Consider the following 112,841-nt stretch of genomic DNA (forward strand, 5'->3'; position numbering starts at 1 on the left):
CGTCGCGCCAGCCCCGCCGCGAACAGCGATACCACCGCGAATGCCAGCAACGGCAACGTGATCAGCATGCCGGCCGCGGTCGACGACAGGCCCAACTGTTCGCGGATCATGCCGATCAACGGCGCCACGCCGGTTACCGGCGCACGCAAGGCCATGGCGATGCAAAGCATGCCTGCGATAAGCAAGACCGGACGGGCGCCGGGACGAAAGGAAGCGGGAATTCGAGTCATGCCATCAGCTTACGCATCCGCCGCTTTACCGAATTTCGAGACAATGACAAACTATCCCTAAATTCCGCCAACCCCGCTTCCCATCCGTCGCCCTCCCTACGCCGCCCATGCGCCTGCCCCCCCATCCGCCCCCGCCCTTCGACACCGACTCCCCGGCGCAATGGACGTTCGCCATGCGGGTGAACGCGGAGGATCAAGACAACGAATCCCCCACGCATTGCCACCACATGGGGCAATTGGTGCTGGCGCTGCGCGGCGGCGTGACGTGCTCGGTGGCGCAAGGCCTATGGATGGTCCCGCCTCAGTGCGCCGTCTGGATTCCAGGCGGCGTGCCGCACAGTAATCGCGTCACGGCGAACGGGCGCGTCTGTTTTCTATTCGTTCCCGCCGGTGTCCCCGGGTTGCCGGCCCAATGCTGCACGCTCGCGGTCACGCCGCTGGTGCGGGAATTGCTGGTGCATCTGGCCCACTTGCCCACGGCCGAAGCCGCCACGCCCGCCAACCGCCAGCTGGCCGACGTGCTGGTCGAACAGTTGACGCACATGCCGACCGAACACCTGCACCTGCCGATTTCCCAGCACCCCCGCCTGCGCCAGATCGTTGACGCGCTGAACGCGGACCCGGCCGACCGCAGCACGGTCGCGCAATGGGGCAAGCGCGTCGCCATGAGCGAACGCTCACTGGCTCGCCTGGTGCAACAGGAAGTCGGCATGAGCTTCGGACGCTGGCGCCAGCAACTACACATCATCCTGGCCCTGCAACGCTTGTCGGCGGGCGTATCGGTGCAACGCACCGCCGAAGACCTGGGCTACGAATCGGTCAGCGCATTCATCACGATGTTCAAGAAAACGCTGGGCAAGACGCCCGCCCGTTACTTCGCGGACAAATCTGACGCGGCTGGCGGATAGTCCAGCTCGCCCGACGTCATCAGCCCGCGTGCGCGGGCTTCGCGCAGCTCGGCCTGAACCTGCTCGCGCGTTTTGCCCGTGGACGCGGCAACGTCGGGCGGATAGTCCAGTTCGCCGAACGTCACCAGGCCTGCCGCGCGGGCGGCCGCCAGTTCGTCTCGAACCTGGCGGGCGGTCTTCGTTTCAGTGGCCGGCACATCGACGGGATACTGCTGTTCGCCATACGTGACCAGGCCCTGTGCCTTGGCTTCCATCAATTCGGCGCGCACCTGTTCGCGCGTCTTGCCGTCAGCGTGCGCGGCGCCGCCCATGAAGGCCAGGCACAGGGCAAGGGTGGATAGGTGAAATGTGTTCATGGAATTCCTTTGCGGTGATCAAGTGCCGCCATGGTCGTCCGAACGCCCGCCGCGATAAATCCCCTGTCGCGCAATCCAGTGTTGTCCTGCATGCAAGCCCCGCTCCGCCGGCATGCGCCATGCCTTGCACGCGGCGCAAGCCTGCGTTGCGCCGCGCCCGGTGTTTCACAAGGACGCATCTCCCTAGACTGAATGGCTCCTGTCTTCCAAGGCGCTATTCCCATGCAGTCTCCCTCATCGGCCTTTGGCCGGCGCATCCTGACCGGTCTATCCGGCGTGCTGCTGGCCGTCATCCTGGCCGGCCTCAACGAGAACGTCACCAAGATGGCGCTTCCCGACATCCGCGGCGCGCTCGGCATCAGCTACGACCAGGGCACCTGGTTCGTCGCGGTCTATGCCGCCGCCTCGGTCTGCGCCATGGCTTTCGCCCCATGGTGCTCGGTCACGTTTTCGCTACGCCGGTTCACCGTCGCGGCGCTTGGCGCCTTCACGGTGTTCGGCGCGCTGTGCCCCTTTGCCCCCAACCTGCCCGTGCTGCTGCTACTGCGCGCCTTGCAAGGCCTGGCCGGCGGTGCCTTGCCGCCAATGCTGATGACCGTGGCGCTGCGCTTTCTTCCGCCCAATCTCAAGCTGTATGGCCTGGGCGGCTATGCGCTGACGGCCACGTTCGCGCCCAGCCTTGGCATTCCGCTGGCCGCCTTCTGCACCGACGTGCTGGGCTGGCGCTGGGCGTTCTGGCTGGTCTGCGGCCCCGCGTTGCTGGCCATGGCCGCGGTCTGGAAAGGCCTGCCGCAAGACCCGCTCAAACTGGAACGGTTTCGCCTGTTCGACTGGCGCGGCTTGCTGCTGGGCGCGCCGGCACTGGCCATGCTGGTCATCGGCCTGCTGCAAGGCGACCGCCTGGACTGGCTGAATTCGCCATTGATCGCCGGCCTGCTGGGCGCGGGCGGAGTGTTGATGGTGCTCTTCATGGTCAACGAGTGGTCCCATCCACTGCCGTTCTTCAAGATCCAGCTTTTGCGCAACCGCAATCTAAGCCATGCCCTGCTGACCCTGGGCGGCGTCCTGATCGTGCTGTTGGGCGTGATTCTGATACCTGCCAGTTTCCTCGCGCAACTGCGCGGCTATCGGCCGCTGGAAACCGCGCCCGTGCTGTTGACGATGGGCCTGCCGCAACTGGTCGCGCTGCCGCTGGTCGCCGCGCTGTGCAATCTGCGGCAGGTCGATTGCCGCTGGGTGCTGGCCGCCGGCCTGTCGCTGTTGGCCGCCTCCTGCGTGTTGGGCTCCCAACTGACGCCCGTCTGGTCGCGCGAGCAGTTCTATCTGCTGGAGGCCGTGCAGATCTTCGCGCAACCCATGGCCGTCATCCCCTTGCTGATGCTGGCCACCGGCGGCCTCGCGCCCCAGGACGGCCCGTATGCGTCCGCATGGTTCAACACCATCAAGGGGTTTGCCGCCGTGGCCGCGACCGGCCTGCTGGACGCGCTGACGACCTGGCGCCGCAACACGCACGCCAGCCAGCTGGCTGACCAGTTGGGCAACTTCCCCTTGAGCATCGGCGGCGAAAGCGTGGCCGGGCTGTCCCGGCGCGTGCAGGAGCAGGCCGCCGTCATGACCTCCGCCGATCTCTATCTGTGCATGGCCGCCGTGGCCGTGCTGCTGATTCTTCTGATTCCCTTTGTCGCGACCCGGATCTACCCGCCTCGCGCCGCAACCTGACATCGAGTCCCTTATGACAACACCTTCATTTCGCACTTTGCTTCCCCGCACCGCGGCGTTCGCCGCACTGGGCCTGCTCGCCTACGGCGGATGGTCGTGGTCCGCGTCGACCTCCACCGAGTCCACGGACGACGCCACCATCACCGCCGACCACACCATCGTCGCGCCGCAGGTCTCCGGCTTCATCGAAGCCGTGCTGGTGGACGATAACCAGGACGTCAAGCAAGGCCAGTTGCTGGCCCGCATCGACGACCGCGATTATCAGGCGGCGTTGGCCGCCGCCCGCGCCGACCTGGCCGTTGCCGCCGCGCAACTGTCCAACGCCTCCGCCACGCTGGAACGCCAGCAGGCCGTGATCGACCAGGCCCACGCCGTCACCCGCGCCGATCTGGCAGACATCCGCTTCGCCGAGAGCGAACTCCAGCGCCATCGTCGCCTGGCCAGTGAAGGCGCAGGCACGCAACAGGTGTTCGAACAGGCCAAGAGCCGGCTGGAGACGGCGCAGGCGCGGCAGGCCGAACACCTGGCCACGCTGCAGGCCGCGCGCAAGCAGCAAGACGTACTGTTGGCGCAGCGCGATGCCGCGCGGGCCGGTTTGCAACGCGCCCAAGCCTTGACAGACCGCGCCGACCTGAACCTGTCGTACACGCAGATCACCTCGCCCATCGATGGCACGATCGGCCGCCGCGCGGTGCGCGTAGGCGCCTATGTCAGCCCTGGCACGGCGATCCTTGCGGTCGTGCCTTTGCAGCAGGCCTATGTGGTGGCGAACTTCCGCGAACGGCAATTGACCCACATGCGGCCGGGCCAGACCGCGACGATTACCGTCGACGCCTACCCCGGCACGCCGCTGCACGGTCGGGTGCAGAGCATCGCGCCCGGCACGGGGTTGAGTTTCTCTCCCGTTGCGCCCAGCAATGCCACCGGCAATTTCACCAAGGTGGCGCAGCGCCTGCCAGTCAAGATCGTGCTGGACGCCCTGCCGGACACCACGCCACGGCTGCGTGCCGGCATGTCGGTGGAAGCCGTTGTCGACACCGTCGCAACGTTGCAGGAGGCCGTGCAATGAAACGCCGCCTCCCATCGCGCGCGCTGCTGCTTATCACGCTGTTGGGCTTGGGCGGTTGCGCGGTCGGGCCCGAGTTCGTCGCGCCACAAGCGCAATTACCCGCGCAATGGCGCGCGTCCACCGCCACGCCGGCGCCCAGCGCGCCCGTCCAAGACGCCTTGAACGCATCGTGGTGGGACAGTTTCGGCGACCCGACCCTGACCGCATTGATCGCCGAAGCCGGCGCAGCCAATGTAGACATACGCATCGCCTACGAGCACCTGCGGCAAAGCCGGGCCGCGCTGGGCATCACGGAAGCGGGCGCCCTGCCCCGTGCGGGCGCCGGCGCCAGCTACCAACGCGGCCAGAACAGCGAGGCCGGCTTGGCCGATCCATCGGGCCGCAACGGCCGCTCGTCCTTCAACCTGTGGCAAACCAGCGTGGATGCCAGCTGGGAGCTGGACCTGTGGGGCCGAGTCCGGCGCGAAGTCGAACAATCCGACGCGCAGTCGCAAGCGGCCCTGGAAGCGCAACGCGGCGTCGTCTTGTCGATCCGCGCGGAAACGGCGCGCAACTACATCCTGCTGCGCGGGGCGCAAAACCAGTTGGCGGTATTGAACAAGACGTTGGACAACGCCAACCGCAACCTGGCATTGACCCGCCTGCGCCAGCGCGAAGGCGTCGCCACGGAGCTGGACGTGTCGCAGGCCGATGCGCAGGCGGCCGCCATCGAAGCGGCGGTCCCTTCGCTAACCCTGCGGGTCGATCAGTTGATGAACGCGCTGGCGCTGTTGCTGGACCAACCGCCCCACGCGCTGCACGAACGGCTGGCGGCGGTCGCGCCGATTCCGGGCGGTCCCGTGCGGGTGCCGGTAGGCATGCCCAGTGAACTCGCCGAACGCCGGCCCGACATCCGCCGCGCGCAGGCCACGCTGCATGCGGCGGTGGCCGCGATTGGCGTGGCCGAAGGCGACTTCTATCCGCGCATCACGCTGTCGGGCAACCTTGGGCTGCAGGCCCTGCAGCTGCGGGACCTGGACACGGATAACGCCGGAATCTTCGGCGTGGGCCCGGCGTTGCGCATTCCGCTGTTCGAGGGCGGTCGCCTGCGGGGCCGGCTGCGCCTGCGCGAGTCGCAAGCGCAGGAAGCCGCCCTGCTATTCCAGAAAACCGTGCTGGCCGCGTGGCACGAGGTCGATAACGCGATGACCGCCTATCAGTCCCAACAGTTTGCGCACGCCAGCCTGGAACGCGCGTCGGCCAGCGCGCGCCGTGCCCTGGTCAACGCGCAGCGCCAGTACGCGGCCGGCGCGTCCGACTTCGTCAATGTGCTCAGCGCGCAAAACGCCGTGTTGACCAGCGACCAGGCTCGGGTGTCCACGCAGGCCGCGGTGTCGTTGGCGCTGGTGGACCTGTACCGGTCGTTGGGCGGCGGCTGGCAATAGGGCCCGGCGCGCCGCGCTCATGCCTGTTTTGGCCCTGCCACGATGAACAGGCGCGGAAACGGCAGCAGCACGGTGCCGTCGGCAAGCGCCGGATAAGCCTCGGCGATCAGCGCCTGGTAACGCGCCAGGAACCCGGCCTGCTCGGCGGCGTCCAGCTTATCCAGATATGGGCGCAACGCCGTGCCCTTGAACCATTCCACCACGGCGGCGGCGCCCGCCAGCGGGTGGTGATAAGTCGTGCGCCACACGTCCAGCACGCCGCAGTGCGGCTTTAGCAGTTCGTAGTACCAGGCGGCGCTGTGGCGCGGCGGGTGCTTGACGCCGCCCGTCTTGGCGGCCCACGGCGCTTCGCCGGCCACCTGGCGGGCCAGGCGGTGAGCGGGTTCTTCCATGTTGTCGGGCGTCTGCACCGCCAGGATGCCGCCCGGGGCCAGCTTGCCGACCAGGCGCGGGTACAGCGTCGCGTGGTCGGGCACCCATTGCAGCGCCGCGTTCGCCAGGATCACGTCGAATTGCTGCGGCGGATTCCAGGTGGCGATGTCCGCCAGTTCGAACTCCAACGTGGGCAGGCGCTTGCGGGCGGCCTGGACCATGTCTTCCGAACTGTCCATGCCGGTGATCTTCGCATCGGGATAGCGGCTGGCCAGCACCTCCGTGGAGTTGCCGGGGCCGCACCCCAGATCCACGGCCAGCCCGACGGACGGGTTGGGCAAGGCGGCCACCAGATCGCGCACCGGCCGCGTGCGCTCGTTTTCGAAGGCGGAATACTGCTTGGCGGACCAACTGTTGTTGCTCATGACGGCTCCTTGCCGGACGACGGTATACGGCCGGACTCTACGCCTGGCGTAGCCATATTTCAAATATGGAAACAGGGACGAATTCATATTTACTGAATATGAATAAGGCGGAAAAAAACCCGCCGGGGCCAGCCGGCGGGTTCTCCACTGCGTCGATGCAATAGCTGCGTCTTCAATTACTGCGTCTTCAATTCAGCCGACCGGGTTTTCCACAGCGAGAACAGCACGCCGCCGAGGATCAGGCTGAAAGTCACGCCCAGCGAAATCGCCGCCGGCACCTTGCCGATGAAACCGACCAGGAAGATCTTCGTGCCGATGAACACCAGGACCAGCGCCAACGCATACTTCAAGTAATGGAAGCGGTGGATCATCGCCGCCAGGGCAAAGTACAGCGCACGCAGGCCCAGGATGGCGAAGATGTTGCTGGTGTAGACGATGAACGGGTCGGTCGTGATGGCGAAGATCGCCGGCACCGAGTCCACCGCGAACACCAGGTCCACGAATTCGATCAGCACCAGGGCCAACAGCAGCGGCGTCGCGAAACGCACCTTTTTCGACGTGGCCGGATCCGTCTCGGTCACCATGAACGCGTTGCCGCGCAGGCCTTCCGTGACACGCATGTGGCGCTTCAGGAACTTCAGAATCGGATTGGTAGCGATGTCGGGCGTCTGATCAGCGATCATCCACATCTTGATGCCCGTGAACACCAGGAACGCGCCGAACAGGTACAGCAGCCAGCCGAAGTTACTGACCAGCGCGGCGCCCAGTCCGATCATGATGGCACGCAGCACGATCACGCCCAGGATGCCCCAGAACAGCACGCGATGCTGGTATTGGCGCGGAATCGCGAAGAAACTGAAAATCAGCGCGATCACGAAGACGTTGTCCATCGACAGCGACTTTTCGATCATGAAGCCCGTGTAGTAGGCCATGCCGCTGGCGGCGCCCAACTGCCACCACACCCAGGCGCCGAACAACAGCGCCGCGCTGATGTAGCCCGCGGACAGCAGCAGACTCTCACGCACGCCGATCTCGCGGTCTTCCTTGTGCAGCACGCCCAAGTCGAAGACCAGCAAGCTGACGACGATACCGATGAATAGCAGCCAACTCCAGGTCGGTGTCCCTAGAAAATCGGCCATGAAGAAGGTGATCAAAGTGTCCATGAGTGCCCCGCTGTGTTCGAAGGTGCCCATGATCCGGATCTTGCCCAGACGGAGAAATCAGCTTGAAAGTGAGTTAAGGTTCGAAAAAACCGAAGTGAGCCAGACATGCTGAACTACCGTCATCTGTACTATTTCTGGATGGTCGCCAAGGAAGGCGGCTTTTCCCGCGCCGCCGAACGGCTGGACATGGCCATCCAGACCATCAGCGCCCAAGTGCGCGAACTGGAGAAAAACCTGGGCCACCAGTTGCTGAAACCGGCCGGCCGCGGCGTGACGCTGACCGACGCCGGCAAGGCGGCGTTCGCCCGGGCCGAAGAGATTTTCCAGATCGGCCACGTGCTGCCGCAGGAAGTGCGCGCCGCCGCCACCAAGCCCGTCATCCGGCTGTCCGTGGGCTTGTCCGACGGGATCTCCAAGCTGGCCGCCCACGCCCTGCTTGGCCCCGTGCTGGATACCCCGGACCTGCGCCTGACCTGCCACGAGGGCGAAGTCGAAGAACTGCTGGGCGAATTGGCCCAGCACCACCTGGACCTGGTGCTGGCGGGCCAGGGCGCGCCCGCTAACCCCAACCTGCGGCTGACCAGCGACCGGCTCGTCTCTTCGCCCGTGGACTGGTACGGCCCCGCCCGGCTGGTGCGCAAGTCCGACACGCTGGACTTTCCCCGCTGCCTGGAGCGCCTGCCCGTGCTGCTGCCGACGGGGCACTCCGTGCTGCGCCAGACCCTGGACCGCTGGTTCAGCGAGCAAGGAGTGTTTCCCAACGTGGTGGGCGAATTCGAAGACAGCGCGTTGATGTCGGTGTTTGCCGCCCGCGGGCTGGGCGTATTTCCGCTCAGCCGGCTGGGCGGCGACGACATCGGGCTGCTGCGCGGCTTGCGCCCCCTGGCCCGGTGCGACGATGTACAAGAAGAGATCCATGCGATCCGCAACCGCCGCGGCCAGCACCACCCCCTGGTGCAAACCGTGCTGGCGCATGCCAAAACTTCGGTTTTTTCTTAATGTTTGTCACATTAGTGCTGGTTTTTCAGAAATAGAATCGGTTCTATCCTGTCGGTTCTTTGAAATCGGAGTACCACTGCAATGAAAAAATTCATCTGGCTCGCTTTTGCCGTGCTTGCCGCACTCTGGACCGGGCTGGTAGCGCTGACCTTGCAACTGACAGACTGGGTCCTGGCAACGATCGCCACGGCACAGGTGCCCGGCACCGCGCTGGACACCTCGCAATGGGTCGCACCCGCCTGGGCCGCCGGGTGGGTTGACCCGGCCTGGCTGCAGTCGCTGCAAGGCGGCCTGGTATGGGCCGCCCAGGGCCTGAACCAGATCCTGCCCGTGGCCGGCAGCCTGGGCACGCTGATTTCGGTGCTGGGCTGGATTGTGTGGGGCTTTATCATCGCCTGCCTGCTGGTCGTGGCGCTGATCTTGAACTGGCTGGCGGGCAAACGCCAGCAGGCCGCCGAGGCTCCGGGACGCCAAGTGGTGTAATAAGGCTGGCAACGCGCCACCCGGCACGCTGCCTCCCTCAAGGAGCGTGCCGTGCCCACCCGATCTGCCCCTGCCCTGACCTTGTCTTTGGCGACCCTGCTATCCGCAGGCGCCATGGCGCCCGTGCACGCCGCGCCCACCCCCTCGGGCGTGGAAGTCTGCACGGTCACGGGCACGTCGGGCCAATACAGCGTGCGCGTGCGCAACACCGGCTCCGCCCCGCTGACCCGCGTCGACGTCACGGGCGTCCGGCTGGACGCCGCCGGCCAGGCAACGGACCATTTGACCGTCAGTCTGGCGGACATTCCCCCCGGCAAGTACAAGACCGCCATCCTGGCGCGCCATGAAGAATCGGCCGCGCTGGACAGCATCGTGACCTATACCGCCGTCGACGGCGTGGAAACGGCGCAGGAAGAACTGTTTGCGGGCAAAGTCGCGCACGTATCGCCGGGCTCCGCCTTGCAGTACACCCTGGCGCCGCTGGCCGTGCGCGGCTGGACGGTGGCGTATGGCTCGGCGACGGCCCCCAAGCTGAATGCCGGCAGCGCCGTCCTGTTGTCTTATCCCGTGCGCAGCGGCAAGAAGCCCGCTACCCGGCCCGAAGCCGGCCGCACGCCGTCCGCCGTTGTGCCCCTGGCCCCTTGCCGCGAAGCCGGCAAGGCATCCTGATCAGGTGCCGCTAAGCAGATCGCGCTCGTTCAGCAACGCATAGACGATCTCGGGCTTATTGTCGAAACCCCGGCGTATCGCGGCGGGGAGCGACGTGCGCGTCTTGCGGCACAGGCCAGGCGCCTCGTCCAGCTGAATCGAAATACCCCGCGACGTGCGCACTTCGTTATCGCTGGGCGTGATACGGATCACGATGCCCAGCTGCGCCTGGATGCGCCCCTGCATGGCGCGCAAATCGTCCAGGCTGACGATATTTTCCAGCCGCGCCACCAGCCGTTTTTCTTCTTCTTTCGTCAAGCGCAGGATGCGGACGTCCGCGGCCGGATCGGCCAGCAGCCTGTCGCGGTCGCACACGCAGGCGCCCGGCGGACATTCTTGGCGGATGGGAAACGGAAGGTTCATGGCGGACTGACGCGCAAAGGCTCGACGCAGCCTCGAAAGGCGAGGACAACGCCAGACCGTCAATTCTACCCAGGAAGCCGGGCGGCACGAGTCGCGGCACTGCTCGTTTTCCCGCGATTGGCTGCGGTATATTGCCCCACTCAATTCGAAGCGGGGAGAGGCGGTTGAAACGGATTCTGCTTGCGGCCGCCCTGGCCGCGCTGGCGACATCAGGTCAAGGCACGCAGGCGCAACCCGCCCCGCGCGACTTCTCCTACGCCATCAAGGCCGGCCTGCCCGCCGTGGTTACGATCAGCGGCGACGACGAACCACGCGCGACCGTGCGCGTGGGCAACGGCCCCGCGCAGCCATTGGGCACGTTCGACGAGACCGTCGACCAGATGGGTTCCGTCGACATCGACCACGACGGCTACCGTGATCTGATACTGGGGCAAAGCGGCGGAAGCACGCAGATCTTCGCCCGCCTGTTCCTGTACCGGCCCGATAGCGGCGCCTTCCAGGAAATTGCGCATCCCGACCAGACCAGCCCCTGCCGGGGCTTCGTCAACCCCGAGATCGACGACAAGCAGCCTGTTATTCGCGTGGCTTGCCGCTATGGCGCCGCCAGCAATGGTTTCGAAGAATATGTACTGCGTCCCGATGGCACGGCGCGCGCCACGTCGTGGGGCACGCAGGCGCTGTTCGGTCTGGAAAGCCAGGCCGCCGAAGTGACCTACCGCTTCCGCGAAGACGGCGCCATCGCGCGCATCGAGATCGAGGGCGAAGGGTCACCGCTGGAAGGCGGCACCGTGCCGGTCAGCAAGCTGGATCTCTACGACTCGCCCGACGTCAACGCGCGGCCCACGATGACCGTGGCCGAAAATGAACACCTGGACGTCGTGGCGCTGCGCCCGCCGGACTGGCTGCAAGTCCGCGCCCCCGGCAAGACGGCGGGCGACGTACTGAAATGGGTGCGCTACGGCGATCTACGCGTGGACAAGCATCGGTTGGCGGTGCCGTCACCGCAAGCCGGCCTGACGCTGGACCTGGCCGACACGCTGGCCGATTGGAACGGCGAAGACGGCGGCCTGTTCATGGTCAGCGTGGCCAACACGGGCGACGCGCCCGCCTCCCTCAATGCGCCGCGCATCTGGCTGTTGCTGACCAACGCGCAAGGCGACCGCATTGTGCACCCCCTCTACCAACGCGAGGGCGACACCCTGCACCCCGCCAACCCGCTGGGCTTTGCTCGCGACCCGATCGTCTGGGCGCCCGGCGAAGACGGCAAGCCGGCCTATCTGGTGAACGACAACGGCTACAGCAATGTGCCGTTCCTGCCAGCGCTTGCGCCCGGCAAATACCGCGCAGCCGTCGTGTTGACCGATCCGGGCAATCTTTCCCAGCCCATCGTCTCGAACGAAATCGGGTTCGACTACCCCCTGCCAAAACGGTCGCCGGCGCCGCGGTAAGCCGTTTTTTTTTCGACGACGACAATCCTCGTGCCGCCTGCCACCCGCCCTGTTCCATACCGTCCGCTGCGGCGCGCGGCCTTTCTGCTGCTCGCCTTGCCGCTGGGCGTCCTGCTGCTGGCTGCCGCCGCGCTGACGGCAACCGGGTTGCTGGCCACCGCCCGCCCCGCCGACGTCGCCATCGTGCTGGGAAACACCGTAAAAGCGGATGGCCAACCCGCGCCCCGTCTTGCCGCCCGCCTGGATCGCGCCTATGACTGCTTTGCCGCATCGCAATGCCGCATCCTGTTCGTCAGCGGCGGCGTGGACCCCGCCGGCGCCGACGAGGCCGCCGTGATGCGCGACTATCTGCGGGCGCGCGGCGTGCCCGCCGACCGCATCGTGACCGACAGCGCAGGCGTGAATTCCTGGGCGACCGCTCGTCATGCCAGCGACTACATGCGTGATCACGGCTACGTCAGCGCGCTGGCCGTCACGCAGTACTTCCATGTGCCACGCACCGTGCTCGCGTTGCGCCGGCACGGCGTGGCGGATGTCAGCGGCGGCTATCCTCGCTTCTTTGAATGGCGCGACCTGTACTCCGTTTTCCGCGAGCTTCCGGCCGTAGCGTGGTATGTATTCCGGCCGCTATAGTGGCGTTTTTGCCGCCTTCCATTTTCTGAATCCTTCAAGGACTCGACGCCGTGCAGATCTTCCACAACCCCGTCCATGACAAGCATGCAGGCCGCCAGGAAATGTTCCGCGGCAAGCTGGTGCCCTGCCACGAAACGCCAGCGCGCCTGGAATACGTGCTGGACGCGTTGCGCCAACGCGGTATCGGCAATCTGCTGGCTCCGTCGTCGCCTGATCTGGACCTGATCAAGCGCGTGCACACGCCGCGCTACGTGGACTTCCTGGCCAGCGCCTGGCAAGACTGGGTGTCGCTGGACCCGGCCAACGCAGACATCGACATCCTGCCCTCGGTCTGGCCGGTGCGCGGCTTCCGCCACGATATCGAGCCCACCAATTTCGCCGCGCGCGTCGGCCTGTTCTCGTTCGATAGCGGTTGCCCGCTCACGGCCGGCACCTGGGAAGCGGCCACCGCCGGCGCGGCCTGCGCCATCGACGCCGCGCGCGCCGTCACTACGCCCGGCGGCCCACGCGCCGCCATGGCATTGACGCGGCCGCCCGGCCACCATGCCGGCGCCGACTTCTTCGGCGGCTACTGCTTCCTGAACAACGCCGCGCTGGCAGCGCAAGCGCTGCGCGATGCGGGCGCCGCACGCGTGGCGATTCTTGACGTCGACTATCACCACGGCAACGGCACGCAAAGCATCTTCTACGACCGCGGCGACGTGCTGACGGTGTCGATCCATGGCGACCCGACTACCGAATACCCCTTCTTCCTGGGCTATGCCGACGAGCGCGGCGAAGGCGCGGGCCTGGGCGCCAACCTGAACGTGCCGCTACCCGCCGGCACCGATTTCGCCACCTGGACGCAAGCGCTGCAACAGGGCCTGTCCGCCATTCAGGCGTTCAACGCCGACGCCGTCGTCATCGCGCTGGGCGTGGATACTTACGAAGGCGATCCCATCTCCAAGTTCAAGCTGAAAAGCGTTGACTATCTTGAAGTGGGCCGCAAGCTGGCCAGCCTGGGCCTGCCGGCGGTATTCACGATGGAAGGCGGCTATGCCGTGGCGGACGTGGGGATCAACGTGGCGAACGTGCTGGAAGGCTACGGCCGCTGACGCGGCAATGCCCTACGGCCCACTGCGGCCCTTGATCAGTCGCGCGTTTCCAGCACCTTGTTGATGCGCAGCGCCAGCAAGGTGCATGCCGCGCCCGAAAGCAGATAGACGCTGACGGCCACCAACCCGAATCGCGCCGACAATCCCAACGCGACCAGCGGCGCGAACGCCGCGCCGACCAACCACGCCATGTCGGACGTGAGCGCCGCGCCCGTGTAGCGGAAGCGGCGCGTGAAGTTGGCGGTGACGGTGCCCGACGCCTGGCCATACGACAAGCCCAGCAGCGCGAAGCCCACCAGGATGAACGCGTCCTGGCCCATCGGCCCGCCGCCCAACAGCCAGGGCGCGAACAACGCGAATACGGCGATCAGCACGGCCAGCAAGCCCAGCGTGGTGCGCCGGCCGATGCGGTCGGCAAGCCACCCCGATGCCACCGTCCCCAGGATGCCGATCACGGCACCGATGATCTGCACGATCAGCACATCCGTGATCTGTTGCGTGGCGCTGACGGCGATCCACGACAGCGGGAACACCGTGACCAAGTGGAACAGCGCGTAGCTGGCCAAGGCCGCGAAAGCGCCGATGAACAGGTTATAGCCTTGCGAGCGCACCATCTCGGCGATGCTGATGGGTTCAAGTTCGCCCTCTTCCAGCAACTGCGTGTATTCCTCGGTGACGACCAGCCGCAACCGCGCGAACAGCGCCACCACGTTGATGGCGAACGCCACGAAGAAGGGATAGCGCCAGCCCCACTCAAGAAAGTCAGCCTGCGTCAGCGTGACGTGCAGGTACAGGAACAGCGCGCTGGCCACCATGAAGCCGACCGGCGCGCCCAACTGGCCCATCATCGAATACCAGCCGCGGCGATTGGGCGGCGCATTCAGCGCCAGCAGCGACGGCAGCCCATCCCACGATCCGCCGAACGCCAGCCCTTGCAGACACCGGAACACCGCCAGCAACGTGATGGCGTGCGCGCCAAGCGTGTTGTAGCTGGGCAGGAACGCCATGCCCACCGTGGCCGTTCCCAGCACGAACAGCGCGACCGTCAATTTTGTGGCGCGGCCCCAACGCCGCTGAATTGCCATCGACAAGGCCGTGCCGATGGGCCGCATGATGAACGCGAAGGAGAAGATGACGAAGGCCCAGAGCGTGCCTTCCAGCTGCGGTTCGAAGGGGAAAAATACCTTCGGAAAAACCAGCACGCAGGCGATGCCGAATACGAAGAAATCGAAGTATTCAGAGGCGCGTCCCACCACCACGCCGACAGCGATTTCACCCGGAGCCACCTTGGCGTGGCTGGCCCCACCGGCCGTTGGCCCCGGGCCGGGAACAGCGGGGGCATGACCGGGATATTGCGTGGTGGTCGACATGGGTTTGCTCACTGTAGGAGGTCCGAAATACGCCACTGCCTTGCACACTTTTGTTCTTTTTACCCTAGATTTTTCGCGGCTTCCAGCGTAGTGTTGCGTTTACCTCCCACGGTTACGTTTCGAGGTATGGCTATGCCGTCCTTCACAAGGCTCCGCGGATTGATCCTGATTGCCGCCCTGCCATTGCTCGCCGGATGCAATGCGGTGCTGCTGTCGCCATCAGGCGATGTGGCACTTCAACAGCGTAATCTGATCATCATCTCCACCGGCTTGATGCTGCTGATCATCGTGCCGGTGATCTTCCTGACCTTCCTGTTCGCGTGGCGCTATCGGGCCAGCAACAAAGACGCCCACTACGACCCGGAATGGAACCACTCCACCATGCTGGAGCTTCTGATCTGGGCAGCGCCCCTGCTGATCATCATCGCGCTTGGCGCCCTGACCTGGGTCAGCACCCATCAACTGGATCCCTACCGTCCGCTTGCGCGCCTGTCCGAAGGCCGCGAGGTCCCGGCGGGCACCAAGCCGCTTGTTGTCGAAGTGGTGGCGCTGGACTGGAAATGGCTCTTCCTCTACCCCGAGCAAGGCATCGCCACGGTCAATGAAATGGCCGCGCCGGTCGACCGCCCCATCCAGTTCAAGATCACGTCATCGACCGTGATGAACTCCTTCTTCGTGCCCGCGCTGGCGGGCCAGATCTACGCCATGCCCGGCATGCAGACAACGCTGCACGCGGTGATCAACCATCCCGGCGAATACGAAGGCCTGTCCGCCAACTACAGCGGATCGGGCTTCTCGGGCATGCGCTTCAAGTTCCACGGCCTGGACCAGCAGGGCTTCGACAAGTGGGTAGCCGACGCCCGCTCCTCCCCCGACAAGCTCAGCCGCGACGTCTACCTGAAACTTGAACAGCCCAGCGAACGCAACCCGGTCCAGCGCTACGCCACGGTCGCGCCGGGCCTGTTCGACGCCATCGTGAACCGCTGCGTCGAAGGCAACCGCATGTGCATGAAAGACGCGATGGCCATCGACTCGCAGGGCGGCATGGGCATCCCGGGCGCACTCAACATCACTACGCTGGATCCGGAAACGCGCGAACGCCTGGGCCTGGCCGGCACGCCGCCACGCAAGTACGTAGGCGCCATGTGCACGTCCACCGAAGGGCTCGTGCTGTAGCGGCTTGCCGCGCGTCCGTCGCGACGCGGGCCGGCTAATGCAGGGGCTTCATGAAATCGTGGTCTTTACGCTGGAATAAAGATGCCTGATCAACCTGACCTCATCAAGCTGATCTTCGGTCGACTGACCTGGGACGCCATCCCTTTTCACGAACCCATCCTGCTTGCCACCTTCTTCATGGTGGCGGTAGGCGGCATCGTCGTGGTGGGCTCCATTACGTACTACAAGAAATGGGGCTACCTGTGGCACGAGTGGTTCACCAGCATCGACCACAAGAAAATCGGGATCATGTATGTGATTCTGGGCATCGTGATGCTGCTGCGTGGCTTCGCCGACGCCATCATGATGCGCTTGCAACAGGCGGTGGCCTTCGGCGATTCGGCGGGTTATCTGCCTCCGCACCACTATGACCAGATCTTCACCGCGCACGGCGTGATCATGATTTTCTTCGTGGCCATGCCGTTGGTCACGGGGCTGATGAACTACATCGTGCCGCTGCAGATCGGCGCGCGCGACGTGGCGTTCCCCTTCCTGAACAACTTCAGTTTCTGGATGACAACGGGCGGCGTCGTGCTGGTGATGATGTCGCTGTTCGTCGGCGAATTCGCGCGCACGGGCTGGCTGGCCTACCCACCCTTGTCAGGCATCATGCAGAGCCCTGACGTCGGGGTGGACTACTACATCTGGGCGTTGCAGATAGCGGGGGTGGGAACCCTGCTATCCGGCGTCAACCTGCTGGTCACCATCGTCAAGATGCGCGCGCCCGGCATGACCATGATGCGCATGCCCATCTTCACCTGGACGGCGCTGTGCACCAACGTGCTGATCGTGGCGGCCTTCCCCGTGCTGACCGCCGTGCTGGCCCTGCTGTCCATGGACCGCTACGTCGGCACCAACTTCTTCACGGCGGACTTCGGCGGCAACGCCATGATGTACGTGAACCTGATCTGGATCTGGGGCCACCCCGAGGTCTACATCCTGATCCTGCCCGCCTTCGGCATCTTCTCGGAAGTAGTGGCCACCTTCTGCCGCAAGCGCCTGTTCGGCTATGCGTCCATGGTGTACGCCACCGTCGTGATCACGGTGCTGTCGTACCTGGTCTGGCTGCACCACTTCTTCACCATGGGGTCGGGCGCCAGCGTGAACTCATTCTTCGGGATCACCACCATGATCATCTCGATCCCGACCGGCGCGAAGATCTTCAACTGGCTGTTCACCATGTACCGTGGCCGCATCCGCTTCGAGGTCCCGATGCTGTGGACGCTGGGCTTCATGGTCACGTTCGTGATCGGCGGCATGACGGGCGTGCTGCTGGCCGTGCCCCCCGCCGACTTCGCGCTGCACAACAGCCTGTTCCTGATTGCGCACTTCCACAACGTCATCATCGGCGGCGTGCTGTTCGGGTTGATGGCGGGCATCACGTACTGGTTTCCCAAGGCGTTCGGCTACAAGCTTGACCCGTTCTGGGGCAAGTGCTCGTTCTGGTTCTGGCTGGTGGGCTTTTACGTGGCGTTCATGCCGTTGTACGTGCTGGGGTTGATGGGCGTGACGCGTCGCGTGAACCACTTCGAAGACATGTCGCTGCAAATCTGGTTCCAGGTAGCGGCCTTCGGCGCGTTGCTGATCGCCTGCGGCATCGCCAGCTTCATCATCCAGCTGGTCGTCAGCTACCGCCGGCGCGACCAGTTGCGCGACGACACCGGCGACCCCTGGGACGGCCGCACGCTGGAATGGTCCACGTCGTCGCCCCCGCCCAACTACAACTTCGCATTCACGCCGCGCGTGCATGACCTGGACGCCTGGTGGCAAATGAAGCAGCACGGCTATCAACGGCCGCAGCAGGGCTTCATCCCCATCCACATGCCGAAGAACACCTGGGCCGGCGTGGTGCTGGCGGCGATCAGCGTGGTAATGGGCTTTGCGCTGATCTGGCACATGTGGCCACTGGCCGTGCTGTCGTTCGTGGCGTTGATCCTGGTGTCCATCATTCATACCTTCAACTACAAGCGCGACTACTACGTGCCGGCCGACGAGGTCGTGCGCGAAGAAGCCGCCCGGACAAGGTTGCTTGCGAAAAATGTCTGATACCCTGGCCCCCACCCTGCCCGGCGGCACGGCGCCGCCCCCGGAGCCCGTGTTCTACGTCGCGGGCGAACATCATCCCAAGAACGGCACCCTGCTGGGGTTCTGGGTGTACCTGATGAGCGACTGCCTCATCTTCGCCTGCCTGTTCGCAACGTATGGCGTGCTGGGCCGCAGCTACGCGGCGGGCCCCTCCGGCGCCGACCTGTTCGACTTGCCGCTGGTGGCGGTGAACACGTCCCTGCTGCTGCTGTCGTCCATCACCTATGGCTTTGCGATGCTGGAGATGCGGCGCAACCGCGTCGGCGCCACGCAGTTGTGGCTGGCGGTCACCGGCATCCTCGGTTTGGGCTTCCTGTCGCTGGAACTCTACGAATTCGCGCACCTGATCCACCAGGGCGCGGGCCCTCAGCGCAGCGCCTTCCTGTCGTCGTTCTTCACGCTGGTCGGCACGCACGGGCTGCACGTCACGTTCGGCATCGTCTGGCTGGTGACGATGATGATCCAGGTGCAGATGCACGGCCTGATCCCTGAAAACCGGCGCCGCCTGATGTGCCTGTCGATGTTCTGGCACTTCCTGGACCTGATCTGGGTGGGCGTGTTCACCTTCGTCTATCTGATGGGAGTGCTGCCATGAGCTCGCACATGGATAACCTGGTTGATCGTGGGCACGGCAGCCACGGCCACGGCGGCGGCCACGATCACCACGACGATGACGACGGCGCGGGACACGGCACGCTTAAGAGCTACTTCACGGGCTTTGTCCTGGCGGGCATCCTGACCGCCATCCCATTCTGGCTGGTGATGGATCGCGTGTTCGCCAGTTCCCGCACGACCGCGCTGGTGATCCTGGCGTTTGCCGTCGTGCAGATCGTGGTCCACATCGTGTACTTCCTGCACCTGGACACCAAGTCCGAAAGCGGGTGGAACATGTTGGCGTTAATATTCACGCTGGTGCTGGTCGTAATCACGCTCAGCGGGTCAATCTGGATCATGTATCACTTGAACTCCAATATGATGCCCATGTCCACACACGACATGCGGAATATGCCCTGATGGCAGCAGTAAAAGACACTCATACCGGCGACACCCCCCGTAATCCGCGCAGCAAAACCACCCTGGTCATCCTGGGGGTGGTTGCTGTCGCATTGTTCGTGGGCCTGTGCGCCCTGGGCACCTGGCAGGTGCATCGGCTGGCCTGGAAGCGCGACCTGATCGCGCAAGTCAATCAGCGCGCCCACGCGCCCACCACGCCAGCACCGGGCAAACGCGACTGGCGCGCCCTGTCCTTCAACAATGCCGAATACCGCCACGTGGCCGCTTCCGGCACGTACCAGTACGACCGGCAGACGCTGGTGCAAGCCGCCACTGAACTGGGCAGCGGCTACTGGGTCATGACGCCGCTGCAATTGGCCGACGGCGGCACCGTGCTGGTCAACCGTGGTTTTGTGTTGCCGGAATGGCGCAAGAACGCGGCCAATACCACGCAGCCGCCCGCAGCGGGCAGCGTCACCGGCCTGCTGCGCATGGGCGAACCCGCCAGCGGTTTCCTGCGCAACAACGATCCGGCGGCCAACCTTTGGTATTCGCGCGACCTGCCTGGCATCGCCACGGCGCGCGGCTTGACGGACGTGGCCCCGTACTTCATCGATGCCGACGCGGCATCCAGCCCCAGCCGGGATCCCGCCAAAGCGCCCGTCGGCGGCTTGACGGTGCTGACGTTCCCGAACAACCACCTGGTCTACGCCATCACCTGGTATGCGCTGGCGCTGATGATCGTGGTGGGCGTGGTGATCTTCGTGCGCGAAGAGAAAAAGGCGCGCGGCAAGGCCTGAGGCCCCTCCTCGGCCCATGCCGCCACGATGGGGTACGCGCGGCAGGCCACTCCATTCTTTTCCCGGATTTGCCGCGCTCCACCCATCCTACGGTTGACGATTGGATTGGCTGGAAGCGTTGTCCGTTCGTAGGATGGGTGGAGTGCCCGCCGGCTGGCCCCAGCACGCAGGTGCCTGCCGCACGAAACCCATCAAGCGACCGTCACCCCGCCCCCCCCCCCTCACCAAGCGCTCAGCGCCCCGCCCAATCAATGCTCCCCGGCGCCGGGCACACCCACGATCCTTGCAGCCGTTCCCGGATCTGGGCCAGGCTTTGCTCCACCAGCAAGCTGCCATCGCGGAACACCGGCACCAGCGCGCCGCCCTCGGCTTGCTCGGGGGTCTGCTGGTCGTGCAGCACGTACCCCGTCGCCGTTTCATCGACCCGCAGCAGGCCCTTGGCCGAACGCTTGACGCCGGAATCCGTGACCGGATCCTTCACCAGTTCCTGGGGTTCGCCGTCGACTTCGGCATACGTTGCCTTCAACGCCCACCCGAACGTGTCGCGCGTCAGGTATTGGTAGGTGTAGGACCCAATTCCAAGCACGACGTTACCCGAGGCGAAGCCCTTCTTTTCCAGCCTGACCAGAATGTCGCGGCCGCGGGCCAGCGTGATGGAATCGCCATAGATCAACCCCACGTGCGAGTCCAGCAGCTTGTAGCCGCGGTCCGTCACCGCGCCGCCGAAGATGTCCCACAGGCACTGCACCGCGCCTTTCACTTCCGCTTCGCGCAGCGCCTGGCTTGCGCGCGCATTGTCGTCCAGCAGCCAGAAGGCGCCGGTCGCCACGTCGCGCACCGCCTCGAAGCCGTCGCGGGCCGCGGCCGCCAATGCCGCGGCGTCTTCCACGCTGGCCACGTCCGTGCAGAAGTAGCCGGTCAGAATCTTCACGGGGTCGCCCGAATCGGGGCGGAACACGACCTTGGCGTTGCCGAACGGGTCGGGCTGGCGTGCCAGAATTTCCGGCTTCAAGGCGGCGGCAAAGTCCGTCACCACCTGCCAGAAGTCCCACGTGTCCGACACCACCGACACGATACCCCCCGGGTAGACCTGCGTGACCAGGCGGCGGATGGTCGCGATTTCGCCCTCTTTGCTGCCCAGGCACATCACCGAGTGTTCGGTCGCCGGCACCGAACCGCCGATCAGTTCACGGTCGGAATCGGCGCCATACAAGTCCTCCAGGTAGTCAATGGCCGGGATCGTGTCGGTGCCGGTGAACGACAGCAAGTGTCCCGCGCCGCACTTGCGGGCGTCGTGCAGGCCCGCCATGCCACGCATCGAAAAGTCGTGCCCCTGCCAGTTCACGAAGTCCATCGGGCTGCCCGTCAGGCGCGCGAAGTACGTCAGCAGCTTCCGGTATTCGAACGCGATGGTCGCGACGGTGGACGCCTTCCAGGACTCGCAGCTGAACAACGTCTCGATATAGGTCACCAGCCACGCGAATGCCGGATGCGTGTTGATGAACGTCACGGGCGGCACGCGGATATCCACGCGCGCGCCCTCGGGCACCGAACGGATCTCCAACGGCAGATAGCCCAGCTCATACAGCGCCTGCAAGTGGTCGACGGTAACCGCGCCCTTGCCCAGCGCGTTATCCACCCGGCGCTGGTACTGGCGCACGGCCACGCCAGCCGGCTTGCCGAAGAATTCGCGGTCGAACAGGTCGATCAGGATTTCCTTGATGAAGCCTTGCAGGCCGAACCAGACGATCTTGCCGTCGAACAGCTCGGGCAACACCGGCGCCAGCCGGGCCGAGCGCGGCGTGAAGTTGGCCAAGATCTTGTTGGTGCCCTTGGGATACTGGAAGGGGTGGCCCGTCTTGTAGAAGTCGGCTTGCAGGAAGGGGTTAATGCCGTTCTTGAGGGTCAGGTCGTCGCGGGTATTCATGGCTCGGTTTCCTTCTTAATTGACAAGCACCGGAGCGCCAGCGCCTTCGGCGCCGGTCCAGTCGTAAGCGGTAAAGATGCCGGCGTAGCGGGCGTTAAGCTCGCCTAAGCCCTTGCTGAAAATGCCGTGCGTGACATACAGGTAGACCGGCTGCCGGGTCGTATCGCGCAAGGCGGCCGCCAGCTCCAGGAAGGTGCGGCCGCCGTCGCAGATATCGTCCACCACCAGCACCGGCTGCGCAGGGATGTCGCTGGGCACGCGGGTTTCGGTGATGCGGCCGGTTTGCGGGTCGCGGACTTTTTCGGCGAACCGGACGTGCGCCACGCCCAGCGCCTTGGCAAGCGCTTGCACGCGCTTGCGGGCGCCGGCATCCGGCGCCATCAGCGTCACGCCCTGGGCAAAGGCCGGTGCGGCCAGCGCGCGTTTCAGGAAGGCGGCCGCATCGACGACGCGGACGCGTTGCAGCAGCGCAGGCGTCACGTCGCTATGGGGTTCGACGACCGTCACCGTGGCGTACTGCTGATCGTTGATCAGCTTGCAGAACACGGCGGCCCCCAACGCCTCGCCCGGGTTGCACACCCGGTCCTGCCGGGCATAAGGCACGTAGGGCATATCCAAGTGCACCGGCACGGCCGGGTTCAAACGCCGCAGCGCGTCCGTCAGCATCAGCAGTTGCATGACGTCGTCGGCCGACTTCAACAGGGCGTGGATGCGGAACTCGCTGGCCGCATCGGCCTGGGCGCGCAGCCCAGCCGGCACCGTGACCTGGCTTTCGCCCCCGGGAAACACGAACGCAGCCGGCGTATCGCTCTGGCGTTGCCCTTCTACTACCGCAGTGATGGTGAACATGATCAGCCCTTAGTGGCACTTTAAAACTAAGTGAGGCCAGTATAAGCCCACTTATTGTTGATTTGCAACTATGTTGAGGTTCAGGGACGATTCGACGCTTATCCGACGCTACGGTCGAACAAGGCGAAGTCCTTCAGACGGTACAGCCGGGCGGGGCGTTGGGCGCCCACCACGTAGTCCTCGGTGGCTTCCAGCACGCCCCAGGCTTCCATCTTTCGGCGGAAATTCGATTTCTCAAGGCGGGTCTGCAAAATGGCTTCGTAGGTGTGTTGCAGTTCGGTCAGTGTGAACCGCTCCGGCAGCAGGAAGAACGGCAAAGTGGAATAGCTGGACTTGCCGCGCAAACGGGCAACGGCGGCGGCCACAATGTCGGCATGGTCGAACGCCAGAGGCGGCAGCGCATCCACACTGACGAAGCGGAATCCGGCCTGCGCCGCGGCCTCCAGTTCGGAAGCGGGCACCAGCGCCACATAGGACACCGACAACGACCATTTGCGCGGATCCCGGCCCGGCCCGGAAAACACCTGCAATTGTTCAAGATAGCGCGGCTCGAACCCCGTCTTGTCGCGCAGCACGCGGCGCACGCTGGCTTCGGTGCTGGCGTCCTCGTCCACATGCACCACTCCGCCCGGCAAGGCCATGGCGTCTTTGAACGGCGCGCGGTCGCGCTGGTGCAGGGCGATTTCCAGAACACCGCCCCGCAGGGTGAGCAAGACGGCATCGACGGTGACAAGCGGCAGTGGATAGTCCACAGAAAGTTCCGTAAATATGGCTTCGGGGCAAGATGCCACTATGGCGTGGAACCGTCAAATGCGGACCGGCGATACAGGAGGGCAAAGCCAGCGCGACGGCCTTTTGGAATTAGGCGAAATAGCCTGGAAATTCAACGTAATAAGCAGAAAATAACGCAAATGTTTTACAATGCGTGCCGGGAACACCCGCTTGGCGCTATGCCGGGCGTGCTGTTCCCTTTGTTTTTTTACGCTTTCCAACCCGTACCCCAGGAGATCCCCGGATGAAAAAGACGCTGCTCGCCGCTGCGATGCTGACCGCTTACACAGGCATCGCTCAGGCAGAACCGTCAGTCACCCTCTATGGTGTCATCGACACCGGCATCGGCTACAACAAGATCAAAGGCGACGGCTACAGTGGTAGCAAGCTCGGCATGATCAACGGCATCCAGGCCGGCTCCCGCTGGGGCCTGCGCGGATCCGAAGATCTGGGCGATGGCCTGCGCGCCGTCTTCACGCTGGAAAGTGGTTTTGATTCCGCAAACGGCCAGCGCGGCCAATCCGGCCGCCTGTTCGGGCGCCAAGCCACCATCGGCCTGGCCAACGACGCCTGGGGTCAACTGGATTTCGGCCGCCAAGCCACCATCGGCTCGAACTACCTGGCCGACATCGACCCTTTCTACACCAGCTACACCCAATCCAACCTGGGCCTGGGTTTCAGCGCGGCCAACACCATGCGCTGGGACAACATGGTCATGTACCGCACCCCCTCGGTGAACGGTTTTGAGTTCGGCATCGGCTACTCGTTCAATGCGGACGACACGACCACCGACCAGACCGGCTTCCGCACGGCGGACAATACGCGCGGCATCACCGCCGGCTTGCGCTATGTGCAAGGCCCGCTGAACGTCGCGTTGACCTACGACCAGTTGAATGGCTCCAACCGCAGCGCCACGATCGACAGCGACGCCACGCCGCGCCAATACGCGCTGGGCGTGTCGTATGACCTGGAAGTCGTGAAACTGGCGGCCGCCTACGGCCGCACCACCGACGGCTGGTTCGTTGGCCAGGACCTGCCCGCCGGCACGCCCTTCAGCGACGAGTTCGGCACCAACCGCTTCGTGAACGGCTTCAAGGCCAACGCCTACATGCTGGGCGCGACCCTGCCCGTCGGCGGCGCCAGCAGCGTGTTCGCCTCGTGGCAGCACGTCGCGCCCTCCAACGACAAGCTGACGGGCGGCGACGCCAACATGAACGTCTACAGCGTGGGCTACACATACGATTTGTCCAAGCGCACCAATCTGTATGCCTACGGGTCATACGGCACGGACTACGCGTTCATCGACGGCCTGAAGAGCACCGCCGCCGGCGTGGGCATCCGCCACCAGTTCTAAGCGTCGCACAGCGTAAAAACGCGCCGGCCTCTTACGGGGCCGGCTTTTTTTATCTTGGGCCGCCCCAAGATAAAAACACCCCCTGGGCAGCAAGCACACGCAGTGTGCGCAGCGTGAGGGGTCACCTTTTTCGCCCCGGTGATTCTCCATAGATGCGGCGGTACATGGCGATGAACGCGCTATCGCTGGCATAGCCCACCGCATGCGCGACCGCCGTGACCGACATGCCTTCGGCCAAGTGCGCTCGCGCGGCCAGCAATCGGGTCTGCGTCCGCCAGCGGCCAAACGGCAGCCCGGTTTCCAACAGGAACAACCGTTCCAGCGTGCGGCTGCTGGCGCCCACCCGGCTGGCCCAATCCGCTAGGGACAACGGGCAAGCCGGGTCAAGCAGCAGCGCTTCGGCAATGGGCGCAAGCCGCCGGTCCCGAGGCATGGGCAGAGACATCGGCGCGGCAGGCGCGGCCGCCAATTCATCCAGCAAGGTCTCCACGATGCGCGTCTGGGCCAAGCTCAGGGCGGCGTCGGCCGGCCAGTCCGTCACGCGCAGGATCAGCGCCCGCAACAACGGATTGACGTCCAGGATCAGCGGTTCTGCCGGCAGCCCCGGATAGGCCTGCACATCGAAATACAGGCTGCGGTAGGCGAAACTGCCGTGCATGGCGGTACGGTGCGTACAACCGGCGGGCAGCCATGCGGCCTGCAGCGGCGCCAATTGCCCCACGCGGTCCGGCAGGAACAGCGTGACGCCGCCTTCCGCCTGATAAAGCAGTTGGGTGCGGCGATGCGTATGCCAGTCCGACGCATGGACGCGGGTATCAATCGCAAGCCCCACGATGGGACACGTTGCGGTGTCGGGATCCAGCACGGAATCAGGCAAATAATGCGGCATGTCGGATTAGCGATGTTTTATGGCGAAACGTCGTGATTTTGCTTTTATCAGGCTGGGTACGCTAGGCCCTTTTCACCGCGCCCATGAAACAACCCTTCCGAGACGGCCTACCGCCGCGCGGCCTGATCCTTGCCTTGCTGGCGCTACCGCAGATCGCCGAAACCATTCTCGCCCCCGCCCTGCCGGACTTGACGCGGCATTGGCGGCTGGACGCTGGCGCCGCCCAATCCGTCATGGGCATCTTCTTCCTGGGCTTCGCGCTGGGTGTCCTGCTATGGGGGCACCTTGCGGATGCCTGGGGCCGCCGTCCCGCCATGCTTGCCGGTCTGGCGATCGGCTTGGCCGGCACCTTGTGCGCGCTGGTGGCGCCCAGCTTCGAAGGCTTGCTGTTTGGCCGCTTTATTCAGGCAGCGGGGCTGGCGACTTGTTCCGTCACGACGCAAACCTTGTTGCGCGACCGCCTGGCCGGCGACGCGCTGACACGTTACTTCGTCGCCTTGGGCGCGGTGCTGGCATGGTCCCCCGCCGTCGGCCCCCTGGTGGGTCAACTGGTCTCGGATCGCGCGGGTTACCAAGGCGTACTGCTGACCATCGCGCTGGCTATTTTCCTGCTGCTGGCTCAAGGCGGCCGCCTGCTGCCTGAAACACGTGGCGCCGCCACGGCTACCGTTGCACTGCGGGCGCTTGCCCGCCACATGCTGGCGGATGCCCCGCTGCGGCGCACCACCGCGCAGGTCGCAGGATTGAACTTCCTGGTGTTCTCCTTCTACTCCGCCGGCCCTTTCATGGCCGGCCACCTGCCCGTCCTGGGGTTTGGCTGGGTCGGTTTGGCCGTGGCCGCGGCCGGCTGCCTGGGCGCCGCCAGCAACCGGCGGCTGCCGGCGCGGACCGTCCCGGCGGATCGAGTGCGCTATGGCTTGCGCTTGGTGCTGGCCGGCGTGCTGGCGCAATGCGCCGTCGTGTTGGCGGCCCCGCAACCAGGCTGGATGTGGGCCATCGCAGCGCTGCCGATCTTCGCTGGCTACGGACTGGCGATCCCGAATTTGCTCGGCCCCGCGCTAAGCCGGTACGGCCATTGCCTGGGCCGGGCGGGCGCCTTGTTCGGCTTTGCCTACTACGCCATGCTGGGCGCAGGCTTGGCCGCCAGTTCGTGGCTGCCGTTCCATTCCGCCTGGCCGCTGTCCGGCGCCTGGCTCATGGTCTGTGCCTTGCTGCTGCACACGCACCGACGGAATTACCCGCGCGCGCCGGCACGTTCCAGCAGTTGAACCGTTTCGCGCTGCCCGCGTTGGCGGGCATGCGCCAGCGGCGTGCGGCCGTCCGCGTCAGCCAGGTTCACGTCGGCGCCGCCTTCAATCAGCAACGCCACGATCGCCTGATGGCTGGGGCCGCCATCGCTCAAGATGATGGCTTCCAACAAGCCTGTCCAGCCCAGCCGGTTCACGTGGTTGGGGTCCACGCCCGCTTGCAGCAACGTCTTCACGACCTCCACATGGCCGCGTTCGCATGCCGGAATCAGTGCCGTGCCCCCATAGCGGTTGGTGCTTTTCAGGTCGGCGCCATGCCGCAGCGTCAGCGCCAGGATCTCGCGATAGCCCTGGGCGCCTGCCAACAAGTAAGCGCTATCCTGCATTTGATTCTGCGCATTCACGTCGGCGCCCGCCTCGATCAGGACGCGAGCGGCCTGCGCATGGTTGCCCTGCGTGGCGCGCAACAAAGGCGTATTGCCCTGCGCATCCCGCGCTTCCAGCGGCGCGCCGCCGGCCAGCAGCTCGCGCACGCGCGCCGTCTCGCCCTGCGCGGCGGCTGACAACAGTTGCGCGGCCGGCGCTTCGGCCGCAGCCGCGCCCGTGCCCACGGCGCCCAGGAACGCAACGAAACAAGCCCGCCAGAAGTTGATGATCGCCATTGCCGGTATCCTCCTTTGAATCCCAAGCGGGATTATGGACAATCGCGCCAGGCCTGGGAATTTCCATTGCCCGTTCGCAGTGCAATACGCGGGACACACGAGCCAGTCATCATTGGATACTTTTGACCGCAGCTGCCACCGGCCAATGACACAGACCGATACCACCACGAACCCCGCCGTTCTCTCTCGCCCGCTTCTGCGCCTGTTGGCCACGGCCTTGCTGCCGCTGGCCCTGGCCGCCTGCAACGGCGGCAGCGATGGCGACGACACGCCCGCCGTCACGACCCCGCCTGTCGCCCCATCTCCGCCTGCCATCGATCCCGCGCCGGAGGCGGAAACGCCTGCGCGCAACACCGCTTATCTGAAAGCCAAAGCCGGCGACGTCATCCGGGTTCGCATCGAAGAACTGCGCCCGACCCAGGCCGCTATCGGCTATGACCAGATCTACTACAAGCTGGGCCGCTGGCAAGGCGACTTCAACCGCGCGACCTGGGCGGCCGATGCCACCCTGCAATTGGACTACCTGGACCGCACCGTCGGCAAAAAATTCGACGACTACTGCGAGGACATGGGCGGCACCGAGCGCGCGCAGAAATTCGCGGACATCGCCGCGGCCCGCGCCGCGCGTCTGGACCAGCCAGCGACCTTCGCTTGCAAGGACGCACCCGGCACGCATACCGAAAACCTGAAAACCGTCGTCGTCGGCTGGGACGGCAACCTCTACCTGACGGACGGCCACCACACGTTTTCGTCCTTGCGCACGATTTTCGACGGCGGCCCCAAGCTGCCGGTCTGGGTAAAGGTCGACGCCAACTACAGCGACGTGACGAGCGCCGCCGCGTTCTGGCAGCGCATGGTCGACGAACGCCGCGCCTGGCTGCGCGATGGCCAGAACCAGCCCATCACCGTGGACCAGTTGCCCAGCCGCCTGGGCATGGCCAGCGCCGACGAGGCCGGCGGCATGCAGGAAGACCGTTACCGCTCGCTGGTCTACTACACCCGTGACGTGGCCTACAAGAACGGCAGCCTGCCGGAGTTCGCGGAGTTTCTGTGGGGCGACTGGCTGCGCCGCCAAACCGCCGCCGGCCAGTTGCCCACGCTTGACCAGTACAAGATGCAGGCGCCGGCCACGCCTGCGCAGATCCTGGCTGCCAGTTCGTTCAATGCCACGCTGGCGCCCGGCGGCGCCAACGACAGCTACGCCGCCGCCGTGCGCGATGCGTCATTGAAGATGGGCGCGCTGGCCGTCACGGACATCGTTTTCGAGGACCGCACGGCGGCCAGCCTGGGCGTGATTCCGCTGACGGCAAACGTCGCAGCCGGCGTTTCCGTCAAGGGCTCGCGCGACACGCTGGACGAGCTGATCCGCAACGACGTCAAAGGCGACGGCACGCCCCGCAATGCCGGCAAACTGTGGTTTGCCGTCAACTACCGCGCTTGCGGCAAACCTGCGGCAGGAACCTGCTGGGGCTGGTAGGACGGCTTGCCCGGAGCTTCCCTCAGCCTGACACGGTAGCGCCACCACGCCGCCGTGGATGGCGCGGTCTGATGCCCGATCCTGCCGTTTTTCGGGCGATTGCGATCGGTGTATTTTTCACGTGCTTCGAGTATCTTGTGGCTCTTTCCGCCCCTTTTCGAGACCCGCACAATGAGCATCGATTCCCTCTCCGTCCAGGACAAGAACGCCGCACCCGGCGCGGACGCCTTTCTTCAATTCCTGGTCAACCTGGTGAACAACGGGAGCCAGATCGAAAGCATCGGCGTGACGTTGCAAATGGGCGGCATGATGGTGTCCGGCTCGATCGTGTCGGGCGCGGAATATTTCGACCGCTTCGCCGCCGGTTTCACGAATTCGCTAAGCACGATCGACGCGGAAACCCGCGCCAGCGTGCATGCGTCGTTGACCGAATTGGGCGACGTCTTCCGCGTGCCCCAGCCCGCCGACCCCCTGCCCAATTACATCCACCTTGCCGATGCCCTGTTCTTCGCGGCGGACGGCTCGCCTGTGGCTGGGCAGCCCACGCTGTGGCGCGGCCGCACCAGCGCGGTCGATGGCTTCATTCTGGGCCGCATGCAATCCGAAACGGCAAACTAACGCGCCGTGTTCCAGAACGCCAGGGCCGCCGCAAAGTGCTCCGCGCCCCTGCGCGTTAATTCAGCCGGCAGGGCGCGTGGTACCGGCGCGGAATGACCGCCATGCGCCGCTATCGGCTTGCAGCCAGATATCCAGGCAGTCGGCGCCAAGCGGCGCAGACAGGGCGGCGCCCCGGAATAGCAGATCGCTATGCAGCCGCATCCACGCGAAATCGCGGATGTCGTCGACATCGCTTGCCACCACTTGCAGGTTGGCGCTCCAGGCGCGCTCCATCAGCGTGAAGAACCGCCCCTGCAGGGGCCGGTTTGCGGACAAGCCCGACGGTATCTGCACTTGTAGCCCTTCGGTACGCAATGCCCCGTGTTCGGATGCAACGCCATCGGTGATGCTGGGCACCAGGCGCGCGCGCAAGCGGGGAGCGAAATCCGGATAGCGTGCCAGGATGTCGGCGCGCCTGGAGAGCCTGGCGCTGAGCGGCAACGTGAACGTGACGCGTGACGCCGCCACCATCAGAGGCGCGGTATCGTCATGGCAGGTGTGCTTGTTGACCCATATTGCTTCGTTGACCACGCCGATGCCCAACTCGACGCACAGGCGTTCCGCCAGGCATCCCGAGGCGTTTACGTCCAGCGCATGTTCAAACGATAGTTCGATCGGGGCGTTGAATCTTTTGAAGAACGCCACGCCCGCCTGTAGCCCGGTGGCATCCCGGGCAGGCGCGAGGCCGCTCCAGAGCGAGGGCCGGCAACGTCCCAGCACGGCATATTCGTGAACTTGGCCGTGTGCCGTGAAAATGGGTTGAAAGCGCAAATGAACGGACGCTTCCTGTGAAGGCCAGGAACGGGCGTCATCCTTCATGGGTCAAAATCATTCTGTTCTCGATTAACGTCTGGCCGCAGCGCAACGGCGGCTGCACAGCACGTGAAGCGGCCTCGTTGCGGCATCGTGAGGAAGTCCGAGGCAGGAGTTCCGTATTCCGCCAATACTGCCCAGGCCTGCTCAAAAAATGAACAAGAAAGTTCTTAAACCGGCAGGCCAGACGACCCTCGTCAATCCTGCGTCCGCCTACCTGCGCGCATCAAAGCGCGTCCACGCAAACCGGTTCACTTTGAGATTCTTCTTATTCCCCTGGTAAGCAGGTGTTTCTATCATGGGAACAATGCTGGTAGAAGACCGCGGCGCTCTCGCCCTTGAACCTCAGGCCGCGCCACGCGCGGCTTCCTTGCTGCTGCATTTTCTTGCGGTGGCCTTGCTCGTCTGCATTGCGGCGGGCGTCACGCTCTACCTGTATGGGGCGTTCACCAACGTTGTGTCCAACTATCGCCGCCACATGAACGCGGCCGCCTATGACGCGCAGCAATTCTTCGACCAGCGCGAAGCGCTGCTGCGGTCCATCTCGGCGTCCGTTGTCCGCAACAATGGCACCCAGCACATGGATGACGCGCTTGCGCACGCAGGGGCAACGCCGCAGATCGAGATCCTGCCGCTGCAATCGACGCCGGGTGATTACGAATGGGCATTGGTGCTGACCCATCGCGATCTGCAACGCGTGGCGCTGGCCAGCACCAGGGTGGTCTACAGCTCGCCCCGCCACGCCAGCGCACTGCGCATGTCTGCCCGCGACCCGCTTGCCCTGGCCCCGATCTCCACTGACATCCAGGAATGGCTGACGCGCACCCTGACCGATATCGATATCCGGCCGGCCTCCCACGGGCAACCACGGATCATCTGGCTGCACCCGCCACAGGACACCGCCATGCGGCTCTTCCTGTTCACGCCGCTGGACCCTGCGGACCCGGAGACGGGCTGGATCGGGCTGGAAGTCCAGGGCGTTGAATCCGCCGTGAACATGCCGCGCGCGGGCTCAGGAAACTATGTGCTGTTCGACGAGCGTAACCGCCCCGTCATGCATAGCCCGGACGTCGCTGCCGCCGACCGCACGCTGGCCCACATCTCGCGCGAAGACGCCTTTGGCCTGCAAGGCGAAGGGTGGATTCCTGACTATCTGGTGCTAAGCAAATCGGTGGGCGAAGACGGCTGGCGGCTGGTGTATTACATGCCGCTGCTGCGCGTGCTGCAAGACAACGCCATTGCCTTGCAGGCCACGGCCTTCGCGTCACTGCTGCTGACCATCGCCGTGGTTCTCCAGGTGCGCTATATCCGCCGCCATCTTGTACTGCCCGCGCTGCGTCAGTACGAAGCCCTGGCCGACAGCGTGTCGCTCAATCAGAAGCTGATCGAAGTCGCGCCGGTGGGGCTTTGCCTGCTGCGCCGCGCCGACGGCGCCATTGTGATGTCCAACGACATGGCGCGGCGCTGGTTTCGGGGCGCGCCGGGTTGGCGGGCCGACCTTCTCTCTCGCGATGGCAATGAGACCACTCGCGAACACAAGCTGAGCGACGGCCGTAGCGCCTACCTGACCTTCGCCCCCACCACCTATCGGGGCGAAGCCGTCGTGCTTTGCGGCATCAGCGATATCTCGCCGTTGAAACGCGTGGAGCAATCCCTGTTGCAGGCCAAACGCGACGCAGAAGCCGCCAACGAGGCCAAGACCCTTTTTCTTACCACGATGAGCCACGAAATCCGTACACCGCTATACGGCATTCTTGGCACACTGGAATTGTTCTCGCTGACCCCCGTCAGTGGCCAGCAGGCGCAGTATCTCGAGACCATTCAGCAGTCGTCGGCGACCTTGCTGCGCACCATCAATGACACGTTGGATATCTCGCGCATCGAGGCCGGCCATACGGCACTGCAATGCGCCCCCTTCTCGCCTGTCGAGCTCCTGAACCAGGTCGTCGCCAGTTTTGCCGCGCGTGCGCATGCCAAAGGCTTGCGCGCCTATGCCATCGCCGATCCCGAATCGCCAGCCGCGGTCATCGGCGACGCCACGCGGATTCGCCAGATACTCGACAACCTTGTCAGCAACGCCATCAAATTCACGGACTCTGGCCAGATCGTATTGCGGCTGAAGCTTGACGGCAGCGATCACGAAGCCGCTGACCTGAGTTTCCAGGTGGCTGACACAGGCCCGGGCATCGCCTTGGCCCACCAGAGCCGATTGTTCGACCCTTACTATCAGATTTCCGGGGAAACGTCGGCGGATTTGCCGGGTACCGGCTTGGGACTATCGATCTGCCGCCGCCTTGCGGATACGATGGATGGCCAGCTCAATGCCGTCAGCGAATCCGGCCTTGGCACCAGCATTACTTTTGAAATCCGCTTGCCGCATGCGGCGGACACGTCAGACTCGCCCGCTCCCCTTCTGGACGGCACCGCGGTATACGTGCAAGGCGCGGTGCCCGAAATCGTCAACAATCTTTGCGAGTGGCTGCGCCGGTGGGGCGCGGTGGCGTTGCCCTATTCCGCAGGCGGCGCCAAAATGGCCGGCCCTGCCGTGCTGGTGCAAGCCTGGCCGCACGCGAAACGGCGCGGCCAATGGAGCGAACCCCAGGTCATCATCCACCCCCCTGGCCTGCCGGCACCGGCCGATGACAGCCCCAGCACCTGGTTCGCCAACGCATACAGCCTGGCCAGCATCCGACACGCGGTCCACCTGGCGCAAAGCGGTTTGGCCCGCAGCCTGGCGCCTGACGCCAGGACACCGTCCGACACGCTGAACCTGCGTGTGCTCGTCACCGAAGACAATCCCATCAGCCAGCTGATCCTGCGCGAACAACTGGAACATCTGGGCTGCGCCGTCGCCTTGGCGGGCAATGGCGAAGAGGCGCTGAACCTGCCCGGGCTGATGAGCTTCGATGCCGTGCTGACCGACCTGAACATGCCCAGGCTCGATGGCTACGCGTTCACGCGAAAACTACGGCAGCGTGGCTATGACGGGCCAATACTCGGCATCACCGCCAACGCTTTCCCCGACGAGCAGCGACGCGGCATGGATGCCGGCATGACCTGCCTGCTTGTCAAACCCTTGGCGCTGGCCGCATTGCGCCAAACCCTGCAATCGATCAAGGCCCTTCCCAGCTGACCATGCATTCTGCTTACAACGCAACGAACGTGGACGGACAGTCGTTTCGCTGCGCTGCCGGGCTTCGAGGACTTTTCCTTGAAACCATGCACAGCGATCTGACGGCATTGGAACAATCGATCGCGAAACGGGACGTTCTGGCGGCGCAGCGAACCTTGCATCGCATACGCGGCGCGCTGTCCATGGTAAAAATGACCGCGCTATCGGCCGGGCTCGAATTCGTCGAATCAAGACTGGGACGTCACGGCTGGGATGAACTAGCGTTTCGCAAGACCTCAGGCCTGGTACTGGAACTTCGGAAATTCCTAGTTCAAGTGTGAGCCATCGTGCAGAATGTTTCCGATGCTCCACCCGCTCATTTCACCGCGCCCCCGAATGGAACGACTCAGAATAGTCCTTGCCGACGACCACCCGCTGGTGCTGATGGCCATGCGCGATTTGCTCGAAAAGGAGCTCAGTTTCGAGATCACCGCGACACTGGCCAACCCGACGGCGCTGATCGAGCATCTGCGCCTTGACCTGCCTGATGTAATCATCACCGACTATTCGATGCCGGGCGACGAGACCTATGGCGACGGGATCCGCCTGGTCAGGTACCTGACGCGGCACTTTTCCCGTGCACGGATCGTCGTGCTGACGATGGTGTCCAACCCCATGATCATTTCGGCTCTGTATGACACCGGCGTCGCCGCCGTGGTGCTCAAGCGCGACAACCTGGCCGAAATCGTGACGGCCTTGCAAACGCTGCGCGCTGGCCGCACGTACTATCCGCCGGGTTTTCAGGGCGAAGGCACTACCGATTCGCGCACCAAGTTCATCGGTGAGCGCATCAACAGCCTGTCGCCCAAGGAATACGAAGTGCTGCGCCATTTCATTCAGGGCGAATCCATGATGCAGGTCGCGGAAACGCTCCAGCGCAGCGTGAAGACGGTTAGCGGACAGAAGATCTCGGCCATGCGCAAGCTGAACGTCCGGACGGACCAGGAATTGGTAGCATTCTGCGTAGAAAGCGGAATTTTCCAGTAAAGAAACGAGACCACAAGCATGACGCAAGACGCAATTGAAACCGTGACGGACCTTGAGGTGGACCGCAAGGCGATGGAGGCCTTGATTGAACGCGCGGCGGGCCGGCCATTGTCGTTCCAGGACTGCGATTTCCATGAGGCCGACTTTTCCCGGCTGGACCTGCGTGGCGCGCAGTTCACCGCGTGCGCCATCGCGGGCGTCTCGTTTCAAGGCGCCACGCTTGCCGACACGTCGTGGGTACGCTGCCGCGGCGGCCAGGCCAACTTCGCATCGGCCGACGCAAGCGATGCCGTATTCCAGAACTGCGACCTGAACAACGCCAACTGGCGCCGGGCCCGGTTGGCGGCCGCCACGTTCCAAGGCTGCAAACTGACCGGTTCCGATTTCGACGGCGTGGCCTGCCTGGGCTGGACCGTGGAAGAATGCCTGCTGGTGGGCGCGCTGCTGCGCGGCGTGTCGTTCCGCAAGTCGACCATCATGCAACTGGACTTCTCGGACGCCGATCTGGCGGGCAGCGACTTTCGCGACACGGTGTTCCACGGCGGCAGCCTGCGCAACGCGAATTTGAAGAACGTTCGCTTCGAAGGCGCCGACCTGCGCGAAGTGGACCTGAGCGGCATCGACCTGACGGTTGCCGCCCGGCTGGCCGGCGCCACGATTTCCAAAGCGCAGGCCGCCGTGCTGTTGGCCGAGTTGCGCATCAGTGTTATCTGACGCGCCCCCGGCTTACGCCAGCCCCATCGCGGGATCGCTTACCGTGTGCTTGCCCGTCTCTACCCGGCCCGCGAAGCGGCGGTAGTAGGTGGGGTCGCTGGCGCACGTGACGGCAAAGTCGTACCACTGCGCGCTGTCTTCCAGCGACCAGTGCAACGACGCCGTCGCCTTGCCCGCCACCGCCTGACGCCATGGGCCATCCTGGCGGTAGGCCATCGCGCTCACCGTGAAGTCGGCGGTCTGAGCGCCGGCGTTCATGAGCTCGGCGTAGACGTCGCCATTGGCGATGTCGTAGCAGACGCGGATCTCGGGCGCGACGTCCGTATCCGCGATGCGCTGGGTGTCGCCCTTGAAGTGACGGTGCAAGCCGTTGGGCCCCAGCACCCATAGGTCGTAGCGGCCCATATTGTCCTGGAACGCATTCCAGGTATCCGACAGCGACTTCTCCGCTTCCACGACATAGCGGCGCGGGATACGCGCCAGGTTCAGCCGGTCATAAACGTGGAAGACGGCTGCTTGTTTGCCGGTGTTGGAGAACAGCAGTTCAACCATGCCTTCGGCGCTGCACCGCGCACTGACGTGCAGTTCGTAGGGCAGGGCGCGCGACGGGCGCGTGCCGCTGGCCTGGATGGGCCGTTGCATGTCGGTCGGCAAGGGCATGGCGGGCAGGGCTTCCTGCGCGCGGCGCAACTGGTCAGCGGCGCTGCGGGTCGTGCGCCCGGCCAGCGTTGGCAGCGCTTCCGTGTTCGGCGTCTGGAAGTTGAACGCGCTGGTCAAATCGCCGCAGACGGCCCGGCGGAACGCGCTGATGTTGGGTTCCCTGACCCCGAAACGCGTCTCCAGGAAACGCAGCACCGAGGTGTGATCGAACACCTGCGAATTGACCCAGCCGCCACGGCTCCACGGTGAAATCACAAACAAAGGCACGCGGGGGCCGGGGCCATAGACGCGGCCGTCCGGCGCGGGTTGGCTGACGCTGCCCGCCGGCGCGGGATGCGAGAAGTACTCGAACGCCATGTCGGCGTCGTCCAGCGTCGACTTTCCCGCCTTGGCCAGGCCGGAATCGGGCGAAGGCGCCGATGGGGACGGCACATGATCGAAGTAGCCGTCGTTCTCGTCGAAGTTCACCAGCACCACTGTTTTGCTCCAGACTTCGGGCACGGCAGTCAGGGCGTCCAGGACTTCCTGCAAGAACCACGCGCCCTGGACCGGGCTGGACGGGCCGGGATGCTCACAGTAAATCGACGGTGCATTCATCCAGCTGACCTGCGGCAGCTTGCCTTCGCGGATGTCGCGCTTGAAGGCATCCAGGTAATTCTCGGGCGCCGTGCCGGGCAAGGTATTGGCGATGCCTTTATACAGGGGGTTGTGAGCGTTGTCGGTTGCCGCGTCGTAGGCGTGGTAAGGCAGCGCCTGGCCCGTGTTGGCATACGGCACGCCCGGCTCGCCGCCGCTGGACACCGGGAAGCCCGAAGCGATGTTGGCGCGGCGAAACGTCTGAAACGCACCAAGCATGTTGTCGCCCCACTCGTCCGGCATGTTTTGATAAGAGATCCAGCTGACCCCCGCCTCTTCCAGCCGTTCGGCATAGGTCTTCCAGGTGTAGCCCCGGTTCTGCGTCGCGGCCTGCCCGTCGATCCAATCCCATTCATTGTTGACGAACGACGCGCCGCCGGCCGTCGCGCCGTTCGTGCCGGTCAAATGGAAAGACCGGTTGGCGTCGGTGCCGGTATGCATCGAACAGTGATAGGCGTCGCATAGCGTGAAGGCGTTGGCCAGCGCGAACTGGAACGGGATTTCACGCTCTTTGAAATAGCCCATCGAGATATCGGTTTTCTCGGCGGGCCACCGCTGCATGCGGCCATGGTCCCAGGCCGCCTGGCTGTCCGCCCAGGTATGGTGTGCGCCATCCGCGCGCTGCGCATTGTTGGCGCTGCCGTCCAGATGGTAGGGCGTGAGCACGGCGCCGTTGGCGCGCTCCTGCTGCCAGATGTTGCGCCCGTTGGCCAGCGGGATGGTGAAACGGTCGCCAAACCCGCGCACCCCTTTGAGCGTGCCGAAGTAGTGGTCGAACGAGCGGTTCTCCTGCATCAGGATGATCACGTGCTCGACATCGTTGATGGTGCCGGTGGCATTATTGGCCGGGATGGCCAGGGCGCGGCGAATGCTGGGCGGGAACGCGGCCAGCGCGGCCGCGGCAAAGCCTGCGCCCGTGGTGGTCTGTAGGAAGTTGCGGCGAGAAGTCATTGTCGGGTTCGGTGTCGTGAGGGGCGGGACGAGACGGGTCGAGCCGGCGCGGCTCAGGGCGCGCAGCGCAGCACTGGCGCGGGCGCGGGCGGCTTGGGCTGCTCCGTAACGGGAGGCTCGGGATTGGCCGGCGTGGGCTCGTCGTTGTCATCGCCGCCACAGGCGGACAAGGCGGCGGCCGCGAGCAGCGTGGCCGCAAGCATTCTTGCAAGGGGTTTGGAGGGCATGGGAAGGTCGGAGTAAATGGCGGAAGCAGACTCTCACGCCGACGTCAGCCGGCATGACCTCGGGGAGTCTAGGAACGCGACGTGACATCCACATGAAATGGCCGGCGCGCCCGGCTGCGTGGATGTATCGGCGTATTTCCGCTGCGCGTATAAGCGGCGCGCGGCGCTCAGGCTAGCGCCTGCGGCGCAAGAAGCGCTGCTCGACCACCACGCTGCCCCATTGGCGGCCTTCCGATTCGTCCGTCAGGACAAACCCAGCCGCCTCGTACAAGTGACGGGCAGCATCCAGCCCTTTGAACGTCCACAGGTAGGTCTGGTTGTAATGCGCGTCGGCGAACGCCAGCGCGCGTTCAAGCAACGCCCGGCCCACGCCCATGCCGCGCAGCGATTCGTCCACGATGAACCAACGCAGGTGCGCCTGACCGCTGGCCGGATCGCCATCGATCACGATGGAAGCCAGCACCCTGCCCCCGTCCACGTACAGCCACATGTTCTTGCCCGCCGCCGGGAGTCCTTCGGCGAAGTCGCCCAATTCGCTGGCCACCTTGCGTTCGAAGTACACGCCAAAACCCGAGGCCTGCGCGTAATAGCGGGCATGCAGACTGGCGACGTCGCCGATGCAGCCCGGTACATAGCCTTCGCGGATCTGATCGCCGATGCCGGCCACCGCCCCTGGCAACACGTTGGGGTTTTCGCGCGACAGCGCATCGGCGTACAGGGACATGAAGCGGATCAGCGATTGCTGATCCGCCGGCGCCAACTGGCGCAACGCCCGCGACACCTGATCGGTGGCGAACTGGTCGATCCGGGCCCGCAACGCCAGCCCCGCGTCGGTAAGCGCCAGGCGAGAAGAGCGCGCGTCATCGGTGTCGGTTTCGCGCGAGACCAGTCCGGCGGATTCCAACTTGGCCAGCTGACGGCTGGTATTGGATTTGTCCAGCCTGAGGATAGCCGCCAGATCGCGGGCGGGGATGCCCGGCTGCAAGCCGATCTCGATGATGGCGTGTACGGCCGAGGGCGCCAGGTCGCTACCCGCCAAGGACGTTCGCATGAAACCCAGTTCGCGTACCAGCTTGCGGGAAAATTCACGCAGGTCGCGAATGGTCTCGTCGCGGGACTGGGAGGGAAAGTCGATGAGATCCATGGCGGCCCCGATAAGTTGCGGTACGCAACCAATATACTTGCGGACCGCAACCAAATCAAGCTTCCCTTTTCGCGCCTTACCAGGCGTAGCGGACGCCCAACTGCCCCGTGGTGCTGCGCGTATAGCCGCTGTCGACGCTGGTCGTATAAGCCACCTTGCCGTAGATGCCCAACCGGTCCGTCATCTGGGCCGTCACGCCCAACGCCAGTTCCACTGCCGTACTGTCGCGAGAGATATCCACCCCGTCGTTGCCCAGTACGACACGGTCGGTGCCGCTGAAGGTATGCCACAGGTTCGCCCTGGCGTAAGGCCGCCATTGCATGCCCCCCGATTCATACGCCCCCTGCAAGCGCAAGCCGATGCGGCCCGTCACCGCATTGTCGTTGCTGAGACTGATGCGCGAAATATCGTCATCGAAATCGTCCACCCGCGTGCGTTGGTACAAGAGCTGCGCCTGGGGTTCCAGGGTCCAATCCTGCGATAAGGGGAATGGCATTCCGGTCTCGAGGGATGCCGTGAACGTCGAGCCGTTGGTGCCAGCGCTGCGTTGCGCTTTGGAGTCTGTATCGATATCCAGCCAGGTGTTCATCAGTACCGTATCGACATACCAGCCTGCGGCCCCCACGCGGGTCCAGTATCCGCCCAAGCTATAGCCGTCGATCGTCAGCCGGCCGGCCCGAGCGCCGGTCAGGCCCGACACCGACCCCGCCACGTCGCCGCGCGCATGGGTGTAGCCGGCGAACAGGCCAAGCCGACCATGCGTGTTGGACGCGTTGATGTGCGTGTAGAGATCCTGGCCCACCTGCAGACCCGTCAGGTCACCGTCGAACGCCGGCTGCGCATCGCCATCCAGCGTCTGCTTAAAGCTGCCGCCAAAGCCTCGCGCCCACCCCGAGAGCCTGGTGCCGTCGCGACGCAAGAGATCTTGGTCACCCTGCCGATCGTGAAAGGTCGACAACTGCGTCAGGCTGACCCGGCGCGCCACCATGGGAATGGCGCTGTAGAGCGCCACTTCAGGCCGGTATAGGTTGACGGACGCGATGGCGGGCGGCTCCTCGCCCGTTCGCTCGGCGATCTCAGCCGCGATGGCCTGGGCTTCCAGCAAGCTGCCGGCCACTTTCCCGTCCACGAGATACCCGCGCGACCGCAGGAACCAGCTATCGGTGTTGCCCCCTTCGGCGCCGCCGCGATACAGGTGATAATCGTACGCGCCCGCCGTCAAGGGCGTGGCTAGCGAGAAAGCCCCCGCCGTCGTGGTGGCGCCATTCACGGCCTGCACCACGGCAATGCCGTCGCCCGTGGTCAACGCGCCGGCGCCGCCGCGATTGGTGACCGAGATGGGCGTTGCGCCGCTGGCTTGCCCTGCGTCGATGACCAGGCGGTCGGAAGGGGAACCATCGGCGCCCAGTTGGGCATTCAAGGTCAGCGAACCGCCCGCGCCCACGTAGTCCCCGCGTATGGTCAACGCGCCAAAACCCACGCCATCATTCGGACCTGGCCGGATTTCACCTGAGTTATTCAAGGCGCCCACCAAGGTGCCCGTGCCGGCCAAAACGGCGCCTGACGCCAGCGCATTGGCCGGACTGCCCAAAGTGCCCGTCAAAAAGAAAGTACCGCTCTGGAGCGAAATGCTGTCAGAGAAGGTGGAGTCGGACGTCCAGCGCCACTGCTCGCCGCGCATCGTCAGCGTGCGGAAATTGGTAAACACGTTGTCGACAGCACCCTGGCCTTCCAGATAAGCGTTGCTGGCTGCGCCGCCCGCGTCCGCTAGCCCTCGGATCACGGAGCCGGTCCGCAGGATCAGCGTGCCCGTCCCCTGCGGCCCCATGAAGATGGCCGTGTTGGCCGACGCGCCTCCGTAGCCTTCGACATACCCCGAGTTGATGAACGTATCGTTGCCGTTCTGACCGCGGTAGGCATAGGAATGGTCGGCGATGATCGATCCGCCCGGCAGGTTCTCTACTCGCGAGAAAAAGCCGTTGGCATTGGTCGTGTTGACGTGCACACCGTCGGCCCCGGCGGTGCCATTGGAACTGGCGCCCCGGGCGCGGATCGAGCCGCTGTTGATCAGCACGTTCTCGGCGCCGCTGCCGCCTTGCAGGTAGATGCCCTTGGCGTCCGTGCCGCTGACATCGACAGTTCCCGTATTGGTCACCAGATTGCCGGGCCCGTTGACGGCGATGCCGTGCCCGTTGGAGCCCGACGTGACGATGCTGCCCGCGTTAGTCACCTTGGTGTCGGTGCTGCCCAGGTTAGGCACCGAGATTCCACGCACTGACACGCCGGAGGCCACGATGGAACCGTTGTTGATCAACGTGTTGTTGTCGCCGAAGCCGACCATGACGCCGCGCGAGGCACCCGAGGCCCCCCCCTGGACGGTCAGCGTGCCGTTGTTGATGATGGTGCTGGCGTCCTCGACCGAGAATGCGCGTAACGCGTTGGTGACGAAAGTGGCGCCGGGGGCCAGGGTGATCGTCACGTTCTGGCTGCCGGTAGCGGCAGCAACGAAGGCGTTGGTGGTGGTCCCGGTACAAGTCACGCTTTGGCCGGTTCCCGGCGAAGTCGTGGGTCCGCACTCGGCAACCGCCAGGGCAGGCAGCAAGGCCGGGGTCAGAATCAGGGCCCATAACGCGGGCTGCGTCAGTCTAGGAAAACAGGAAGAAAATTGCGCGTGGAACTGGCGTGATGAGACGATCAATCTCTGCTCCCGAGTGCCGCTGCAAGGGTTCAACTGCATTATTTCGGTTGAATACTGGCGGATACACGAGGCTGCCGCAATTGATTAAATGTACAAAATCGTGTCGGATCAATGCTGCGAAGCCGCATCGCGGCCGGCGTGCCGTGGCGCTATGCCGGCCGTTTGAACGCTGCCCGGGCGGCCTCGATGGCTGGCCGGCAGACGCAACCGCTCATGTGGTCGTTGACCATGCCCACCGCCTGCATGAAGGCATACATCGTGGTGGGGCCCACGAAGGTCCAGCCGCGCTTTTTCAAGGCGCGGGACAGCGCGGCCGATGCCGCCGACGTCGGATTCTGGTTCCAGTAATCCAAATCCACCCGATCCGGCCGGTCGCAGGCGGGTGGCTCGTGGCGCCACAACCAGCCGGACAGCGATCCCGTTTCATCGGCCAGCGCCAGCGCCCGGCGTGCGTTGTTGATGGTGGACACGATCTTGGCGCGGTTGCGCACGATGGCGGGGTTGCCCATCAGCCGGTCGACGTCTTGCTCCGTATAGCGCGCCACGCGTTCAAAGTCGAAATCGTCGAAGGCTTCGCGGAAGGCCTCGCGCTTGCGCAGGATGGTGATCCACGCCATGCCCGCCTGGAAGCCTTCCAGGCAGATCTTTTCATACAGGCGGCGGTCGTCGCCAACGGGACGGCCCCATTCGTGGTCGTGATAGTCGGCCATGGACGGTTGCCAGAAGCAGCGCGGCACGCCGCGCGCGTCCAGCACCAATCCGGACCGGTCCAAGTGGTTGGGGCTGCCGGCGACACCCGCGACGTCCGGCAACGTCATTCCTTGGCCGGAACCGGGCAGCTCAGGTCGCCTTCCTGGCATTTCAGGTAGGCGCCGAGCGCTTTGGTGCGTGCCTGCGTGAGCGTGTCCAGGCACTGGCTCAGCACCATCGGGTATACGCTGCCGCCCGTCGTGCCGCTGGCCGAAAAAGCGCATTCCGCATCGCGGAAAAAGAGCCAGGCCTTCTGGGCGGCTTGCAGCTGCGTCGTCTGGGTGCGGTCGTTTTTCAGACGTCCGATGACGGTCTTATAGACCTTGTTCAGATCGGCATCCGACTTTCTGTAGGCTTGATCGGCGCACAGGTTCATGTCCGTCTGCGTGGTGGCATTGGCGCAATTGAGCGGCTGCGCCTGCGCGCTGGCCGCCAGGATCAGCGCGGCGGCCGTGGCGATCGCGATACGCATGGGCGTTCCTCCTGGTTGTCGGATGAGTGGGTAGTTCCCAGAAGAAAGTGTCGCATAAGATATCGGACATGAAGATCCAATTGCTTTCCGACCTGCATCTAGAATCCGACCCCACCTTCCTGGCGCGGCCCACGCCGGGCGCCGACCTGCTGGTGCTGGCCGGGGACATCGGCTCGTACCAGCGGGGTTCGAAGCTGAATGCCACGGACTTCGGCCTGGGCAGCTATGCGCCGCGCAACGGCTGGCCCACACCCGTGGTGTTCGTCCCCGGCAACCACGAATACGACAATCTGGATTTCGACGACACGCACGACCGCCTGCGCGAGCTATGCCACGCGCTGGGCATCCAGTGGCTGGAGCGCGAAACCTGCGTCATCGACGGCGTGCGGCTGGTTGGCACCACGCTCTGGACGGACTTCGACGCATTGGCCACCGACAGCGACACCCTCGGCGCCGCGCTGACCAAACGTGCCAAGGCCTTTCGCGCGGCCGATTTCTATCTGGAAAAGGCCCAGATGCGCCGCGCAGGCGCGCCCTTCATGGCCGAGCAGATGCGCGAACAGGGCCTGGTCTGTCAGCAATGGCTGGATGCGGCGCTGCGCGAACCGTTCGATGGCCCGACCTTGGCCATCACCCACTTCGCGCCCACGCTGGCCAGCGCGGACCCACGCTATGGCGTCACGCCCGGCACCGCGGGCTTCTGCAATGCGCTGGACGCCCTGCTGCCGCTGGCTCACACATGGATGCACGGGCATTTGCACTGCGCGCACGACTACGTGAAAGACGGCTGCCACATCGTGGCCAACCCCTTGGGCTATGCCCGAAAGGGCGAACAGGCGGACTTCGCGCCTGATCGCCTGTGGGAAGTGAACGCCTAGAACTTGACGCGTCTGCGGCGTGATCTTGTACATCAACGCGAGGGTCGGCGTCAGCACGCCGCTCTTGTCGTAGCGCGACGATTGTGCGCCCGTGGCGTCAAATGCCGTCTGCTCGTAATTGGTGTAGCGCAAACCGCCCAGCAGCGACCAGCCCCCCCGTAAGGTCGATCGTGTCACTGGCGAACATCGCCTTCTACGTGATTTCCGCCGCGCGGTACAGGTCCAGGCTGCCCTCGCTGTAGTACGTGTTCGTGTTCTGCGAACGCAAGTTACCCGTGCCCTGCAACTGATACACGCCATCGACGCTGTAGTCGTTCTTCTGCTTTTGCCATGATGCGCCGGCCACCACGCGGTGCTTTATCGGACCCGTTGCGGCGTGTGCGCGTAGTGCTGTAGGTGTAATCGGTGCGCACGCTCCAGTCGGACGACAGCTGAGACGGCAGTTCACTGCCCACCAGTTGCCCCGCATAGATCGTGGGCTTCTTGGTGACGTAATTGACCAGGCCGCCCGGCGAACCGAAGCCGTACATGAACCCCGACGCGCCCTTCAACAGATCAATCTGCTCGAACTGTTCGAAGGGCAGCGTCGTCACATAGCTCAGGAACGGCTTGCCGTCGATGCGATAGGAATTCTGCCAGTCCAGCGGCAAGCCGCGCACCGTCAGATAGCTGGCCCATGCGTCGTAGGACGCACTGTTATCGCTGACGGACGCATCCAGCGCGAACACATCGCCCAGCTTATTGACTTGCCGTTCCTGAATATCCGCCGCGGTCACCACCGTTGTCGAAAACGGCGTTTCGAACTGGCTGCGATTGCCCAGCGCGCCCGTGTTAACCGGCGTGGACAGATGCTCTAACGTTTCATCGACCGGCGCCGCCTTGACCGTGACCGCGGGCAACGGCGCCTTGCGCCGAGCCGGTCTAAGGCTTCAACCCAGCCACCGGCAACGCGAAAAGCACCACGCCTGGATTCGCGATCACAAACCCCGTTCCCGCCAGGAAGGTGACCGGCGACAGCAGCTTCATCATGTCGGCGGCGCTGCCTTGCGAGTCCTGCACCGTGATGCGATACGACTGGTCCAGCGGCGTCGGGGCGACCCCTGCCGCCTGCGCCATGGTGGGGGTATCCGGCCGGGCCAGGTACCGCTTGCCTTTAAGGTGATGGGTGTAATAGACCAGCCCACCCTTCGTGGTGTTGAAGTGCATGGCCAGCGCCTCTTTCCGATCGCTTGGCGAGGCGTTATCCGTCAATTGCAGGCGCACCAAGCCCCAGGCGAGGCCATCGGCCCCTACGTGGAAATCGCGCAGGACCACGGCAGTCAGCCGCGTCCGGAACCCGGACGCCATCGCCTGCGCCATTGCGGGCGGCATATCGAACAAATAGTGATACCGCGGCCCCAGCACGGCGAAGGTCTTGCCGTCCGACGACACCATCAGCGTGGAGACGTCTTCGGTATAGACCTTCGTCGATGCGCAACCCGCGACCACGAAGGCAAGCGCGGACAGCAGCAAAGTCGTCAGGAGGCGTCGCACGGCGCTTGGCAAGCGCTTGGGATGGCTTCTGGCTGACACCGGCTCAGGGCGCGGGATTCGGATGGCGCGTGTGGATCCCGTCGATCGCCTTCAGCAATTCCGGCGACAAGGTCACGTCGACGCTGTCGATGTTTTCCTTCAGCTGTTCAAGCGTCGTGGCGCCGACCAGGTTGCTGGTGACGAACGGGCGCTGGTTCACCCAGGCCAGGGCCAGATGGGTCGGCGACAGGCCGTGTTCGCGCGCCAGCGCCACGTATTCGGCGGTGGCGGCCTCGGCCTGCGGGTTGCTGTAGCGGGTAAAACGCGTGTAGCGGGTCAACCGCGCGCCCTCGGGACGCGCGCCATTCAGGTACTTGCCGCAAAGCATGCCCATCGCCAACGGCGAATACGCCAGCAGGCCCACGCCTTCATGGTGAGTGAATTCGGACAAACCGATTTCGAACACGCGGTTCAACAGGCTGTACGCGTTCTGGATCGAGACGATGCGCGGCAGCGCCTGGGTCTCGGCATGGCGCAGGAACTGGCCGACGCCCCACGGCGTTTCGTTGGACACGCCCACGTGGCGCACCTTGCCGGCGCGGATGAAGTCTTGCAGCACCGACAACGTTTCCTCGATCGGCACGGTGTGCTCGTCTTCCACCCAGGGGTAGTTCAGTTGGCCGAACGTGGCGGTAGTGCGGTCGGGCCAGTGCAGTTGATACAGGTCCAGATAGTCCGTCTGCAGCCGCTTCAGGCTGGCATCCAGCGCCGCCGTGAGGTTCTTGCGGTCCAGGAAAGTCTTGCCGTCGCGGATATGGCCCGGGCGCTTGGGGTCGCGCACCGGGCCGGCCACCTTGCTGGCCAGCACGATGTCCTGCCGGCGCTTGCTGCGCGCCAACCAGGTGCCGATATAGGTTTCGGTCAGGCCTTGGGTCTCGGGCTTGGGCGGCACCGGATACATTTCGGCCACGTCCACCAGGTTGACGCCGCGCGACAGCGCGTAGTCCAGTTGTTGATGCGCTTCGGCCTCGGTGTTCTGTTCGCCCCAGGTCATGGTGCCCAATCCAATCAGGCTGACATCCAGGTCGGTACGGCCGAGTTTGCGGGTTTTCAAGTTCTGCTCCGTGCGGGGTCTTAATCGGGAATCGACACCTTACCGCAAGATGTTGGCGTTTCGCTGACAAGCCCCGGGGATCCGGCAGCTTGCCACCCTGCCGCAATCCGCATACGCTGGCGTCTCCCCGAGGGAGGCGCCATGCTCAGGAATTTCGACGAATCCTATCTTTTCTTCATCGGCGTCATCGTTTTCCTGGGCATCATCGAGCTCTGCTTCCGGCTAGGCCGCCGGCAACGAAAACCGGCCGACGAGTCGCACCGCACGCACATCACCGCGTTGCAGACCGCCCTGCTTGGCCTGCTGGCGCTGTTGCTGGGCTTTACCTTCGCCATGTCGGTCACGCGATTCGAAGCGCGCAAGAACCTGGTGCTGGAAGAGGCCAACGCCATCGGCAACGCCTATTGGCGTTCGCAATTGATCGCGCCATCGGCGCGGACGCAGGTGCCGCCCTTGTTGCTGGAATACACCAAAGCCGCGCTGGAACTGCATGATGCGGAAAACGACATTCCCCGGTTCGACGCGGCCAGCGCCACGTCGCGCCGCATTGAACGCCAGATCCGCACCTTGGCCGCCGACACCGCCGACAACCCGCCAGCCATCTCGACGATCATGTTCATCCAGGCCATCAACGAAATGGCACAGGTCAACGAGAAACGCCGGGTGGCGCTTGAGAATCACGTGCCTGAGCCGGTGTTCTACCTGCTGTTCATCGTCAGCGCGGGCGCCGTGGCCTACATTGCCTACGGCACCGGCCTGTACGGGCGCAGACGGCTGACGTCGACGGGCCTCTTCGCGGCGCTGATCGCGCTGGTGCTGACGTTCATCGTCGACATCGACCAGCCCGGGACCGGCGTGATCCAGGTCAACCAGGAAAGCATGGAGCGGATGCAGGGCATGTTGGAACAAGAGCGGTAGCGCGTCTCAGCCTTGCCATGCCGGGGCGTGGCTTACAGGACTCAGGCCGCGCAACACGATGCAGGCGACGACGTGGACGGTACGGAACGGGAGGGTGCTTTGCCGCCCCTGCCGCCGCCCGGACGCCTCAGATGCCGTTGCGGGACAGAAATTCGCGCACCGCGTCCAGCACGGCGGCTTCTCGCTCTCGGTGGGGCACATGGCCACAACCCGGCATCGGCAACATCGAAGCCGGTCCGCCTGCCAGCGCCACCAGTTTCTCGGGATGACGCATGGACCCGTACTCGTCGTTTTCGCCATGAATGGCCAAGAGCGGCACCGTGATGCAAGGCAAGACCGCGTCCAGGTTCCAATTGGCGAACGCATCCGACTGCCAGGTCTTGACCCAGGCATCCAGCACCCATTGCGCCTTCTCGCCGTGATAGCGCTTCAGGCGGTCCAACTGGGCCGGGTCCTTGAATTGCTCGCCTGCCACGCGGATGCCTTCCAAGGTACGGTCTTCCACGAATTCCTGTGCGGATTCGGTCAGGACGCCGATGCAGCGTTGCGGAAACGCCGCGGCGACCGACACCGCCATCCCGCCGCCGACGCTATGGCCGAAAACCAGGAAGCGGGCCAGTTCGAAATGGTTCGCCAGCGCGGCGAAGGCGTCTCGGGCTTCGTCGGCGACGAAGTCCGGCAAAAGGTGGCCCGGGTGCGGGTCGGATTGGCCGAAACCCAGCCGGTCATACGCGATCACGGCGCGCCCCGTGGCCTGCGCCAGTTTGGCCGGAAAGTCGCGCCACAGGTCTACGCACCCAAGCGAGTCATGCAGCAGAACGATCGGCGCGCCGCCCGCCCGGGCGTCTCCGGCTGGCCACATCCGGGCGTGGATCCGTCCCAGTGCGGTCGGAATCAGGCCACTTGCTGGGACGGGCGCTGCGTGGTCAACCATCATTCATCCTCTGTTCAGTTCTTGGGCTTCGCAGATTCTGCGGCCAACCAGGCTGACAGGCAACTCCCGCCTGCTTGCCAGGCGGGAGGCGATGGGACCCGCGAAAGCCTCAATAGGCCGGTGCCGACCGCGGCAAAGCCAGCATGCGGGGCGCCGAATCAGGGGCTTGGTCACGCAGTTTGAAACGCGCGACGGTATCAGCCAGCACGCGCGCCTGATCGCTCAGCATGGCCGACGCTGCCGCCGACTCTTCCACCAGCGCCGCATTTTGCTGCGTTGCCTGGTCCATATCCGCCACGCTGCGGTCGATCTGGCTGATGCCGACGCTTTGCTCAGTCACCGCACCGTGAATCTCGGCCACCAATCGCTGCACCCGTGAAATGCCTTCCACGATTTCGCTCATGGTGGAACCGGCGGCTTGCACGCGTTCGGTGCCGCTCTTGACGTTTTCGACCGACGCCTGGATCAGCGTCCGGATCTCTTGCGCCGATGCCGCGCTGCGCTGCGCCAAGGTGCGGACTTCTCCCGCCACGACGGCGAAGCCGCGGCCTTGCTCGCCCGCGCGCGCCGCTTCGACGGCCGCGTTCAGCGCCAGGATGTTGGTCTGGAACGCAATGCCGTCGATCACGCTGATGATCTCGGTGATGCGTTGCGACGATTGCGAAATCGCGCTCATCGTCGTCACCGCGTCCGTGACGACCTGGCCGCCGCGTTCCGCGGCCGAGCTGGCTTCGGTGGCCAGGCGCGTGGCGTGCTGCGCCGCCTCTTCCGTCTGGCGGACACTGGACGTCAACTGCGTCAGCGCCGACGACGTTTCCTGCAGGGAACCCGCCGACGTCTCGGTGCGCTGCGACAGATCACGGTTACCCATGTCGATTTCGCTGGTGGCGGCGGACATCGAATGCACGCCCGTGCGCACATCCAGCATCACGGTGCTGATTTTGTCGACAAACGCATTGAACGACGAGGAGATCTGCGCCACCTCGTCATGGCCCACGACTTCCAGGCGATGCGTCATGTCGCCGTCACCGGACCCGATCGTGTCCATCGCGTCGCGCACGGCCGACAAGCGCTTGAACGCGCGGGAAGTCACCACGCTGGCGATCGCCACGGCCACCAGCGTCAGCACCACCAGCGAGATCAATGTGGCGTTCAACACCTGCGCCAAGCCAGCAGTGGCTTCGGCGCTATCCAGCGCGATCACGAGCGACCAATCCGTGCCCGGAATGCGGCGCGCCTTGAGCAGCTTCGGCACCCCGTCCAGATTGACGGCCAACGGCTCGGCGCCGTCGCGCAACATCGCCGCCAGCGCGGCAGGCGTCAGTTCAGGCGCCACGTCGGTGGAAGGTTTAAGCGCCAGCTTGTCGTTCACGTGCGCAATGACCTGTCCATCCGTCGCCACCACGAAGGCCAGGCTGGACGGCGTGGGGCGGATCGCGCGGATAATGGTCTGGATGCCGTCCAGCGGGACGGCGCCGCTCAACACGCCCGTCGTCTGGCCGCCGCGGATCATCGGCGTGGTGAACGCCACATAGAGCTTGCCCGTGCCCGAATCGCCATAAGGCTTGGTGACGGTCAGCTTGCCCGCCGCGACCGCGCTTTTGTACCAGGGGCGTGCCGTGGGGTCATAATCGGCCGCCACCTGCGTGGTCGAGAAAAAGGTCTTATCGGACCAGCCGATGGTGGAAATGGGGAAGCCGTTGGTTTCGCCCATCAATTTGGTCAGGCCGCGCGGGTCGCCTTTTTCGACGACGGCAGCGGTCGCGACGACGGCCTGGGCCTTGTCTTCGGACCACCGTTCGATGGCGCTGGCATTGCCGGCGGCAATGGCGTCCAGGTTGCCGGAAATCGTCGCCATCATGTTGCTGCGGACGATCTGGTAGGTCGTGATCCCGGACAGGACCAAGGCGCCGACAACGGTAAAGCAAGTAATCAGCAGGATCCGGTTGCGCAACGAGGTAATTTTCATGCTTGCCTTATGTCAGCCACTGCCCGTATCGGAGGACACGGGTCCACGGCCCACGGCTGAAAACCGGCGGCCACGATGGACTTACGGCATGCCTGGCCCAGACTTTAGGGGTAAACCCTTAAATTTTCGGCATTTCCTGTTAAGGGAATAGCCGCCCTGGCGCGGGTCGACCCGGCCTGGCCCATCGCCCGCGCCGGCAGCCCGTTGCGCTAGCCCGACGACTCGACCCGGCGCCGGCCCGACTACCGCGGCATGATCTTCCTGCAAGCCGGCTTCGACGTAGCAGCCCTGCGGTAAATGCGCCCTGCCGCCCCGCAATCGGTCTAAAATCCGGCCACATTCCGAACCGGGATCCTCCGGTCCTGGCCCCTCCCGCGCGAAGCGATCCCAGATCCGTGCAGCCCTCTCCCGGCCCCCTCCCCTCAGCTTCATCGCACGCTGCGCCCATCCGCCAGGTGCAGGTAGATGCCCTACGACGCAGCTTTCCGTTCGCGTTGGCGGGATCGCTGGTCAGCGCGTGCTTTTCGGCCTACGCCTTGCTTGACGTCCTGCCCCTGCATGAAGTCCTGTGGTGGATCGCGGCGACACTGGTCGTAGGTGCCTTGCGGCTGACCGCCATGCTTGCGTATGACCTTCACCGCACGGACCCGGGAGCCGCCCAGCGGTGGATCCGGCGGATGTTGGTCGGAAACCTGTGTTCCGGCATTCTATGGGGCCTGCCGTTCGCCTATTGGACCTTGTTCGTGCCGCTGGAGTACCAGCTCTTCTTCATCGTCATTCTCTTCGGCCTGGGCACGGGCGCCATCTACTCCAACTATATGATTTTGCCGGTGATGTATGCGTTCGAGATACCGGCTTTCGCGCCCATATTCGTAACGCTGGCCGCTCAGCCGTCCGCCATACACCTGGCGCTGGTATCGGGCGGACTCGCGTACCTCATCGCCAGCCTGGCCTTCATCCATCGCATGAACCGCACACACCTGGATGCCTTGCGGCTGGGCTATGAAAACATGGCGCTGCTGGAACAGGTCAGGTGGGAAAAAACGGCCGCCGAACGCAGCGATCTGGAAAAATCCCGCTTCCTGGCCGCCGCCAGCCATGATTTACGGCAACCGGTCCACGCCGTGACCCTGTTCCTTGGCCTGCTGACCAATGAACCGTTGTCCCGCCATGGCCGATACCTGGTTGACAACATCGCCAGCGCCATCGCGGCGATGGGACACTTGTTTGACGCCTTGCTGAACCTGTCGCGGTTGGACGCCGGCGTGATCGAACCTCGGTGGCAGGGATTTTCCATCAATCCGCTTCTGGTTCAACTGCGAACCGAGTACGCGCCCCAGGCCCGCGAAAAAGGCATGTCGCTACGCGTTCGCGCCTGCTCGGCAAGCGTGTTTTCGGACCCGGTACTACTGGAACGCGTTCTGCGAAACCTGATCAGCAACGCGATCATGCACACGACAGGCGGCCGTGTGCTGGTCGGTTGCCGGCGCGTCGCGGAGCAGTTGCGCATCGAGGTCTGGGACAACGGACCGGGCATTCCTACGTCGGAGCAAGAGCGGGTCTTCTGGGAATTCCACCAGCTCGACAATCCAGAGCGCGACCGTAGCAAAGGGCTGGGGCTGGGGTTGGCAATTGTCCGTCGAACCGCCAAGCTGTTGGGGCATGCGCTCACGATGCGCTCGGAGGTAGGCCGAGGCACCGTCTTCATGGTGACCGTGCCGATATCCCGCGCGGCCGGCGACTCTCCCGCCAATGCCGACGATGCCCATCACGCGCCGCGCCGAGCCGAGCGGCAACAGGCTCGGTTAAATGGAAAACTGGCGTTGCTGGTGGACGACGACGCACAGAACCTGGCCGGCCTGACCATGCTATTTGAAAGTTGGGGGTTTCGTGTGATCGCGGCGACAAGCGGGAATTCCTTGTTCGAGCAGGTGTTGCCGCTGAACGAAGGCCCAGCGCTGATCGTCAGCGACTATCGCCTGCGCGACCATGAGACCGGCATTCATGTCATCGACCGGCTGCGCGACGAATACAACAATCCAGATCTGCCCGCCTTGCTGATCAGCGGCGATACGGACCCGGCAAGGCTGGCTGAAACCGCCGCCCGCGGCATTCCGCTATTGCACAAGCCGGTAGTCGTGCAAGCGTTGCGGGAACGCGTGACAAGCCTGCTGCAAGATGCCGCGGCTAAATCCTTCGACGGAGACACCGCATGACGGCCGTACTGCTTGTCGACGACCACGCCATGTTCCGCGAGGCCCTGGCCATGGCGCTGACGCACGCTATGCCGACCCTGACTGTGCATCCCGCGGCGAACGCCCGCGAAGCCTTGGAGGTTCTGGATCGGCACCTTGGCATCAGCAACGTCATCATGGATTACTACCTGCCAGACATGGCTGGAGCGGACCTGCTGCATAAGTTTTTTCTGCGGCGTTCACACGTGCGCGTGCTGGTGCTGTCCGCCTCGCAGGATCCCGAAGACGAACGTCGGGCACTGGAGGCTGGCGCACGGCAATTCCTGAACAAATCGGCCAGTTGCCACGAGCTGGCCGCCGCGTTGGAAGCGATCAATGCGGACCCACCGCGCCACGCACCCTCCGCCGGAACGTCAACCCGTTCACCCGACGACGCCACCCTGCTGCGCACGTTGACGCCGCGCCAGGGCGAAGTGCTGCGGCTGATGTGCGATGGCCTGCGCAACAAGGAAATCTCGGAACGCCTCAACATGACGGAAAAGACCGTCAAGACACATGTGTCGGCCATCCTGGCCACGCTGGGCGTGCTTAATCGTACACAGGCGACGCTTGTGGCTCGGCGCGGCGGCGTGTTCGGGAAGCCGGTTTAAGCACGCCACTGTCGGCGGCGACCTTGCCGCCCACCAGCCCGATCTCGCGCCCGGCCGCGGCAATGGTATCGGGCCGATGCGCCACGATCACCCGCGTCATGTTCAGCTTGGCGATGGCCAGGTTGACCACCCGCTCGCGCGTGATGTCCAGATGGCTTGTCGCCTCGTCCAGGAATAGCAGCGCCGGCTGCTTGTACAGCGCGCGCGCCAGCAACACGCGCTGCTTCTGCCCGCCCGACAATACCGTTCCCATATCGCCGACCAGCGTGTTGTAGCCCATGGGCATCGCGCAGATGTCGTCGTGGATGGCGGCGATTGCCGCGCACTCCGCGGCCCGGTCCGGATCGTACTGCGGGTCGAAGAAGCTGATGTTCTCGCCGATGGATCCCGCGAACAGCACATCGTCCTGCAGCACCGTGCCCGCCATCCTGCGCAGGGCGGCCGCGCCCATTCCGCGCACCGGCACGCCATCGACCAGCACTTCGCCTTCGGTCGGCGTCAGGATGCCCAGCAAGATATTGATCAGCGTTGTCTTGCCGCCCCCGGACGGGCCCGTGATGGCGACCGATTCGCCCGGCTCGATGCGGAAACTGACATCGTCCAGCACGTAGGGCTCTTGCGGGCTGTAGCGAAAGCGCAGGTTGCGCACTTCGATGGCCGGCGACTTCGTCACGGCGCCATCGGCGCGCGGCATTTCATCGGCGGCCTCTGGCGTCTCGCGCACAATGTCGGCCAGGCGTTCGCCTTGCAGCCGGAGCATTTTCACTTCCACGAACTTGTCCAGCAACGCCGCCACCCGCTTATCGAACAGCGTCTTGTAGACAATGAAAGCCAGCAAGGCGCCGACGGTGAACTGGCCGTCCAGGACCAGCCGCGCGCCCAGCCACAGGATCGCGATCGATGACAGGCCGAACAACAAGCCATTGAACGTGCGGAAAAACAGCGCCCACTTCTGCACGCGCAGGTCCGCATTGATTTCATTGACCAGCAACGCCAGCCAACGCGAACGCCGGTCGTTCTGATGCTGAAACAGCTTGATTGCCTTGACCCCGCGCACGGTTTCCAAAAAGTGCGATTGCTCTTTCGCGGCGTGGACGATGTGTTCTTCGGTGGCATAGCGCAACGAGGCATAGCCCGACCACCGCGCCAGCCCGTACAGCGCCATCGCACCCACGGCGATCCACGCCAGCGGCGGGCTGTACAGGAACATCAACACCAACGTGATCACCATGACGATGCCGTCCAGCAACGCCTCCAGGAAGGACGTGGTGACGGTGCGCTGGATGGTGTCGATGGCCCCGAAGCGCGACACGATGTCACCCAGGTGCCGCTTTTCAAAGTAGCCGACCGGTAGCCGCAGCAGATGCGTGAAGACGTTGCTGCGCCATTGCAGGTTCAGCGTCGTGCCCATGAACATCAGCATCCAGCTGCGCGCCACCGAGGTCAGCTGCAGCATCACCATCAGCAGTCCAAAGGCCAGCGCCAACGTGGTCAGAAGATCCCGGTCGCCCGTGTTCAGCACGTGATCCACGACCCATTGCAGGAAAAAAGGCTGAACCACCGTCAACACTTCCAGCCCCAGCGCCAGCAGCATCACTTGCGAAAATGCCGCCCCCAGGCCGGTGACGCGACCTGTCAGTTCACGTAGCCGGACGGGCTTGTTCTCGTTGGCCATCTGGAAATCCGGCGTCGGCCAGAGTTCCAGCGCCACGCCGGTGTACGACGCCGATAGCTCGCTGATGGCGCATTTCCGGACGCCGGAGGCGGGGTCGATCAGCGTGGCCGACCGCGCATTGATATCGGTCAGCACCACGAAGTGGTTGAACTCCCAATGCAGGATGCAAGGGAGCTTTAGCTTGCCCAGCGCCCCCAGGCCCGCCTTCACGGGCCGGGACGCCAGGCCCAACTGGCCCGCCACATGGATCAGCGTTGCAAGCGTGGCGCCTTTGAGGGACACGGGAAAGCGGCCTCGCAGGCTGGCCAGGCTTTGGTGGTGCCCATGGAACCCTGCAACCATGCCCACGCAGGCCAGGCCGCATTCGGCGGCCTCGGTTTGCAGGAGTCTGGGCACCCGCCGTTTGACGCCGAGCGTCAGGCGTTCAAGCATCGTCACAGTTTCCCCGACAGTCGGTAGGCGGGATCGAACGCCCATTGGTACAAGCGGCGCGTCTGCTGAAGCAGGTCCGCGTCCAGCCGCATGCCGGGCCGCAACGCCAGCGCCTGCCCCTGCGAGCCGTGGGCTGACGGGTCCAGCGACACCGTGATCCGGTACATCGGTTCCTTGTCGCCCTGCCCCGCGGCGCCGTCAGTCATCTGCCATTCCGGCAACGCGCTGCGCGTCACGGTCTGGACCACGCCGCGCTGCTGGCCAAAGGTCTGGTACGGGTAGGCTTCAAGGCGGATCAGCACGGCGTCGCCCGGCGCCACGAAGCCCACGGCGCGGCTTGGCGCGTACAGCTCGGCCAGCAACTTCGCGCCGTCGGGCACGATCGTGGCCAGCGGGCGCCGGGTGTCCACCGCCTGCCCCACCTCGGCCGTCATCGCGGTCAGCACGCCCGCCTGCGGCGCCGTCACGACCACGCGGCGCTTGGCTTCGCTTTGGGTCAGGTCCACCGCCACGCCCGCCAGGTCACGGTCCAGCTGCGCCAGCTGGTTCTGCTGGCGCAGCGTCAGGTCGGCCAGGGACGATTTCCGATTGGCAAGGTCCATGGCGATGCCGATGCGGTCGCGCAGCAAGGCCTGCAGTTGGTTACGCTGTTCGAGCAGATCGGCGCGTTTCTGGTCAGATTCTTCGGGCGACAGGTAGCCCTTTTCCATCAGAGTGCGATAGCGCTGCGCACTATCCTCGGCCAGCTTGATCCGGCCACGCTGGCCGCCGATCTGGCTGTCGATCGCCGCGAGCTGCGAGGTCAACCCGCCGATGCCGGCGGTCAGGTTTTCATGTTCGCTTTGCTGCAGCATCAAGGTCTTCTGGCGCGCCTGGCGCAGGCTGTCTTCGCGTTGCCGTATCTGCCCGCTGATGGCTTGCTGCGTGTCGCCCAGCGCGCTTTGCTGTTCGCCCGACACGACATACAGCACGTCGCCCGCATTGACATGCTGGCCCTCGCGGGCCGGACGCTCCAGCACCACGCCCGCCTGGGGCACATAGAGTTTGAGCAGGCCCGCGTCGGGCGCAAGCTGGCCGCTGACGGTCGCGCGCTTGGTATAGGTGCCGAACGCCAGGAACAGGCACACGGCCAGCACGAAACCGCCCAACACGACGGTGACCAGGGCGAACGACACCGGCCGGATCAGGACGATGTCGCCCAGCCCGACGGAACGTTGCGCGGCAAGCGCCTGTTTGCGATAAAGCGACATCGGGCAAGGCCTGAAACAAGCAAAGAGAAAAAAGCCCGCGACGGCCAAGCCGCCGCGCGTCATGACTACGGCCCGGTACCTACCTGGCTTACCTGAAGATGCTCTGGCGGCTCGGCTTGGCGCCGGCGGGGCCGCCCGGGGCCGTCGGGCTCTTGAGGAAGATCTGCCGGCTATTCGCGCCGCCGCTTACTTCCAGGACTTCGCGTTCGCTAAGCGGCTGGACCTGCTTTTCCAAGGCGTCGTCCATCGACGCCATAGACACAGTCTTTTCCATGGACTACTCCTGTTGGCAAGCGCCTTGACGGCGTCGCCGGTTGAATCAACGTGAGTGGTAAACCGTTTTGCGGCCGGAGGCGGTGTTGCTACCGGCCGACACGGAGGCTTGGCCCATGCGACTCGTGCCGTGGCCGCCGCTGACTTGCGCGATTTCTTCTTTGGTCAAGGGCTGCACCTGGTGGTCTTGCGCCTTGTCCGCCGCTTCCGGTTGGTGGGTTTTCTTCATGAAATTCTCCTGCTTGCTGGCAAAGGAAGCCGCGCCAGCGTCGGCCAGGCAGCCACAGCCGCCTGGCTCCCGCCACGTTGCCATGCAAACGGAGGGGGGGAGCTTAAGCTGCTGGACTGCTCCTGGCGGACGGTAGCAGCGGGCTTTTGCGCGCGCATCGGTCTTTAGTCGTAGACCGCTGTACGCCAGGGCGGCGGGACGGGTCGGGACGCGGCCCGCGCGTCGTCGCAGGTTCGCACCGAACAGCAAGCGCAAGCGGCCGCCTGGGAGTCGCCCTCCCTGCGTTCCCATCGCAAGCTTGATGAACGAATCACGCTATCTCAAGAGGCCGTGCGGCCTAACGGCGACCGTGTCTTCCTGATCTCGGACAGCATTGTGCCTATCACGCGGAACTTCGCGCGCCGGCTGATCGTGCCGCCCATGAACATGCCCTCTTCCTCCGCATTCAACAAGCAGGAAGGCCTGGTTGTGCTGGGCTTGCATCTTTCGGCGGCAGGCGTCATCGACGCCTGGGTCATCACGTCTTCCGGCTTCGAAGAAATTGACCAAAGCGCCCTTCGGATGCTGCGGCGCGGACGGACCGAAGGTGACTTCCCGCCTGCGGGCAACGTGGTTCAGTTCACGGTGACGTTCACGTCGTCGAAGAAGAAATAGCCGCCAACTGCGGCGCTTCCCCGACGGCCGCACGCGTTTCCAAGGACTCCAGCAGTTCGGCGGACGGCACGAAGAACAGGCTGCCCGTCACGGCCCGGCTGTAGTCCAGCAGCCTGTCGTAATTGCCTGCCGGGCGGCCGACAAACATGTTTTCGAGCATTTGCTCGATCGGCGCGGGCGAACGCGCGTAGCCGATGAAGTAGGTGCCGAATTCGCCCACGCCCGGACGGCCAAACGGCATGTTGTCGCGCAGGATCTTCACTTCCTGGCCATTCTCTTCCAGCGTCGTCAAGGCGCTGTGCGACGACGCCGGCTTGATATCGTCGTCCAGCTCCACGTTGGACAACTTGTGGCGGCCGATGATGCCTTCCTGGCTTTCCACCGTCAGGGCGTTCCACCCGGCCATGTCGTGCAGATACTTCTGCACCAGCACGTAGCTGCCGCCCGCGAAATCCGGGTCTTCGTCGCCGATCACGGTGAAGTCGACCGCCTCGCGCCCTTCGGGGTTTTCGGTGCCGTCGACGAAACCGATGATGGCGCGCCGGTCGAAGTAGCGGAAGCCATGGACTTCATCGACCACGGTCACCGCGTCGCCCAACCCTTCCACCAACAGCGTCGCCAGCTCGAAGCAAACATCCATGGCGTCCGCGCGGATATGCAGCAGCAGATCGCCGGGCGTGGACACCGCGACGCGCGCGCCGTCGCCGAACACGCGGAACGGATGCAGGGACGCCGGCCGCGGTTGCCCGAACAACGCGTCCCAGGCCTCAGACCCGAACGCGCAGACACAGGACAGGTTCTGCTGCGGCGCGCGCGTTCCCACGGTACGCGTCAATGTGGCCACGTCGGCGCACCAGCCGCGGATGGTTTCGGCGGCGGCAGCCCCCGGATTCAGCGTGGCGACAATGAAAATCGCGTGACGCGTCGCGGGGCTATGGACGGCTTGAGGGTCTGGCGGAAAATCAGGCATGGGATCGGATCATCAAAACGGGGGGACGGAAATTCTGGCGGAAATTGTATCTGTTCCACCAGAGAAACCGTCAGCCATCTTGCCCCGGCCATGCCGACCGGTCAGAAGCGGTACGCCACGCCCACCGAGCCGAACACGTTGGTCTTGCGGTCCGTCAGCGGGCTATCGCGCGCGTCGCCCAGCAAGGTATTGACGCCGACCGTGGACATCGTGCTCCAGCTGGGATTGATGCGATAAATCCACGTGGTGTACAGGCCAACGTTCTTGAATCCCGACGACGGCGAGTACGTCGACAGGCCTTCGCGGCTGCGGGCCGCTTGCGACGACGTGACGCCGTACCAGGTCTGCATGTAGTCGCTGCTGGCCCATTCGGTGCGGACTCCGACCTGCACGGTGTTCTTCTCGGTCATTAGCGCCGCATACGACGCCCGCAGTTCCAGCGTGCCGCCGTAGCCGCTGCGAGCCGCCTGCTTGTAGCCCGCGCCCAGCGAGTATCGGCCAGGGCTCCATTCCACGTAGGCACCGTAGGCGCCGTGGAACTTGATGTCGTCCAGCCCTTTCGTGAGGTCGGCGTCATCGGCCTTGCGCCCCAGCGCCATGCCCACGAAAACGCCTGCCTCCAGGTCGGATGCCAACGAGGTTTTCAACCCCATCGCGGGCAGCCCCATCCGGGGCGTGATGAAGAAATTGCCGGATTGGTAGTTGATCAGCGGCACCGGAAGCGCCCGATACTCGCTGGAACCCTCATAGACGGGAATCGCTCCGACCCCCAATCCGATGAAGTTCCCGCTTTGCGCGTAGACAGCGCCAGCCCCGGTGAACATCGCGCCTGCAAGCGCGCCTCTTGCTAATATACCCATCCGCATCAGGGCTTCCTTCAGTGTTATTACAGTGGCCGTGGGCGACCGCCCCCGGGCTTGGCCTGCATTGTCCTGAGCAACTTTTAATAATTCTTTAAGACCCCGGCGCAACCCGCCAGGGACGGCTCTGGAGCTTGCTTGCGTATCCTGCTGGTAGAAGACGACCCCATGCTGGGCGATGCCTTGCGCACGGGCCTGATTCAAGATGGGGCCGCCGTGGACTGGGCGCGCGACATGCCGCAAGCGCACTTGGCGCTGGTGGACCACGGTTATCAGGCCGTCCTGCTGGATCTGGGGTTGCCCGACGGCAGCGGCTTGACGTTACTGAAGGCGCTGCGCGCCCGCTTCGACACGACACCGGTCCTCATCATCACCGCCCGTGACCGCCTCAGCGAACGCATCCAGGGCCTGGACGCCGGCGCCGACGACTATCTGGTAAAGCCTTTCCAGCTGGACGAACTGCTGGCCCGGATGCGCGCCGTGCTCCGCCGCAGCAGCAACAGCGTGGTGTCCGCACTGCGCTGCCGCGACGTGGTGCTGGAACCCGCGCGGCGCACGGTGACCCAGGGCGGCAGCGAAGTCAGCTTAAGCGCGCATGAATATCACACGCTGTTGGCACTGATGCAACGCATGGGCAACACCGTCAGCCGCGATCAACTGGAAGTCGCGGTCTACGGCAGCAGCGGCACCATCGAAAGCAACACCGTGGCGGTCTATATCCATCAATTGCGACGCAAGCTGGGCGACGGCCTGATCGAGACCCAGCACGGATTGGGCTACCGCATCGTGCCGGACGTGTCGTCATGAAGACACTGCGCAGACAAGTCGCGGTTACGCTATTCCTGGCAATGATCGCCACCTGGGTAACCGTCTTTTCCTTGATCTACCTGGAACAGACCCGCGCCGAGACCGGTATGTCAGATCGGGATTTGCGTGATTCCGCCCAGAAAGCGCTGCTGTCGTTGCCCACCAGCCTGCTGCAGGCAAAACCCTCCAGCGAAGACCGCTTTGAACTGCCCGACTCCAACCGCTTCGACGGCGAATCGTTCAATTTCCAGGTGTGGGCGCTGGCCGACAAGCGGCTGCTTGTGCAATCGCCTTGGGCGCCCGACCAGCCCCTGATACAGGACTTCCACAACGGATTCGAAGACGTCACGCTGCGCGGCGAACGCTGGCGTGCCTACTCCGTGGCGGATGCCGATGGCCGCATACAGGTCCAGTTCGCCAAGTCGGAAGTACAACTGCGCAAGGAAACCGCCGCGCGCATGCGCAATGGCTTGGCATTCCTGAGCGTGCTGTTTCTGATACTGACCGGCCTCACGTGGCTGGTCATGCGCCGCGCCTTCCGCCCGGTGGACCGCGCACGCGACGCCATCCTGAGCCGCCCGGCCATGGACTTGACGCCATTGCCGACGTCCGGAATGCCCGGCGAACTACAACCTTTCATCCAATCCATAAATAGCCTGCTGGAACGCCTGTCGGCCTCTCTCGATCGGGAACGCCGCTTTCTGGCCGACGCCGCCCACGAGTTGCGCACGCCATTGGCAGCGCTAAGCGCCTACGCCGAATTAGCGGTGCGCAGCGATACCCCCCAGGCACGCGGCGAAGCGGTCGACAAGCTGCGCGACGTCGCGACCCGCACCACTCGCCTGGCCGAACAACTGTTGGACCAGGCGCGTACCGAGGCGCAAAGCGAGGGCCGCGCCGAACCCGTTTCGCTGGATCGATTGTCGCAAATGATTGTGCGCGACAGCGAAGCGCTGGCCCACCGAAAGCACCAGCGCATCAGCCTCGACACCCAGCCGGCAATGGTGAACGGCAGCGTCGACGCGTTGGGCGTGCTGCTGCGCAACCTGCTGGACAATGCCTTGCGCTATACGCCCGAAGGCGGCCGCGTGGCCGTCTCGTGCGGCCCGCTGCCCGACGGCGGCGCGCAGTTGTCCGTGGCCGACAATGGGCCGGGCATCGCGCCAGCCGAGCGCGAACGCGTGTTCGACCGCTTTTACCGCAAGGCCGGCACCATCGAGCGCGGCAGCGGCATTGGCCTGTCGCTGGTGGCGCAGATCGCCGCCAAACACAACGCCCGGATCGAATGGGGACCTGGCCTGGACGGCCGCGGCGTGGGCATCACCGTTGCGTTTCGCGCAAGCGGCGACTGACGGCGGGCCTGCGGCGCGCTGCTCCCTACGCTAGCGGACATACCCCCGCAGCGTCGCGGCCAGCGACGCCGGCAACATCTCGCCATGGCCCAAGCCTGGAAACACCTGCAAGCGAGCCTGCACGCGGGGAATGCCGCCCAGTGCGCGCACCACGCTTTCCGGGCTGTCCGGACGATCTTCGCGGCCCTGCGCCTCTTCGCCCGCCATCACGGTCACGTCCACGCCCGGTTCCGGCACAGGCGCCGGACGCGCCAACGATTGCAGGATGAATCGGCCGTTCCACCAGATCGACGGGCTGGCCGCCACGTAATGCCGGAAGGCCTGGGGCTGGGTCAGCGCCACATGGAGCGCGAACAGACCACCGTAGGAATGGCCGTATAGCGTGCGGTTGCCGGCATCGACGCGATAACGCCGTTCAACCAGCGGTTGAATGCGCTGTTGCAGGATCGCCAGAAAGCGGTCGGCGCCGCCGCCGGGCTTGGCCCAGCCTTGCGCAGCGGGATCGCGCGGCGACCCGCGCGGCGCGTCCGCGCCAGGAGACGGCGGCGTGTAGTCATAAGACCGCGCCGTCACATTGAAGCGTTCGGCGTCGTCGTAGCCGATGCCCACCACCACCGCTTGCAGCGACGTCCCGGACGGCAAGGCGGACGGGGTCCGCGTCAGGCTTTCAAATACCGCGTTGCCGTCCAGCATGTAGACCACCGGATAGCCGGCGGCCGGCGGCTGCCCGCCCGGCGGCGTCCAGACCGACACGCGGTACTCGGGTCCGCCGTCCGGCGCGGCCATTACATAGCGCTGCACCTGCCCGGCCGGCACGCCAATCGCCAACGCGGGGGGTTGCGCCGCCATGGGCCGGGCGTGCCCGGGCTGCGCGTTGGCGGCCGCCGCCACGCCCAGCGCCAAGGCAGTTCCGATCAGAACGAAACGGATGTGTTCAGCCATAGACGGCGCCCCTCATCGACTTGCCAGTTTCCATCCAGACCGGTCGTGCGGGTACGGTAGTCCACCGGGACGCGCTTGTCGGTCAAGTTCATCACCGCCAAACGGAAGGTGACGTGCGGGTTCAATTCGTAGCTGCCGCCCAGGTCGAACGTCGTGGCGCCGGGCCGCCGGCGCGTCGTCGTCGATACATTGCGGTAGTTCGCCCAGTACTGCTCGCTTTGCACGTTCGCCGACGCGTACAGCGACAAGGCGTCCGTCGCCCGCCAATCCGCGCGCACGTTCAGCACATGGCGCGGTGTCCGGTCCAACGGTTGCCCCTGCAACGACGTGCCGTCATAGGCGACTTCGTCATTGGATTTACGCTTGGATTGCGTATAGGTGTAGTTGCCCGTCAGCGTAACGGTACGCGACAGCGGCAAGGTCAGGCTGGTTTCAACGCCGCGCAGCGTGGCGCGTCCGATATTGCCCCATTCATAGGTGGCGCCCGAGGTGCCCGCGCATCCGGTCACGCACTGGCTGTAGATTTTGTTCTTGAATTCGTTGTTGAACAGCGTCACGCCGGCCGCTACGCCTTCATCGTCCTGGTAGTGCAGGCCGATTTCGGTGCTGGTGCTGGTCTCGGGCTTCAGGTCGGGGTTACCGGCAATACTGCCGCGCGGCGCGCCCACGGCGCCGCCCGTCGCCTGGACGTAGTCCGCCGAACTCTGGCGCAGTTCAGGCGCGCGGAATGCACGCGCGACACCGCCCTTGAGTGTCCAGGCGTCCGACAGGTGATAGACGGCATACCCGCGCGGACTCCAATGCTGGCCATAGCGCTCGTGGTCGTCCAGGCGCATGCCGCCCGTCAGCGACAGGTTGTCGGTGACGGCCCATTCGTCTTCGCCGAACAACGCCCAGGACCGCGTGCTTAGCCCCGACACGGTGTTGCGCGCCGTGGTGGACGCCGCTTCCTTGTCGGTGCCATACAGGCGCGTGTCGATGTACTGCCCGCCCACCTTCAACATGTTGCCAGGCAGGGGCAACGTCAGCGTGGCGTCCAGCGTCGTATTGACCAACCGCGTGTCCGGATACGAGGTAGTGTCTTTGTCTCCGATCGTGTTGCTGGCCTTGCCCTCTTCGCGCTGCAGCGACACATTCGTCGTGCCGAAATTCCAGCGACCCTCGTGCGAGACCGAATAGTGCGTGTGCCGGTTCTTCAATCGATAGTCGCCCGTCTCGGTGGCGGCCAACGATTTGCCCACGGTGCCGTAGCGGTTGTATTCGTCCTGGCCGGCTTCCAGCTGGATGTCCTGCTCTTTCGTCGGCGTCAGCGTCAGCCGGGCGGTCAATCCACGGTCCCGGATGCCATACGAGCCGTCCACCACATCGGCTTGCGTGCGTTGATTGGATTTTCCAAACAGCTGCAGGCCCAGTTTTTCTTCCTTGATCGGGCCGGCCAGGTAGAAATCCGCCTGCCGGCTGTTGCCCAGTTCGCTGTGCTGCTGCAAAGTCGCGCCCAGGTTGATCGAACCGGTCCACGCCTGCGGCACCTTGCGCGTGATGATGTTGACCACGCCGCCGATCGCGTCGGATCCGTACAGCGACGACATCGGCCCCCGCACGACTTCAATCCGCTCGATGGCGGCCAACGGCGGAATCTGGCTGGCCTGCACCATGCCCAGCTCTTCACGATTCAGCATTTCACGCGTGCCCTGCCGCTTGCCGTCCACCAGGATCAAGGTGTATTTGCCCGGCATGCCGCGGATGGAGATGTCCTGCTTGTTGGCATTGGCGCCGACGATGCTGACGCCTTCGACATTGCGCAGCGCGTCCTGCAGGGTATTGAAAGGCTGCCTGGCCAGCTCTTCGTGCGTCAACACGGTGATGCTGGCGGGCGCGTCGGCGATGGATTGGTCATAGCCGCTGGCAGTCACCACCACGGGGGCCAGGGACTGCACGGGGCTTGCGGCGGCGGCGCCTGACGGCGGAACGGTCTGCGCCTGGGCGGCGCCTGCCATGCCGGCGAAGGCCAGGGCCATCATCGTCCGGGGCCGGCGGAGGGCGAAGACGGCGGGACTTTGGGTCATAATGGTACTGATTCTCATGGTCATTTGGAAAGCCCGCCCATGATTCCACGGAAATCAGGCCCGCATGTTTGCGCAAAGCACCAGATGCTTTGCGGCGGCGCACGGCAACCACGCGAAGCGTGCGCGGCGTGGGGGCATTTCCCTTTTTTTTTTGGAGCAAGCATGGCGGGGCCGCGAAAACGGGCGGAAATGGCGGGCGGGATCTCATCCGCCCAACTGCGTGCGGCGGGGACGCACGTAGGGGGATCGCACGACATCGAATCCCGCCATGGCGCGGGCGCCAAGACCCCGCTGGAAGGCAGCTTCGAGGTATTGGCGATGCGGCCGGGCCTGATGCTGCGACGCGCCGACGTTCGGGATTGCGGTGACAACGTCGTGCGTTCCACGCTCACGCCAGGCTTGAAATTGATCGTGCTGGAACACGGCGACGTCGAGCTGGAATTCGGCCATCACCACCTGCGCTTAAAGGGGCCCGCGCCTGGCGAAAGCCAACAAGCGCGCTTGCTGATGCTGACCGAACCGGCCAGCTTTATGCGACGAGCAGCCCGCAACCACCGCGAACGCTCGATCACGCTGACGGTGGCGCCGCAATGGCTGCAAGACGGCGGACTGATCCCAGGCGGATCCCCTGGCGCCGTCGACACCTGGGCCATCCAGTCCTTTCTACAGACGCATTTGGCGCTGCATGCGTGGACGCTCACTCCGCGCGGCGTCACGCTGGCGCAACGCATCGCGCGTCCTCCCGCCCACGAAGACGGGGTGGACCGGCTGATGCTGGAATCCCGTTGCCTGGCGTTGCTGGGCGAAGGGCTCCGCCACGTGGCGCTAGCCGCAGCCGCCGCTGGTGAAGGCGCCGGCACGCTGGCCAGTCGCATCAACCCGCGTCATGCCGCGCGTCTGCTGGACCTGCGCGCCCGCATCGACGCCGGAAAAGTCACCGGTCCGGGCCGCCTACCCGAGCTGATCGCCCAAACCGGCTTGGGCGTGCGGGCGCTGCAACAGGGCTTCCAGGCACTGACGGGGTCGTCCGCCGTCGAGTATCTGCGAGAGCAACGGCTACGGGCCGCGCAGCGCGCGTTGTTGAATCAAGGCGTCAGCGTCGCCCAGGCCGCCGCGATGGCAGGCTACTCCAGCGCCGCCAACTTCGCCACGGCCTTCAAGCGGCTGTTCGGCGTGTCGCCCCGCGACGTGCGGATGCACGGATAAGCGCGCCCGCGCCACCGTCGCGCAAGGGCCGCTTTTCACGCAAAACCGCGCCCCCCTTCGGGTATAGTCTGAATCTCTTCGCGCCCTCAGGAATCCTGCGCCACCATGACCAGCGCCCGCGACCTTGTCTACGGGGAACTCCGCCGACGGCTGATGTCCGGCGTGTTCCTGCCCGGCGAGCGGCTGCGTGAAGAGCACATCGCGGCCGAACTTTCCGTCAGCCGCACGCCCGTTCGCAGCGCGATCGAACGGCTGATCACCGATGGCCTGGTCAAGCGCGAAGGCCGGCGCGGCGCGGTGGTGCTGGGCTGGGTGGACCGCGACATCAACGAGGCGTTCGAACTGCGCCTGCTGCTTGAGCCTTATGCCGCGCGTACCGCCGCCGAACGCGCTACGCCCGAACAGATCGACCACCTTGAGCAAATCAACCAGCGCATGCTGGACGCCATCCTTTCCGACGACACCGACCGCGTGGCGCGGGTCCAGCACTGCAATAACCTCTTTCACCATGCCTTGCTTGACGCCGCGCAATCCGCGCGGGTGCGGACCATGGTGGAAAACCTGCTGGACATGCCGATCATCATCGGCTCGTTCTATTTCTACACGCACGACGACATGCTGCGCAGCGTGGAACATCATCGCCAGATCATCGCCGCATTGCGGGCCCGCGATCCGGGATGCGCGGACATCGCCATGCGCTTTCACCTGACCACGACGCACCTGCTTTTCCGCAGCCAGCGCAAGCCGCCTGCCGATACGTCAGCCGCGTGATCCCGGCCGCGGTTTCGCGCCTTTCCCTTTATCCGCTTTCATGTATTCGCCCCAGATCCTTGTCGCCCTCTTCGTCCTGCTGCTTGCGGTAGCCATTCCCCTGATCACGGTTGCCGTCCGCGTGGCGCAGCTGTTGCGCTGGGCATTCCACGCCGACCCGGCGACGCGGGGCGAACGTCCGCGCTTTACGGGGCCCGTGCTGGCTCTGCTGTTCAGCGTGTTGGCGGCCAGCGACTTCACGTCCTATGAGCCGATGCGAACCATCGCGGAACTGAATCCGGTACCGATGGCGGCGCGCGCCTACTTCACGGTGGCGATGCTGGTGCTGGCGGTGCTGTCGTGGGCGTATGGCGGCGCAGTCAAAGACCGACTCCTGCGCCGCCTGGGAAGCGCCAAGGCCTGAAGACAAGCCTTGGCGCCGCCTGCTCAGGGCTTCCAGCCCTGCGCCTTCAGCCGGGCGTCGATCCACGAAGTATCCAGCGTGCCGGCGGCGATCTGCGCCAGCATCTGCTCTTCGACCGCATGCTTGGCCGATGCGGCTTCATACAAGGCGGGAACCTGGTCATACGGCAGGCACAGCAAGCCGTCCTCGTCGCCCAGGATCAGGTCGCCCGGCTCGATCGTCATGCCGTCCAAGGCGATGACGGTATTGATCTCGCCCGGACCATCCTTGTAGGGCCCGCGGTGCGTGACGCCGGCGGCGTACACCGGAAACGAGCCGCGGCGGATGGTGCCGCTATCGCGGATGGCGCCATTGATCACGATACCGGCCAGGCCGCGCGTCTGCGCATAGGTCGTCATGATCTCGCCGATGATGGCGTTGGTGAGGTCGCCGCCGGCGTCCACCACCACGACGTCGCCGGGCTGCGCCAATTCCAGCGCCTTGTGCACCAGCAGGTTGTCGCCCGGGCGCGTGCGTACCGTCAGCGCGGGGCCGGCCAGCGGATGGCCGTCGTGCATGGGCCGCAGGCGCGCGCCGCCGGCCGTCATGCGCCACATGCAGTCGCTGATATTGGCGACGGGAACGCGGCGGAATTTCTCGACGAACTCGCTTGCAACCGCGCGCTTGCGCGGGTGGATGTCAAAACCGGTCATTAGAGGTCTCCTGGTGCTTCATCTGAGGGGTTCGCAAGATCATTGTTTCGGGATGCCGGCTTCCTGCACGACTTTGCCGAAGATGTCGTGGTCGGCGCGATGGCGCTTGCCCAAATCCGCCGGCGTGCCCTTCATGACGCTGTAGCCGGAGTCTTCAAGCTTCTTCACGACGTCCGGCTGCGCCTGGGATTTGTTCAGCGCCTGGTTCAGCGTCGCGATCACGTCGTCCGGCGTCTTGCCGGGGGCCATCAGCCCCCACCAGATCGTTTGGTTGATGGTCTTGAAACCGCTTTCCGCGAAGGTCGGCACATCCGGCAGCGCGGGCGAGCGCGCGTCCGCCACCACCGCCAACGCGCGCACCTTGCCTCCGCGGATCTGGGGCAGCAGCGACGCGACCGATCCGGTGTAGAGGTCGATGCGGCCGCTGGCCAGATCCGGAAAGGCCTGCGACCAGCCGCGGTACGGCACGTGCATCAGCTCCATGCCCGCGGCCTTGCGCCACAGATGGCCGATCAGGTCGCCGCTGCCGCCGATGCCGGGAATGCCCAGCGATACCTGGCCCGGGCGCGCCTTGGCCGCCTTGACCACGTCGTCCAGCGTCTTGTAGGGAGACTCCGGCACCACCACGAATACGCTTGGCGACGAAGCCACCAGGCCCACCGGCTTGAAATCCTTGAAGGTGTCGTAGCTGAGCTTGTTGTAGAGCCACGGGTTCAGAACGATGTTGTCCGTCTGCGCCATGACCAGCGTGTGGCCGTCGGGCTTGGCGCGCGCCGTGGCATCAAGCGCCAGGTTGCCGCCCGCGCCCGGCTTGTTTTCGACCACGACGTTCCAGCCCGTGTCCTGCGCGATGGCCGAGCCAATCATGCGGGTCAAGGTGTCGGTGCCGCCGCCCGGCGGAAACGGAGAGATCAGCGTGATGGGGGCCGAGCCCATATCGGCCGCGCCGGCCACGGCCGAGGTTGCCAGCAGCGCCGCCGCCAGCAGAGTCTTTACGGATGTCATTGTCTTCCTCGCTTATGTTTGGGTATGTCGCGGCCCTCTGCGGGGCCGCTCTGCGCATCAGGATTGGCGAGCCAGGGGCGTCAGCCAGGCCAATCGCTCGGCGACCGAGTCGGGCACATTGAAAGAACCGGCCTGGCGCGCCGCTTCGATGCCTTGGGCGGTCCGGGCGAAGAGCCGTTCCACGCCGTCCAGCACCAGCGGCTGCAAGCCGGCTTCGACCAATTGCTCGCGCGCTTCGCGCACTTCGGCCAGGCGGCGCGGCGCGTGCAGCACATGCGAACGCACGAACGAATCGACGAATGTCGTCAGCGGCGTCCGGTCCATGTCGGACAACACTTCGTACAACGACGCCCGCAGGCCCATGCTTTCTGCCGCGACCAGGCATTCCACGGCCAGGCTTTCCATGCCCTTGGTCAGGATGCTGCGCAACAGTTTGAGGCGGACGGCATCGCCGGCCTGGCCTTCGATCGCCTGCGCGGGCGCGCCGCAGGCCAGCGTGAACGCGGCCACCGCGGGCGCCCCCGTGCCGGCGCACAGCAACGGCGTGCGCGCGCCCAGCAGCGCAATGGCGCCCATGATCGCGACGTCGGTAAAGGGCACGCCACGTTGCGCGGCAATGTCGGCGGCGGCGCGCATGTCGGCCGCGCTTGCGGTCGTGAAATCGGCATACGACGCATCACCGCGCAGATGCGGCAGCGCCTGCGCGGCAACGTGCAACGCCGCATGGCCAAACACCGCCGACACCACGATGTCGGCCTGCGCCAGCCAGGGGCCGGGTTCGACGTGCAACACGCTGCCATGCAAGGCCGCGCGCGCCTGCATCTCGGCGTCTTGCCGCAGTTCGCAGATGCCGACGATCGAATGCCCGCCGGCCACCCACGCCTGCGCATAGCAGTCGCCCACTTCCCCACATCCAATCAGTGCTATTTTCATGTTCATAAATACAAAAAAAATACAAACATGGTTATAGCGCGTTGGAAAGGTGCCTTATTACTAGGGATAACCCGCACATTCCAAAGCCATGCAGAACATAAAAAGTACATTCCGTAGGAATAGACGCGTCGCCGCCCCGGCATCGCGGCGCGAACCGGGGCGGCGGTTCGCCTTACTTCACGCTGGCCACCGCGTCCAGGATCACGCGCGCCACATCGGCGGGACGCGATTGCTGCGGCACGTGACTGGACGGCACCGCCGTCACTTTCGCCCCCATCCGGGCGGCCATCTCGCGCTGCAGTTGGGGCAAGATCATGCGGTCGTTTTCGGCCACGACAAACCACGACGGCTTTGTTTTCCAGGCGGCGGCAGACACCGCGTCGCCAAACGCCGTCGCCTTGATCGGCCCTTGCGTGGCCGCCATCACGCGGGCCTGGGCGGCCGGCACGTCCTGCGCGAAGTCGCGTGCAATCCCCTGGGGCGGCAGGCTCAGCCAGCCATGGCTGTCGGCGACGATGCTGTCCGTGCCCGGCGCCTTGGGCTGGTCTTTCGTCATCGACGCGACCGACTGGCCGGCATCGGGCGCGAACGCCGCCACATAAACCAGGTTGGCCACCTTGTCGTGTTTGCCGGCTTCGGTAATCACCACCCCGCCCCACGAATGGCCGACCAGCACGACTTTGCCGGGCTGGTTGTCGATAGCGCGATTGGCTGCGGCCACGTCGCCAGCGAGCGAATCCAGCGGATTCTGCACCGCTTGTACCTGCACGCCCTTGTCTTGCAACAGCGCGACCACCTTCGCCCAATCCGAGCCGTCCGCAAAGGCGCCGTGCACGATCACGACCGAAGGCTGGGCCGAAAAAGCCTGCGAAACCGGGCCGGCGAACAAGCCAGCCGCCAACAACGAGGCTGCGATAATATGGCGTTTCATCTGGAATTCCTTTAGGTTGGGTGCCAAGCGACGGTGTTGCGCTTGCTGGGTTCCAGTGTCGTCATCCACCGGAAAAGCCGGTATCGGTTGATTAACCGATAAGCCCGTCCCCCTCTCCTCTCTTGACCGCCCCGCCCCCGATGACCGCCCCGAGTACGATGGAACTGACCGACGCCGTGCTGGCCATGGCCTTCGTCGGAGACCTGAGCATGGGGCGCGCCACCGACCACTCGCGCCGCACGGCATGCCTGGCCGGCAAGCTTGCCGAGGCCCATGGCGCCAGCCCCGCTACCCAGAACCACGCGCGCGCCGTCGCATTGCTGCGTTGGTCGGGCTGCACCGCTAACGCCAGTGGTTTCGCCGAACTGCTGGGCGACGATGTCGCCGCGCGCGAAGCCATGATGGCGCAGACGCTGCCGCCGCTTGATCCGCGCACCCAATCGCTGATCGTGCCGCTGGCGCTGATCCACTGCGAAATCTCTGGCGACGTGGCCGTTAACCTGGGCATGCCCGACGACGTGGTGGCCGGCCTGCGGCACGCCTTCGAGCGGCACGACGGCAAGGGCATGCCGCAGGGCGTTCCTGGCGACGCCATCCCGGGCGTGGTGTTCTATGTGAATGCGGCAAGCGACCTGGAAATCCTCAGCCGCGCGCACGGCCGCGCCAGCGCGATGGAGTACCTGCGCGCGCAGGCGGGCGCCAAGTATCCCGCCACCGTGGCGGAACTGGCGGTCCGCCATGGCCAGGCCTGGCTTGACGATATCGACGCCCACCCGCCTACCGGCGCCGAGTGGGCGCTGGACGGGGCACGCGCCAATACGCCCGCTGCCGGCTTGACGCTGCTGGCCGACGTCGCCGAACTCAAGCTGCCCTGGCTGGCGGGCTATTCCCGCCGCGTCGCGCAGTTGGCCGCCCGCTGCGGCGCGCTGCTGGGCATGGGCCCGGCCGCGCAGGAAGCACTGCAGGCGGCCGCGTTGGTGCACGGGATCGGCCGCGCGGCGTTGCCGAACCGTTTGTGGAACACGCCCGGCAAGCTGTCCGCCGACCAATGGGAACAAGTCCGGCTGATGCCCTATTGGACCGCCCGCGCGGCCCGTCAGATCCCGGGCTTGAGCGACGCGGCGGAATTGGCCTCGTATGCCTACGAACGCCTGGATGGCAGCGGCTACTTCCGCGGCGCGGCCGGCCCCGCGCTAGGTCAGGCGCAGCGTGTGCTTTCAACCGCCGTCGCACTGCAAGCACTGTTGGAAGACCGCCCCTGGCGGCCCGCCTATCCCTTGCACGAGGCGGCCCGCCTCTTGCGTGAAGATGCCGACGCCGGCCGCTTCGATACCGAGGTGGCTGCTGCCGCCATCACTGCCGCCGGAGGCGGCAATCCCGCCCCGCGCCGCGCGACCAGCACGCTGTCGCAACGCGAGATCGAGGTATTGCGGCAGATCAGCCTGGGGGCCAGCAACAAAGAGGCCGCCCGCGCACTGAACATCAGCCCCAGCACGGTGCGCACCCACGTCGAAAGCGTGTTCCGCAAACTGGATTGCTCGACCCGCGTCGCCGCCACCTTGAAGGCGCTGACCGCGGGGATTCTGTAAGCCGCCATCCTGTCGCCGATTGCTGGTAGTCTTGGGCCTGCCGCGCGGGTTGCCCCGCGCCCGCCTCACCCATTCTGCGAGCTCCCTCATGACCAGTCCTATGTACGACGCTTCCGTCCCTGTCATCAAGCAAATGCTGTCCGCCCTGTCGGACGTGCTGAAGAAGGCCGAAGCCCACGCCACCGAAAAGAACATCGACCCGTCCGCCTACCTGGGCGCGCGCCTGTTCCCGGACATGTTCCCGCTGTCGCGCCAAGTGCAGATTGCCGCTGACTTCGCCAAGGGCATCGCGTCCCGACTGGCCGGCGCGGAAGTTCCGTCCTGGCCCGATGGCGAACCCTCGTTCGCCGAGCTGCAAGCCCTGATCGCCAAGACCCTGGCGCATGTCGGTTCCTTCAAGCCGGAACAGTTCGAACAAAGCGCATCCCTGGAAATTGTGCTGCGCCCGGGCACCCCGAAAGAAAAGAAACTGTCGGGCAGCGCCTATCTGCTGCACTACGGCCTGCCGCAGTTCTTCTTCCACGTCACGACGTCCTACGCGATCCTGCGCCACAACGGCATTGAAGTCGGCAAGCGCGACTACATGGGCGCGTATTGATGTCACCGAAGTGCGTGCGGGCTTGACGCCGCACAATTGAACAAGGCCGCGGCGTTGATCCCGCGGCCTTTTTCATGGCGCCCGCGTCTGGTATGCCCGCACCGGTCTTCCGGTCCCTCAGCCATGCGACGCAGGTCGGAACCGTTGACGGCGGCATCGCGCTTGCTCTAATTTCGCCAGACGCGAATCGCGTAACGCACGCCCCCCGCCAATGCCCCCCCCCGTTCAGGGAGATCCATGATGATCGCGACAACCGTTCTGGTCGTAGGCGCGGGCCCTGCCGGCCTGCTCACCGCCGTGGAGCTGGTTCGGCGAGGCGTCCCGTGCTTGCTGATCGACGCGCACGAGCAGCCCATGGATTGGGACCGCGCCACCGTCGTGCATCCGCGATCAATCGAAATACTGGACGCACTGGGGATCGCCGACCCGCTTTTGCGCCTGGGCGTCAAACAGCGCCATGCCCGTATTCACGCCGATGGGGCCGTGCTGGGCGACATTGACCTGGCGCTGTGCGGCAGCCGGTATCCCTTCAATATCGGCATCTCGGAAGAAGTCACCGAATCCATCCTCCACGACTATCTCGTCGCACACGGCGGCGCCGTCACGCGCGCCACCACGCTGGTGGGCTTGGCGGCCCGACCCGATGGCGTGACGGCCACGATCGATCAGCGGGGCGCGCGGGCAGAGGTCCACGCACAATGGGTCGTCGGATGCGACGGGCACCACAGCACCGTCCGCACGTTGATGGGTATCGAACAAGACGGCCACGACATCCACCAGCCTTGGGCCGTGTTCGATGCGGCCATCCCGTCATGGCCGGAGTCCTTTGAAGCCAACTATGCGTATCTGGACCCGACGCCCGTCATCCTGACGGCCCTGCCGGACCGCCGCTGGCGCGTATACCTTCGCCCCCGCTCGGCGCAATCCGATCTGGTCGCCGACGCGCTGGCCACCTTGCAACGCTACCTGCCCGAGGCGCGCTTTGACCAGATTTCGCATCCCACGCGCTTCGATTGCCACACCAAGGTTGCCCGGACTTTCCGGTCAGGCCGAGTGCTGCTGGCCGGCGACGCTGCGCACACCTGTAGCCCGGCGCAAGGGCACGGCATGAACACCGGCCTGCAAGATGCCTACAACCTGGGCTGGAAGCTTGCGCTGGTTTGCCAGGGGCATTGTTCCGACGCGTTGCTGGACAGCTATCACGCCGAACGGCGCCCCGTGGCCGATCAGGTAATGGCCTCGGGCGATGCCGCCGAACGCGCACAGATGCTGGAAGGGGAACGCGCCCGCCGCGAACGGGATGCGGCGATCCGGACGGTCTTTGCCGACCCTGCCACGCGGCACCACGAAGCGGTCGCGGAGGCCGAGCTTGATATCGACTACGCAGGATCCCCCATCGTCATGGGCGATCCGCACGACGCCCTTTGGCCGGGCCAGCGCCTGCCTGATCAGATTCCCCTGGCGTTCGCGGCGGGCGGCGTCGGCCACTTGCATGCCTGCACTGGCCGTCAGGGCCACACCGCCGTGCTGATCGGCTGCGCCGCGACGCCCGAGGACGCCCTGGAGCAGGTGCGCCGCGACATGGAAGCACTGGCTGACGGAGCCATCATCGAACAGGTGTTCGTCCTGTCCGCGAATACCGGCGTGCCCGGAGCGCATGCTTACCTGGCGCCCGACATCGCCCGCGCACTGGGCGTGCGCGGCATTGTGCTGGCGGTCGTCCGAGCCGATGGCCACGTCGGCCTGCGTGCCGAACAGGGGCATGCCGAAGCGCTGTCGGCGTACATCGGACGGTTACAGAATTAGGGGTTTTCACTAACGCCTGCCATGTCGATTTCGTTGTCCTCTGAACGTCGTATGAGTACGACCCTCTCATTCCAAGGCGGACACACCATGACTACCGGAACCGTGACCTTTCATCGCGTCTTGCGCGCCTCCCCCGAGCGCGTCTACCGCGCCTTCCTTGAAGCCGACGCCATTGCGAAATGGCTGCCCCCCTACGGGTTCACCTGCCAGGTCCACCAGTTGGACGCCAAGGCGGGCGGCCGCCACAAGATGTCGTTCCGCAACTTTTCGACTGGCACCGTCATCAATTTCGGCGGCGAATACCTGGAACTGGTCCCGTCCGAAAAAATCCGCTACACCGACCAATTCGACGACGCGAACCTGTCGGGCCAGATGCAGACCACGATCACCTTGCGCAAGGTCTCGTGCGGCACCGACATCAGCATCAAGCAAGAAGGCATCCCGGCCGTCATTCCGCCCGAAATGTGCTATCTGGGCTGGCAGGAATCGCTGGCGCAGTTGGCGCAGCTGGTAGAACCCGAAATCCCCGACTGATCCCGCACGGCCGCTGGCGGCGCGAATCGGCGTCTCCATGCCCTCGGTAAAGGCCAACCCAAGGACGCCTATGCGGCGCTTCTGCCGTTGGTCCGCGTGACGAGGCGATTCGAAGGCCCCAGGAACGCCGGCGCCAGGCCCGACAACTGTTGGGCGGCGGCGCGCAGCGCAGGCAGGATGGTCTTGACGGCGTCTTCCTGGGACATATCGCCGGAAAGCAGGTTGGCGCTGATGGCCGCGACCACATTGTTCTGCTCGTCGCGCACGGGCACGGCCATGCCGCACACGTGCTGATCGAATTCGCCGTCGACCCACGCATAGCCCTCGCGCAGCACCGTTTCCAGTTCGGCGCGCAACGCCGTCTTGCTGTCCACCGTGCGCGCGGTAATGGTTCCCAGCTCGGTCCCCTCAACGTAGTGGTTCAGGAATTCCTCGCTTTGGAACGCCAGCAAGGCCCGGCCGGGCGCGGTCGCGTATGCCGGTAGCCGGCTGCCCAATCCCAGACGCAACGACATGATCTTCGGCGACGGGATCCGCAGCACGAAAACAACCTCCTCCCCATCGAAGACAGCCAGTGCGCAAGACTCTTTCACCTGCGTGCACAGGTTCTCCAGCACGCGCTGGGCGTGCCCCCAGAAAGGCAGCGACGTCAGATAGGTCATTCCCAGGTTGAGGACCTTTGGCGTCAACCGGAATCCCCTTTCCTCTGATTCCACCGCGAAACCCAGTTCGCATAGCGTCAACAGAATGCGCCGCACCACCGTGCGCGGCAGGGCGGTCGTTGCCGATACCGTCGCGACGGTGTGCGTGCCGCTGCGGCCCATCGCCTCGATGACGGCCAGCCCGCGCGCGAATGCGCGCACGAAACCTTCGTTTTCTGGGGTTGCCATGGGGCATGCCTCTCCACAATGCGTCCCGGTTTTTTTCGACCGAAAAGTCGGACCGATCAACCGGAACTTCGTTGACAAAAATTATAAAACGGATCTACAAATCAATTTATCGGACATCAATATCCGCCAGGCGGTCATTTTAGAACACGCCGCCACAACAATCAGGAGACAACCATGAACTTGAAGACACCGCTTCGTTCCGTCCTGGCGTCGTTCGCCCTGACCGTGCCGATGTGGGCCGCCGCTGCGGACGCGCCGGCCTTCCAGCCAACCAAGCCGCTGCGCATCATCGCGCCCAGTTCGCCCGGTGGCATCCTGGACCAGACCAGCCGGTTGCTGGGTAAGGGGCTGAGCGAACATTTCCGCCAGCCCGTCATCATCGAAAACCTTCCCGGCGCCGGCGGCGTTATCGGCGTGCAGGCAATGCTCAAGGCCGAACCGGACGGCTACACGATGGTCATGGGAAGCCTGGGGCCCAACGCGGCCAACTACGCGCTGCACGACAAGTTGCCGTATGCCTACGAGGACCTGGCTCCCGTGGCGCAGGTCTTGTCCATGCCCGACGTGCTGGTGGTCAACCCCAAGCTGCCGGCGCGCACCATCGCCGAACTGAAGTCCTACGCGGCCTCGCGGCCCGGCGGGCTGTCGATGGCGGTCTCCACCAGCGGATCTTCCGGCCACCTGGCCGGCGCATTGCTGAAGCAACGCGCCGGGATCAACGCTGTGGACGTGGTCTACCGCGGCGCGGCGCCCGCCCTGACCGATCTGGTCGGCGGCCAAGTCGACTTCATGGTCGACAACCTGATTACCGCGCTGCCGCTGATTCGGGCGGGCAAGCTGCGCGCAATTGCCGTCACCACCAAGGAACGCAGCCCGGAATTGCCCGACACGCCGACCGTCATGGAGGCGGGCTACGAGGATTTCGACGTATCGGTCTGGCTGGGCCTGTTTGTATCGTCCAAAACGCCGCAGCCTGTCGTGCAGGCGCTTAACGCCGCCGTAAACAAAGCGTTATCCGACCCCGCCATGCAGAAGACGCTGGCGCAGCAAGGCGGCCAGGCCGTGATGGGAACGCCAGCGGAGTTCGGCGCCTTCGTGCAAGCCGAAAAAACGCGGTGGGCCCAGGTCATCAAGACCGGCAACATCAAGAGCGAATAACCCCTCGATATCCACTCGCAACACCGGGAGCATTCCATGAAGGACAAAGTCATCGTCGTGACGGGCGCCGGCAACGGCATCGGCCGCGCCATCGCCATGCTGCTTGGCGCCCAGGGCGCCAAGGTCGTCGTCAACGATCTGGGATCCAGCGGCAGCGGCAACGGCCACGACAGCGGGCCAGCCAGCACGGTGGCGCAGGCGATCACCGCCGCAGGCGGCATCGCGGTGCCGGACACGCATTCCGTGGCCGCCTCCGATAGCGCGGCGGCGATCGTGCGCACCGCCATCGACCACTTCGGACGGATTGATGGCGTCGTCAACAACGCCGGGATCCTGCGCGACCGCATCTTCCACAAAATGTCGGACGACGAATGGCAAGGCGTCATCGACGTGCATTTGAACGGCGCCTACTACGTGAGCCGCGCCGCCGCGCCCTATTTCAAGGAGCAACAAAGCGGCGTGTTTGTTCACATGACGTCCAGCGCGGGCCTGATCGGCAACTTCGGGCAAGCGAACTATGCGGCCGCCAAACTGGGAATCGTCGCGCTGTCCAAATCGATCGCCCTCGACATGGCCCGCTTCAACGTCCGCTCGAACTGCATAGCGCCCTTTGCGTGGAGCCGGCTGATCGGTACGCTGCCCAGCGAAACCGACGCCGAAAAGCGGCGTCTTGCGCGGATGCAGGCCATGACGCCGGAACAGGTAGCGCCCGTGGCCGTGTTCCTGGCCAGCGAGGCGGGTCGAGACGTGAACGGACAGATCCTGGCGGTGCGCGGCAACGAGCTGATCGTCATGAGCCAGCCCAGGCCTGTCATGTCCGTCCACCGCGCCGAAGGCTGGACGCTGGACAGTCTGGCGGAACACGCGGTGCCCGCAATGCGCAGGGCCTTCACACCGCTGGACCGTTCTCCGGACGTCTTCAATTGGGATCCCATCTAAGGCGCGCCATGGCCATCGACTACCACCAACTCAAGCAATGGGACATTCCGGAGCAGGTCACCCGGTATCTCGAGGACGACTGCATCCGATACGCGCTTAGCCTCGGCATGGCGACGGACCCGATGGACGAAACGGACCTGCGGTACGTCCATGAACAGAACACGCTGGTCGTGCCGACCTTCCTGGCGACCGTGGGCGCTCCCGGCGCGTGGGCGTCGGATCCGGGGACCGGCATCGACTGGATGCGGATCTTGCACGGCGAGCACCGCATGCGCTTTCACGGGCCATTGCCGGCATCAGGCAGCGTGCGCAGCCGAACCCGCGTCAGCCATGTCATCGACAAAGGCGCAGGCAAAGGCGCGCTTGTCGTGACGCAACGCCACGTCACCCACGCGGACACCGACGCGCTGCTGGCTACCGTTGACCATGTTTCTTTCTGCCGCGCCGACGGCGGCTTTTCGGGTCCTGGTCAGCCGGCGGACGAACCGCTGGAAGCCCTGCCTGCCGTGCCCGAGGGACCGCCCGACCTAAGCCTGGAAATGCCGACGCGCCCCGACGCCGCGCTGCTCTACCGCTTGAACGGCGACCGCAACCCTATTCACATCCTGCCGAAGGCCGCGCGCGAAGCCGGCTTTGAACGCCCCATCCTGCACGGGCTGTGCACCTATGGCATGGCGGCCCGCGCCGTGCTGCGCCAAGCCTGCGGCGGCGTCCCCGCGCGCCTGGCCAGCCTGGCCGCCCGCTTTTCCTCGCCCGTCGTGCCTGGCGAAACGCTGCGCGCCGACATGTGGCGAGTCGCCGACCAGGTGCGTTTCCAGATGGTCGCAGTGGAACGCGGCGCGGTCGTTCTCAGCCACGGCGTCGCCGACCTGCGCCATGAATAACCCGACGATGGAGACCGTCATGTCCGTACTTGAACGCCACGCCCGGCAGATGCCCGACGGGATCGCCTACCGAATGGTCCCCTCGGGGGAAAGCGTCTCGTGGCGCGAACTGGAACTACGCTCGCGCAAATGCGCCGCCGCCCTGCTTGCTGCCGGCCACGTCGAAGGCGACGGCATCGCCGTGCTGCTGGAGAACCACGTCCGGTACTTCGAGATCTTGTGGGCCGCGCATCGCATCGGCCTTTACTACACCACCATCAGCCGCCACCTCAAGGCGGACGAAGTGGCCTACCTGATCGCCGATTCCGGCGCGAAGACGCTGTTCTGTTCCGCGCAGACGCTGGGCGACCTTGACCCGGCGATCGTGGACGCATTGCCGCCGAACCGCATCCTGCTTGACGGGCGCCAAGCCGGATTTCAGCAATACGAGGCATGGATCGGCGAGTTCCCGGACGATGTGCAATTGCCTCGGACCCTGGAGGGTACCGATTTCTCGTACTCGTCGGGCACCACCGGCATGCCCAAAGGCATCAGGCGCCCGCTGTCCGATGCCAACGCCTACTTCAAGGCCCGCGCCGACTCGCGCACGCGCTGGAAGGATTTCGACGAAAGCTCGGTCTATCTCTCGACGGCCCCGTTCTATCACACCGCGCCCGTGCGCTGGAACATGGCCGTCATGCGGGCCGGTGGAAGCTGCGTGCTGATGCAGAAATTCGATCCCTCGATAGCGCTGGACGCAATTCAACGCTATCGCGTCACGCATGCGCAATGGGTGCCGACCATGTTCGTCAGGCTGCTGCGCCTGCCCCAGGAAGAGCGCACGCGCTTCGATCTGTCCAGCCTGCGTTTCGCCATCCACGCCGCGGCGCCCTGCCCCATCCCCGTAAAGGAACAGATGATCGGCTGGTGGGGCCCGGTGCTGTATGAGTACTACAGCGGCACCGAATTGGTTGGGCGCACCTCCATCGACTCCGAAGAATGGCTGTCGCACAAAGGTTCGGTCGGCAAACCGGAATTCGGGCAGGTGCACATTGTGGGTGAAGATGGCGCCGAGTTGCCTGCGGGACAGACAGGCGTCGTTTATTTCTCGGGCGGAGGCCGCTTCGCGTACCACAACGATGCCGAGAAGACCGCCCGGGCCTACAACGACCGCGGCTGGGCGACCTACGGCGACGTGGGGCACCTGGACGCCGACGGTTTCCTCTATCTGACCGACCGCCTGGCCAACACCATTGTCTCTGGCGGCGTGAACATCTATCCGCAAGAGGCGGAAAACGTCCTGCTGACGCACGAGGCCGTGGCTGACGTAGCCGTAGTTGGTGTACCCAACGACGAATTTGGCGAAGAGGTGAAGGCCGTCGTGGAGCTCCATGACCCGCAGCGCGCCGGCCATGCGCTTGCGCAAGAGCTGATGCAACTGTGCCGCGCTAGGATTTCCGCCATCAAGTGTCCGCGTTCCGTCGACTTCGTGCCGGCGCTTCCGCGCACCGAAAGCGGCAAACTGCTTAAGCGCACCGTGAAAGCCGCCTATTGGCCGTCCGAAAACCGCATTGCCCATTGATGGGGGCCTCGTCCATGACACAGCACCAAGCAAGCTACTCGCCACCGCGCGCCATGTTCACGCCCGACCATGAACTGTACCGCTCTAGCGTCGCGCGCTTCATCGCCGAGCGGATCCAACCGTCCCACGCGCAATGGGAAGACGCCGGCATGGTGCCGCGCGGACTCTGGCGCGAGGCCGGCGAGGCGGGCCTGTTGCTGCCCAGCATCGACGACGCCTACGGCGGCGGCGGAGGAGACTTTCTGTACAGCGCCGTCGTCGTCGAGGAAATCGCCCGCGCCCTCGTCAGCGGGGTAACCGGCTTCACCACGCACTCTGAAAATGTGGCGCCTTACCTGGCTGAATTCGGCACGCCTGCGCAAAAGCAGACGTTTCTACCGAAAATGGCCACGGGGGAAGTGGTGGGCGCCATCGCGATGACCGAGCCCGGCGCTGGCAGCGACCTGAAGGCGATCCGCACCAGCGCCGCCCACGTCGACGGCGGCTATCGGCTGAATGGCCAGAAGACGTTCATCACCAACGGCTATCACGCCGACTTCGTGCTTACGTTCGCCAAAACCGACCCATCGCGCGGCGCGCACGGTATCAGCCTTTTCTGGGTGGACACATCGACACCCGGCTTTTCCCGCGGACGCCTGCTGGACAAGGTCGGTCAAAAGGCGCAGGACACCGCCGAGCTTTTCTACAACGACGTATTCGTTCCCGAGGACAGGCTCGTCGGCGAAACCAACGCGGCCTTCGGCTATGCCATGAGCGGACTGGTGCGCGAGCGACTCCTCATTGCCCTGCGCTGCGCGACGGCCCTGGAAGTCGCCCTGGAATGGACGCTGGATCATGTCAAGCAACGCCGCGCCTTTGACAAGACCCTGATCGAAAACCAGTTCATCCGCTTCAAGCTGGCCGAAATCAAAACGCATGCCTGCGCGACGCGCGCGTTCGTCGACAGCTGCCTTGCGCAGTACTTGACCGGTGCGTTGACGCCGGACGGCGCCGCCATGGCCAAGCTCTGGGCCAGCGAAGCGACGCGGGCAATCGATGACCTGATGCAGTTTTTCGGCGGCTACGGCTACATGCGCGAATACCCGATCGCGCGCGCCTACACGGACGTTCGGCCAAACCGCATTTACGGCGGCTCTTCTGAAATCATGCGCGAAGTCATCGCCCGCGCGCTCTAAACCATCGACCGGATATTCAATGACGCAAACCCTCTCACGCTCCATTGCCATCGCCGGTGTCGCGGAGTCCGACCTGGGCAAAGTGCCAGGAAAAACGGCGCTGGAGTTACAGGCGCAGGCCGCCGGCCGCGCATTGCGCGACGCGGGGATCGGCCTGAATGAAGTCGACGGCGTGTTTGCCCACACCGACGACCGCTTCTCCAGTCTGCAACTCTCGGAATACCTGGGTCTTAAGCCCCGGTATGTCGACTCGACCAATGTCGGCGGCATGTCGAACATACTTCACGTGCGCCACGCGATGGCCGCCATCGCGGCCGGCATGTGCTCGGTGGCGCTTGTCACCTACGGCAGCACGCAGCTTTCGGACGGCTCGCGCAAGAGCGGCGCGGGCGTGGCCGACAACCCGGCCTCGCCGCGAGGCCAGTTCGTCGCGCCCTACGGACAGCTCAGTCCCATCGGGTATTACGCCATGGTCGCGCAACTGCACATGCATCGCCATGGCACGACGCCGCAAGACCTGGCTGAAGTCGCCGTCGCCGCGCGCCGCTGGGCGCAACTCAATCCGCAGGCATATCGCCGCGAACCGACCAGCCTGGAAGAAGTGATGGCGTCGCCCGTTATCGCGTCACCCTTGCGCCAGCGCGACTGCTGCCTGGTGACCGACGGCGGCGGCGCGCTGGTGATCACGTCCGCCGCGCGCGCCAGGGACTTACCCGGCAAACCCGTGTACGTCATGGGCATCGCGGAATCCCATTCGCACCACTACACACCGTTCGACACGGCCGACTGGCTGGACACGAACGTGGCGCAAACTGCCGAAGCAGCCTTTCGCATGGCGGACGTCGCACGCGACGACATCGATGTGGTGCAAATCTATGACCACTTCACCATCGGTGTTCTGCAGTCGCTGGAAGAGCTGGGCTTTTGCGGCCGAGGCGAAGCCGCCGACTTCGTCGCGGGCGGCGCGCTGGCGCCAGGCGGCCGCTTCCCGATCAACACCTCGGGCGGCGGACTGTCTTACGGCCACCCCGGCATGTTCGGCATTTTCCTGGTTATCGAAGCCGTCCGGCAGCTTCGCGGCGAATGCGGCGAACGCCAACTGCCGAAAGCCGAACTGGCCCTGTGCCACGCCCCGGGCCTGGTCTTCTCCTGCAACACCACGATGATTCTTGGAGCATGACGATGAGCGAACCCGAACGCCTCTTGCCTCAGCCGACCGACCTGACGCGGCCTTTCTGGGAGGCCGCTCAGAACCACCAACTTACTGCGCAGTTCTGCCTGGCGTGCCGGCAGGCACAGTTCTATCCCCGGCCGTTCTGCGTGAAGTGCGGCTCGGAAAAGATCGAATGGAAAGCGCTTTCAGGCAAGGGCCGCATCTATACCTACACCATCAATCAACGTGCGCCCAACGCCTTCATGAAAACGCGCCTGCCCTATGCGGTGGCCATCGTAGACCTGGACGAAGGGGTGCGCATGATGGGGAATATCGTGGATAGCGATCTGGCGGACATCCAGATAGGAAAGCAGGTTCATGTGGTGTTTGAGGCGCTATCCCAGACCCTGAAACTTCCACAGTTCACCCTGGCGCCTGTCACGCCCCCCGCACGCTGAGCGCGCCTGCCCCCCCAACCCTTTGCCGTAATAGGAATGCCCATGCTTTCCGGCGTCAAGATCATCGAAATCTGCGGGATCGGCCCTGGTCCGTTCTGCGCCATGCACCTGGCCGACCTGGGCGCGGATGTCATTGCCGTGGAACGGCCGCTCCCGGCGGACGCCGTGGATCCGAACAGCGACGGCTATGTGCTCAACCGCGGCAAACGTTCCATCACGGCAGACCTCAAGACGGCCGAAGGCCGCGACCTCGTGCTACGGCTGGTGGAGCAGGCGGACGGCTTGATCGAAGGCATGCGCCCGGGGGTCATGGAACGCTTGGGATTGGGACCGGAGGCCTGCATGGCGCGCAACCCCCGTCTTGTCTATGGGCGCATGACGGGTTGGGGCCAAACGGGCCCGTTGGCCCACGCCGCGGGCCATGATGCCAACTACGCGGCGCTGTCCGGCGCGTTGTACTACAGCGGCGTGGAAGAGCCGCCCACCTCCCCTTTCACGCTGCTTGGCGATATTGGCGGCGGCGCGCTCTATCTGGCGGTGGGGATGCTCTCCGGCATCCTGCGCGCCCGGGCCTCTGGCGTCGGCGCCGTGGTGGACGCGGCGATCGTCGACGGGTCCGCGCACATGCTGCAACTGTTGCTCTCGACGCAACGAAAAGGCTATATCTCTGGCCGCCGCGGTGCGAACCTTCACGACGCCTCGCACTTCTATGCGACCTACCGCTGCGCAGATGGGCACTTCATCACCGTGGGCGCCATCGAGCCGCAGTTCTACGCGCTACTGCTCCAAAAGCTGGGGTTCGACAAAACGGCGGGGTTCGCCGATCAATGGGATCGCAGCCAGTGGCCGGCACTACGCCAGCAAATGGCGCAGGTCTTTGCCAGCAGGACCCGCGATGAATGGTGCGCGCTGCTGGAAGGCTCGGACGTGTGCTTCGGCGCCGTGCTAAGCCCCGAAGAAGCCTCCGTTCATCCCCATCACGTGGCGCGGGGGACGTTCTTCCAGGCACAAGGCCATGCCCAGGTCGCCCCGGCCCCGCGCTTCGATGGCCGTGTTGCGCCCCCTGGCGTCATCCCCCGGCGCGGTCAGCACACCGCCGAAATCACGGGCGCGCTGCGCCAAGATTCCGCCGCAAGCCCCTGGATTTGAATCGCACTGTATCCACGTCCAGGGGCCATACATTCCGACACCCAACGCCTTTGCGCAGCCTCTATAAATCGTTCGCAGCAAGCCCCAACCCCGCGAACCTTTTATGGAGTCTCCACGATGAAGTCCCCTATCGACCCGCAACGCCGCCGTTTGCTTACCGGCACCTCGACACTGGCTGCCGCCAGCCTGCTGAACCTGGGCATAAGCGGCACGGCGATGGCCAAAGCCGCCTCGCCCGTATCCTCGACCAAAGGCGGCGGCGGCGCGGCGTCATTTGGCGACATCCGCCAGATCCGTGCCGGCAACCTGGATATGGGCTATGTGGACATGGGCCCGGGCACCGGCCCGGTCGCCGTCCTGCTGCACGGGTGGCCCTACGATATCCACGCGTTCGCCGAGGTGGCGCCGCGGCTGACGGCCGCCGGCTACCGCGTGATCATCCCCCACCTGCGCGGCTATGGCACGACGCGCTTCCTGTCGGCCGACACGCCCCGCAACGGCCAACAGGCGGTTGTCGCCGTCGATATCATTGCGCTGATGGACGCACTGAAGATCGAACGCGCGGTCATCGCCGGCTTCGATTGGGGTGCGCGCACCGCCAACATCATGGCCGCGCTGTGGCCCGAACGCTGCCAAGCCCTGGTGTCGGTCAGCGGTTATCTCATCGGCAGCCAGGAAGCCAACCGCAAGCCGCTGCCTCCGCAGGCGGAATTCCAATGGTGGTATCAGTTCTACTTCGCCACCGAGCGCGGCGCGGCAGGCTACGCCGCCAACCGCGACGGCTTCAACAAGCTGATCTGGCAGTTGGCGTCGCCTCAGTGGAAGTTCGACGACGCCACCTATCAGCGTTCGGCGCAGTCATTCGACAACCCGGACCATGTGGCGATCGTGGTGCACAACTACCGCTGGCGCCTGGCGTTGGCCGACGGCGAACCGCAGTACGACGAGCTGGAAAAGCGCCTGGCCGCTGCCCCGAAGATCAGCGTGCCAACAATCACCCTGGAAGGCGACGCCAACGGCGCGCCGCATCCGCCCCCCGCCAGCTACGCCAAACAGTTCACGGGCAAATACCAGCACCGCGACATCACGGGCGGCATCGGGCACAACCTGCCGCAAGAGGCGCCGCAGGCGTTCGCCGAGGCGGTGCTGGACGTCGCCCGGCGGTAAGCGCCTACGCGCTGGGCGGCCTCTGAACAGTCACGGGCCGCCGCTCCAAAAAATGTCGCACGGAGGGTACGTATCGGCTCAAGGGCGGCGGCCGGCTTCCACCTGGATATTCAACTCCACTTCCGGCTTGAACCCCATGTCCAGGCCGAAGTTCAGCCCGAAGTCCTTGCGGTTGAACTTCGTGGACACGTCGGCGCCGCAAACTTCACGCTTTTCCATCGGGTGCTGAATGCACTTGAAGTCGTCGATCTCCATCTTGACGGGCCGGGTGACGCCGCGCAGGGTCAGGTCGCCCGTGGCCTCTTCCGGGCGGTCGCCGTCGAATTTGGTGAATGTGCCCTTGAAGGTGGCGGTGGGATAGCGGGCGGCGTCGAAAATGTCGGGCGCGACCGCGTGCTGGTTCATTTCGTCATGGCCGAAGTCCACGGAATTGATGTCCACCGTGACTTCCACGGTGCCGGTGCGCGCCTCGCGGTCCAGTACCACCACGCCCTTGGACTTGTTGAACTTGCCACGCCACGTGGACAGGCCGCCCATGTGATCGGCTTCGAAACTGGGGTAGGTATGGGCGGGATCCAGGTCGTAGGTCACCGGCGCGGCGGCGGCCGGCAGGGCAAGCATCAGCGCCGTGGCGCCCAGTAAAGACGATATCGACTTCATCGGAGTTCCTTATGACGGGGAAGGTGCCCGCGCGCCCAGGGCACGCCGGCACAGGTTGGAACCCCGACCATATCATTCAGTTCCGCGTCAGTCTTGTAATCCGTTTGAAACGACCTGTCAGGCTTCCTCACGCATTAAGAATAGGAATATCCCTATTCACGCCATAATGCGCCGGGCATCTTTCACAATCACAGGAATGACAATGAAAACCCTGTTGGCTTTGCTCATATCAATCGCGTTGCCGGTTGCGGCCCATGCGCAACCCGACGTCGAGCCGTTGACGCGGAATTCGGATAACCAGCTTCTCTGCAATGCCCAGGCTGATTGGTGCGTCGGCATCAAGACCGACGGGTCGTTCGAGACCAACGGCCCCTTCGCCACCAGCCGCACGCTGCGCGCGGACCGCGCGTTCTGGGACCTGCCCGACGTACCGGACTTTTCCGGGTTCACTGTCTGGCCGCAATTGATCCGCATGAGCGAAGACCGCGCGCTGGTCGGCGTGGTGGGCCCCGCCGAGCCCGACTACGAGCTGGAAACGTCATTCTCGGGCGGCAGCTTCAGTCGCAAGGATCTTTACCTGTTTGAAGTCAGCCTTGGCGAGCAGACCGCCAGCAATCTGGTGTTCATCATGCCGCTTTCCACCGAAGCGAACATCCGATCCTGCTTCAATGAAGCGGACCAGAAAAAACGCGATGGCCATTGCATCGACGCCTACCAGTTCAAGGCCGATTTGAAGCCCCTGGCCGGCACGAAGACGGCCGCCGGGGTCGAGTATCCCGACTTGCAGGTAACCACGCAGGCCACCCGCGCGCCCGCGAACGCCAGCCGCTACGCCGACTCCACCGCGAAGCCGGCGCCGACGAAGGCGCAGGCCGGGCCCGCCATCGACAAACAATGCAGCTATACGGTGACCTACAAATGGAATGCCGACGGCTCGGTGTATGCCCCCGCGTCGCCGCTGCCCGATTGCGCCGAATTCCTGCAAGCCTCGCCCGAGGCGAAGCCATAACGCCGGGGCCAAGGCCCGCCCACGACAGACGGCGCCCCAAAGGCGCCGTCCGCGCGGCTTATTCCGCGTAGCCCGGGTTCTTCCTGTCCAGCCGGCGCAGCAAGCCCGGCCAAGCCAGCGCCGCTTTGTGCGCCCGGTCAGCCGGAGATTCCACGGCCGCGCGCGCCAGCACCTCCGGCGGGATGAAAATCAGTTCACCGCCGCCCGCCTGCGCACGCACCTGCGCCATGCAGGCGGCTTCCAGGCGATGCATGGCCTGGAATGCTTCGGCCATCGTCTGCCCCACCGTCAGCAAGCCGTGGTTGCGCAGGATCAGGTAGTTGTTGCTGCCCAGGTCATGCACCAGACGGGGCTGCTCTTCCGGGTTCAGCGCCAGGCCTTCGTAGTCGTGATAACTGAGCGAACGCAGCGCAATGAACGCGAACTGCGACAGCGGCAGCAACCCGGCTTTCTGCGCCGACACGGCCACCCCGTTGATGGAATGCGTGTGCAACACGCACATCGCGTCTTTGCGGGCGGCGTGGATACAGCTATGGATGGTGAAGCCGGCCGGATTGATGTCGTAGTCCGACGCCATGACTTTGTTGCCGTCCAGATCGATCTTGACCAAGCTGGACGCCGTAATCTCGTCGAACATCATCCCGTAAGGATTGATCAGGAAATGCTCGGTGCCCGGCACCTTGGCCGTGATGTGCGTGAAAATCAGGTCGTCCCAACCGAACAGCGCCACCAGCCGGTACAAGGCAGCCAAATCGGTGCGGACTTGCCATTCCGTCGCGCTGACTTGCTCGCGCACGCTGGCGCCCTGCTTGCTTATCGTATCCATCCCGTCTCCCGTCTTGGTATCCAGACTTCATGTTGTCCCAAGGCGACCTTGCCTTCGGCTTATCGAACACTGTATTAGTTTTGCGCCGATCCGGCATCGGGGGAACGGCGGCCGTCCGTCTGGTGGAAACAATTATCCGGCACCCGGTTTTGCCCGGCAGCCGGCTTCCGCTTGCATAATAAAGGCCGACCGAATCAGGAGACCCCGTCATGTCGCTTGCGCTCTACGGCCATCCCTTTTCCTCTTACACGCAAAAAGTGCTGATCGCGCTGTACGAGAACGGCACTCCCTTCGAATTCCGCAGTATCGCGCCCGATACGCCACAGCACGCCACCGAATGGCTGCAGCGCTGGCCGCTGCGCAAGTTCCCGCTGCTGGTGGATGGCGCGCGCAACGTCGCCGAAACCAGCATCATCATCGAATACCTGCAGCTGGCCCATCCCGGACCAACCCGGCTTCTACCCGCCGATCCGACTGCGGCGCTCGAGGTGCGCTTTCTGGACCGGTTCTTTGACCTGCACGTCATGAACTGGGTGCAGCACGCCGTCAATGGCGCGCTGACGGGCGACGATGCCAAGCGGCGGGAAGGCCTGGCGCTTGCCACGGAAAAACTGGAGCTGGCCTATGCCTGGCTGGACGGGCAGTTGGGTGGCCAAACCTGGGCGACCGGCCCGGATTTCTCGATGGCGGACTGTGCCGCCGCGCCGGCGCTGTTTTATGCGGACTGGACGCATCCCATTTCGGAAACCTATCGGGTCCTGCGCGCCTACCGCGCCCGGCTGCTTGCCCGGCCCTCGTTCGCCCGGGCCGTTGAAGAAGCGCGGCCGTTCCGCCCCCTGTTCCCGCTTGGCGCGCCGGATCGGGACTGACCGGACGATGCCTTCGCCACACGGCTCCGCCCGCCGCCTGCCCGATTTTTTCCGATCGCACCTGGAATCGTTGTCCGGCGTCGGCCTGCTGCTGGGCACGCTATTCTTCGCGGCGTCGCTCACGCCTACCCTCGTGCCCCGCACGTATGTGACTCAAGGTGTACTGGCCGGCGCCTGCCTGGCCGCCGGATACGGGCTGGGCGTGCTGTGGCATTGGCTATGGGCCTACCTGGAACTGCCGGAACCCCGGGCCCGCGCGGCACGCGTCACCAATGCGCTGATCACCGCGCTGTGCCTGTCCGTACTGATCCTGTTCCTGTGGCGCGCCGCGGATTGGCAGAACACGATCCGGGCCCTGATGAAGATGGAACCCGTGACCAGCGCGCACCCGTTCAAGGTCAGCGCGACGGCGCTGGTCACATTTTCCCTGCTGCTGGCGCTGGGCCGGCTATTCAAGCGGGTGGCGCGCGCCGTGTCGGCCCGCGTGCGGCGCGTGGTGCCGCGGCGTGTGGCCAATGTGACGGGCGCGGCAATCGCGATCCTGCTTTTCTGGTCGTTGGCCAACAACGTGTTCTTTCGCGCGGCGCTGCATGTGCTGGACGCCTCGTTCCGCGAGTACGACGCGCTGATGGAGCCAGAACGCCCGCAACCCGCCGACGCCGCCAAGACAGGCAGCCCGGCTTCGCTAATCGCGTGGAAGCAGTTGGGCCGCGCGGGCCGCGAGTACATCGCGTCCGGCCCCAGCGCCGCCGACATCCGCGCCCAGACGGGGCGCGACGCACAGGACCCCATCCGCGTCTACGTGGGCTTGCCTGGCGCCGACACGGCACAGGACAGGGCCAGGCTGGCGTTGGACGAGATGAAGCGCGTGGGTGCGTTCCAGCGGTCCGCGCTGGTGGTCGTGACGCCGACGGGCACCGGGTGGATCGATCCGGCGGCCATGGACACCGTCGAATACCTGCTGCACGGCGACGTGGCCAGCGTCGCCATCCAGTATTCCTATCTGTCCAGCCCCCTGTCCCTGCTGGCCCAGCCCGAGTATGGCGCGGAAGCCGCACGCGCGCTGTTCGCCGAAATCTACAACTATTGGACCGCGCTGCCCAAGCACAACCGGCCCAGGCTGTATCTGCATGGCCTGAGCCTGGGCGCCATGAATTCCGCCCGGTCCGCCGAACTCTTCGAAATGATCGGGGACCCTATCCATGGCGCGCTTTGGAGCGGCCCGCCATTTGAAAGCCGGGTCTGGCGCGCGGTCACCGATGCCCGCAATCCGGGCTCGCCCGCCTGGCTGCCCGAACTACGCGATGGCGCTTTCGTGCGCTTCATGAACCAGAACGGATCGCCCGTGCCCACCGACGCGCCGTGGGGGCCGATGCGCATCGTCTACCTGCAATACGCCAGCGACGCCGTCACGTTCTTCGACTATCGCGACCTGTACCGGCGCCCCGCCTGGATGGACCCGCCTTACGGCCCCGACGTCTCCCCCGACCTGCGCTGGGTGCCAGTGGTCACCATGCTGCAACTGGCGCTGGACATGTCCGTCAGCACGCACACGCCGATCGGCTACGGCCATGTGTACGCGCCGCAGCATTACGCGGATGCCTGGCTGGCCGTGACGGGCGCACCGGGTTGGACGGACGAAGCTCTGGCGGATCTGAAGCGGCATCTGAGGGAACGCATGCGCGCGTCGATGGATGGCGGCAACGGCGAGCAAGCCGCGAACGACCACCGCGGCGGATGATCGGTTTGCCCGCACGTGGGCGCCCCAGCACGAGCTTGCGCGAGATAGCCTTCTCGGAGAAGATCGAGTTCCCGGGCTATGCCATCAATTCCGATCACTTTCCGGCCGGCGCGCTGGCCAGGAAAATGACGGAATGCGTGCAAGCCGTGTTCGCATCGCTGAATCCGGCCAGGGCCGCGAAATGACCAACACTTTTCTGACCTCGTATTTCTGGAGCGGCGACACCCTGCGCAGCCGTAGCGTGGGCGACACCATGCTGTCCGGCAATGTCGATGTGCCTGCGCCGCCGCCACGCGTGACCGCCGACTGGAACCGCGAGATCACCACGCGATTGCTGCTGGAACCCGGAGACGTCGAACAGATGCCGCTGGCGCGGACCCAAGTACGCTGGCCCGACTACGGGCGCTGCGTGCAGGCCATGGCCGACTGGACGCGCGCGCGGGGGCTGGGCGACGTGCTGGCCGGCAGCGACATCGCCCTGATGGCGTGCCGCGGTGCCCGGTATCACCACGACGGCGACCAATACGGCGGCGCGGCCTTCTGCAACCTGTTCCTGAGCGAAGACAAAGGGCTGGATGTGCATTTCCCCGCCTCCGGCCATCGCATCCCGCTTGCGCGGGGCACCGCCATTGTCTTCGACACCTGCCAGCCGCACGCCGTGATCCGCCGCGATGCCAGCGGATTCGATGCCGCCGACTTCGCCTCCAGCGAGGATCTCTCGCAACTGTTCCTGACATGGGAATTGCCGCTCGAGGCGCAAGGCGTGGCGCAAGCGCTAGGGGTGGTGTTCGATGTGGATCCAACAGGCGCTGCGCGGCTGAAGGACGAGCAAGTGTGGAAGGACGGCGCGCGGGCGCAGGTAAGGCCAGCGTCCGGGCAGTGGACGCCAGCCGGCTAGCCACGCAAGGAAAAATAAAAGTGACGGACCGATAGTCCTGCCCCTGGCAATACGGGCCGCCGCCTGGGGCGCCATGCCCCCAAATTGCAGTCTGACACCCTATCCAACACTCTGTTCCGCTTCGCTCGATAATGCGCCGCACCTGCCCGCTATACTCGGCAAACCAAAAACACATTGCCGCGCCGCGCCTTTTAAGCGACGCCTATTTATGCCAGCTTTGATGGCCTTTGTGCGCCCCGTTTGCCGGGCGCTATTCTGCGCAGCCGCCCTTGTTGTCTCCGCTTCCGCGTTGGCCTCGCCGCCCACGCTTGAGCAATGCCACGGCATCAAAGACCTGGCCTTCGTTGCCCATATGGACGACGACCTGCTGTTCATGAACCCGGACATCGCCTCGAATATCGAGGCCGGCGGCTGCGTGCGGGTGGTCTACCTGACCGCCAGCGACGCGGGAGAAGGCGACGGCTACATGCTGGGCCGCGAACGCGGCATCCGCGCTGCCTACGCCTACATGGCGCACAAACCCGACGAATGGAAGGAAGACGCCGGCACCGCAGGCGGCCGGGCCATCGCGCGCTTTACGTTGCAGGACAATCCGCGCGTGCAACTGTGGCACATGCGCCTGAAAGACCCCTGGCTGGGCAAGGGCTGGGGCAGCCTGACGCCACTGAGCCGAACCGAGTCCGAACCCGGGCAAAGTGTCGACACGCTTGGCCGCTACCCCCAGGTCTACACGCGCGAACAATTGATCGACACCCTGGCCGACCTGATTCGCCAGTACAAGCCGACCACGGTCCGACATCTGGACGACACGATGGTCGTGCCTTATACGCAACTGTGCTGGCGGTGCGCGGGCCATGGGCATCCCGACCACATCGCCAGCGCGCGGCTGGTCCGTGAAGCCATGCTTCGCGTGCCGGGCAACTATGCCGAGACCGGCTATATCGACTATCCCAGCCAGGAACGCGCCACCAATCTGGCGGATACCGAAATCGCCAGCAAGTCGGTAATCTTCCAGCACTACGCCTGGAACGACTACCACTATTGCGCCGGCCCGACCGGTTGCAAAGAGCCCGCAGGGCCCGCCGCCGCGTGGGTGCAGCGCGCCTATTACGTCTCGCGCCAAGACATCGCGCCGCAGTTGTACCCGGACGGACGCGGCGGTCTGGTGGTGTTCGCGGCCGGCGAAACCAATGCCGCCGTCAACCGCTGGGATTCCAGCCAGCGCCGCTGGCAGAGCCTGGGCGGCCGCACAAGCGGCCCGCTGGTTTCGTTCACCCATGCCGACGGCACCGCCGGCCTGATGGCCCGCGACCCGCTGGGCGGCGTTTGGGCGAACAAGCAACGCCACGACGGCACCTGGCAAGGCTGGCAAGCGCTGGGCGGGCTGCGCGTTACCCAGATCCCCGCCGTCGCGCCGCGCGGCGAGGCCGCCGCCGTGGCGCTGGGCTACGACGGCGTACTGCATTGGATCACCCCGTCCGGCATCGATGGCAGCTGGAGCACGTGGCAGGACTTGCCGCCGCTGGACGGCGCCACAGGGGCCCCGGCCGCCGCGCGCGGCGCCGACGGACGCTATGTCATCTTTGCGTCGGCCGGCGCAGGCGAACTTTTCTACACGCGCCAACTGCCGGCCGCCAAGGGCCAGCGCCCCGAATGGCAAGGCTGGCGCCGCGTCCCCGCGCCCGAAGCCGCGGGCGGCCTGGCCGCGATCCGCAACCACGAGAACCGTGTCGAACTCTACTTTCGCCAGCGCGGCAACAACCATCTGATCAAGCTGGTCGAAGCCGGCGACACCACCGATCTCGATATGGACTGGAGCGCCGCCGCCGATATGGGCGTGCCCTACATCGGGCGTCCGGCCATCGGCGCCGATGCGCAAGGCAATGTCGTTCTGGCGGTGCTGGAACGCGCAGGCGGGCCGCTCTGGCTTGTCGAACACGGCAAACCGCTCAAACTGGACGCCCTCGCGGCGTCGCCGCCTGCGCTTAATATCATCGACGGCACGCTGTATGTGGTGGCGCGCACCGCCGGCGCGCCGCAGCAATATCAAGTCCTGTCGCGCCATGACGGCCAGTGGACAGGCGCGCTGACATTGGACGGCGTGCCAGCGGCCGGCGGCGGCCCCTTCGCCACGGTGGCCGCCCGCCCGGCGGATCTGCCCAACCTGGGCGCCAATAGCACCAACAACGCCGCGGTGGTGCGGCCTTCGCCCACCGCGCCCGGCACGCTGACGCTGGAACGCATGCCCGCGCAGTCCTCGCGCGCCGCCACGCCCACCACGGTGCAATAACGAGCGTTCACCGCCGCGCCAAACCCGGCAAGCGGACGCCGCCGCGCAAGGCCGTCAAGAAGCCGGCAGCGCCGTGCCCATCGCGGCAAACAAGCCTCCGCATAGCTTGTTGAAGCGTCGCCCCGAACGTTCCAGCCAAGGCCGCACGCGATGCGCCAGCCTGGCCAGCACGTACTCGACCAGGAACTCGATGACCGCGAACGTGCCCGCCATAATCACGAACTGCATGAATAGGCTGCGAGCCGGGTCGATGAACTGCGGCAGGAAAGCCCCGTAGAAAAGCAGCGCCTTGGGGTTGGAAATGGCGGACAGAAGCCCCTGGCTAAACAGCCGGGTGCGGCGTGGCCGGGGTATATCGGGCTGTGGGCTCAGTTGCACACCCGGCGACCGCCACATTTGGATGCCCAGCCAGATCAGATACGCACCGCCCGCCCACTTCAACACCGTCAGGGCCGGCCCCCACGCCTTGAGCAGCGCGCTGATGCCAAGCATCGACAACGCGATCAACGCAATGAAGCCCACCGCGCCCCCGGCAATGGTGCACAACGCCTTGCGGTGCCCGTGCAACGCGCCGTGGGTCAGCGCAAGCAGCGTATTCGGGCCGGGCGTGATCGACAGGCCGATGACGGCCACCAGATAAATGAGCCAGCTATGGAGGGCCATGACGGAGCGTGGGCGAATGATGGGGAAATCAGTCTAGCGCTGGCGGCGGCACCGGGCAAACCGCATGCCGCGCCGCGGCTCAAACAGCCGGCCCGACGGCGGACCGCGGAAGCGGGATAGCAGCGTTCCGATCGGGTAGAATTCCAGCGACCGAGCCATCTTGCTCCCGCCGGCCTGGACGACCTGACCGGCGCGTGTCTACACCGGGGACGACCCCGCTTCTCTTTCACGGAAAGAACAGCGATGCGCGTCAATGGCATTCCCAACACCACCTGGTTGAAGCTTGGCTGGGCCTGGCTCGTCGTCATAGCCTTCACGGTCTACGGCGGCACATGGCTTGCCGAGCCGCTTACGCCGGCCACCGCCGCGGCCTGCTTCGCGGTGCTTTTCTTCACCATCGTCGCCGCCTCTTTCGGCGTGGTCCATGAAGCGGACCTTCTTGCCCACAAATTGGGTGAACCCTACGGCACGCTGATCCTCACGCTTTCCATCGTCTCGATCGAGGTCATCCTGATTGCGTCGGTGCTGCTTGGCCCGGGAGAATTCCCGACCATCGGCCGGGACTCCATCTTTGCCGTGATGATGATCATCGTGAACCTCGTCATGGGAATCTGCGTGATCGCCGGCGGCTTGAAGCATGGCGAACAAGAGTTCAACGCCCAAGGCGCCAACGCCTACCTGTCGATGATTGCGCTGCTGACGGGCACGGCGCTTGTGCTGCCCAACTATCTGTCGGGCGCGGGCGAGTTCGCGCCGCTGCAAGCCTGGACAATCGCCGCCGTCACCGCGGCGTTGTATGCGGTGTTCCTGCTGCTTCAGATGCGCAGCGAAAGCCGGCTGTTCATTCAACCGCGCCCCGGCATGATGGCCGTTCCCGCGCCCGCCAAAGCATCCCCAAGCCCGCCGCAGGGCTCCCCGCAAGGCTCGCCGGAAGGCTCGCCGCAAGGCATGCCCGCCACGACCGGCGACCGGGCCGCCATCCTGACCAGCAGCCTGCTGTTGCTGGGCATGATCATCCCGATCGTGCTGCTGGCGCACCACCTCGCCATCGTCATTGACTACGGCGTGGCGACCGCCGGGGCGCCGGTGGCCGTCAGCGGCGTGTTGATCGCCATCATCGTCTTCACGCCGGAATCCCTGACCGCCGTCAAGGCCGCGCTGAACAATGAAATGCAGCGCGCCATCAATCTCTGCCTGGGCGCGTTCGTCTCTACCGTGGGGCTGACCGTCCCTGCCGTGCTGATCATCGGACTGATAACGGGCAAGCAGGTCGTCATGGGGATATCGCCACTGGAAACGGTGCTGCTGGTATTGACGGTCCTGCTTGGCATGCTGTCGTTCAACGGTCAGCGCACGTCCGTCATGCAAGGCGCCATGCACCTTGCGCTGTTCATCACCTACGGCTTTCTTTTGTTCTATCCCTGACGAACGACGTCGTCGATGCACACCCTGCTCAGCCGGCCCAACCGTTGTCCGAATCCACGAACGTTTGGGCATGCGCTGCCTGCGTCAACGCGGCGCGCTGCTCGGTCGCGCTATAGGCGGCGCGGGAAAGGGCAACTCGGTGCGCCGTCTGGCGTAGGGATTCCAACGCAGCCACTCGCGCTGAAGGCGGCAATACGGCGTTCAGTTCCGTGCTATTGGCCAACGCGAATTCCAGGGTCTGATACGGAGATACCCCCGGGGCCACTTCACGCGGGGATAGCGCAGACAGCAGCATCATCAAATCTGCATCGGGCAATGAATCGACTGCGTGAAGCAACGCCGTCTGACGGGAAACGCGTGTTGGGGAATCGGCACAGAAAAATCGACAGAAGCACTGACTCAGCACGCCCAGGTCATACGCAGGTCCGGCCCGCCCCAGCAGCATGTCCATCCACACCTGCAAGTTCCTCGACATATCCAGCAACGTTGTACGCTTGGCGTGTGTGCAGGTGATAAGCGCCATTACATGCTGCGCGATTCGGCGGTCATCGGCATTGGGCCATTCCCGTGGGGTCACGTCAATAAGCGTCCCTGTCTCGATCTTTCTCAGATCGAAGTCCGTCAAATGCGACAAATGACGTTCCAGTATGGGTAGCAGCGTGCCCTCGACGATCGCGTTATTGCAGGGCGCGCTACCGTGCAACACGGAAATTCTCCTTACCACCGCGCGCAACGCGGCAGTGCCCATTCCCGTTCCGTCAGTCCCCCGCTTCAGGGTCAACGTCCCAAGCAGATCGGCGGTCGCGCTGCTGAGCTCTCGCGCGTGACTGCGGCGCAACAGCAATGCGCGAAGCCCGGGTAGCGGAACGCTGCACGCCACGGCCCAACAGACCGCCGTTCGCACGCGTTGCAGACATCCGGCGGGCGTGGTCGCCAACTTGTGGGCGTCGGTGAACGTCGTGACGATGCTTGGCGGGTCGCGGCGTAGATTTCCCGTGTATCCGAGCGCGGCGTCGCGATAGTCCCGCTTTACCTCCTGAAAAACGCCGGTATCGTCGGGGGCGAACGCGCTCATTTTCCAGCGTCCGCCTGATGGATCGCGTCGACACTCAACGCGCAGATGCGGTCTTTTCGCACCGTCAGAATTTCCAGGAATCCGCTGACATCGAATACCTCATGCACCGCGCCGCTCAAGCCGCAAACGATCAGAATGCCACCGGACTCCCTGACCTTCTTGGCCAGAACCAAAACGACCCGCAGCCCCGCACTGGAGATATAGGACAGATCGGCCAGATCCAGAACGAGCCTCGCTGGGCGCTGTTCCAGTTTGAGCATCAGCTCGGCTTCCAGTTCTGCCGCGTTTCCGCTATTGATGTGCCCAGGCACGCCCACCACCAAGGTGTCGCCCACCTGCTCTGTCGCGAGATTCATTTCTGTGTCCCTTCTGCAGCGTTGCCTGATGTCCCCGGGAGAGATCTCAGTAACCGCCGGCAAGGACGTGTTCCCCTGATGCCCTCGAGCAACGTGAACTTTTCCCGTGAAATGCCCACACACGGTCTTCCTAACCCCATTTGCGCCCGTATGCCTAACAGCGCTTCGATGCTCGACACTCTGATGCTGACACCGACAGCCGATGCCGTGGCGACGGCGACTGCATGGCTATCCGCCATTTGCCAACGCGACGGCTTCCCCCCTGCCCGGTCCATCACCGTCGGCCTAGTTTTGGAAGAAGCGCTGACCAACGTGCTCCAGTACAGCTTTTCCTCGTTGCCGGCAGACGATGCCGCATACGTCCGTCTGCAGCTTACGCAGGAGGATGAAAAAGTGACCCTTCGAGTCACGGACAACGGCATCGCCTTCGATCCGACGGCAGTGCAATTGGCCAACAGAGCGGGCGACTTGGACTCGGCGGAACCGGGTGGCCATGGGATCCGCCTGATGCGGCATTACACCCGACGCATGCAATACCGGCGGCTTGGCGGTGTCAACGAGTTGGAACTGGTGCTTGTCTGACGGCAGGCAAGGGAACCGATCGCCGATGCAAGCCACGTAGAGCGTCATGACGCTCAATACAATCAGTTTCCCGCAAGGGGCCTCCCGGCCGATCCGAATTCGTATCGATCCGTCGGCGTTGTCCCATAACCTGGCATGCTTGCGGGCCCGCCTGGCTTGCCGCGACTCGGTTCCTCGACTATGGGCAACGGTCAAGGCAGATGCCTACGGCCATGGCCTTGCGCGCCTGTTGCCGACGCTGCGCGCGGCGGATGGACTGGCGGTCCTTGATTTGCGTGACGCCTGGCGTGCGATCGAGCATGGCTGGACAGGAAGAATCCTCGTGTTGGCCGGCCTTTACAACGCGGATGAAGCCAACCACTTACCGGACCTGCCATTGGATTTAGTCATAACGTCCAATCGGCAACTGCATTGGTTGGCCCTGGCGGAGCCGCAACACGCGCCCGCCCTGTGGCTTCGCTACTGCTCCGACATGCACCATGGCGGGTTCGACGAAAAGTCCTATCGCGACGCGTACCGCCATGCCTGCCATCTGCGCGACACGCGCCGCGCCTCGTTCGTTGGACATTTGTCCCACTACGCTTGCGCCGAAAACGCTGTGCGGCGTGACGCCTGCGACGTGCAGTTCGACCGTGTCATCGCCGACCTTCCTGGTCCGGTCAGCCGCGCAAATTCCGCAGCCGTGCTGGGAGACGCTTCCGCACGCCCGCATGAAAACTGGGTTCGAACGGGACTGGCGCTATACGGCGCAAGCCCACTCCCCGGCATTAGCGCGGAAGCCTTGGGGCTGCGGCCTGTGATGAAGCTAACCACCGAAGTGATCGCGGTGCGCAAGGTGCAGACCGGCGCCTCCGTCGGTTATGGGGGGGATTTCGTTGCGCCCAGGCCTATGCGCATCGGCGTCGTCGCCGCCGGTTACGCCGATGGCTATCCAAGATACGCGCCCACCGGAACCCCGGTATGCGTGGGACGCTTGCCCTCCCGCGTGCTGGGCCGCGTGGGCATGGACAGCATGGCCATAGACCTCACTGACCTGCCCCATGCTGATCCCGGCGCCGAGGTCACGCTTTGGGGAACGTCCGAGCTACCGGTCGAAACGATCGCCCAGGCTGCCGGCACCATTTCCGCGCAGCTCTTATGCGGCGTCAATCCCCGCATCGCGGTGCAATTGTGCTGATCTTCCCTTCGATGCCGGCGCCCTCGTTGCGAGGCAAGATCTTTGTACTGGTTGTCGCCGTACTCCTCAGCCTGGCAGCGACAATGATGTTCGTGACCCAGCGCACCGTCACCGCGACCATCGTGGCGTCCGAACACCATGCCGTCCGAAACGTGATGGCGTTACTGCGCCGCGAGATTGACACGCGATGGGCCTCTCTCTTGTCGGAAAAAGTAGAGATCGTCGTCAGCCGTAAGCAGCAACTTCGCCAGATGGGCCAAACGGTCTTGGCCATGATCGCCGCCTACGCGGATCTGGCTCATCGGGGCGTGGTGAGTGAAGGCGCCGCACGAGGCCTGGCGCGCGCCTGGATCAAGCGGCTGAACACTGCTGGCGGCCATGACATCCTTATTTACGATTCGGCGTTTCGGGTGCTAGCTTCGAACCGACCTGCCTTGATCGATCTTGATCTAACGCCATTAGCCGACATCAAAGGGCGCGCCTTTGCCTCCGCCATGCGCGATGAAAACGCCAGTCTGAATCAGGACTTTGCGCTGTTCCGATGGCCTGCGCCCGGTTACCGATCGGAAGAAACCCGCTTCGGCCACTTCTCCTATTTCCCCCAGTGGGACTGGGTGCTGATGGTGGATGATGGCCTGCAATCGGTGGTTGAGCGCGCGCAATCGCGGCGCGAGCAGATGGAATACTCGCTGCGCGAAACGCTCTCTCAGCTCACGCTGGCCCAGTCGGGCTTCGTCATGATCCTGGATGAGCAGGGTCAGGCGGTGGTGCCCGCCCCGCCTCGGTCAGCGGCGCTGCTAGCGAGCGCCGACAAGGCGACTGGGAAGCCTTTGGCTGAGTTACTACGCCCGAAGCAAACCAATACAAGTCTGCGCTCCATTCCATTTTCCAACGATGCGGGCCCATGGTTGATTGACGTTTCATACTTCGCGCCATTGAAATGGACCTTGATCGGTGCGGTGCCGCACGCCGACCTGAATGCACCCGCGCAAGAACTCATCCGTCGCCAGGGAATCGCATTGGCGCTGACGCTAGTGCTTTCCCTGATGTTGGCGTGGCTGCTCTCCGCAAAGCTGTCCAAGCCGCTAAACCAGCTCGCGCGTTACGCGTTACAGCTGTCTGGGCAAGATTTGGCCCATCCCCAACCAGCACCGACAGTCATCCGCGATTTACCGTCTCGATACCGCGACGAAACGGGCCGCCTTGCAGCCGCGTTTTTGCATATGACCGATCGGCTGGTGTTGAACGTGCGTCAGTTGCTTGAGGAAACGACAGCCCGCGAACGGTTCGAAAACGAGCTGAAAATTGCGCGCGAGATCCAATTGGGCCTGCTCCCCATGCCCTTGCCCCATGCCATTCAGGAACGGCTGGACCTGCACGCCTTGATGGTGCCGGCGAAGCAGGTAGGGGGGGATCTCTATGACTACTTCGTCATGCCGGACGGCCAACTATGTGTCGTGATAGGCGATGTTTCCGACAAGGGCATTCCAGCTGCGTTGTTCATGGCAGTGACTCGCACGCTCATTCGCACCGTGGCCGAGGATGAAAGCGACCCCGCGCTCATTGTGACCAGGGTGAATGAAAAGCTGGCCCAGAACAATCCGCGGCTGATGTTCGTCACGCTGATTGTCGCCACCATCGATCCGGTTACCCGCCGCCTGAGTTGGGTCAACGCCGGGCATCCTCCACCGCTCATGTGCGTATCCGAACATCAGGTCTGGGCGCTAGCCGGCCGTAGCGGTCCCGCCTGCGGTATCCAGGCCGGCATTCCCTACCGGAGCTTTTCCGCCACCATGCACCCGGGCGATCTGCTGCTCAGTTATACGGACGGCGTCACCGAGGCCATGGCGCCTGATGCCAGTCAATACGGTGAGCAACGTCTCAATGCCCGCATCGCCGAGACCCAGGAATTGAGTTGCGCTGCCATCCTGGAAACCATCCTTGCCGATGTCCAGGCCTTTGCCCGTGAGGCGGAGCAGTCCGACGACATCACCTTGATCGCAGTCCGCTTGCAATGAAGCAACAACTTTGCCTCCTGCTGTCCGCACTCCTGGTGGCGGCGCCGCTCTCCAGAGCCTCCGCCGCCTCGCCGCCCGGCGGAGGCGCAGCAAGGGCCCGTGCGCTCGCCTCTCTCGCCGCCGGCGCGACGGCGGCCTCGGCGCTTACGCAACGCCCGCAGAGCAAGCCGGACGGTGAACGCTGGCGAATCGGCTACGTGCAAAGTGGCGATTATGCCGAGTACCCGCGAACGCTTATCGCGGTCGTCAAGGGCCTGCAGGAACTAGGCTGGCTGTCGATCAGCGACATTCCGTCGGATCTCAGCGGGCAAGAGACCTGGGCCTACGTTGCCGAGCACGCGCATAGCGACACATTGACCTTTGTGGCAGACGCCTCTTGGCAGCCCGGCAATTTCGACGCCGCTGCCCGCCCTGCCCTGCGCCAGGCGATGCAGGACCGGCTTACGCGCACCCGCGACATCGACCTGATGATCGCAATGGGTACCTGGGCAGGGCAAGACATTGCAAGCCTGGGCCCGCCGGTGCCTACGATCGTAGGATCGGTCAGCGACCCGATCGGCGCGGGTATCGTCGCCAGCGCGGCCGATAGCGGACGCCAGAACCTGCACGCACGCGTCCAACCGGAAAAGTACGAACAACAGTTGCGGCTATTTCACGACACCGTGCCCTTCAAGACGATCGGGGTCGTCTATGAAGACAGCGTGGAAGGGCGTGGCTATGCCGCGCTAGGCGCACTGGATCGCGTTGCGGCGGAGCGGGGCTTCCGCGTCGTGCCGTGCTTGGCTCGCACCACGGACGTCAGTAGCGCGTTTGCGCAGTTAAGCGTGTTCACCTGCTACAAGCGCTTAGCCGCCACGGTAGAAGCCGTGTATGTGACGGCCAGCGCGGGCTTGACAGCCGAAACCACCCGCCGCGTCGCGACGCTGTTGCGCACCCATAGAACGCCCAGCTTTGCCATGCTGGGTACTGACGACGTGCGGAAAGGTCTGCTTTTCAGTATGGCTCGCGCCGATTACGCGGCCGTAGGTTTTTTCCACGCGGCCACAATCGCGCGAATTTTTCATGGCGAGCTGCCCCAAAAAATTAGCCAGATCTGGAGCGACCCGGCACGGATCGCGCTCAACCTGAAAACCATGCGGCAAGTTGGGTTGGACCCACCTATGAGTCTGCTATTGGCGGCGGACGACATCTTCGAGCAGGACGATCCACCTCAACGCCGTTCATCAACAAAAGACTAAGTCTCAAATAGAAATATTTCGTAATTTATTAATTTCTCACATACCGGGATTCACCCGTAGCTAAGTGCTTCGATAAATCCTAATATTCGCCGGAATCCTCCGGTGCAGCGGCTGCAAGCCTTTCAACAGGATGGCAAGACGATGAGCCCAGTTTCAATGCAACCGAATATGTCAGCGCTGGCGGACGCGTTCCCGTCGCCTCCCGGCGGCATGACGCAACCCGCGAAAGCCGGAGTCCTCCCACCAAGCGGCAAGGCGGAAGCGTCCGCGCCGTCCGGGAATGCCAAGCGCAGTTCAGGGATGTCGTTCACCGTCGCGCGCGGCCACGCGGCCCGCGCTGCGAAGTTCGCCACGACGCAGACAGCGAAGGTCGGCAAAACCGCCGTCCGTGCGTTCGAGGCCAGGATCGGAACTCCCGCATGCCGGACGGCACGGAGCATTCGCGCCGCAACGGCAGAATTGAAAATTGCGGTAAAGAGCATGCTGATCCGAGCGGAAGCGTCGCTGTCTCCCAAGCTTCAGGCAGCGCTCAGCCGGCTGCGCCAAGCTGCCCAGGCGCTTGAAAAAAAGGCCGGCGGCAACACCAGGCATGTTGTTGAAAGAAGCGTGGCGCAGCACTGCGCGGGCCTGAGCCAGAATGCGCTGAAAACGCTGCACGACACCCTGAAAAAGCAGGTCCAAAGCGCAGGCGGTTCATCCCACGGCGGGAAAGTCCCCGCCCAGCTGCAAGGCTTGAACCAGAATGACTTAAGCCGCGTGGCGTTGCCCATTATTGAGAAAGCGCTGGCCATGCGGCAGTTCGGCCCATGCCTCACATCCTTGAGCAACATGATCAAGGCCAATCACGATAAGCCCGCTATTGGCGCGCTTGATGCTCAGCTTGCAAAACTCTGCGAGACGACCCTGGCCAATCTCGGCCTGACGGTCATGCACGGCCGCGACAAATTGGAGGCGGGGCTGATCAGCCAGCTCGACGGCAAAGACCACAGCTTGGCGCAATTGCGCCCGCTGCTCAATAGCAAGCTATTCCAATCTGAAGGGTGCAGCACCGAAACAGGTCTACTGCTTTCGGCACTAACGACTGCGGTCGAAAAGACCACCGACAAGCGTTTGGAAGATTGCAAAAAACAATGGGAGAAGATCGCCGAGCCCCCTTCCGACCTTGCCCCCAATGAGGTACCTGGCACCGACCAGGTAGGACGCTTACAAGACGCCACCAGCTTGGCGTTCAGGGATTTGAATCGTCTGGGACTGTTCAATCCCGGCGCGGGCGGCGCAGCAGTGGACGCGACCGCCCTTGTCTCCGAAAAAATGGCGCCGCTTCTTGGCAAGTACAGCGAATTCGAAAAATTCGAGCGCCAGGAGGTTATAAACGAACACGCGAACCGGCTAGCCTCCTTCGCGAACACCTCGGAGCAAACGTGGAACCGAGACCAGGGGCCAGGCACCTTTTTCAACGATTGGAAAACCCGCGAAATTCAGCAGGAGTTATACGCGAGAGATCGCGGCAGCTTCCTCTGACTCGTTGGCGGTCAGGCGGCCCCGCATGCACGAAGTCGATCGCCCGGCTTTCGATATCCCTTGCATGCCGGCCGCCGCGGCGTCTCATCACCCAGAGGCGCCGCCGATACCCTCCGGCTACATCCGCTGCCCGGTCCGCGTCCATCACACTGACATCATCCCGCGCTCAGTGTCCGCGCCACAAACGTCCAAAGCCAAGCGCCTTCCACGAAATGGTGAAGCCCCCTAATGTTTCCGTCAGCGGCCACATTCCGTTGACGCACGCAATCCGAAACGAGTCGATACCCTAGGAGTCCTAGAGCATGGTACGCCGCAATTCCATCCATCGTGAAGTCAAACTCTACATGTGTTCCGCATCGATCGACGATGAGCCGTCCGAAAAGCATGCAGGGGGGGGGGAAATGCCGACACAGATATTGCCCGAAGGCCGTCTACGGGTGATGGTCGCGGAAGACCACAATCTTGTACGCGAGGGCATCAAGCTTGTCCTGTCGCAACGTCAACCTGCTCAACAAGTGGAGATCGTCGCCGAAGCCGCGAGCGGCGAGGGCGTGCTTGCAGCACTGGCCACTCAGGCAATCGATCTGTTGGTTCTGGATCTTGGCATGCCCGGCATCACCGGCTCACGCTGGATACGCGCCCTGCGCGACCAATATCCTGCACTCCTCATTATCGTAATGACGGCAAATCAAGACGAGCGCACGCGCGAGGCCGTGCTTGCGACGGGCATAGAGGCTTATCTTCCCAAACAAGGTGATGCGCAGGCGCTGCTGGACACGGTCAGTGCGTTAAGCAACTGGATCAAGCCCTCGTCCGACACAGGCGCGACGAAGAATTCGCCCCCACCTGGGGCCGTCGCGGCCGGCGCCCCCGCTGAACTATTGACGCGCCGCGAACAGCAAATCCTGGCGTTGATCGCGATGGGGGCAACGGGACCCGAAGTCGCCGAGCGGCTGTTCATCAGCCCTCAGACGGTGCGCAAGCATCGCGAGAATCTGATGCGCAAACTAGAGGTGCACAGCACCGCAGGCCTGGTGTCTTATGCACTGAAACTTGGCCTGGCTTAAGCCAGGGCACGATACCGTGGCATTCGTGGCATTCGTGTAACCAGGATCTTTCATAAAAATACGATAAACGCCGTATAGGTTACATCGGTTGCATTCGGTACAGTTCCCTCAAGCGAATCATCAAACGATCGCGCGGCAAAATCAACGCCTCCCTCCGTGAAGAGTTTCACGGAGTCCGTTGAAAACCGCGATCCGTCATTCCGGCCTGTTTCATAGAGTCAATTGCCTTCGAAGTCATTCGACGGCTGGGAACTCCTGCGCCTGCAAAACGGAATCGATCAACGGTAAGTCCGGCACCGTGAGCAATGTCGGACGGGGATTCAAGCGATCGGGACAACCATGCCAACTCTCTCCAACCGGGCAGCAACCCAGCCCGCCATGCCGCCGCTGTCGGGCGTTCTTGAAGAAGCCCGCCGTACCTCTAAGAGTATCGACGCCCTGTTCAGTCAGTTGTTCTGTGAACATGGCAACCGGCTGCACAGGTTCGTTACCCGGCGAATAGGCAACGAAACAGAAGCCGCCGATATTACGCAACAGACTTTCATCGAGGCATCGAACGCCTACGCGAATTTTCGTGGCGATTCCAAGCTATCCACTTGGCTCTACGGCATTGCCCTGAATCTCATCCGCAACCATCTTTCCCGCGCGCCGGAGAAACGTTATTGCTTCGTGGACGAGACGGCGCTGACCAATCATGTGTGCTTATCGCCAAATCCCCAACAAATCCTGGAAGAACGCCAGGTCATGAACGTGCTCTTAGGCGCATTGGAATCCCTGCCCGATAGCGTTCGTGAAATACTGCAGTTGGCTGCGGTGGAAAACCTGTCGTATGAGGAAATCGCCCAGACGCTGAACGTCCCCATGGGCACGGTTCGTAGCCGCTTGTCCCGAGCACGCGCGAGCCTGCGCCAACGCATGGAAGCGTTGGGTGTCGTCCTCAATTTCTAAGGGTGAGCGGGGCGCAAGCCCCGCTCCCGTCAACGCTAGGGCAGCGCCGAGGCTCTTGGTGAAATCGGTGCCTGGGTCGGCATGGCTGACGCAGGAACCTGCAAGACAGTGCTGCGACTGTCCACCATGCGGAGCATGCTTTCGCTCTGAACACGGTCAAGAAAGGCGTCCGAAGTCTGATCGACCTCCGTTCCCCAAGGAATTGACAACGCGGTGCCCATGGAAGGGTTGCGCGCTGAGATGCCGCCTGGCAGCGGATTTGCCAAATTCGCCGCGGATGCCGTCACGCTCTGTCCGTTGATCGCAACCACGCGCGGACGAAGAAGAAACAAGCGCTCCCTACGCTTAGAGGTATTGGACTTGCTTGAGAATAAAGCGCCCAAGAACGGAATATCGCCAAGAATTGGCACCTTGTCGACTTTGTCTTCCTTTTGGGTGGAGTTGTAGCCGCCAATAAGCAGCGTCTGCTGATCCCCCACGACCGCCAGTGTGCTGATATTGCTTTTCTTCACGGTCGGTAATCCGTCCACCTCGACGCCCTGCTGCACGCTACCGTCTTCGATGTCCACCGTCAGCTCAACCTGAGCGCCGTCGGGCCTGTCGATATATCGCGGCGTGACGCGCAACGACGTGCCCACCGTAACCGGCGTCACGGTCGCGACCCGCTCACCGGTCGTCTGAATGTAGAACGTCTCCGACAAATCAATCATCGCCCCGAGGTTGTCGGCGGTCAAAATCGAGGGCTGCGAGAGAATATTGGCCACACCCTTGCTTTGCAAGGCCCGCACACGCGCGACGAGCGTCGAACCCACGCTCAGGGCCATCGTGCCGGGGGTGAGCTTGGCGCTTGGGTTGATCGGCAAACCGTTAGAGGGCGTAAGCGCCAGATCGCCATAACCCAAACTGGCTCTGCCGACATTCGCACCCCACGTCACCCCTAATTCGTTGATCGCATCGGAATTCACATCGACGATCATCGCTTCAATCTCGACCAGCGTGCTTGGCACGTCCAGCTGTTCAATCAGCTTTCTATAAATTGGCATCCGATCGGGGATGTCTTGAACAACGATGGCATTCAGGCGCGTATCGGCTTGAATCGAGGGTTCGCGCCCTATCACGTTGGCGCGTCCGATCGGACGGCCGCTCTTCGCCCGCACCGGTTCCGCGGCCGCCTGCGCTACCGTGTTCACTTCCACCGCGGGGCCACCAGCATCGAAGAAATTCGGCGGATTTTCTCGCAATGGCGCCGCGATCTCTGAAAGCGCGTGGTTGCCGCCGTTCCCTTGGATCAGGTTTCGCAGCATCGTGGCGAGCCCGGGCGTCGATACCTGCTGGCTTCGATAGCTGATGACACGGTCGTTCACCGATGCGTGCTTTAAGCGGAATATCGCAACCTGCTGCCCCCCGCCTCCCATCGGCAATGCCGCTACGGTGCGTTCGACGAGATCCACGTAGCTCGGCGGCCCGGATATCAGCGCAACGCCCTGATCAGGCAACTCGCCCCAACCAAAGCGTGCGTCGATTACACCCAGCTGCACCAGCGCCTGGCGCAGCTGGCCGATCGACCCTCCCATTGCGCTGATTGATCTTGTCGTCATATCGCTGGCGCGGCTGACGAATAGCGTTCCCGCGTAAACGAACCAGTTGAAACCGTATACGCCACCCAGCTTGTCCATGAAGTCAGTCGGACTAGACGCATTGAATTTCCCGCTCACGGTCCCCTGCAAACCTGGCGTCATCTGTAGCGCCAGGCTGAAACCGCCCGCGAAATCGCGCAGCACATCCTGCACACTTTCGCCTTTTGCGTAGTAGCTATACGCGGCAATCGGCCACGAGGGCGCGGCAAAAACGGGCATTGTCGAGCTCAACCCGATAATCCCAACTGCTATCAGCCGTTTCAAGACCCTTCTCCCGCACTAATGAAGCTGCGCCATTTGGCCAGTGCGTTGAGATAGGCGCCGAGTACCTCCGGCATCGACTCGCGCGGGCAGTCCGGTCGCAACATCTGCTGCAAATGCAAGCTCTCTTCGTTTGGGTCGACCGCCATCCCGGCCGCCGTACCGCGCAACATGCTCATTGCGAACTTGCCACATCGTCGCAACAACACGTCACGCTCGATGCCAGGCATCGGCAATGCGCATAACCGGCTTTTCACGCCCACCCATCCGGATTCAAGGGGCACCAGCTGGATGCGATAGATATCGTCCACCAGGAGGGAGAGTGTTCCCCCGATGCCTGCCGAGGTCGCGGGCAAGGCAAAACTGCGCATGCAATACTCGACCAGAGGATGATAGGTTGATCTATCCATGATTGGAAATTCCTTGATCGAGCGACGCACGCAACAGGCGCAAAAGTTCAGCGGTGGGAACGATCAGTTCGGCAGGGATGTATTGGTCGATTTGCCCCTGCGCCATCAAGGCGCGCGCCAGCGGAATATTCTGCATGACGGGAATGCCTTCTTCGCGGGCGGCCTTGACCATGGCCGCCGCCAGCGCGCCTTCGCCTTTGGCCAGAATGACAGGAAGCGGAACCTCGTCTTCCTCGTAATACAGCGCGATGGCCAAGTGCGTCGGATTGGTGACCACCACCGAGGCCTTGCGCGTATTCGCCACAGCCCCGTTCATTGCCATTTCCTGGTGCAGGTGCTTACGCGCATGCTTGATATGCGGGTCTCCCTCCATTTCTTTGTACTCCTGCTTGACCTCTTCCTTAGACATCATCAACCCCTTTCTGTATTGCATGCGCTGCCATCCCAGGTCGACCACCGAAATAATGAAATAGGCCACTGCAATGTTGACGACCAGCGTGCGCATCATGCTTCCCATCGCCGCGGCCATGCCCGCAAGACCACTATGGGGGATCGCCATCAATTCGGGCATTTCATCCCGGATCACCTGAACGACCAGGATTGTCAAGAAAACGATCTTCACGATCGACTTGATGAATTCCACCAAGTTCTTTTTGGAGAAGATGTTCTTCAGGTTGCTGATGACATTCAGCTTCTTGGCGGACGGCAGCAGTTTTTTGAAGGCAAGCACCAGTCCTACCTGCAGGACTTCGGCGAATATCCCAACCCCGATGGCGATGCCCAGGAATGGCAGAAGCACGGCCAGCATCTCTTGCAGCAGCAGGTCGAAGACGGTGTTGATCGCCGCCTCGAAAGGAACGTTCGTGAAGTTAGCGGGGATCAGGATGATGCGGGCAAAGGACTCAACGATGGCCTCGGCGTTTCCGATCATGTAACCGAACATCGCGAGTATCAGCACGGTCTGCGTGAAGTCTTTGCTATGCGCGACTTCGCCCTTCTTACGCGAGTCCCGCAGCCGTTTCTGGCTAGGAGGTTCTGTTTTTTCCCCGCTCATTGCGGCAACCATTCACGTTGTAGAAACGGCAACGTTTCGCTGACTTCCGCCACGCTTTCCCAAGCAAAGCCGAACAGAACCTTGGTGTAGAGGACAAGCACCAGCAAGGCTAACGCGCTCTTAATTGGCATCGCCAGAAAAAAGACCTGGAGCTGCGGTGCAAAACGGCTGACCAACGCCAGACCTATCTCGGCCAGGAACATGGCGATGACCGCGGGCGCGGCATACAACAGCGTCATACGCAGGAACTTGTCCAGCAAATCAAGAAACAGGGGAATAGAACTTGCATGCAGCGTGGGCCACCAGTTCCAAATGCTCCAGACCTGAAAACTGGTAACGATCATGGTCATCATCAGGAAAAATCCGCCGCTCGTCAGGAAAAAAACGATGAAAGCCTGGTTGAACAGAATTCCCATCGGCGAGGAATCATTGCCTGTTCCCGGGTTCAGTGTGGCGCCCAGACTGGCGCCGCGTTGGTTGTCGATAATGAAGCCAGCCGCTTCGAAAATCCAAAAAGGCAGCGCAATGATGTAGCCCATCACCAGGCCCACAAAGGCCTCTTTCGTCAAAATCAAAATGATATCCAGCGTTCCGCCGCCCCAACGCGCGTAATCCACGGCAAGCGCGGGCACCAGGATCAATCCCATCGCCGCTGCCACGGCGTAGCGGAGCATTCCTGGCAATAAACTGCGGTTGAAAATGGGCAGCATCATGCTCAAGGCAAGGATGCGCGGTTGCGTCATGGCCAGCGTTCCCAACAGGATTTTTGCTTCTTCGTAGGTAACGCCTGCAATCATGGAGTTCCCCGGCCCGCGCCGCTATCGAATCTGATGAAAAACGTTGAAGACGCTGACGGTGTAGTTGTAGAGCTCGGTCCCGACCCAACGGGCCGACAACAGGATGACGGCGAAAACCACCACCATCTTGATGGCGAAAGACAACGTCTGCTCCTGGATTTGAGTCAATGCCTGGAACAACGAAAACAGCGTGCCAATGATGGCCGCGGCAGCAATCGGAGGCAGCGACAACCAGAGAACCAGGTACAGCGCTTGCGTCATGTACGCGACGATATCGCTTGTATTCACGCCATATCCCTAGACATAGGACAACACCAGACCTTGGATAAGGCGGCTCCAGCCGTCCACCATGACGAACAGGAACAGCTTGAGTGGCATGGATATCGTTACGGGCGACACCATCATCATCCCCAACGCCATCAGGATGTTGGACACGATCAGATCGATAATGACAAACGGCAGGTAGAGCAGGAACCCCACCTGGAACGCCACTATCAGTTCGGACAACAGGAATGCCGGCACCAAGACGATCAAGTCGCTTTCCTGCAGGCCTTCCGCCTGCTCCGCTCCCCACAGCTGGCGGGCGGTGCGCACAAAGAAATCCCGTTGCTCCGCGCGGCTGTTCTTCAGCATGAAACTGCGCATCGGCTCGGCCGAGCGCTGCGCGGCGTCAAGAAATTGGTCAAGCGAACTCGTCTGTACGGTCGTGGGCGACGCCGCCGCAACGCGTAGCTGATCGGCGATCTGGTAGCCCACTGGCGCCATGACGTAGGCTGAAAGCACAACAGCTAATCCGTACAACGCCATATTAGGCGGCGCTTGCTGAACGCCCAGCGCATTCCGCAATAGAATCAACACGACGCTGATCTTCAAGAACGACGTTGTCATGACGACCGCCAGCGGCACCAGCGCCAGCATCGCCAGCGCTATCGCCAGCGTGATGGGATCATAGCCATTCATGGCATTGCGGCCCCGAAAGACCGCAACATGACGCCGATGCGCCCATCGATCTCGACCAGGTCTCCGGTGCCGACCTGCCGGCCATTGGCGCGGACCCGCACGCAGCCGTCGGCGATAGGACGATCCAACTCAAAGATCTCGCCTGGCGCCAAGGTCTTCAAGGTTCCCATCGCAATCGACCGCTCGCCAAGATCGAAAGTAAGGCGAACGGGGATGTCATCGACATCAAAGCTGGACGCGGGATGCGCCTCTTCCGGCTCCACGTCGCCATCCTCCGCTTCATAGCCAGGCGCGGGGTCGGATCCCGCTTCCTCGTGGCCTTCAAGGGGCACGATCGAGTTCGAGAGGTTTGCTTCTTCGTCCGCGGCGGTTCCGACGTTGGTATCCATGATCTTCTTCCAGGTTTTCGTGACAACGAGTTGCCCGTGCTCTTCGCGCACGCACACGCCCCACTGCGTATCCAGGGTCAACCAAAGCTCGCCATGCCCATCGATGTAGCTGTCATCGAACAGCACCACATCCCGTGCTGCCAAGCCGCTAAGGTGGGCGCGGTTCAACGTGGTGGCGCCAAGTAGCGCCCGTACCCGGACCGGGATGGCCGAGGTATCCAGCGTTTGTGCCGTGGACGGCTGCCGACCCATCAGCCCCGCCAACAGCATTAATCCCAGGGCGTCGCACGACAGGCAGGCGAACGCGGTCATGCCGGATTCGACGCTATGCAGCCGAAGCATCCATTCGTGCTCAAGTCCCACCGAGGCGTTGCCATCGAGTGTCAGCTCAAGTAAGCGCGCCGGACCATTGCCGGCTGCTCCCAGGGCGCCAAGCACCTCGTCTAAAAGCGCTTCGACGGCCGCTGCGTAAAGGGGCTCCGGCAATTCGCCAAGGTCCAGATCGGGCATGCGTGCCGTCAGCCAGACGTCTATGCCTGTCTCGGGCATGCAAAGTCGCAAGCGCGCGCCGGCCCATTCAATATGCGCGATGACGCGGGAAGAAACCCTGACCGCCTCGTCGACCTCTCGCGTAAAGGTCACCTCCCAATGGACCGGCTTCGCATCGGGGCCAGCGCCTTCCAAAGGGGGCATGGCCAATGACAACCGCGCGCCGTACCGAGCGATGCGCGTGTAGGCGCTTGCGGTCTGGCCACTCATGCGCAATAAGGACAATGGCACTTCAGCGGGGCGATTCACGAAAATCCGTCCTCTAGATTCAATATTCCGGAACGTCCGAGACCCATTGACCCGGGTAGAGATCGGCACCTTCCTTGTTCTGCAGATTCACTCGGACCTGTCGGGAAAGGCTTGCGGCCAAATCGTTGGCCAGGCCCGGGGCCAATCCCGAGACTCGAGCCTGCGCCTCGTCTGTCCCACACCGGAATGCCGCGACCAGTTGCCCTGCCTCTTCGTACAACGACACGCTGACGTCGGGAAGGAAGTCATCGGCTAACTCCAGCCTGACTTCGCGAGGCCCCGAGCCGCCTTGGTCCGACACCATCAACCGCTTGGCCGCAACCCCGACTATTTCGTCCAGCGGCTTCGCAGCGGCCGCTTTCGCCGGAATTTCCCTGGACGCCGCGCCGAACAAGCCGAACGGAGTCGCTAGCGCCGCGTGTGGCAACGCCTCGGCCGGTCCATTCATGGCCCGCTTGAAAGCATTGGTGTCATCTTCGCCGGGTTTGTCTCGCTGATTTCTATCCGATCCAAATCCTTGCTCCCCGCTTGGCGCTTGGCGCGCCAAGCCGGTGTCTAACCCAGTTCGCCTGTCGT

108 protein-coding genes and 1 pseudogene (2 of these 109 cut by a window edge) are annotated in these 112,841 nt (G+C 64.2%); 60 read left to right on the plus strand and 49 right to left on the minus strand.

The genetic code is table 11. From position 1 onward, the window contains the following. Positions 1-230: the 5' portion of an MFS transporter gene (locus ACI0FO_RS16310; protein WP_416028208.1), read on the minus strand. 1,003 nt of this gene lie to the left of the window's left edge; the window shows 230 of its 1,233 coding nt (coding positions 1-230); its start codon is at positions 228-230; its stop codon lies beyond the left edge, outside the window. A 107-nt stretch (positions 231-337) separates the two neighbouring features. Here ACI0FO_RS16310 and ACI0FO_RS16315 point away from each other — a divergent pair, with 107 nt between their 5' ends. Continuing rightward, positions 338-1,138, plus strand: a complete 801-nt coding sequence (locus ACI0FO_RS16315) for an AraC family transcriptional regulator (protein WP_416028210.1) — start codon at positions 338-340, stop codon at positions 1,136-1,138. Here the strand turns inward: ACI0FO_RS16315 and ACI0FO_RS16320 are convergent. Continuing rightward, complete coding sequence (locus tag ACI0FO_RS16320) at positions 1,102-1,494, minus strand: DUF4148 domain-containing protein (RefSeq protein ID WP_416028212.1); 393 nt, start codon at positions 1,492-1,494, stop codon at positions 1,102-1,104. The genes ACI0FO_RS16315 and ACI0FO_RS16320 overlap by 37 nt on opposite strands. Before the next feature lie 222 nt (positions 1,495-1,716). Between ACI0FO_RS16320 and ACI0FO_RS16325 the strand changes: the two genes are divergently transcribed. From ACI0FO_RS16325 to ACI0FO_RS16335, 3 genes are read left to right on the plus strand one after another with little or no spacing between them, the layout of a single operon-like run. Continuing rightward, positions 1,717-3,213 carry an MFS transporter gene (locus ACI0FO_RS16325; RefSeq protein WP_416028214.1) on the plus strand — a complete coding sequence of 499 codons (1,497 nt, stop codon included), beginning with the start codon at positions 1,717-1,719 and terminating at the stop codon, positions 3,211-3,213. Between the two features lie 13 nt (positions 3,214-3,226). After that, a complete protein-coding gene (locus ACI0FO_RS16330) occupies positions 3,227-4,282 on the plus strand; it encodes an HlyD family secretion protein (protein ID WP_416028216.1) in 1,056 nt (351 codons plus the stop codon). After that, the gene (locus ACI0FO_RS16335) at positions 4,279-5,706 is read left to right on the plus strand and encodes an efflux transporter outer membrane subunit (protein WP_416028217.1); all 1,428 of its coding nucleotides are present in this window, start codon (positions 4,279-4,281) and stop codon (positions 5,704-5,706) included. Before ACI0FO_RS16330 ends, ACI0FO_RS16335 begins: the two co-directional genes overlap by 4 nt. Before the next feature lie 17 nt (positions 5,707-5,723). Here the strand turns inward: ACI0FO_RS16335 and tam are convergent, their stop codons facing one another. Both tam and ACI0FO_RS16345 read right to left on the minus strand, forming a co-directional pair. After that, positions 5,724-6,503, minus strand: a complete 780-nt coding sequence (gene tam, locus ACI0FO_RS16340) for a trans-aconitate 2-methyltransferase (protein WP_416028219.1) — start codon at positions 6,501-6,503, stop codon at positions 5,724-5,726. Positions 6,504-6,679: 176 nt separating this feature from the next. Further along, positions 6,680-7,666 (minus strand): TerC family protein, encoded by a 987-nt coding sequence (locus tag ACI0FO_RS16345; protein WP_105556313.1) that lies wholly within the window; start codon positions 7,664-7,666, stop codon positions 6,680-6,682. Positions 7,667-7,771: 105 nt separating this feature from the next. Here ACI0FO_RS16345 and ACI0FO_RS16350 point away from each other — a divergent pair, with 105 nt between their 5' ends. From ACI0FO_RS16350 to ACI0FO_RS16360, 3 genes are all read left to right on the plus strand, one after another. Further along, positions 7,772-8,665 (plus strand): LysR family transcriptional regulator, encoded by an 894-nt coding sequence (locus ACI0FO_RS16350; protein ID WP_416028221.1) that lies wholly within the window; start codon positions 7,772-7,774, stop codon positions 8,663-8,665. A gap of 81 nt (positions 8,666-8,746) precedes the next feature. Further along, positions 8,747-9,148 carry a hypothetical protein gene (locus ACI0FO_RS16355; protein ID WP_416028223.1) on the plus strand — a complete coding sequence of 134 codons (402 nt, stop codon included), beginning with the start codon at positions 8,747-8,749 and terminating at the stop codon, positions 9,146-9,148. 51 nt (positions 9,149-9,199) lie between these two features. Continuing rightward, entirely contained in the window at positions 9,200-9,817 is a 618-nt protein-coding gene (locus tag ACI0FO_RS16360) for a hypothetical protein (RefSeq protein ID WP_416028225.1), read from the plus strand. Here ACI0FO_RS16360 and ACI0FO_RS16365 read toward each other — a convergent pair whose 3' ends face one another. Then, entirely contained in the window at positions 9,818-10,219 is a 402-nt protein-coding gene (locus ACI0FO_RS16365) for a hypothetical protein (RefSeq protein ID WP_416028227.1), read from the minus strand. Positions 10,220-10,383: 164 nt separating this feature from the next. Between ACI0FO_RS16365 and ACI0FO_RS16370 the strand changes: the two genes are divergently transcribed. The 3 genes from ACI0FO_RS16370 to ACI0FO_RS16380 are packed head-to-tail and all read left to right on the plus strand — an operon-like array spanning position 10,384 to position 13,394. Continuing rightward, on the plus strand, positions 10,384-11,667 hold the full coding sequence (locus tag ACI0FO_RS16370) for an XAC2610-related protein (RefSeq protein WP_416028229.1): 1,284 nt from the start codon (positions 10,384-10,386) through the stop codon (positions 11,665-11,667). Between the two features lie 30 nt (positions 11,668-11,697). After that, entirely contained in the window at positions 11,698-12,300 is a 603-nt protein-coding gene (locus ACI0FO_RS16375) for a YdcF family protein (protein ID WP_416028231.1), read from the plus strand. Positions 12,301-12,350: 50 nt separating this feature from the next. Next, positions 12,351-13,394 carry a histone deacetylase family protein gene (locus ACI0FO_RS16380; protein WP_416028232.1) on the plus strand — a complete coding sequence of 348 codons (1,044 nt, stop codon included), beginning with the start codon at positions 12,351-12,353 and terminating at the stop codon, positions 13,392-13,394. Between the two features lie 35 nt (positions 13,395-13,429). Here the strand turns inward: ACI0FO_RS16380 and ACI0FO_RS16385 are convergent, their stop codons facing one another. Further along, complete coding sequence (locus tag ACI0FO_RS16385) at positions 13,430-14,764, minus strand: MFS transporter (protein WP_416028688.1); 1,335 nt, start codon at positions 14,762-14,764, stop codon at positions 13,430-13,432. A gap of 132 nt (positions 14,765-14,896) precedes the next feature. On the opposite strand from ACI0FO_RS16385, the gene cyoA reads away from it, so the two are divergent. From cyoA to ACI0FO_RS16410, 5 genes are all read left to right on the plus strand, one after another. Further along, complete coding sequence (gene cyoA / locus ACI0FO_RS16390; protein ID WP_416028234.1) at positions 14,897-15,940, plus strand: ubiquinol oxidase subunit II; 1,044 nt, start codon at positions 14,897-14,899, stop codon at positions 15,938-15,940. Between the two features lie 81 nt (positions 15,941-16,021). Next, positions 16,022-18,025, plus strand: a complete 2,004-nt coding sequence (cyoB, locus tag ACI0FO_RS16395; protein WP_416028236.1) for a cytochrome o ubiquinol oxidase subunit I — start codon at positions 16,022-16,024, stop codon at positions 18,023-18,025. Continuing rightward, complete coding sequence (gene cyoC / locus ACI0FO_RS16400) at positions 18,018-18,659, plus strand: cytochrome o ubiquinol oxidase subunit III (RefSeq protein WP_416028237.1); 642 nt, start codon at positions 18,018-18,020, stop codon at positions 18,657-18,659. The genes cyoB and cyoC overlap by 8 nt, the downstream gene beginning before the upstream one ends. Next, positions 18,656-19,078, plus strand: coding sequence for a cytochrome o ubiquinol oxidase subunit IV (gene cyoD / locus ACI0FO_RS16405; RefSeq protein WP_416028239.1), 423 nt, complete (start codon positions 18,656-18,658; stop codon positions 19,076-19,078). The genes cyoC and cyoD overlap by 4 nt, the downstream gene beginning before the upstream one ends. Continuing rightward, complete coding sequence (locus ACI0FO_RS16410; RefSeq protein ID WP_416028241.1) at positions 19,078-19,857, plus strand: SURF1 family protein; 780 nt, start codon at positions 19,078-19,080, stop codon at positions 19,855-19,857. The genes cyoD and ACI0FO_RS16410 overlap by 1 nt, the downstream gene beginning before the upstream one ends. A 232-nt stretch (positions 19,858-20,089) precedes the next feature. Here the strand turns inward: ACI0FO_RS16410 and ACI0FO_RS16415 are convergent, their stop codons facing one another. The 3 genes from ACI0FO_RS16415 to ACI0FO_RS16425 form a co-directional block, all read right to left on the minus strand. Beyond that, the gene (locus ACI0FO_RS16415; protein WP_416028242.1) at positions 20,090-21,784 is read right to left on the minus strand and encodes a nicotinate phosphoribosyltransferase; all 1,695 of its coding nucleotides are present in this window, start codon (positions 21,782-21,784) and stop codon (positions 20,090-20,092) included. Positions 21,785-21,799: 15 nt separating this feature from the next. After that, positions 21,800-22,633, minus strand: a complete 834-nt coding sequence (prs, locus tag ACI0FO_RS16420) for a ribose-phosphate diphosphokinase (protein ID WP_416028244.1) — start codon at positions 22,631-22,633, stop codon at positions 21,800-21,802. Positions 22,634-22,731: 98 nt separating this feature from the next. Next, positions 22,732-23,385: an NUDIX hydrolase gene (locus ACI0FO_RS16425; protein ID WP_416028246.1), complete on the minus strand. Its 654-nt coding sequence runs from the start codon at positions 23,383-23,385 to the stop codon at positions 22,732-22,734. 263 nt (positions 23,386-23,648) lie between these two features. Here ACI0FO_RS16425 and ACI0FO_RS16430 point away from each other — a divergent pair, with 263 nt between their 5' ends. Further along, complete coding sequence (locus ACI0FO_RS16430) at positions 23,649-24,758, plus strand: porin (RefSeq protein ID WP_416028247.1); 1,110 nt, start codon at positions 23,649-23,651, stop codon at positions 24,756-24,758. A 121-nt stretch (positions 24,759-24,879) separates the two neighbouring features. On the opposite strand, the gene ACI0FO_RS16435 is transcribed toward ACI0FO_RS16430, so the two are convergent. Next, positions 24,880-25,647 carry an AraC family transcriptional regulator gene (locus ACI0FO_RS16435; protein WP_416028249.1) on the minus strand — a complete coding sequence of 256 codons (768 nt, stop codon included), beginning with the start codon at positions 25,645-25,647 and terminating at the stop codon, positions 24,880-24,882. An 83-nt stretch (positions 25,648-25,730) separates the two neighbouring features. Between ACI0FO_RS16435 and ACI0FO_RS16440 the strand changes: the two genes are divergently transcribed. Then, positions 25,731-26,915: a multidrug effflux MFS transporter gene (locus ACI0FO_RS16440; protein WP_416028250.1), complete on the plus strand. Its 1,185-nt coding sequence runs from the start codon at positions 25,731-25,733 to the stop codon at positions 26,913-26,915. On the opposite strand, the gene ACI0FO_RS16445 is transcribed toward ACI0FO_RS16440, so the two are convergent. After that, complete coding sequence (locus ACI0FO_RS16445) at positions 26,882-27,556, minus strand: ankyrin repeat domain-containing protein (protein ID WP_416028252.1); 675 nt, start codon at positions 27,554-27,556, stop codon at positions 26,882-26,884. The genes ACI0FO_RS16440 and ACI0FO_RS16445 overlap by 34 nt on opposite strands. 145 nt (positions 27,557-27,701) lie before the next feature. On the opposite strand from ACI0FO_RS16445, the gene ACI0FO_RS16450 reads away from it, so the two are divergent. Together ACI0FO_RS16450 and ACI0FO_RS16455 are read left to right on the plus strand one after the other, a co-directional pair. Beyond that, positions 27,702-29,033 carry a ParB/Srx family N-terminal domain-containing protein gene (locus ACI0FO_RS16450; protein WP_416028254.1) on the plus strand — a complete coding sequence of 444 codons (1,332 nt, stop codon included), beginning with the start codon at positions 27,702-27,704 and terminating at the stop codon, positions 29,031-29,033. A gap of 171 nt (positions 29,034-29,204) precedes the next feature. Then, on the plus strand, positions 29,205-29,651 hold the full coding sequence (locus ACI0FO_RS16455; RefSeq protein ID WP_416028256.1) for a gas vesicle protein: 447 nt from the start codon (positions 29,205-29,207) through the stop codon (positions 29,649-29,651). 60 nt (positions 29,652-29,711) lie between these two features. Here the strand turns inward: ACI0FO_RS16455 and ACI0FO_RS16460 are convergent, their stop codons facing one another. Next, the gene (locus ACI0FO_RS16460; protein ID WP_416028257.1) at positions 29,712-30,509 is read right to left on the minus strand and encodes a hypothetical protein; all 798 of its coding nucleotides are present in this window, start codon (positions 30,507-30,509) and stop codon (positions 29,712-29,714) included. A 292-nt stretch (positions 30,510-30,801) separates the two neighbouring features. Between ACI0FO_RS16460 and ACI0FO_RS16465 the strand changes: the two genes are divergently transcribed. The 4 genes from ACI0FO_RS16465 to ACI0FO_RS16480 are packed head-to-tail and all read left to right on the plus strand — an operon-like array spanning position 30,802 to position 35,376. Then, positions 30,802-33,636: an ATP-binding protein gene (locus tag ACI0FO_RS16465; RefSeq protein WP_416028259.1), complete on the plus strand. Its 2,835-nt coding sequence runs from the start codon at positions 30,802-30,804 to the stop codon at positions 33,634-33,636. Positions 33,637-33,638: 2 nt separating this feature from the next. Next, positions 33,639-33,956: an Hpt domain-containing protein gene (locus tag ACI0FO_RS16470; RefSeq protein WP_416028261.1), complete on the plus strand. Its 318-nt coding sequence runs from the start codon at positions 33,639-33,641 to the stop codon at positions 33,954-33,956. A 55-nt stretch (positions 33,957-34,011) separates the two neighbouring features. Further along, a complete protein-coding gene (locus tag ACI0FO_RS16475) occupies positions 34,012-34,662 on the plus strand; it encodes a response regulator (RefSeq protein ID WP_416028262.1) in 651 nt (216 codons plus the stop codon). An 18-nt stretch (positions 34,663-34,680) separates the two neighbouring features. After that, complete coding sequence (locus ACI0FO_RS16480) at positions 34,681-35,376, plus strand: pentapeptide repeat-containing protein (protein ID WP_416028264.1); 696 nt, start codon at positions 34,681-34,683, stop codon at positions 35,374-35,376. Between the two features lie 12 nt (positions 35,377-35,388). Here the strand turns inward: ACI0FO_RS16480 and ACI0FO_RS16485 are convergent, their stop codons facing one another. From ACI0FO_RS16485 to ACI0FO_RS16510, 6 genes are all read right to left on the minus strand, one after another. Beyond that, a complete protein-coding gene (locus ACI0FO_RS16485; protein WP_416028266.1) occupies positions 35,389-37,623 on the minus strand; it encodes a phosphocholine-specific phospholipase C in 2,235 nt (744 codons plus the stop codon). A 53-nt stretch (positions 37,624-37,676) separates the two neighbouring features. After that, positions 37,677-37,850, minus strand: a complete 174-nt coding sequence (locus ACI0FO_RS16490) for a hypothetical protein (RefSeq protein ID WP_416028268.1) — start codon at positions 37,848-37,850, stop codon at positions 37,677-37,679. A gap of 172 nt (positions 37,851-38,022) precedes the next feature. After that, on the minus strand, positions 38,023-38,994 hold the full coding sequence (locus ACI0FO_RS16495; RefSeq protein ID WP_416028269.1) for a bifunctional helix-turn-helix transcriptional regulator/GNAT family N-acetyltransferase: 972 nt from the start codon (positions 38,992-38,994) through the stop codon (positions 38,023-38,025). 76 nt (positions 38,995-39,070) lie between these two features. After that, positions 39,071-41,533 carry an autotransporter outer membrane beta-barrel domain-containing protein gene (locus tag ACI0FO_RS16500; RefSeq protein ID WP_416028271.1) on the minus strand — a complete coding sequence of 821 codons (2,463 nt, stop codon included), beginning with the start codon at positions 41,531-41,533 and terminating at the stop codon, positions 39,071-39,073. A 308-nt stretch (positions 41,534-41,841) separates the two neighbouring features. Continuing rightward, positions 41,842-42,510 (minus strand): DNA-3-methyladenine glycosylase I, encoded by a 669-nt coding sequence (locus ACI0FO_RS16505; protein ID WP_416028273.1) that lies wholly within the window; start codon positions 42,508-42,510, stop codon positions 41,842-41,844. Next, entirely contained in the window at positions 42,507-42,914 is a 408-nt protein-coding gene (locus ACI0FO_RS16510) for a lysozyme inhibitor LprI family protein (RefSeq protein ID WP_416028275.1), read from the minus strand. The genes ACI0FO_RS16505 and ACI0FO_RS16510 overlap by 4 nt, the downstream gene beginning before the upstream one ends. A gap of 68 nt (positions 42,915-42,982) precedes the next feature. On the opposite strand from ACI0FO_RS16510, the gene ACI0FO_RS16515 reads away from it, so the two are divergent. Next, complete coding sequence (locus tag ACI0FO_RS16515) at positions 42,983-43,792, plus strand: metallophosphoesterase (protein ID WP_416028277.1); 810 nt, start codon at positions 42,983-42,985, stop codon at positions 43,790-43,792. 9 nt (positions 43,793-43,801) lie between these two features. Here the strand turns inward: ACI0FO_RS16515 and ACI0FO_RS16520 are convergent. The 3 genes and pseudogenes from ACI0FO_RS16520 to ACI0FO_RS16530 all read right to left on the minus strand — a co-directional run. After that, positions 43,802-44,697 (minus strand): annotated as a pseudogene (locus ACI0FO_RS16520) (TonB-dependent receptor domain-containing protein); the annotation flags it as partial. Between the two features lie 16 nt (positions 44,698-44,713). After that, positions 44,714-45,325, minus strand: a complete 612-nt coding sequence (locus ACI0FO_RS16525) for a hypothetical protein (protein WP_416028279.1) — start codon at positions 45,323-45,325, stop codon at positions 44,714-44,716. 43 nt (positions 45,326-45,368) lie between these two features. Beyond that, positions 45,369-46,418, minus strand: a complete 1,050-nt coding sequence (locus ACI0FO_RS16530; protein WP_416028281.1) for an NADP(H)-dependent aldo-keto reductase — start codon at positions 46,416-46,418, stop codon at positions 45,369-45,371. 141 nt (positions 46,419-46,559) lie between these two features. Here ACI0FO_RS16530 and ACI0FO_RS16535 point away from each other — a divergent pair, with 141 nt between their 5' ends. Further along, positions 46,560-47,336, plus strand: a complete 777-nt coding sequence (locus ACI0FO_RS16535; protein WP_416028283.1) for a hypothetical protein — start codon at positions 46,560-46,562, stop codon at positions 47,334-47,336. A gap of 127 nt (positions 47,337-47,463) precedes the next feature. Here the strand turns inward: ACI0FO_RS16535 and ACI0FO_RS16540 are convergent, their stop codons facing one another. Both ACI0FO_RS16540 and ACI0FO_RS16545 read right to left on the minus strand, forming a co-directional pair. Next, positions 47,464-48,273 carry an alpha/beta fold hydrolase gene (locus ACI0FO_RS16540; protein WP_416028285.1) on the minus strand — a complete coding sequence of 270 codons (810 nt, stop codon included), beginning with the start codon at positions 48,271-48,273 and terminating at the stop codon, positions 47,464-47,466. 106 nt (positions 48,274-48,379) lie between these two features. Continuing rightward, positions 48,380-50,239 carry a methyl-accepting chemotaxis protein gene (locus ACI0FO_RS16545; protein ID WP_416028287.1) on the minus strand — a complete coding sequence of 620 codons (1,860 nt, stop codon included), beginning with the start codon at positions 50,237-50,239 and terminating at the stop codon, positions 48,380-48,382. Positions 50,240-50,694: 455 nt separating this feature from the next. Between ACI0FO_RS16545 and ACI0FO_RS16550 the strand changes: the two genes are divergently transcribed. Both ACI0FO_RS16550 and ACI0FO_RS16555 read left to right on the plus strand, forming a co-directional pair. Next, entirely contained in the window at positions 50,695-52,455 is a 1,761-nt protein-coding gene (locus ACI0FO_RS16550) for a hybrid sensor histidine kinase/response regulator (RefSeq protein ID WP_416028289.1), read from the plus strand. Beyond that, the gene (locus ACI0FO_RS16555) at positions 52,452-53,084 is read left to right on the plus strand and encodes a response regulator (RefSeq protein WP_416028291.1); all 633 of its coding nucleotides are present in this window, start codon (positions 52,452-52,454) and stop codon (positions 53,082-53,084) included. Before ACI0FO_RS16550 ends, ACI0FO_RS16555 begins: the two co-directional genes overlap by 4 nt. Here ACI0FO_RS16555 and ACI0FO_RS16560 read toward each other — a convergent pair. The 4 genes from ACI0FO_RS16560 to ACI0FO_RS16575 form a co-directional block, all read right to left on the minus strand. After that, on the minus strand, positions 53,023-55,197 hold the full coding sequence (locus tag ACI0FO_RS16560; protein ID WP_416028293.1) for a peptidase domain-containing ABC transporter: 2,175 nt from the start codon (positions 55,195-55,197) through the stop codon (positions 53,023-53,025). The genes ACI0FO_RS16555 and ACI0FO_RS16560 overlap by 62 nt on opposite strands. Beyond that, positions 55,194-56,441 carry an HlyD family secretion protein gene (locus ACI0FO_RS16565; protein WP_416028295.1) on the minus strand — a complete coding sequence of 416 codons (1,248 nt, stop codon included), beginning with the start codon at positions 56,439-56,441 and terminating at the stop codon, positions 55,194-55,196. The genes ACI0FO_RS16560 and ACI0FO_RS16565 overlap by 4 nt, the downstream gene beginning before the upstream one ends. A gap of 88 nt (positions 56,442-56,529) precedes the next feature. Continuing rightward, positions 56,530-56,715 (minus strand): hypothetical protein, encoded by a 186-nt coding sequence (locus ACI0FO_RS16570; RefSeq protein WP_416028297.1) that lies wholly within the window; start codon positions 56,713-56,715, stop codon positions 56,530-56,532. A gap of 45 nt (positions 56,716-56,760) precedes the next feature. Next, positions 56,761-56,943 carry a hypothetical protein gene (locus tag ACI0FO_RS16575; protein WP_416028299.1) on the minus strand — a complete coding sequence of 61 codons (183 nt, stop codon included), beginning with the start codon at positions 56,941-56,943 and terminating at the stop codon, positions 56,761-56,763. A gap of 375 nt (positions 56,944-57,318) precedes the next feature. Here ACI0FO_RS16575 and ACI0FO_RS16580 point away from each other — a divergent pair, with 375 nt between their 5' ends. Then, positions 57,319-57,597 (plus strand): TonB family protein, encoded by a 279-nt coding sequence (locus ACI0FO_RS16580; RefSeq protein WP_416028300.1) that lies wholly within the window; start codon positions 57,319-57,321, stop codon positions 57,595-57,597. Here the strand turns inward: ACI0FO_RS16580 and ACI0FO_RS16585 are convergent. Together ACI0FO_RS16585 and ACI0FO_RS16590 are read right to left on the minus strand one after the other, a co-directional pair. Continuing rightward, positions 57,575-58,567, minus strand: a complete 993-nt coding sequence (locus tag ACI0FO_RS16585; protein WP_416028302.1) for a Dyp-type peroxidase — start codon at positions 58,565-58,567, stop codon at positions 57,575-57,577. The two genes, ACI0FO_RS16580 and ACI0FO_RS16585, sit on opposite strands and share 23 nt — an antisense overlap. Positions 58,568-58,668: 101 nt before the next feature. Next, positions 58,669-59,433 (minus strand): MipA/OmpV family protein, encoded by a 765-nt coding sequence (locus ACI0FO_RS16590; protein ID WP_416028304.1) that lies wholly within the window; start codon positions 59,431-59,433, stop codon positions 58,669-58,671. 132 nt (positions 59,434-59,565) lie between these two features. On the opposite strand from ACI0FO_RS16590, the gene ACI0FO_RS16595 reads away from it, so the two are divergent. Both ACI0FO_RS16595 and ACI0FO_RS16600 read left to right on the plus strand, forming a co-directional pair. Then, positions 59,566-60,234, plus strand: coding sequence for a response regulator transcription factor (locus ACI0FO_RS16595; RefSeq protein ID WP_416028306.1), 669 nt, complete (start codon positions 59,566-59,568; stop codon positions 60,232-60,234). Next, entirely contained in the window at positions 60,231-61,586 is a 1,356-nt protein-coding gene (locus tag ACI0FO_RS16600; RefSeq protein WP_416028308.1) for an ATP-binding protein, read from the plus strand. The genes ACI0FO_RS16595 and ACI0FO_RS16600 overlap by 4 nt, the downstream gene beginning before the upstream one ends. Before the next feature lie 30 nt (positions 61,587-61,616). Here ACI0FO_RS16600 and ACI0FO_RS16605 read toward each other — a convergent pair whose 3' ends face one another. Both ACI0FO_RS16605 and ACI0FO_RS16610 read right to left on the minus strand, forming a co-directional pair. Continuing rightward, complete coding sequence (locus ACI0FO_RS16605) at positions 61,617-62,528, minus strand: alpha/beta hydrolase (RefSeq protein WP_416028310.1); 912 nt, start codon at positions 62,526-62,528, stop codon at positions 61,617-61,619. Further along, entirely contained in the window at positions 62,501-64,594 is a 2,094-nt protein-coding gene (locus ACI0FO_RS16610) for a TonB-dependent receptor domain-containing protein (RefSeq protein ID WP_416028312.1), read from the minus strand. Before ACI0FO_RS16610 ends, ACI0FO_RS16605 begins: the two co-directional genes overlap by 28 nt. 162 nt (positions 64,595-64,756) lie before the next feature. Between ACI0FO_RS16610 and ACI0FO_RS16615 the strand changes: the two genes are divergently transcribed. The 3 genes from ACI0FO_RS16615 (at position 64,757) to ACI0FO_RS16625 (ending at position 66,974) form a co-directional block, all read left to right on the plus strand. Then, positions 64,757-65,800, plus strand: a complete 1,044-nt coding sequence (locus ACI0FO_RS16615) for a helix-turn-helix transcriptional regulator (RefSeq protein ID WP_416028314.1) — start codon at positions 64,757-64,759, stop codon at positions 65,798-65,800. 105 nt (positions 65,801-65,905) lie between these two features. Beyond that, a complete protein-coding gene (locus ACI0FO_RS16620; protein WP_416028316.1) occupies positions 65,906-66,571 on the plus strand; it encodes a GntR family transcriptional regulator in 666 nt (221 codons plus the stop codon). A 40-nt stretch (positions 66,572-66,611) separates the two neighbouring features. Beyond that, the gene (locus ACI0FO_RS16625; RefSeq protein WP_416028318.1) at positions 66,612-66,974 is read left to right on the plus strand and encodes a hypothetical protein; all 363 of its coding nucleotides are present in this window, start codon (positions 66,612-66,614) and stop codon (positions 66,972-66,974) included. 23 nt (positions 66,975-66,997) lie between these two features. Here the strand turns inward: ACI0FO_RS16625 and ACI0FO_RS16630 are convergent, their stop codons facing one another. The 4 genes from ACI0FO_RS16630 to ACI0FO_RS16645 all read right to left on the minus strand — a co-directional run bounded on the left by ACI0FO_RS16630 (position 66,998) and on the right by ACI0FO_RS16645 (position 70,535). Next, positions 66,998-67,666 carry an RraA family protein gene (locus ACI0FO_RS16630; protein WP_416028320.1) on the minus strand — a complete coding sequence of 223 codons (669 nt, stop codon included), beginning with the start codon at positions 67,664-67,666 and terminating at the stop codon, positions 66,998-67,000. A gap of 39 nt (positions 67,667-67,705) precedes the next feature. Next, the gene (locus ACI0FO_RS16635) at positions 67,706-68,671 is read right to left on the minus strand and encodes a Bug family tripartite tricarboxylate transporter substrate binding protein (RefSeq protein WP_416028322.1); all 966 of its coding nucleotides are present in this window, start codon (positions 68,669-68,671) and stop codon (positions 67,706-67,708) included. A gap of 57 nt (positions 68,672-68,728) precedes the next feature. After that, complete coding sequence (locus ACI0FO_RS16640; protein ID WP_416028324.1) at positions 68,729-69,604, minus strand: DUF1932 domain-containing protein; 876 nt, start codon at positions 69,602-69,604, stop codon at positions 68,729-68,731. 172 nt (positions 69,605-69,776) lie between these two features. Continuing rightward, positions 69,777-70,535: an alpha/beta fold hydrolase gene (locus ACI0FO_RS16645; RefSeq protein WP_416028326.1), complete on the minus strand. Its 759-nt coding sequence runs from the start codon at positions 70,533-70,535 to the stop codon at positions 69,777-69,779. Between the two features lie 140 nt (positions 70,536-70,675). On the opposite strand from ACI0FO_RS16645, the gene ACI0FO_RS16650 reads away from it, so the two are divergent. From ACI0FO_RS16650 to ACI0FO_RS16665, 4 genes are all read left to right on the plus strand, one after another. Then, positions 70,676-72,124 carry an HD domain-containing phosphohydrolase gene (locus tag ACI0FO_RS16650; protein WP_416028328.1) on the plus strand — a complete coding sequence of 483 codons (1,449 nt, stop codon included), beginning with the start codon at positions 70,676-70,678 and terminating at the stop codon, positions 72,122-72,124. Between the two features lie 88 nt (positions 72,125-72,212). Further along, on the plus strand, positions 72,213-72,722 hold the full coding sequence (locus ACI0FO_RS16655) for a DUF1993 domain-containing protein (protein WP_105556180.1): 510 nt from the start codon (positions 72,213-72,215) through the stop codon (positions 72,720-72,722). Positions 72,723-72,959: 237 nt separating this feature from the next. After that, a complete protein-coding gene (locus ACI0FO_RS16660) occupies positions 72,960-74,528 on the plus strand; it encodes an FAD-dependent monooxygenase (protein ID WP_416028330.1) in 1,569 nt (522 codons plus the stop codon). 87 nt (positions 74,529-74,615) lie between these two features. Beyond that, positions 74,616-75,062 carry an SRPBCC family protein gene (locus tag ACI0FO_RS16665; protein ID WP_416028332.1) on the plus strand — a complete coding sequence of 149 codons (447 nt, stop codon included), beginning with the start codon at positions 74,616-74,618 and terminating at the stop codon, positions 75,060-75,062. 68 nt (positions 75,063-75,130) lie between these two features. On the opposite strand, the gene ACI0FO_RS16670 is transcribed toward ACI0FO_RS16665, so the two are convergent. Further along, on the minus strand, positions 75,131-75,952 hold the full coding sequence (locus ACI0FO_RS16670) for an IclR family transcriptional regulator domain-containing protein (RefSeq protein ID WP_416028334.1): 822 nt from the start codon (positions 75,950-75,952) through the stop codon (positions 75,131-75,133). Positions 75,953-76,126: 174 nt separating this feature from the next. On the opposite strand from ACI0FO_RS16670, the gene ACI0FO_RS16675 reads away from it, so the two are divergent. From ACI0FO_RS16675 to ACI0FO_RS16715, 9 genes are all read left to right on the plus strand, one after another. Beyond that, on the plus strand, positions 76,127-77,110 hold the full coding sequence (locus ACI0FO_RS16675; RefSeq protein WP_416028336.1) for a Bug family tripartite tricarboxylate transporter substrate binding protein: 984 nt from the start codon (positions 76,127-76,129) through the stop codon (positions 77,108-77,110). A 36-nt stretch (positions 77,111-77,146) separates the two neighbouring features. Further along, positions 77,147-78,049: an SDR family oxidoreductase gene (locus ACI0FO_RS16680; protein WP_416028338.1), complete on the plus strand. Its 903-nt coding sequence runs from the start codon at positions 77,147-77,149 to the stop codon at positions 78,047-78,049. 8 nt (positions 78,050-78,057) lie between these two features. After that, complete coding sequence (locus tag ACI0FO_RS16685; protein ID WP_416028340.1) at positions 78,058-78,933, plus strand: MaoC/PaaZ C-terminal domain-containing protein; 876 nt, start codon at positions 78,058-78,060, stop codon at positions 78,931-78,933. 19 nt (positions 78,934-78,952) lie between these two features. After that, a complete protein-coding gene (locus ACI0FO_RS16690) occupies positions 78,953-80,494 on the plus strand; it encodes an AMP-binding protein (protein ID WP_416028342.1) in 1,542 nt (513 codons plus the stop codon). 14 nt (positions 80,495-80,508) lie between these two features. Then, positions 80,509-81,669, plus strand: coding sequence for an acyl-CoA dehydrogenase family protein (locus ACI0FO_RS16695; RefSeq protein WP_416028344.1), 1,161 nt, complete (start codon positions 80,509-80,511; stop codon positions 81,667-81,669). Positions 81,670-81,688: 19 nt separating this feature from the next. Continuing rightward, positions 81,689-82,849: an acetyl-CoA acetyltransferase gene (locus ACI0FO_RS16700; protein WP_416028346.1), complete on the plus strand. Its 1,161-nt coding sequence runs from the start codon at positions 81,689-81,691 to the stop codon at positions 82,847-82,849. Positions 82,850-82,851: 2 nt separating this feature from the next. Then, entirely contained in the window at positions 82,852-83,280 is a 429-nt protein-coding gene (locus ACI0FO_RS16705) for a Zn-ribbon domain-containing OB-fold protein (RefSeq protein WP_416028348.1), read from the plus strand. Positions 83,281-83,316: 36 nt separating this feature from the next. After that, positions 83,317-84,429 (plus strand): CaiB/BaiF CoA transferase family protein, encoded by a 1,113-nt coding sequence (locus ACI0FO_RS16710; RefSeq protein ID WP_416028350.1) that lies wholly within the window; start codon positions 83,317-83,319, stop codon positions 84,427-84,429. Between the two features lie 117 nt (positions 84,430-84,546). Next, a complete protein-coding gene (locus tag ACI0FO_RS16715) occupies positions 84,547-85,596 on the plus strand; it encodes an alpha/beta fold hydrolase (RefSeq protein WP_416028352.1) in 1,050 nt (349 codons plus the stop codon). A gap of 78 nt (positions 85,597-85,674) precedes the next feature. Here the strand turns inward: ACI0FO_RS16715 and ACI0FO_RS16720 are convergent, their stop codons facing one another. Continuing rightward, positions 85,675-86,256 carry a YceI family protein gene (locus ACI0FO_RS16720; protein ID WP_416028354.1) on the minus strand — a complete coding sequence of 194 codons (582 nt, stop codon included), beginning with the start codon at positions 86,254-86,256 and terminating at the stop codon, positions 85,675-85,677. 202 nt (positions 86,257-86,458) lie between these two features. Between ACI0FO_RS16720 and ACI0FO_RS16725 the strand changes: the two genes are divergently transcribed. Then, positions 86,459-87,265 carry a hypothetical protein gene (locus ACI0FO_RS16725; protein WP_416028356.1) on the plus strand — a complete coding sequence of 269 codons (807 nt, stop codon included), beginning with the start codon at positions 86,459-86,461 and terminating at the stop codon, positions 87,263-87,265. Positions 87,266-87,323: 58 nt separating this feature from the next. On the opposite strand, the gene ACI0FO_RS16730 is transcribed toward ACI0FO_RS16725, so the two are convergent. Further along, entirely contained in the window at positions 87,324-88,091 is a 768-nt protein-coding gene (locus ACI0FO_RS16730) for a class II aldolase/adducin family protein (protein ID WP_313463039.1), read from the minus strand. A 209-nt stretch (positions 88,092-88,300) separates the two neighbouring features. Here ACI0FO_RS16730 and ACI0FO_RS16735 point away from each other — a divergent pair, with 209 nt between their 5' ends. From ACI0FO_RS16735 to ACI0FO_RS16755, 5 genes are all read left to right on the plus strand, one after another. After that, positions 88,301-88,960: a glutathione S-transferase family protein gene (locus ACI0FO_RS16735; protein ID WP_416028358.1), complete on the plus strand. Its 660-nt coding sequence runs from the start codon at positions 88,301-88,303 to the stop codon at positions 88,958-88,960. 7 nt (positions 88,961-88,967) lie between these two features. After that, positions 88,968-90,701 (plus strand): alpha/beta hydrolase, encoded by a 1,734-nt coding sequence (locus tag ACI0FO_RS16740; RefSeq protein WP_416028360.1) that lies wholly within the window; start codon positions 88,968-88,970, stop codon positions 90,699-90,701. Beyond that, on the plus strand, positions 90,698-90,886 hold the full coding sequence (locus ACI0FO_RS16745; RefSeq protein ID WP_416028362.1) for a hypothetical protein: 189 nt from the start codon (positions 90,698-90,700) through the stop codon (positions 90,884-90,886). Before ACI0FO_RS16740 ends, ACI0FO_RS16745 begins: the two co-directional genes overlap by 4 nt. Then, positions 90,883-91,599, plus strand: a complete 717-nt coding sequence (locus ACI0FO_RS16750; RefSeq protein WP_416028364.1) for a hypothetical protein — start codon at positions 90,883-90,885, stop codon at positions 91,597-91,599. Before ACI0FO_RS16745 ends, ACI0FO_RS16750 begins: the two co-directional genes overlap by 4 nt. Before the next feature lie 208 nt (positions 91,600-91,807). Beyond that, positions 91,808-93,889, plus strand: a complete 2,082-nt coding sequence (locus tag ACI0FO_RS16755) for a PIG-L family deacetylase (RefSeq protein WP_416028366.1) — start codon at positions 91,808-91,810, stop codon at positions 93,887-93,889. A gap of 54 nt (positions 93,890-93,943) precedes the next feature. On the opposite strand, the gene ACI0FO_RS16760 is transcribed toward ACI0FO_RS16755, so the two are convergent. Beyond that, on the minus strand, positions 93,944-94,552 hold the full coding sequence (locus tag ACI0FO_RS16760) for a LysE family translocator (protein ID WP_416028368.1): 609 nt from the start codon (positions 94,550-94,552) through the stop codon (positions 93,944-93,946). A gap of 243 nt (positions 94,553-94,795) precedes the next feature. On the opposite strand from ACI0FO_RS16760, the gene ACI0FO_RS16765 reads away from it, so the two are divergent. Continuing rightward, positions 94,796-95,977: a calcium:proton antiporter gene (locus tag ACI0FO_RS16765; protein WP_416028370.1), complete on the plus strand. Its 1,182-nt coding sequence runs from the start codon at positions 94,796-94,798 to the stop codon at positions 95,975-95,977. Between the two features lie 28 nt (positions 95,978-96,005). Here the strand turns inward: ACI0FO_RS16765 and ACI0FO_RS16770 are convergent, their stop codons facing one another. Both ACI0FO_RS16770 and ACI0FO_RS16775 read right to left on the minus strand, forming a co-directional pair. Then, positions 96,006-97,052, minus strand: a complete 1,047-nt coding sequence (locus tag ACI0FO_RS16770) for a hypothetical protein (protein WP_416028371.1) — start codon at positions 97,050-97,052, stop codon at positions 96,006-96,008. Next, positions 97,049-97,408 carry an STAS domain-containing protein gene (locus ACI0FO_RS16775; RefSeq protein ID WP_416028373.1) on the minus strand — a complete coding sequence of 120 codons (360 nt, stop codon included), beginning with the start codon at positions 97,406-97,408 and terminating at the stop codon, positions 97,049-97,051. The genes ACI0FO_RS16770 and ACI0FO_RS16775 overlap by 4 nt, the downstream gene beginning before the upstream one ends. Positions 97,409-97,576: 168 nt before the next feature. Here ACI0FO_RS16775 and ACI0FO_RS16780 point away from each other — a divergent pair, with 168 nt between their 5' ends. From ACI0FO_RS16780 to ACI0FO_RS16810, 7 genes are all read left to right on the plus strand, one after another. Beyond that, a complete protein-coding gene (locus tag ACI0FO_RS16780) occupies positions 97,577-97,990 on the plus strand; it encodes an ATP-binding protein (RefSeq protein ID WP_416028375.1) in 414 nt (137 codons plus the stop codon). Between the two features lie 46 nt (positions 97,991-98,036). Then, positions 98,037-99,167, plus strand: a complete 1,131-nt coding sequence (gene alr / locus ACI0FO_RS16785) for an alanine racemase (RefSeq protein ID WP_416028376.1) — start codon at positions 98,037-98,039, stop codon at positions 99,165-99,167. Beyond that, positions 99,128-101,185 carry a SpoIIE family protein phosphatase gene (locus ACI0FO_RS16790; protein WP_416028377.1) on the plus strand — a complete coding sequence of 686 codons (2,058 nt, stop codon included), beginning with the start codon at positions 99,128-99,130 and terminating at the stop codon, positions 101,183-101,185. Before alr ends, ACI0FO_RS16790 begins: the two co-directional genes overlap by 40 nt. Further along, positions 101,182-102,423 (plus strand): ABC transporter substrate binding protein, encoded by a 1,242-nt coding sequence (locus ACI0FO_RS16795; RefSeq protein ID WP_416028379.1) that lies wholly within the window; start codon positions 101,182-101,184, stop codon positions 102,421-102,423. The genes ACI0FO_RS16790 and ACI0FO_RS16795 overlap by 4 nt, the downstream gene beginning before the upstream one ends. Positions 102,424-102,525: 102 nt before the next feature. Next, positions 102,526-103,944: a hypothetical protein gene (locus ACI0FO_RS16800; RefSeq protein ID WP_416028381.1), complete on the plus strand. Its 1,419-nt coding sequence runs from the start codon at positions 102,526-102,528 to the stop codon at positions 103,942-103,944. Between the two features lie 302 nt (positions 103,945-104,246). Beyond that, on the plus strand, positions 104,247-105,011 hold the full coding sequence (locus tag ACI0FO_RS16805) for a response regulator (RefSeq protein ID WP_416028383.1): 765 nt from the start codon (positions 104,247-104,249) through the stop codon (positions 105,009-105,011). A gap of 339 nt (positions 105,012-105,350) precedes the next feature. Next, complete coding sequence (locus ACI0FO_RS16810; protein ID WP_416028385.1) at positions 105,351-105,959, plus strand: RNA polymerase sigma factor; 609 nt, start codon at positions 105,351-105,353, stop codon at positions 105,957-105,959. 35 nt (positions 105,960-105,994) lie between these two features. On the opposite strand, the gene sctC is transcribed toward ACI0FO_RS16810, so the two are convergent. The 8 genes in view from sctC to ACI0FO_RS16850 are tightly spaced (at most 41 nt apart) and all read right to left on the minus strand, a layout consistent with a single transcriptional unit that may run on beyond the window. Continuing rightward, the gene (sctC, locus tag ACI0FO_RS16815) at positions 105,995-107,815 is read right to left on the minus strand and encodes a type III secretion system outer membrane ring subunit SctC (RefSeq protein ID WP_416028690.1); all 1,821 of its coding nucleotides are present in this window, start codon (positions 107,813-107,815) and stop codon (positions 105,995-105,997) included. A 41-nt stretch (positions 107,816-107,856) separates the two neighbouring features. Continuing rightward, a complete protein-coding gene (locus tag ACI0FO_RS16820; protein WP_416028387.1) occupies positions 107,857-108,267 on the minus strand; it encodes a CesT family type III secretion system chaperone in 411 nt (136 codons plus the stop codon). Next, entirely contained in the window at positions 108,260-109,321 is a 1,062-nt protein-coding gene (gene sctU, locus ACI0FO_RS16825; protein WP_416028388.1) for a type III secretion system export apparatus subunit SctU, read from the minus strand. Before sctU ends, ACI0FO_RS16820 begins: the two co-directional genes overlap by 8 nt. Then, positions 109,318-110,118: a type III secretion system export apparatus subunit SctT gene (gene sctT / locus ACI0FO_RS16830; protein WP_416028389.1), complete on the minus strand. Its 801-nt coding sequence runs from the start codon at positions 110,116-110,118 to the stop codon at positions 109,318-109,320. Before sctT ends, sctU begins: the two co-directional genes overlap by 4 nt. Before the next feature lie 21 nt (positions 110,119-110,139). Further along, positions 110,140-110,406, minus strand: a complete 267-nt coding sequence (gene sctS, locus ACI0FO_RS16835; protein ID WP_416028391.1) for a type III secretion system export apparatus subunit SctS — start codon at positions 110,404-110,406, stop codon at positions 110,140-110,142. A 9-nt stretch (positions 110,407-110,415) separates the two neighbouring features. Next, positions 110,416-111,078 (minus strand): type III secretion system export apparatus subunit SctR, encoded by a 663-nt coding sequence (gene sctR, locus ACI0FO_RS16840; RefSeq protein ID WP_416028393.1) that lies wholly within the window; start codon positions 111,076-111,078, stop codon positions 110,416-110,418. Further along, positions 111,075-112,334 carry a type III secretion system cytoplasmic ring protein SctQ gene (sctQ, locus tag ACI0FO_RS16845; RefSeq protein ID WP_416028396.1) on the minus strand — a complete coding sequence of 420 codons (1,260 nt, stop codon included), beginning with the start codon at positions 112,332-112,334 and terminating at the stop codon, positions 111,075-111,077. Before sctQ ends, sctR begins: the two co-directional genes overlap by 4 nt. Then, on the minus strand, positions 112,285-112,841 hold the 3' portion of the coding sequence (locus tag ACI0FO_RS16850; RefSeq protein ID WP_416028397.1) for a hypothetical protein. Its footprint extends 7 nt past the window's final position; the window shows 557 of its 564 coding nt (coding positions 8-564); its start codon lies beyond the right edge, outside the window — the gene reads right to left on this strand; it ends in the stop codon at positions 112,285-112,287. Before ACI0FO_RS16850 ends, sctQ begins: the two co-directional genes overlap by 50 nt.

It is taken from the genome of Achromobacter marplatensis (genome assembly GCF_049060505.1).
Taxonomy (GTDB): Bacteria; Pseudomonadota; Gammaproteobacteria; order Burkholderiales; family Burkholderiaceae_B; genus Achromobacter; species Achromobacter marplatensis_A.

Coding starts and splice junctions, on each gene's coding strand:
- ACI0FO_RS16315 (WP_416028210.1), top strand. CDS start 338: ATGCGCCTGCCCCCCCATCCGCCCCCGCCCTTCGACACCGACTCCCCG.
- ACI0FO_RS16320 (WP_416028212.1), bottom strand. CDS start 1,494: ATGAACACATTTCACCTATCCACCCTTGCCCTGTGCCTGGCCTTCATG.
- ACI0FO_RS16325 (WP_416028214.1), top strand. CDS start 1,717: ATGCAGTCTCCCTCATCGGCCTTTGGCCGGCGCATCCTGACCGGTCTA.
- ACI0FO_RS16330 (WP_416028216.1), top strand. CDS start 3,227: ATGACAACACCTTCATTTCGCACTTTGCTTCCCCGCACCGCGGCGTTC.
- ACI0FO_RS16335 (WP_416028217.1), top strand. CDS start 4,279: ATGAAACGCCGCCTCCCATCGCGCGCGCTGCTGCTTATCACGCTGTTG.
- tam (WP_416028219.1), bottom strand. CDS start 6,503: ATGAGCAACAACAGTTGGTCCGCCAAGCAGTATTCCGCCTTCGAAAAC.
- ACI0FO_RS16345 (WP_105556313.1), bottom strand. CDS start 7,666: ATGGACACTTTGATCACCTTCTTCATGGCCGATTTTCTAGGGACACCG.
- ACI0FO_RS16350 (WP_416028221.1), top strand. CDS start 7,772: ATGCTGAACTACCGTCATCTGTACTATTTCTGGATGGTCGCCAAGGAA.
- ACI0FO_RS16355 (WP_416028223.1), top strand. CDS start 8,747: ATGAAAAAATTCATCTGGCTCGCTTTTGCCGTGCTTGCCGCACTCTGG.
- ACI0FO_RS16365 (WP_416028227.1), bottom strand. CDS start 10,219: ATGAACCTTCCGTTTCCCATCCGCCAAGAATGTCCGCCGGGCGCCTGC.
- ACI0FO_RS16385 (WP_416028688.1), bottom strand. CDS start 14,764: ATGTCGACCACCACGCAATATCCCGGTCATGCCCCCGCTGTTCCCGGC.
- cyoA (WP_416028234.1), top strand. CDS start 14,897: ATGCCGTCCTTCACAAGGCTCCGCGGATTGATCCTGATTGCCGCCCTG.
- cyoB (WP_416028236.1), top strand. CDS start 16,022: ATGCCTGATCAACCTGACCTCATCAAGCTGATCTTCGGTCGACTGACC.
- cyoC (WP_416028237.1), top strand. CDS start 18,018: ATGTCTGATACCCTGGCCCCCACCCTGCCCGGCGGCACGGCGCCGCCC.
- cyoD (WP_416028239.1), top strand. CDS start 18,656: ATGAGCTCGCACATGGATAACCTGGTTGATCGTGGGCACGGCAGCCAC.
- ACI0FO_RS16410 (WP_416028241.1), top strand. CDS start 19,078: ATGGCAGCAGTAAAAGACACTCATACCGGCGACACCCCCCGTAATCCG.
- ACI0FO_RS16415 (WP_416028242.1), bottom strand. CDS start 21,784: ATGAATACCCGCGACGACCTGACCCTCAAGAACGGCATTAACCCCTTC.
- prs (WP_416028244.1), bottom strand. CDS start 22,633: ATGTTCACCATCACTGCGGTAGTAGAAGGGCAACGCCAGAGCGATACG.
- ACI0FO_RS16430 (WP_416028247.1), top strand. CDS start 23,649: ATGAAAAAGACGCTGCTCGCCGCTGCGATGCTGACCGCTTACACAGGC.
- ACI0FO_RS16435 (WP_416028249.1), bottom strand. CDS start 25,647: ATGCCGCATTATTTGCCTGATTCCGTGCTGGATCCCGACACCGCAACG.
- ACI0FO_RS16440 (WP_416028250.1), top strand. CDS start 25,731: ATGAAACAACCCTTCCGAGACGGCCTACCGCCGCGCGGCCTGATCCTT.
- ACI0FO_RS16445 (WP_416028252.1), bottom strand. CDS start 27,556: ATGGCGATCATCAACTTCTGGCGGGCTTGTTTCGTTGCGTTCCTGGGC.
- ACI0FO_RS16450 (WP_416028254.1), top strand. CDS start 27,702: ATGACACAGACCGATACCACCACGAACCCCGCCGTTCTCTCTCGCCCG.
- ACI0FO_RS16455 (WP_416028256.1), top strand. CDS start 29,205: ATGAGCATCGATTCCCTCTCCGTCCAGGACAAGAACGCCGCACCCGGC.
- ACI0FO_RS16460 (WP_416028257.1), bottom strand. CDS start 30,509: ATGAAGGATGACGCCCGTTCCTGGCCTTCACAGGAAGCGTCCGTTCAT.
- ACI0FO_RS16465 (WP_416028259.1), top strand. CDS start 30,802: ATGGGAACAATGCTGGTAGAAGACCGCGGCGCTCTCGCCCTTGAACCT.
- ACI0FO_RS16470 (WP_416028261.1), top strand. CDS start 33,639: ATGCATTCTGCTTACAACGCAACGAACGTGGACGGACAGTCGTTTCGC.
- ACI0FO_RS16475 (WP_416028262.1), top strand. CDS start 34,012: ATGGAACGACTCAGAATAGTCCTTGCCGACGACCACCCGCTGGTGCTG.
- ACI0FO_RS16480 (WP_416028264.1), top strand. CDS start 34,681: ATGACGCAAGACGCAATTGAAACCGTGACGGACCTTGAGGTGGACCGC.
- ACI0FO_RS16485 (WP_416028266.1), bottom strand. CDS start 37,623: ATGACTTCTCGCCGCAACTTCCTACAGACCACCACGGGCGCAGGCTTT.
- ACI0FO_RS16490 (WP_416028268.1), bottom strand. CDS start 37,850: ATGCCCTCCAAACCCCTTGCAAGAATGCTTGCGGCCACGCTGCTCGCG.
- ACI0FO_RS16495 (WP_416028269.1), bottom strand. CDS start 38,994: ATGGATCTCATCGACTTTCCCTCCCAGTCCCGCGACGAGACCATTCGC.
- ACI0FO_RS16505 (WP_416028273.1), bottom strand. CDS start 42,510: ATGACGTTGCCGGACGTCGCGGGTGTCGCCGGCAGCCCCAACCACTTG.
- ACI0FO_RS16510 (WP_416028275.1), bottom strand. CDS start 42,914: ATGCGTATCGCGATCGCCACGGCCGCCGCGCTGATCCTGGCGGCCAGC.
- ACI0FO_RS16515 (WP_416028277.1), top strand. CDS start 42,983: ATGAAGATCCAATTGCTTTCCGACCTGCATCTAGAATCCGACCCCACC.
- ACI0FO_RS16535 (WP_416028283.1), top strand. CDS start 46,560: ATGCTCAGGAATTTCGACGAATCCTATCTTTTCTTCATCGGCGTCATC.
- ACI0FO_RS16540 (WP_416028285.1), bottom strand. CDS start 48,273: ATGATGGTTGACCACGCAGCGCCCGTCCCAGCAAGTGGCCTGATTCCG.
- ACI0FO_RS16545 (WP_416028287.1), bottom strand. CDS start 50,239: ATGAAAATTACCTCGTTGCGCAACCGGATCCTGCTGATTACTTGCTTT.
- ACI0FO_RS16555 (WP_416028291.1), top strand. CDS start 52,452: ATGACGGCCGTACTGCTTGTCGACGACCACGCCATGTTCCGCGAGGCC.
- ACI0FO_RS16565 (WP_416028295.1), bottom strand. CDS start 56,441: ATGTCGCTTTATCGCAAACAGGCGCTTGCCGCGCAACGTTCCGTCGGG.
- ACI0FO_RS16570 (WP_416028297.1), bottom strand. CDS start 56,715: ATGGAAAAGACTGTGTCTATGGCGTCGATGGACGACGCCTTGGAAAAG.
- ACI0FO_RS16575 (WP_416028299.1), bottom strand. CDS start 56,943: ATGAAGAAAACCCACCAACCGGAAGCGGCGGACAAGGCGCAAGACCAC.
- ACI0FO_RS16585 (WP_416028302.1), bottom strand. CDS start 58,567: ATGCCTGATTTTCCGCCAGACCCTCAAGCCGTCCATAGCCCCGCGACG.
- ACI0FO_RS16590 (WP_416028304.1), bottom strand. CDS start 59,433: ATGCGGATGGGTATATTAGCAAGAGGCGCGCTTGCAGGCGCGATGTTC.
- ACI0FO_RS16600 (WP_416028308.1), top strand. CDS start 60,231: ATGAAGACACTGCGCAGACAAGTCGCGGTTACGCTATTCCTGGCAATG.
- ACI0FO_RS16605 (WP_416028310.1), bottom strand. CDS start 62,528: ATGGCTGAACACATCCGTTTCGTTCTGATCGGAACTGCCTTGGCGCTG.
- ACI0FO_RS16610 (WP_416028312.1), bottom strand. CDS start 64,594: ATGACCCAAAGTCCCGCCGTCTTCGCCCTCCGCCGGCCCCGGACGATG.
- ACI0FO_RS16615 (WP_416028314.1), top strand. CDS start 64,757: ATGGCGGGGCCGCGAAAACGGGCGGAAATGGCGGGCGGGATCTCATCC.
- ACI0FO_RS16620 (WP_416028316.1), top strand. CDS start 65,906: ATGACCAGCGCCCGCGACCTTGTCTACGGGGAACTCCGCCGACGGCTG.
- ACI0FO_RS16625 (WP_416028318.1), top strand. CDS start 66,612: ATGTATTCGCCCCAGATCCTTGTCGCCCTCTTCGTCCTGCTGCTTGCG.
- ACI0FO_RS16630 (WP_416028320.1), bottom strand. CDS start 67,666: ATGACCGGTTTTGACATCCACCCGCGCAAGCGCGCGGTTGCAAGCGAG.
- ACI0FO_RS16635 (WP_416028322.1), bottom strand. CDS start 68,671: ATGACATCCGTAAAGACTCTGCTGGCGGCGGCGCTGCTGGCAACCTCG.
- ACI0FO_RS16640 (WP_416028324.1), bottom strand. CDS start 69,604: ATGAAAATAGCACTGATTGGATGTGGGGAAGTGGGCGACTGCTATGCG.
- ACI0FO_RS16645 (WP_416028326.1), bottom strand. CDS start 70,535: ATGAAACGCCATATTATCGCAGCCTCGTTGTTGGCGGCTGGCTTGTTC.
- ACI0FO_RS16650 (WP_416028328.1), top strand. CDS start 70,676: ATGACCGCCCCGAGTACGATGGAACTGACCGACGCCGTGCTGGCCATG.
- ACI0FO_RS16655 (WP_105556180.1), top strand. CDS start 72,213: ATGACCAGTCCTATGTACGACGCTTCCGTCCCTGTCATCAAGCAAATG.
- ACI0FO_RS16660 (WP_416028330.1), top strand. CDS start 72,960: ATGATGATCGCGACAACCGTTCTGGTCGTAGGCGCGGGCCCTGCCGGC.
- ACI0FO_RS16665 (WP_416028332.1), top strand. CDS start 74,616: ATGACTACCGGAACCGTGACCTTTCATCGCGTCTTGCGCGCCTCCCCC.
- ACI0FO_RS16670 (WP_416028334.1), bottom strand. CDS start 75,952: ATGGCAACCCCAGAAAACGAAGGTTTCGTGCGCGCATTCGCGCGCGGG.
- ACI0FO_RS16675 (WP_416028336.1), top strand. CDS start 76,127: ATGAACTTGAAGACACCGCTTCGTTCCGTCCTGGCGTCGTTCGCCCTG.
- ACI0FO_RS16680 (WP_416028338.1), top strand. CDS start 77,147: ATGAAGGACAAAGTCATCGTCGTGACGGGCGCCGGCAACGGCATCGGC.
- ACI0FO_RS16685 (WP_416028340.1), top strand. CDS start 78,058: ATGGCCATCGACTACCACCAACTCAAGCAATGGGACATTCCGGAGCAG.
- ACI0FO_RS16690 (WP_416028342.1), top strand. CDS start 78,953: ATGTCCGTACTTGAACGCCACGCCCGGCAGATGCCCGACGGGATCGCC.
- ACI0FO_RS16695 (WP_416028344.1), top strand. CDS start 80,509: ATGACACAGCACCAAGCAAGCTACTCGCCACCGCGCGCCATGTTCACG.
- ACI0FO_RS16700 (WP_416028346.1), top strand. CDS start 81,689: ATGACGCAAACCCTCTCACGCTCCATTGCCATCGCCGGTGTCGCGGAG.
- ACI0FO_RS16705 (WP_416028348.1), top strand. CDS start 82,852: ATGAGCGAACCCGAACGCCTCTTGCCTCAGCCGACCGACCTGACGCGG.
- ACI0FO_RS16710 (WP_416028350.1), top strand. CDS start 83,317: ATGCCCATGCTTTCCGGCGTCAAGATCATCGAAATCTGCGGGATCGGC.
- ACI0FO_RS16715 (WP_416028352.1), top strand. CDS start 84,547: ATGAAGTCCCCTATCGACCCGCAACGCCGCCGTTTGCTTACCGGCACC.
- ACI0FO_RS16720 (WP_416028354.1), bottom strand. CDS start 86,256: ATGAAGTCGATATCGTCTTTACTGGGCGCCACGGCGCTGATGCTTGCC.
- ACI0FO_RS16725 (WP_416028356.1), top strand. CDS start 86,459: ATGAAAACCCTGTTGGCTTTGCTCATATCAATCGCGTTGCCGGTTGCG.
- ACI0FO_RS16730 (WP_313463039.1), bottom strand. CDS start 88,091: ATGGATACGATAAGCAAGCAGGGCGCCAGCGTGCGCGAGCAAGTCAGC.
- ACI0FO_RS16735 (WP_416028358.1), top strand. CDS start 88,301: ATGTCGCTTGCGCTCTACGGCCATCCCTTTTCCTCTTACACGCAAAAA.
- ACI0FO_RS16740 (WP_416028360.1), top strand. CDS start 88,968: ATGCCTTCGCCACACGGCTCCGCCCGCCGCCTGCCCGATTTTTTCCGA.
- ACI0FO_RS16745 (WP_416028362.1), top strand. CDS start 90,698: ATGATCGGTTTGCCCGCACGTGGGCGCCCCAGCACGAGCTTGCGCGAG.
- ACI0FO_RS16750 (WP_416028364.1), top strand. CDS start 90,883: ATGACCAACACTTTTCTGACCTCGTATTTCTGGAGCGGCGACACCCTG.
- ACI0FO_RS16755 (WP_416028366.1), top strand. CDS start 91,808: ATGCCAGCTTTGATGGCCTTTGTGCGCCCCGTTTGCCGGGCGCTATTC.
- ACI0FO_RS16760 (WP_416028368.1), bottom strand. CDS start 94,552: ATGGCCCTCCATAGCTGGCTCATTTATCTGGTGGCCGTCATCGGCCTG.
- ACI0FO_RS16765 (WP_416028370.1), top strand. CDS start 94,796: ATGCGCGTCAATGGCATTCCCAACACCACCTGGTTGAAGCTTGGCTGG.
- ACI0FO_RS16770 (WP_416028371.1), bottom strand. CDS start 97,052: ATGAGCGCGTTCGCCCCCGACGATACCGGCGTTTTTCAGGAGGTAAAG.
- ACI0FO_RS16775 (WP_416028373.1), bottom strand. CDS start 97,408: ATGAATCTCGCGACAGAGCAGGTGGGCGACACCTTGGTGGTGGGCGTG.
- ACI0FO_RS16780 (WP_416028375.1), top strand. CDS start 97,577: ATGCTCGACACTCTGATGCTGACACCGACAGCCGATGCCGTGGCGACG.
- alr (WP_416028376.1), top strand. CDS start 98,037: ATGACGCTCAATACAATCAGTTTCCCGCAAGGGGCCTCCCGGCCGATC.
- ACI0FO_RS16790 (WP_416028377.1), top strand. CDS start 99,128: ATGCGGCGTCAATCCCCGCATCGCGGTGCAATTGTGCTGATCTTCCCT.
- ACI0FO_RS16795 (WP_416028379.1), top strand. CDS start 101,182: ATGAAGCAACAACTTTGCCTCCTGCTGTCCGCACTCCTGGTGGCGGCG.
- ACI0FO_RS16805 (WP_416028383.1), top strand. CDS start 104,247: ATGGTACGCCGCAATTCCATCCATCGTGAAGTCAAACTCTACATGTGT.
- ACI0FO_RS16810 (WP_416028385.1), top strand. CDS start 105,351: ATGCCAACTCTCTCCAACCGGGCAGCAACCCAGCCCGCCATGCCGCCG.
- sctC (WP_416028690.1), bottom strand. CDS start 107,815: ATGCCCGTTTTTGCCGCGCCCTCGTGGCCGATTGCCGCGTATAGCTAC.
- ACI0FO_RS16820 (WP_416028387.1), bottom strand. CDS start 108,267: ATGGATAGATCAACCTATCATCCTCTGGTCGAGTATTGCATGCGCAGT.
- sctU (WP_416028388.1), bottom strand. CDS start 109,321: ATGAGCGGGGAAAAAACAGAACCTCCTAGCCAGAAACGGCTGCGGGAC.
- sctT (WP_416028389.1), bottom strand. CDS start 110,118: ATGATTGCAGGCGTTACCTACGAAGAAGCAAAAATCCTGTTGGGAACG.
- sctR (WP_416028393.1), bottom strand. CDS start 111,078: ATGAATGGCTATGATCCCATCACGCTGGCGATAGCGCTGGCGATGCTG.